Origin of the sequence: Kocuria oxytropis (genome assembly GCF_040981195.1) — a bacterium.
GTDB classification, from domain to species: domain Bacteria; phylum Actinomycetota; class Actinomycetes; order Actinomycetales; family Micrococcaceae; genus Kocuria; species Kocuria oxytropis.
Map to the genome: position 1 here is coordinate 1 of NZ_JAVFXA010000009.1, position 113,499 is coordinate 113,499.

General features: G+C 71.4%; 104 protein-coding genes, 1 tRNA gene, 2 pseudogenes and 1 riboswitch (1 of these 108 only partly in view). Of the genes and pseudogenes, 35 read left to right on the forward strand and 72 right to left on the reverse strand.

All coding sequences use genetic code 11. The features are described from left to right. Positions 1-470, reverse strand: a 470-nt coding sequence (locus tag QYM41_RS10405; RefSeq protein WP_368799667.1) for an SgcJ/EcaC family oxidoreductase, incomplete at its 3' end; no start/stop codon positions are given. Positions 471-874: 404 nt separating this feature from the next. Between QYM41_RS10405 and QYM41_RS10410 the strand changes: the two genes are divergently transcribed. The 3 genes from QYM41_RS10410 (at position 875) to QYM41_RS10420 (ending at position 1,725) form a co-directional block, all read left to right on the forward strand. Next, positions 875-1,063 carry a hypothetical protein gene (locus QYM41_RS10410; RefSeq protein WP_368799668.1) on the forward strand — a complete coding sequence of 63 codons (189 nt, stop codon included), beginning with the start codon at positions 875-877 and terminating at the stop codon, positions 1,061-1,063. An 84-nt stretch (positions 1,064-1,147) separates the two neighbouring features. Next, the gene (locus QYM41_RS10415) at positions 1,148-1,486 is read left to right on the forward strand and encodes a hypothetical protein (RefSeq protein WP_368799669.1); all 339 of its coding nucleotides are present in this window, start codon (positions 1,148-1,150) and stop codon (positions 1,484-1,486) included. After that, the gene (locus tag QYM41_RS10420; RefSeq protein ID WP_368799670.1) at positions 1,486-1,725 is read left to right on the forward strand and encodes a hypothetical protein; all 240 of its coding nucleotides are present in this window, start codon (positions 1,486-1,488) and stop codon (positions 1,723-1,725) included. Before QYM41_RS10415 ends, QYM41_RS10420 begins: the two co-directional genes overlap by 1 nt. Before the next feature lie 20 nt (positions 1,726-1,745). On the opposite strand, the gene QYM41_RS10425 is transcribed toward QYM41_RS10420, so the two are convergent. The 15 genes from QYM41_RS10425 to QYM41_RS10495 all read right to left on the reverse strand — a co-directional run bounded on the left by QYM41_RS10425 (position 1,746) and on the right by QYM41_RS10495 (position 17,525). After that, positions 1,746-2,249 carry a hypothetical protein gene (locus QYM41_RS10425; RefSeq protein ID WP_368799671.1) on the reverse strand — a complete coding sequence of 168 codons (504 nt, stop codon included), beginning with the start codon at positions 2,247-2,249 and terminating at the stop codon, positions 1,746-1,748. Positions 2,250-2,304: 55 nt separating this feature from the next. Beyond that, a complete protein-coding gene (locus QYM41_RS10430) occupies positions 2,305-2,982 on the reverse strand; it encodes a hypothetical protein (RefSeq protein WP_368799672.1) in 678 nt (225 codons plus the stop codon). A 123-nt stretch (positions 2,983-3,105) separates the two neighbouring features. After that, on the reverse strand, positions 3,106-3,732 hold the full coding sequence (locus QYM41_RS10435) for a hypothetical protein (RefSeq protein ID WP_368799673.1): 627 nt from the start codon (positions 3,730-3,732) through the stop codon (positions 3,106-3,108). Positions 3,733-3,776: 44 nt separating this feature from the next. Continuing rightward, a complete protein-coding gene (locus tag QYM41_RS10440; protein ID WP_368799674.1) occupies positions 3,777-5,054 on the reverse strand; it encodes an ABC transporter permease in 1,278 nt (425 codons plus the stop codon). Then, complete coding sequence (locus QYM41_RS10445) at positions 5,051-5,818, reverse strand: ABC transporter ATP-binding protein (RefSeq protein WP_438612587.1); 768 nt, start codon at positions 5,816-5,818, stop codon at positions 5,051-5,053. The genes QYM41_RS10440 and QYM41_RS10445 overlap by 4 nt, the downstream gene beginning before the upstream one ends. A 604-nt stretch (positions 5,819-6,422) precedes the next feature. Next, positions 6,423-8,159 (reverse strand): purine-cytosine permease family protein, encoded by a 1,737-nt coding sequence (locus QYM41_RS10450; RefSeq protein ID WP_438612588.1) that lies wholly within the window; start codon positions 8,157-8,159, stop codon positions 6,423-6,425. Positions 8,160-8,423: 264 nt separating this feature from the next. After that, a complete protein-coding gene (locus tag QYM41_RS10455) occupies positions 8,424-8,960 on the reverse strand; it encodes an SRPBCC family protein (protein ID WP_368799677.1) in 537 nt (178 codons plus the stop codon). Then, on the reverse strand, positions 8,957-9,331 hold the full coding sequence (locus tag QYM41_RS10460) for an ArsR/SmtB family transcription factor (protein WP_368799678.1): 375 nt from the start codon (positions 9,329-9,331) through the stop codon (positions 8,957-8,959). The genes QYM41_RS10455 and QYM41_RS10460 overlap by 4 nt, the downstream gene beginning before the upstream one ends. 399 nt (positions 9,332-9,730) lie before the next feature. Continuing rightward, positions 9,731-10,459 (reverse strand): SDR family NAD(P)-dependent oxidoreductase, encoded by a 729-nt coding sequence (locus tag QYM41_RS10465; protein WP_368799679.1) that lies wholly within the window; start codon positions 10,457-10,459, stop codon positions 9,731-9,733. 297 nt (positions 10,460-10,756) lie between these two features. After that, positions 10,757-11,404, reverse strand: a complete 648-nt coding sequence (locus QYM41_RS10470; RefSeq protein WP_368799680.1) for a GNAT family N-acetyltransferase — start codon at positions 11,402-11,404, stop codon at positions 10,757-10,759. A 34-nt stretch (positions 11,405-11,438) separates the two neighbouring features. Then, the gene (locus QYM41_RS10475) at positions 11,439-12,257 is read right to left on the reverse strand and encodes an ABC transporter permease (protein WP_368799681.1); all 819 of its coding nucleotides are present in this window, start codon (positions 12,255-12,257) and stop codon (positions 11,439-11,441) included. 5 nt (positions 12,258-12,262) lie between these two features. Beyond that, positions 12,263-13,186 (reverse strand): ABC transporter ATP-binding protein, encoded by a 924-nt coding sequence (locus QYM41_RS10480; protein WP_368799682.1) that lies wholly within the window; start codon positions 13,184-13,186, stop codon positions 12,263-12,265. 304 nt (positions 13,187-13,490) lie between these two features. After that, positions 13,491-16,748 (reverse strand): heavy metal translocating P-type ATPase, encoded by a 3,258-nt coding sequence (locus tag QYM41_RS10485; protein WP_368799683.1) that lies wholly within the window; start codon positions 16,746-16,748, stop codon positions 13,491-13,493. A 28-nt stretch (positions 16,749-16,776) separates the two neighbouring features. Further along, positions 16,777-17,235, reverse strand: coding sequence for a hypothetical protein (locus tag QYM41_RS10490; RefSeq protein ID WP_368799684.1), 459 nt, complete (start codon positions 17,233-17,235; stop codon positions 16,777-16,779). A gap of 47 nt (positions 17,236-17,282) precedes the next feature. Further along, positions 17,283-17,525, reverse strand: a complete 243-nt coding sequence (locus QYM41_RS10495) for a heavy-metal-associated domain-containing protein (RefSeq protein WP_368799685.1) — start codon at positions 17,523-17,525, stop codon at positions 17,283-17,285. 133 nt (positions 17,526-17,658) lie between these two features. On the opposite strand from QYM41_RS10495, the gene QYM41_RS10500 reads away from it, so the two are divergent. The 4 genes from QYM41_RS10500 (at position 17,659) to QYM41_RS10515 (ending at position 22,242) form a co-directional block, all read left to right on the forward strand. Continuing rightward, on the forward strand, positions 17,659-20,403 hold the full coding sequence (locus tag QYM41_RS10500; protein ID WP_368799686.1) for an AAA family ATPase: 2,745 nt from the start codon (positions 17,659-17,661) through the stop codon (positions 20,401-20,403). Positions 20,404-20,523: 120 nt separating this feature from the next. Continuing rightward, a complete protein-coding gene (locus tag QYM41_RS10505) occupies positions 20,524-21,027 on the forward strand; it encodes a DUF6010 family protein (protein ID WP_368799687.1) in 504 nt (167 codons plus the stop codon). Between the two features lie 42 nt (positions 21,028-21,069). Then, positions 21,070-21,660: a cysteine hydrolase family protein gene (locus QYM41_RS10510; protein WP_368799688.1), complete on the forward strand. Its 591-nt coding sequence runs from the start codon at positions 21,070-21,072 to the stop codon at positions 21,658-21,660. Positions 21,661-21,744: 84 nt separating this feature from the next. After that, on the forward strand, positions 21,745-22,242 hold the full coding sequence (locus tag QYM41_RS10515) for a DUF1990 domain-containing protein (RefSeq protein WP_368799689.1): 498 nt from the start codon (positions 21,745-21,747) through the stop codon (positions 22,240-22,242). Between the two features lie 10 nt (positions 22,243-22,252). Here QYM41_RS10515 and QYM41_RS10520 read toward each other — a convergent pair whose 3' ends face one another. Further along, positions 22,253-22,768: a putative immunity protein gene (locus QYM41_RS10520; protein WP_368799690.1), complete on the reverse strand. Its 516-nt coding sequence runs from the start codon at positions 22,766-22,768 to the stop codon at positions 22,253-22,255. Between the two features lie 173 nt (positions 22,769-22,941). On the opposite strand from QYM41_RS10520, the gene QYM41_RS10525 reads away from it, so the two are divergent. Continuing rightward, the gene (locus QYM41_RS10525) at positions 22,942-23,433 is read left to right on the forward strand and encodes a hypothetical protein (protein ID WP_368799691.1); all 492 of its coding nucleotides are present in this window, start codon (positions 22,942-22,944) and stop codon (positions 23,431-23,433) included. A gap of 346 nt (positions 23,434-23,779) precedes the next feature. Continuing rightward, a complete protein-coding gene (locus tag QYM41_RS10530; RefSeq protein WP_368799692.1) occupies positions 23,780-24,376 on the forward strand; it encodes a hypothetical protein in 597 nt (198 codons plus the stop codon). A gap of 128 nt (positions 24,377-24,504) precedes the next feature. On the opposite strand, the gene QYM41_RS10535 is transcribed toward QYM41_RS10530, so the two are convergent. Beyond that, positions 24,505-24,894, reverse strand: a complete 390-nt coding sequence (locus QYM41_RS10535) for a hypothetical protein (protein WP_368799693.1) — start codon at positions 24,892-24,894, stop codon at positions 24,505-24,507. A 362-nt stretch (positions 24,895-25,256) separates the two neighbouring features. Here QYM41_RS10535 and QYM41_RS10540 point away from each other — a divergent pair, with 362 nt between their 5' ends. The 6 genes from QYM41_RS10540 (at position 25,257) to QYM41_RS10565 (ending at position 28,465) form a co-directional block, all read left to right on the forward strand. Beyond that, complete coding sequence (locus QYM41_RS10540; RefSeq protein WP_368799694.1) at positions 25,257-25,811, forward strand: hypothetical protein; 555 nt, start codon at positions 25,257-25,259, stop codon at positions 25,809-25,811. Between the two features lie 50 nt (positions 25,812-25,861). Further along, entirely contained in the window at positions 25,862-26,308 is a 447-nt protein-coding gene (locus QYM41_RS10545; protein ID WP_368799695.1) for a hypothetical protein, read from the forward strand. A gap of 190 nt (positions 26,309-26,498) precedes the next feature. Then, positions 26,499-26,966, forward strand: a complete 468-nt coding sequence (locus QYM41_RS10550) for a hypothetical protein (protein WP_368799696.1) — start codon at positions 26,499-26,501, stop codon at positions 26,964-26,966. A 153-nt stretch (positions 26,967-27,119) separates the two neighbouring features. Next, positions 27,120-27,749 (forward strand): hypothetical protein, encoded by a 630-nt coding sequence (locus QYM41_RS10555; RefSeq protein WP_368799697.1) that lies wholly within the window; start codon positions 27,120-27,122, stop codon positions 27,747-27,749. A 194-nt stretch (positions 27,750-27,943) separates the two neighbouring features. Beyond that, positions 27,944-28,183, forward strand: a complete 240-nt coding sequence (locus tag QYM41_RS10560) for a hypothetical protein (RefSeq protein ID WP_368799698.1) — start codon at positions 27,944-27,946, stop codon at positions 28,181-28,183. A gap of 111 nt (positions 28,184-28,294) precedes the next feature. Next, entirely contained in the window at positions 28,295-28,465 is a 171-nt protein-coding gene (locus QYM41_RS10565; RefSeq protein ID WP_368799699.1) for a hypothetical protein, read from the forward strand. A 124-nt stretch (positions 28,466-28,589) separates the two neighbouring features. Here the strand turns inward: QYM41_RS10565 and QYM41_RS10570 are convergent, their stop codons facing one another. Continuing rightward, positions 28,590-29,288 (reverse strand): hypothetical protein, encoded by a 699-nt coding sequence (locus QYM41_RS10570; RefSeq protein WP_368799700.1) that lies wholly within the window; start codon positions 29,286-29,288, stop codon positions 28,590-28,592. Positions 29,289-29,538: 250 nt separating this feature from the next. Here QYM41_RS10570 and QYM41_RS10575 point away from each other — a divergent pair, with 250 nt between their 5' ends. The 5 genes and pseudogenes from QYM41_RS10575 to QYM41_RS10595 all read left to right on the forward strand — a co-directional run bounded on the left by QYM41_RS10575 (position 29,539) and on the right by QYM41_RS10595 (position 35,193). Next, positions 29,539-30,756 carry an S-layer homology domain-containing protein gene (locus QYM41_RS10575; RefSeq protein ID WP_368799701.1) on the forward strand — a complete coding sequence of 406 codons (1,218 nt, stop codon included), beginning with the start codon at positions 29,539-29,541 and terminating at the stop codon, positions 30,754-30,756. Between the two features lie 111 nt (positions 30,757-30,867). Further along, positions 30,868-31,422: a hypothetical protein gene (locus tag QYM41_RS10580; RefSeq protein ID WP_368799702.1), complete on the forward strand. Its 555-nt coding sequence runs from the start codon at positions 30,868-30,870 to the stop codon at positions 31,420-31,422. Positions 31,423-31,549: 127 nt separating this feature from the next. Then, positions 31,550-32,653: a DUF3644 domain-containing protein gene (locus QYM41_RS10585; protein ID WP_368799703.1), complete on the forward strand. Its 1,104-nt coding sequence runs from the start codon at positions 31,550-31,552 to the stop codon at positions 32,651-32,653. 132 nt (positions 32,654-32,785) lie between these two features. After that, positions 32,786-32,947, forward strand: a pseudogene (locus tag QYM41_RS10590) (helix-turn-helix domain-containing protein); the annotation flags it as partial. A gap of 158 nt (positions 32,948-33,105) precedes the next feature. Next, positions 33,106-35,193, forward strand: coding sequence for a M3 family metallopeptidase (locus QYM41_RS10595; RefSeq protein WP_368799704.1), 2,088 nt, complete (start codon positions 33,106-33,108; stop codon positions 35,191-35,193). A gap of 96 nt (positions 35,194-35,289) precedes the next feature. Here the strand turns inward: QYM41_RS10595 and QYM41_RS10600 are convergent, their stop codons facing one another. The 5 genes from QYM41_RS10600 to QYM41_RS10620 all read right to left on the reverse strand — a co-directional run bounded on the left by QYM41_RS10600 (position 35,290) and on the right by QYM41_RS10620 (position 43,544). Next, positions 35,290-35,868 carry an HIT family protein gene (locus QYM41_RS10600; protein ID WP_368799705.1) on the reverse strand — a complete coding sequence of 193 codons (579 nt, stop codon included), beginning with the start codon at positions 35,866-35,868 and terminating at the stop codon, positions 35,290-35,292. Beyond that, entirely contained in the window at positions 35,865-37,982 is a 2,118-nt protein-coding gene (thrS, locus tag QYM41_RS10605; protein ID WP_368799706.1) for a threonine--tRNA ligase, read from the reverse strand. Before thrS ends, QYM41_RS10600 begins: the two co-directional genes overlap by 4 nt. Positions 37,983-38,168: 186 nt before the next feature. Beyond that, positions 38,169-39,248 carry a DUF2382 domain-containing protein gene (locus QYM41_RS10610; RefSeq protein ID WP_368799707.1) on the reverse strand — a complete coding sequence of 360 codons (1,080 nt, stop codon included), beginning with the start codon at positions 39,246-39,248 and terminating at the stop codon, positions 38,169-38,171. Positions 39,249-39,431: 183 nt separating this feature from the next. After that, positions 39,432-42,821, reverse strand: coding sequence for a DNA polymerase III subunit alpha (locus QYM41_RS10615; protein ID WP_368799708.1), 3,390 nt, complete (start codon positions 42,819-42,821; stop codon positions 39,432-39,434). A gap of 147 nt (positions 42,822-42,968) precedes the next feature. Then, a complete protein-coding gene (locus tag QYM41_RS10620) occupies positions 42,969-43,544 on the reverse strand; it encodes a hypothetical protein (protein ID WP_368799709.1) in 576 nt (191 codons plus the stop codon). A gap of 274 nt (positions 43,545-43,818) precedes the next feature. Here QYM41_RS10620 and QYM41_RS10625 point away from each other — a divergent pair, with 274 nt between their 5' ends. After that, positions 43,819-44,391, forward strand: a complete 573-nt coding sequence (locus QYM41_RS10625) for an MOSC domain-containing protein (RefSeq protein ID WP_368799710.1) — start codon at positions 43,819-43,821, stop codon at positions 44,389-44,391. A 48-nt stretch (positions 44,392-44,439) separates the two neighbouring features. Here the strand turns inward: QYM41_RS10625 and QYM41_RS10630 are convergent, their stop codons facing one another. From QYM41_RS10630 to QYM41_RS10640, 3 genes are all read right to left on the reverse strand, one after another. Continuing rightward, entirely contained in the window at positions 44,440-45,408 is a 969-nt protein-coding gene (locus tag QYM41_RS10630) for a TIGR03885 family FMN-dependent LLM class oxidoreductase (RefSeq protein ID WP_368799711.1), read from the reverse strand. A gap of 109 nt (positions 45,409-45,517) precedes the next feature. Continuing rightward, positions 45,518-46,357 (reverse strand): fumarylacetoacetate hydrolase family protein, encoded by an 840-nt coding sequence (locus QYM41_RS10635; RefSeq protein ID WP_368799712.1) that lies wholly within the window; start codon positions 46,355-46,357, stop codon positions 45,518-45,520. A gap of 108 nt (positions 46,358-46,465) precedes the next feature. Further along, positions 46,466-46,789, reverse strand: a complete 324-nt coding sequence (locus QYM41_RS10640; RefSeq protein ID WP_368799713.1) for a DUF6504 family protein — start codon at positions 46,787-46,789, stop codon at positions 46,466-46,468. Between the two features lie 303 nt (positions 46,790-47,092). On the opposite strand from QYM41_RS10640, the gene QYM41_RS10645 reads away from it, so the two are divergent. Beyond that, entirely contained in the window at positions 47,093-47,596 is a 504-nt protein-coding gene (locus QYM41_RS10645) for a GNAT family N-acetyltransferase (protein ID WP_368799714.1), read from the forward strand. Positions 47,597-47,816: 220 nt separating this feature from the next. On the opposite strand, the gene QYM41_RS10650 is transcribed toward QYM41_RS10645, so the two are convergent. The 10 genes from QYM41_RS10650 to QYM41_RS10695 all read right to left on the reverse strand — a co-directional run bounded on the left by QYM41_RS10650 (position 47,817) and on the right by QYM41_RS10695 (position 55,965). Beyond that, complete coding sequence (locus QYM41_RS10650) at positions 47,817-48,242, reverse strand: pyridoxamine 5'-phosphate oxidase family protein (protein ID WP_368799715.1); 426 nt, start codon at positions 48,240-48,242, stop codon at positions 47,817-47,819. 73 nt (positions 48,243-48,315) lie between these two features. Next, on the reverse strand, positions 48,316-49,146 hold the full coding sequence (locus tag QYM41_RS10655) for an SOS response-associated peptidase (protein ID WP_368799716.1): 831 nt from the start codon (positions 49,144-49,146) through the stop codon (positions 48,316-48,318). A 37-nt stretch (positions 49,147-49,183) separates the two neighbouring features. Continuing rightward, positions 49,184-49,900 carry a lipoate--protein ligase family protein gene (locus QYM41_RS10660; protein ID WP_368799717.1) on the reverse strand — a complete coding sequence of 239 codons (717 nt, stop codon included), beginning with the start codon at positions 49,898-49,900 and terminating at the stop codon, positions 49,184-49,186. A 289-nt stretch (positions 49,901-50,189) separates the two neighbouring features. Continuing rightward, positions 50,190-50,759 carry a nucleosidase gene (locus QYM41_RS10665; protein ID WP_368799718.1) on the reverse strand — a complete coding sequence of 190 codons (570 nt, stop codon included), beginning with the start codon at positions 50,757-50,759 and terminating at the stop codon, positions 50,190-50,192. 236 nt (positions 50,760-50,995) lie between these two features. Next, entirely contained in the window at positions 50,996-52,003 is a 1,008-nt protein-coding gene (locus tag QYM41_RS10670) for an MsnO8 family LLM class oxidoreductase (protein ID WP_368799719.1), read from the reverse strand. Between the two features lie 254 nt (positions 52,004-52,257). Continuing rightward, positions 52,258-53,109, reverse strand: coding sequence for a Rieske (2Fe-2S) protein (locus QYM41_RS10675; protein WP_368799720.1), 852 nt, complete (start codon positions 53,107-53,109; stop codon positions 52,258-52,260). Between the two features lie 90 nt (positions 53,110-53,199). Then, positions 53,200-53,664 carry a Fe-S cluster assembly sulfur transfer protein SufU gene (gene sufU, locus QYM41_RS10680; RefSeq protein ID WP_368799721.1) on the reverse strand — a complete coding sequence of 155 codons (465 nt, stop codon included), beginning with the start codon at positions 53,662-53,664 and terminating at the stop codon, positions 53,200-53,202. 111 nt (positions 53,665-53,775) lie between these two features. Continuing rightward, complete coding sequence (locus QYM41_RS10685) at positions 53,776-55,059, reverse strand: aminotransferase class V-fold PLP-dependent enzyme (RefSeq protein ID WP_368799722.1); 1,284 nt, start codon at positions 55,057-55,059, stop codon at positions 53,776-53,778. A 110-nt stretch (positions 55,060-55,169) separates the two neighbouring features. Continuing rightward, a complete protein-coding gene (locus tag QYM41_RS10690) occupies positions 55,170-55,397 on the reverse strand; it encodes a hypothetical protein (RefSeq protein WP_368799723.1) in 228 nt (75 codons plus the stop codon). Positions 55,398-55,587: 190 nt separating this feature from the next. Continuing rightward, positions 55,588-55,965, reverse strand: a complete 378-nt coding sequence (locus QYM41_RS10695) for a hypothetical protein (protein ID WP_368799724.1) — start codon at positions 55,963-55,965, stop codon at positions 55,588-55,590. Between the two features lie 218 nt (positions 55,966-56,183). Between QYM41_RS10695 and QYM41_RS10700 the strand changes: the two genes are divergently transcribed. Together QYM41_RS10700 and QYM41_RS10705 are read left to right on the forward strand one after the other, a co-directional pair. Further along, positions 56,184-56,624, forward strand: a complete 441-nt coding sequence (locus tag QYM41_RS10700; RefSeq protein ID WP_368799725.1) for an ArsI/CadI family heavy metal resistance metalloenzyme — start codon at positions 56,184-56,186, stop codon at positions 56,622-56,624. Positions 56,625-56,908: 284 nt separating this feature from the next. Next, positions 56,909-58,150: an FG-GAP repeat domain-containing protein gene (locus QYM41_RS10705; protein ID WP_368799726.1), complete on the forward strand. Its 1,242-nt coding sequence runs from the start codon at positions 56,909-56,911 to the stop codon at positions 58,148-58,150. A 72-nt stretch (positions 58,151-58,222) separates the two neighbouring features. Here QYM41_RS10705 and QYM41_RS10710 read toward each other — a convergent pair whose 3' ends face one another. Then, positions 58,223-58,837 (reverse strand): hypothetical protein, encoded by a 615-nt coding sequence (locus tag QYM41_RS10710; RefSeq protein ID WP_368799727.1) that lies wholly within the window; start codon positions 58,835-58,837, stop codon positions 58,223-58,225. 315 nt (positions 58,838-59,152) lie between these two features. On the opposite strand from QYM41_RS10710, the gene QYM41_RS10715 reads away from it, so the two are divergent. Beyond that, positions 59,153-60,274, forward strand: a complete 1,122-nt coding sequence (locus QYM41_RS10715) for an excalibur calcium-binding domain-containing protein (RefSeq protein ID WP_368799728.1) — start codon at positions 59,153-59,155, stop codon at positions 60,272-60,274. Between the two features lie 150 nt (positions 60,275-60,424). Here the strand turns inward: QYM41_RS10715 and QYM41_RS10720 are convergent, their stop codons facing one another. Beyond that, positions 60,425-60,637, reverse strand: coding sequence for a hypothetical protein (locus QYM41_RS10720; RefSeq protein ID WP_368799729.1), 213 nt, complete (start codon positions 60,635-60,637; stop codon positions 60,425-60,427). A 192-nt stretch (positions 60,638-60,829) separates the two neighbouring features. Between QYM41_RS10720 and QYM41_RS10725 the strand changes: the two genes are divergently transcribed. After that, positions 60,830-61,582, forward strand: a complete 753-nt coding sequence (locus QYM41_RS10725; RefSeq protein WP_368799730.1) for a hypothetical protein — start codon at positions 60,830-60,832, stop codon at positions 61,580-61,582. A gap of 241 nt (positions 61,583-61,823) precedes the next feature. Here QYM41_RS10725 and QYM41_RS10730 read toward each other — a convergent pair whose 3' ends face one another. The 3 genes from QYM41_RS10730 to QYM41_RS10740 all read right to left on the reverse strand — a co-directional run bounded on the left by QYM41_RS10730 (position 61,824) and on the right by QYM41_RS10740 (position 65,224). After that, complete coding sequence (locus QYM41_RS10730) at positions 61,824-63,287, reverse strand: protein adenylyltransferase SelO (RefSeq protein ID WP_368799731.1); 1,464 nt, start codon at positions 63,285-63,287, stop codon at positions 61,824-61,826. Positions 63,288-63,377: 90 nt separating this feature from the next. After that, entirely contained in the window at positions 63,378-63,992 is a 615-nt protein-coding gene (locus tag QYM41_RS10735) for a class I SAM-dependent methyltransferase (protein ID WP_368799732.1), read from the reverse strand. 56 nt (positions 63,993-64,048) lie between these two features. Beyond that, positions 64,049-65,224, reverse strand: a complete 1,176-nt coding sequence (locus QYM41_RS10740; protein WP_368799733.1) for a PucR family transcriptional regulator — start codon at positions 65,222-65,224, stop codon at positions 64,049-64,051. A gap of 407 nt (positions 65,225-65,631) precedes the next feature. Here QYM41_RS10740 and QYM41_RS10745 point away from each other — a divergent pair, with 407 nt between their 5' ends. Next, a complete protein-coding gene (locus tag QYM41_RS10745; protein ID WP_368799734.1) occupies positions 65,632-66,837 on the forward strand; it encodes an FAD-dependent monooxygenase in 1,206 nt (401 codons plus the stop codon). 402 nt (positions 66,838-67,239) lie between these two features. Next, positions 67,240-68,688 carry an FAD-dependent monooxygenase gene (locus QYM41_RS10750; RefSeq protein WP_368799735.1) on the forward strand — a complete coding sequence of 483 codons (1,449 nt, stop codon included), beginning with the start codon at positions 67,240-67,242 and terminating at the stop codon, positions 68,686-68,688. Positions 68,689-68,710: 22 nt separating this feature from the next. Here the strand turns inward: QYM41_RS10750 and katG are convergent. After that, positions 68,711-70,917, reverse strand: a pseudogene (gene katG, locus QYM41_RS10755) (catalase/peroxidase HPI). A gap of 371 nt (positions 70,918-71,288) precedes the next feature. Further along, positions 71,289-72,269 (reverse strand): M12 family metallopeptidase, encoded by a 981-nt coding sequence (locus QYM41_RS10760; RefSeq protein WP_368799736.1) that lies wholly within the window; start codon positions 72,267-72,269, stop codon positions 71,289-71,291. A gap of 571 nt (positions 72,270-72,840) precedes the next feature. On the opposite strand from QYM41_RS10760, the gene QYM41_RS10765 reads away from it, so the two are divergent. After that, positions 72,841-73,821: a patatin-like phospholipase family protein gene (locus QYM41_RS10765; protein WP_368799737.1), complete on the forward strand. Its 981-nt coding sequence runs from the start codon at positions 72,841-72,843 to the stop codon at positions 73,819-73,821. Between the two features lie 265 nt (positions 73,822-74,086). Here QYM41_RS10765 and QYM41_RS10770 read toward each other — a convergent pair whose 3' ends face one another. After that, entirely contained in the window at positions 74,087-75,616 is a 1,530-nt protein-coding gene (locus tag QYM41_RS10770; protein WP_368799738.1) for an MFS transporter, read from the reverse strand. A 377-nt stretch (positions 75,617-75,993) separates the two neighbouring features. On the opposite strand from QYM41_RS10770, the gene QYM41_RS10775 reads away from it, so the two are divergent. The 5 genes from QYM41_RS10775 to QYM41_RS10795 all read left to right on the forward strand — a co-directional run bounded on the left by QYM41_RS10775 (position 75,994) and on the right by QYM41_RS10795 (position 79,946). Further along, positions 75,994-77,616 carry an HNH endonuclease signature motif containing protein gene (locus QYM41_RS10775; RefSeq protein WP_368799739.1) on the forward strand — a complete coding sequence of 541 codons (1,623 nt, stop codon included), beginning with the start codon at positions 75,994-75,996 and terminating at the stop codon, positions 77,614-77,616. Between the two features lie 154 nt (positions 77,617-77,770). Further along, positions 77,771-78,400 carry a dihydrofolate reductase family protein gene (locus tag QYM41_RS10780; protein ID WP_368799820.1) on the forward strand — a complete coding sequence of 210 codons (630 nt, stop codon included), beginning with the start codon at positions 77,771-77,773 and terminating at the stop codon, positions 78,398-78,400. Positions 78,401-78,782: 382 nt separating this feature from the next. Beyond that, positions 78,783-79,094 (forward strand): 4a-hydroxytetrahydrobiopterin dehydratase, encoded by a 312-nt coding sequence (locus QYM41_RS10785; RefSeq protein WP_368799740.1) that lies wholly within the window; start codon positions 78,783-78,785, stop codon positions 79,092-79,094. Between the two features lie 265 nt (positions 79,095-79,359). Then, positions 79,360-79,707 (forward strand): hypothetical protein, encoded by a 348-nt coding sequence (locus QYM41_RS10790; protein WP_368799741.1) that lies wholly within the window; start codon positions 79,360-79,362, stop codon positions 79,705-79,707. Continuing rightward, positions 79,704-79,946 (forward strand): hypothetical protein, encoded by a 243-nt coding sequence (locus tag QYM41_RS10795; protein ID WP_368799742.1) that lies wholly within the window; start codon positions 79,704-79,706, stop codon positions 79,944-79,946. The genes QYM41_RS10790 and QYM41_RS10795 overlap by 4 nt, the downstream gene beginning before the upstream one ends. Positions 79,947-80,325: 379 nt before the next feature. Here the strand turns inward: QYM41_RS10795 and nrdF are convergent, their stop codons facing one another. The 22 genes from nrdF to QYM41_RS10905 all read right to left on the reverse strand — a co-directional run bounded on the left by nrdF (position 80,326) and on the right by QYM41_RS10905 (position 105,738). Then, a complete protein-coding gene (nrdF, locus tag QYM41_RS10800; RefSeq protein WP_368799743.1) occupies positions 80,326-81,324 on the reverse strand; it encodes a class 1b ribonucleoside-diphosphate reductase subunit beta in 999 nt (332 codons plus the stop codon). A gap of 92 nt (positions 81,325-81,416) precedes the next feature. Further along, a complete protein-coding gene (gene nrdE, locus QYM41_RS10805; RefSeq protein WP_368799744.1) occupies positions 81,417-83,576 on the reverse strand; it encodes a class 1b ribonucleoside-diphosphate reductase subunit alpha in 2,160 nt (719 codons plus the stop codon). After that, positions 83,573-84,070, reverse strand: a complete 498-nt coding sequence (gene nrdI / locus QYM41_RS10810) for a class Ib ribonucleoside-diphosphate reductase assembly flavoprotein NrdI (RefSeq protein ID WP_368799745.1) — start codon at positions 84,068-84,070, stop codon at positions 83,573-83,575. Before nrdI ends, nrdE begins: the two co-directional genes overlap by 4 nt. Before the next feature lie 72 nt (positions 84,071-84,142). Then, positions 84,143-84,379, reverse strand: coding sequence for a glutaredoxin-like protein NrdH (nrdH, locus tag QYM41_RS10815; protein ID WP_298585041.1), 237 nt, complete (start codon positions 84,377-84,379; stop codon positions 84,143-84,145). 297 nt (positions 84,380-84,676) lie between these two features. After that, positions 84,677-86,260, reverse strand: coding sequence for an aldehyde dehydrogenase family protein (locus tag QYM41_RS10820; RefSeq protein WP_368799746.1), 1,584 nt, complete (start codon positions 86,258-86,260; stop codon positions 84,677-84,679). A 67-nt stretch (positions 86,261-86,327) separates the two neighbouring features. Next, positions 86,328-87,398, reverse strand: a complete 1,071-nt coding sequence (locus QYM41_RS10825; RefSeq protein ID WP_368799747.1) for an App1 family protein phosphatidate phosphatase — start codon at positions 87,396-87,398, stop codon at positions 86,328-86,330. Between the two features lie 108 nt (positions 87,399-87,506). After that, a complete protein-coding gene (gene fdhA, locus QYM41_RS10830; protein WP_368799748.1) occupies positions 87,507-88,724 on the reverse strand; it encodes a formaldehyde dehydrogenase, glutathione-independent in 1,218 nt (405 codons plus the stop codon). A 349-nt stretch (positions 88,725-89,073) separates the two neighbouring features. Further along, positions 89,074-89,146, reverse strand: a tRNA-Ala gene (locus tag QYM41_RS10835). A 111-nt stretch (positions 89,147-89,257) separates the two neighbouring features. Then, entirely contained in the window at positions 89,258-89,668 is a 411-nt protein-coding gene (gene rsfS, locus QYM41_RS10840) for a ribosome silencing factor (RefSeq protein WP_368799749.1), read from the reverse strand. A gap of 146 nt (positions 89,669-89,814) precedes the next feature. Then, positions 89,815-90,603, reverse strand: a complete 789-nt coding sequence (locus tag QYM41_RS10845) for a hypothetical protein (RefSeq protein WP_368799750.1) — start codon at positions 90,601-90,603, stop codon at positions 89,815-89,817. 503 nt (positions 90,604-91,106) lie between these two features. Further along, a complete protein-coding gene (gene nadD, locus QYM41_RS10850; protein WP_438612589.1) occupies positions 91,107-91,727 on the reverse strand; it encodes a nicotinate-nucleotide adenylyltransferase in 621 nt (206 codons plus the stop codon). Between the two features lie 121 nt (positions 91,728-91,848). Then, complete coding sequence (locus QYM41_RS10855; protein ID WP_368799751.1) at positions 91,849-92,097, reverse strand: hypothetical protein; 249 nt, start codon at positions 92,095-92,097, stop codon at positions 91,849-91,851. Positions 92,098-92,216: 119 nt separating this feature from the next. Then, positions 92,217-93,575 carry a glutamate-5-semialdehyde dehydrogenase gene (locus tag QYM41_RS10860; protein WP_368799752.1) on the reverse strand — a complete coding sequence of 453 codons (1,359 nt, stop codon included), beginning with the start codon at positions 93,573-93,575 and terminating at the stop codon, positions 92,217-92,219. After that, entirely contained in the window at positions 93,572-94,825 is a 1,254-nt protein-coding gene (gene proB / locus QYM41_RS10865; RefSeq protein ID WP_368799753.1) for a glutamate 5-kinase, read from the reverse strand. Before proB ends, QYM41_RS10860 begins: the two co-directional genes overlap by 4 nt. Before the next feature lie 269 nt (positions 94,826-95,094). Next, positions 95,095-96,654 (reverse strand): GTPase ObgE, encoded by a 1,560-nt coding sequence (obgE, locus tag QYM41_RS10870; protein WP_368799754.1) that lies wholly within the window; start codon positions 96,652-96,654, stop codon positions 95,095-95,097. Positions 96,655-96,808: 154 nt separating this feature from the next. Further along, entirely contained in the window at positions 96,809-97,066 is a 258-nt protein-coding gene (gene rpmA / locus QYM41_RS10875; protein ID WP_017834601.1) for a 50S ribosomal protein L27, read from the reverse strand. Positions 97,067-97,126: 60 nt separating this feature from the next. Next, the gene (rplU, locus tag QYM41_RS10880) at positions 97,127-97,438 is read right to left on the reverse strand and encodes a 50S ribosomal protein L21 (RefSeq protein ID WP_368799822.1); all 312 of its coding nucleotides are present in this window, start codon (positions 97,436-97,438) and stop codon (positions 97,127-97,129) included. 220 nt (positions 97,439-97,658) lie between these two features. Further along, complete coding sequence (locus QYM41_RS10885; RefSeq protein WP_368799756.1) at positions 97,659-99,179, reverse strand: bifunctional hydroxymethylpyrimidine kinase/phosphomethylpyrimidine kinase; 1,521 nt, start codon at positions 99,177-99,179, stop codon at positions 97,659-97,661. Continuing rightward, entirely contained in the window at positions 99,176-99,859 is a 684-nt protein-coding gene (gene thiE / locus QYM41_RS10890) for a thiamine phosphate synthase (protein ID WP_368799757.1), read from the reverse strand. Before thiE ends, QYM41_RS10885 begins: the two co-directional genes overlap by 4 nt. Further along, positions 99,856-100,731: a hydroxyethylthiazole kinase gene (gene thiM / locus QYM41_RS10895; RefSeq protein WP_368799758.1), complete on the reverse strand. Its 876-nt coding sequence runs from the start codon at positions 100,729-100,731 to the stop codon at positions 99,856-99,858. Before thiM ends, thiE begins: the two co-directional genes overlap by 4 nt. Further along, positions 100,723-100,816, reverse strand: a riboswitch (TPP riboswitch). Its footprint overlaps the gene before it by 9 nt. A 313-nt stretch (positions 100,817-101,129) precedes the next feature. Next, complete coding sequence (locus QYM41_RS10900) at positions 101,130-101,861, reverse strand: nuclear transport factor 2 family protein (protein WP_368799759.1); 732 nt, start codon at positions 101,859-101,861, stop codon at positions 101,130-101,132. Between the two features lie 172 nt (positions 101,862-102,033). Beyond that, the gene (locus QYM41_RS10905) at positions 102,034-105,738 is read right to left on the reverse strand and encodes an Rne/Rng family ribonuclease (protein ID WP_368799761.1); all 3,705 of its coding nucleotides are present in this window, start codon (positions 105,736-105,738) and stop codon (positions 102,034-102,036) included. Positions 105,739-106,163: 425 nt separating this feature from the next. Here QYM41_RS10905 and QYM41_RS10910 point away from each other — a divergent pair, with 425 nt between their 5' ends. After that, positions 106,164-106,796 carry a vitamin K epoxide reductase family protein gene (locus tag QYM41_RS10910; RefSeq protein ID WP_368799762.1) on the forward strand — a complete coding sequence of 211 codons (633 nt, stop codon included), beginning with the start codon at positions 106,164-106,166 and terminating at the stop codon, positions 106,794-106,796. An 87-nt stretch (positions 106,797-106,883) separates the two neighbouring features. Here the strand turns inward: QYM41_RS10910 and ndk are convergent, their stop codons facing one another. The 5 genes from ndk to QYM41_RS10935 all read right to left on the reverse strand — a co-directional run. Continuing rightward, positions 106,884-107,300: a nucleoside-diphosphate kinase gene (gene ndk, locus QYM41_RS10915; RefSeq protein ID WP_368799763.1), complete on the reverse strand. Its 417-nt coding sequence runs from the start codon at positions 107,298-107,300 to the stop codon at positions 106,884-106,886. 43 nt (positions 107,301-107,343) lie between these two features. Beyond that, positions 107,344-107,769, reverse strand: coding sequence for a DUF4233 domain-containing protein (locus tag QYM41_RS10920; RefSeq protein ID WP_368799823.1), 426 nt, complete (start codon positions 107,767-107,769; stop codon positions 107,344-107,346). Positions 107,770-107,833: 64 nt separating this feature from the next. Beyond that, positions 107,834-109,207 carry a bifunctional folylpolyglutamate synthase/dihydrofolate synthase gene (locus QYM41_RS10925; protein WP_368799764.1) on the reverse strand — a complete coding sequence of 458 codons (1,374 nt, stop codon included), beginning with the start codon at positions 109,205-109,207 and terminating at the stop codon, positions 107,834-107,836. Continuing rightward, positions 109,204-112,551: an isoleucine--tRNA ligase gene (gene ileS, locus QYM41_RS10930; protein ID WP_368799765.1), complete on the reverse strand. Its 3,348-nt coding sequence runs from the start codon at positions 112,549-112,551 to the stop codon at positions 109,204-109,206. Before ileS ends, QYM41_RS10925 begins: the two co-directional genes overlap by 4 nt. Before the next feature lie 382 nt (positions 112,552-112,933). Beyond that, on the reverse strand, positions 112,934-113,499 hold the 3' portion of the coding sequence (locus QYM41_RS10935; protein WP_368799766.1) for an SDR family oxidoreductase. Its footprint extends 214 nt past the window's final position; only the last 566 of its 780 coding nucleotides appear in the window; its start codon lies off the right edge, out of view; it ends in the stop codon at positions 112,934-112,936.

Here is a 113,499-nt window from a genome sequence, read left to right on the forward strand (position 1 = left end):
GCGCCCTGCTCGCCGCCGGCGGCCACCGGCCGTGGCGGAAGACGCCTACCCATGCTCATCTGTGAAGGGCCGGTTTTCCGGGGGTGTTCAGTTTGGACCGCATCTCGACAGACAGCCAGCCACCGGCCTTCAGGCCGGCGGGAAACGGTGAAGCTGAGCACCACGGAACGATCACCGGCCGGCTCCCCCGCGGGGGTGATCTGTCCGGTGAGGACCCGGGCGGTGTGGACCACGGCAACGTCACGTCCCAGCTCGCGGCAGGCCACCTCGCCAAGCGTCATGACGGTCTGCGGGAACATGCGGCGTAAGCCATAGGCGTGGTCGTCCTGGATCCGGGTCCGCCACCACAGAACCACCACATTCACGAAGTCGGCGTCCTCGGCGAACAGCTCAGCCAGGGATCCGGCGTCGGCGTCGTTCCAGGCAGCGGCTAAGCGATGGCGATGTCCTCCGGCGAAGCAACCATGCACCGGCTTTTCCCGCGATGGGGCGCGACCACGCGGCTCACGTAATGGTGGGCTGCTCCGACAACACGTCGGTAACGGCAACAGTGCTCAGCTACCCCTCCACGCCCGCGGGGGGATGACCCTCGAAGCAAACATGGAATCCGGACCCTGCGCCACGATTTTATCTTCCTGATGTGGTCCTGATCCAAAGTTGATCTATGTCTGAGATTTCTCTGGTGCCGTAACCCGACGCCCTGTCCTTCCGAGGGCAGTCGTCCCATCAAGCGGCCGTGCGCGCGGACTGGCAGGTCGTCGTGCACGCACTGAACACCACCCTGGGCAACGGGCTGCTCGCGCTGATTGCCGGGGTCCGCCCGGAGACGGTGAGCCGCTGGGCCTCGGCGTAGAACAAAGACCCACGCCCGGCGATGGAACGACGGGTACGGGAGGCGTACACGGTCTACACGGACCTGGTGGGGGTGGACTCCCCGCACACGGTGCGGGCGTGGTTCATGGGCTCGAACCCGTTGCTGGGCGACGATTCCCCGGCCGAGGCCATGGCCGCCGACCGGCTCAAGGCCGTCCTGGCCGCCGCCCGGGCGTTCCGCGACGAGTGAGCACCGGCGCGCGGGTCGACCGCAGCGACGTGATGGTGTGCGCCCGACACCGAGCTGTGGCGGGTCGGGCGCTCCACCGGGTCCTTGCACTTCTCTCGGCTCGACTCGGAGATCGCCGAGGACGACCGGGCCGGCAACCGCTTCGACGTCCTGGGAGGCGGAGCGCTCCATGCCGCCTCGACCCCCACAGGGGCCGACGCCGAGACACTGCGAGGCTTTCGACCCACCACCGCCACCCGCGCTGCCGCCCAGGCCCACCAGCCCCACCTGATGCTCGCCGGCGATGTGCCCCGGGACTGGCGGGAGCGACGGTCCCTGGCGCAGTTCCTGATCCAGAGCCCTACCCCGTTCGTGGACCTCGAGTTCCCGCAGACCAGCGGGCCCTGGAGCACCATCCGGCCGGTGACCTGGACGTCTCCGTAGTGCGCTCGGAACGCCGGCTGTTGACCCGGCTCATCGCCACCTGGGCCTACCGGGCTGCGGACCCGAAGTCGAACTACGCGATGTACTGCGGCATCCGCGACGTCTCGAAGATCGGCCATCACGAGTGCTGGGCCATCTTCGAAGTCGCCGAGCTGTCCCTGCTCGGCGCCGGACCCATCGACGGCAACGACCACACCTACCGCCAGGCCGGGGCAGAGCTCGGGCTGCGCCTGCGCTGAGCCGCCCCGCCGATGAGGAATCAGTCCTGGTGGTCCGGTGCCGGCGGGTGGCCGCGGCGGTCGTCCATGACGCGTGCGTGGGCCATCTCCATCCGCCCGGCCCACAGGATCGTCGTCCCGAGGATCGGCCAGAACGTCATCGCCGCGCCCACCCCGACGAAGGCCAGCCACGCCGCGGTGGCCAGCCAGGTGATGATGCCGAAGGCCCAGCCCAGGAACACTCCAGCCTGAGCCTGCGTCTCGTAGTCGTAGGGGGCCGGCAGCGGATCCGGGTCGCCCTCGTTCTCCAGGCGCCGGTGCTTGACGTGCAGCCGTTGGACGCCGATGAAGCACCCGCCCAGGGTGAGCAGCCCGATGATCGCGTTGGAGAACCCGTACCCGCCGGTGGCCACCAGCCAGTTCAGGGCGGCTTCGACCACCTCGTCGGCGACGATGAACCAGAACAGCCACGCGCCCAGCCCCCACAGCCACTTCCGGTCCTTCTTCGGGACGGGGCCCTCACCGGTCGCCGGTGACACGAACATCGACTGTCCTTCCCCGGGGTCGCGGGCTCTCCGCAGTCATGGTCTGGCCCACGTCCTACTCGCCCGGTGACGCACTGGGGTCGGTCCCCCGTGCCCGGGACTTCCGCAGCCGGTAGCCCAGCACGGCGGCGGCGGCCAGGAGCCCGGTGCCCAGGCGGGGCAGGAGCTCCTCGAACCACGGGTACACCAGCTCCCCCAGCGCCACCCCGGCCGGCCAGGCCACCACCCCGGCGATGATCAGCAACAGGATCCGCCGCTTCACCTTGTCCCGGCCGGGACCGTCCTGCGGCAGCGGCGAGGTGCGCTCCGGGTGCTCCTGGCGGTCGAAGAGCAGCAGCGGCAGGGACGCAAAGAGATCGGCGAACATCGTCCGGTATCCCAGCGACGCGTCAAAGGTGCTGTCCTCCCCGGCGGGCAGGGTCGCGAAGAAGATCGCCAGGCCCACGACCAGCACCGTCATGGCGGCGACGGTCACCAAGCGTTTCCGGTCCCGGACGAGGACGAGGTCCTGGCCCTTGGACCGGCCGCGGATCAGCCACGCCCCGCCGACGGCCAGCCCGGCACCCCAGAGGAAGAACCCCCCGATGGTCAGCTGCTCGCTGCCGGACGTGGTGGTCAGGTATGGCAGGGACGAGAAGACGCACACCAGGCTCAGCCCGAGGGTGATCGCTCCGCACAGGGTGCGGAACCACGGGCCGGGGGTGCCGGTGGTGGGTCGTGTGTCGACTGCCATGGTGCTTCCCTGTCGTCGTCGTGATGCGTGGAGGCGGGCGTGCTCGGCCGGTGTCGCGGCGGTGTCACCAGGGCTGCCTTGTCCCTGCCGGTGTCTCGCTGACCGCCGATGGGTGGCCAGGTGTCACCTGGTGTAGCGCTGGGCGGTGAACCAGTTGCGCAACGGGGCTCGGAAGGCGGTCACCAGCCAGGCGATGTTGACCGCGATGAAGGCGATCCCGATGGCGATGAGCACGATCGCCCACTGCCCGTAGAGCCAGAACCCGAAGAGGTTGCCCAGGAAGCCCAGTGCGCTCAGGATCGCGAGCACGATCCCCAGGATCCGCGCCCAGTTCGCGCCCTTGGCCAGGAACACGTACTCCATGACGTAGAGGCCCACCAGCACCACCAGTCCGATCACCCCGGAGGCGATCGAGATCCCGCGCATCTGCTCGACCATGGCGCCGATCTGGCCGGCGTCCTCGGCCGGCATGCCCATCCGCTGGTACATCGCGGCGAAGTCCATGGTGCTGTAGATGACGGTGACGACCACCCCGAGGGCCGCGTAGAGGGCGCCCGAGGCCACGGTCAGGCCCAGCAGCCGTTTGAGCTGTGGTGGCGCCGGCGCAGGGTCGTGGTTCTGCCCGTGACCGTCCCGTGCCCGGTTGTGTCCTCCGGTCGGGGCGTAGCGGGGCGGTGGCCCACCGCGCGCGGGCTCGTCGGGGTGACCGGGGTGGCCCGGGTTGCTGGGGTTGCCTGCTGGGGTGTTCATGGCCGGTGTTCCTTCGCTGTGCCGTGAGTGGATGGTGGGTGTGGTCATTCGTGGCGCAGGGCGGTGATCGGATCCTTGCCCGCAGCCCGGACGGCCGGGATCGTGCCGGCGACAAAGGCGATGCCCAGGACGGCGACCACGATCAGCGCGATCTTCGGGGCGTGGAAGGCGAACAGAGACAGCCCGGGCAACCCGGCCAGGAAGCCCTCGGCCAGCACCCGGGTCAGCCAGGTGCCGGTGGCCACCCCGGCGGCCGCCCCGAGCACCGCACCGAGCAGGCCGATGAACACCGATTCCAGGGAGAACAGCCCGAACACCCTGGGGCCGCCCATGCCCATGGCTTTCATCAGCCCGATCTCGCGGGTGCGTTCCTGGACGGACATCAGCAGCGTGTTGACGATGCCCAGGCCTGCGGCGAGCAGGGCGATGACCGCGCAGGCGTTGAGGATCCACACCACGGCGTTGATCACGGTGCGGAACATGCCCAGCTGGTCCTCCACCGTGGAGCCGATCATCCCGGCTTCCTCCAACCGCTCCTGCACCGCAGGTGCTTGTGCGGGGTTCTCCATGATGGCCCGGGCCATGATGTAGCTGGCCGCCACCTCCTCGGGCCCGCCGCTGACCTGGTAGGCGTAGAGGCGTTCGTTGAAGGAGGTGGACGGGATGGGGTTCATCGCGACCCCGGCCAGACTGGCCTGGGTCACCCCCGAGACGGTGGCCGCGAAGGCCCGCTCGGCCCCGGCGAGATCGGTCATGACCACCTCCACGGTCGCTCCGACCGCGGCCGCCGGTGAGGCAAAACCGAGATCGGCCACCCAGCTGTCCGGGATCGCGATCTCATCCGCCCCCTCGGTGGCGATGGACCCGGCGACCATGCGCAGCCCTTCGCCGTCGACCGGGATGCCCAGGGTGAGCTGGTACTTCGCCCCCTCAGCATTCAGGTAGGTGGGGACCACGTTGTAGACCGGTTGCACCTGGGCCACCCCGGCGGTGTCCTCGATGATGAGGACGTCCTCCTCGGAGAGCCCCACGAAGGAGACCCCGAAGCCGGTGGCGATCTGGGTGGAGTCCGGGTCGTAGACCCGCGGGCCTGACCCGGCCGAGAGCTCCAGCAGGGGCTGGGACTTCTGCACGTAGAGGGCATCGGTGTCGCCGAAGGCGGCGACGGTCTCGTCGATGTAGCGGTTCACCCCCACCCCCATCCCCGAGGTCAGGGTGAGGGCGAAGGCCCCGATGATCACCGCCACCACGGTCAGCACCGTGCGGATCCGGCCCCTCAACGTGCTGGCCACGGCCGAGCCGATGAGATCGTGCCACCTCACCGCACACCCCCGCCCACTGCTCCGATGGCCACCCCGTCGCCGGCCCCGGTCGGGCCCTCCTCGGGCCCCGGCCGCGCCGGCACCGGGCTCTGGAGAATCCGTCCGTCGCGCAGGTGCACCTGCCGTTCGCACTGGGCGGCCAGCTCCGCGTCGTGGGTGACGACCACCAGCGTGATGCCCCGGTCCCGGTGCAGATCGAAGAGGATGTCCTGGACCACCGCCCCAGTGACCGAGTCCAGATTGCCGGTGGGCTCATCGGCGAAGATCACCGCCGGGTCGTTGACCAGCGCCCGGGCGATCGCCACCCGCTGCTTCTGCCCTCCGGACAGGTCGATGGCCCGGCTGTGGGCCTTCTCCGCCATGTCCAGGCGCTCCAGCACCGCCAGGCCCCGGCGTCTGCGGTCGGCCTTGCCCACCCCGGCGATCTTCAGCGGCAGCACCACGTTCTCCAGCACCGTCTGGCCCGGGGTGAGGAAGAACTGCTGGAACACGAACCCGAAGGAGGAGTTGCGAACCCGGTTCAGCTCCCGGGCCGTCATCGCCGCCGTCGGTGCCCCGTGCAGGAGCACGGACCCGGACGTCGGGGCGTCCAGCAGCGCCAGCAGGTGCATCAGGGTGGACTTGCCGGACCCGGACTTGCCCACGACCGCCACCGACTCCCCCGCACCGATGGCCAGGTTCACCCCGTCCAGAGCGGTGAAGCCGGTCTCACCCGTCCCGTAGGTCTTCACCAGGTCCTGTGCCTGGAGCACCGCGGGCATCATCATGTCGGTTCTCCCCTCCCCCTGCGCCGGTCCACGACCACCCCGCAGTGAGACCACAGGGAAGCGGAGTGGGACGGCGTCTCACCCCTCACGCCATCATGTGCGAACGCACACACAAGGCTGAATGCGGCACGCGTCCCCATTAGAGGGGCGCGTCGCGATGTTCCTTGCGGAGCCGTGGTTTCTCGGGCATCGACCTGGGGCACGAACCGTCCCGTCGGCCTCGGACCTCCGGTGCCGCCCCACCCCGGGGGGCCCATCCAGGGCCCGGACCGGCGCCACGGTCCCCCGCCTCCTGGACACGCCGGTGAGACATGCCTGACCCACCCCTGGCCGCAGTCTGGCGGAGATCCGCCCCGGACCCGGTCGGACTCTCGGCCACTCTGCACCCCCTCTGGAGAGGAGGGGTGCCGGGGCCCCCGGTCAGCGTTCGATCACGAGCAAGCACGCACGCGGTTGCGAAGCTTTGACCTCATCGAGACAGAGGGGACTGCCCCTGTGGCGTCAGCGTCTTGTCGATGTATCGCACCGTGCGTTGGGTCACAGGACGCTGCGGTGGCGCAGACCAGAGGGCCGCGCCACCGCAGGCTGCGCACAATCGCGACTAGGACGTCTGGGCAGGCAGCACGTACCGCCCGGTCTTGTCGGTCGCCAAGGCGAGTGAGGAGATGTACTGCTTCTCCCCGTGCGGTCCGGGCTCGGCGGAGAGCATCATGTCCGGGCGCTCGAACTCGAGGCCGCTGACGTGACAGAGGAACGTGACGTCGGAGGGGTTCCCATCGGCGTCGAACATCGGCAGGTCGATGCCGTCGTCGGTGCGCCTCAGGTAGTACTTCCCGCGGGTGGCCACGGCGAGCAGAGGCGGGCAGACCAGCGCCAGCCCGATCGCGAACATCGGCGAATACGGCTGCACGGCGGCCCCGAACGCCCCGAAGAACACGGCGATCGAGACGCCCGCGGAAAGCAGCATCGAAACGAAGCCGACCGGGTTGACGGCGTAGAGCATGCCACGGCGGAACTCGGGGGCCTTGGGCGAGAGCTTGATCAGGTACTTGTTGACGGCGATGTCAGTGGCGACCGTGACCACCCAGGCCATCGCGCAGTTGGCGTAGAAGCCCAGGATGGTGTTGAGGATGTCGAACATGTTCGCCTCCATCAGCACCAGGGCGATGGCCAGGTTCACCAGGATGAAGACGAACCGACCCGGGTAGTGCTTGGTGATGCGGGTGAAGCTATTGGTCCAGGCCAGGGAGCCGGAGTAGGCGTTGGTGACGTTGATCTTCAGCTGCGAGACCACCACGAGGATCAGGGCCAGGGTGAGCGCCAGCCAGGTCGGCATCATCTCCTCGTACACGCCGAGGAACTGATGCACCGGCTCGGTGGCGGTGGCGGAGGCGGCCGGGTTGAGCTTGGCGAGCAGCCAGACCGTGATGAACAGGCCGGTGGCCTGCTTGAGCGCGCCGAAGACCACCCAGCCGGGTCCGCCCATGATCACGGCAGCCCACCACGCACGGCGGTTGGCGGCGGTCTTGGGCGGCATGAAGCGCAGGTAGTCGATCTGCTCGGCGATCTGCGCCATCAGGGACAGGCACACCCCGGCGGCGAGCATGACCGCGGCCAGGCTGACCCCGCCGTCGCCGCTCTCGCCCTGGTAGGCGAAGAAGGTCTCGACCGAGTCCGGGTTGGTGACCACGAGGAAGGCCAGCGGGAAGACCATCAGCAGCAGCCACAGCGGGGTGGTCCACACCTGCAGCTTGGCCAGGGTGTTCATCCCGTAAATCACCAGGGGGATGACGACGAGCGTGGAGATCGCGTACCCGATCGCCTGCGGGATGCCCAGCACCAGCTCGAGGCCCTGGGCCATGATCGAGCCCTCGAGGGCGAAGAAGATAAAGGTGAAGGTGGCGAAGATGATGTTGGTGACCACGGACCCGTAGTAGCCGAAGCCTGAGCCCCGTGTGATGAGGTCCAGGTCGATGTTGTAGCGGGCCGCGTAGTAGGCCAGCGGCAGGCCGGTGGTGAAGATGATGACCGCTGCCACGGCAATGCCGAGAAGGGCGTTGGCCGTGCCGTGGGTCATGCCGATGCTGGCGCCGATGGAGAAGTCTGCCAGGTAGGCGATGCCACCCAGGGCGCTGGTCGCCACCACGCCCGGGCCCCACTTGCGATAGGACCGCGGGGCGAAGCGCAGGGTGTAGTCCTCCAGGGATTCCCTGGTGGCCTGGCTCACGTCACGGTCGGGGGCTCCGAGAACGTGCGCGCCGGCAGGAGCGGCCGGTGAGTTGAGAACAGAAATCCCGACACCGGGATGCGACCCCGGGTCGGTAGAAGGCGGGGGCAGCTGATCGGTCACGGTGTTTCCTTCGGTCGGCGGGCGTCGCCTGCGAACTTAACGGCGCCGTAATGCCGCACCGTGTCGACGTTGTTTCGCGAGCGTGAAGAGCGCCCGGTGCCGCGGGACCGACCGTGCACCGACAAGGACCGAAGGTCCGGCCCGTGCTACCTCTCTTCAGCAAATTCACCATCGGCGACCGCTGCATCGCTGGGCATTACCAGAGTTGGCGTGATGACCGCCATCCCGGCCATTAACAAAGCGGTGGGCCGGTTACGGCTGCTGGGGCGTGATCGGGAAGCGCTGCTGGTAGACCGGGACCAGGGCGGGGTAATAGTCGCGTTCGAAGTCGATCCCGGACACGTCCCCGCCCGTCTCGGCCGCCACGAGCCGATCCAGGTAGTAGTCCCAGCCGGGGCCGATCTTGTGCGCCCACTCCGGTCGCGGCAGGACCTGGCCGAAGTGCAGCGTCGTACCGTCCCTGTCGTCGGTGAGCCGGATCTCTACCCTCCAGTCGTGGTCTTCACCGTCCAGCCCCTCGCTGCGGGCGCGCGTGCGCAGCAGCCACGGGGGTTCGCAGGCCTCGATGTGGTGGACCTCCTCCGGCATGCCATCCTCGGCGGTCATCCGGAAGGTGACACTGCCGGAGGCCGGGTCACCGGTCCAGGTGCCGATCCAGCGCCCGAGGCGTTCCGAGTCCGTCACCGCGGCCCACACGTCCTCGATGGGGGCGGTGAAGTGGCGGGTGAACACGATCCACTCACCGTCCTGCCGCGTCTCGGGCCGTCCGGTGGCCTGTGGTGTCGTCATCCTGCGTCCTTCCTCTCGGTGCGCAGCTGCCGGCCCTGCCGGTCGGCGGCCCGGTCGCGGGTGGTGCGGCGGACCTCGAGCTCGAGGCCGCCCAGGACACGCTGCGGGATCCGCGGTGCCCGGTCACTCAACTCGGCGACCAGGTCGGCGACCGGCTCCAGGGCGGAGGGCACCAGCGTGTAGTGGCGTTCACGGCCCTGCGTGGTCCCGGCGACCAGCCCCGCGTCACCGAGCACTTTCAGGTGTCGGCTGACCGCCGGACGGCTGATGTCGTGATCGGCCGCGAGGTCGACCACCCGGGCCGGCCCCTGGGCCAGCCGCCGCAGCAGGGCCCGCCGTACCGGATCCCCTAGAGCCGCGAACACGTCCACGACACTTATGGTAACGACCCAGTTACCAATGTGCCAGTGATCGTGGACCAGGCCGTCACGGTGCATGCCGCACGGCAGAATCGTCGCGTGGGCTCACGGGCCCCGTGGGTCATCAGGAATGGTGGTGCCCTGCGGGTCGTGCGGCGCGGTGTCACAGCTTCCAGCCACGTCCACGGTGCCCCACACTCATAGGCCGGGCACAGCGGATGACTGACGAAGTTCACAAAGTGACCTCCACCGCAGTACGGCAGATCCTGCCAGCGCCCGGACCCTGTAACCGGGCCAAACGTAAATCCGGTGGGTATACGGCTCGTGTGCGCCGGCGATGCGTGGGGTGGTTTCCGTCCGCGGTGCCTCCAATCAGGTCCTGGCCATGCTGATGCGTCGCCCGGGGGCGCGTTAGAGTCCTCCGGTGATTCGCAGTGTCGTTCCGGTGGCGTAGGAGGCATCGTCGGAGAGCAACCAGGCCACCGCCCCGGCGATCTCCTCGGGCCGCCCGGCACGGCCCATCGGGATCGTCGCGGCCACCTTGGCCGGTCGGGCCGGGTCTCGGTGGAAGTCCGTCCACACCGTGCCTGGGGCCACCGCGTTGACCCGGATGTTCTCTGCGGCCAGTTCCTTGGCCAGGCCCACGGTGAAGGCCTCCACCCCGGCCTTGGCCGCCGCGTAGTGCACGTAGGTGCCGGGTCCGCCCAGTGACGCGGCGACGGAGGAGATGTTCACGATGGCCCCGCCGCCGGCGCGCTTGAGCGGGCCGATGGCCTGCTGGGTGCAGGCGATGGCCCCGAAGAGGTTGACTTCCAGGTCCCGGCGGATTGCCTCGAGGTTGTTAGTTTCCAGCGGGCCCACCGCCGCGGCGGCGCCGGCGTTATTGACCAGCCCGGTCAGGGCCCCGAAGGCGGAGACCCGGTCGAAGAGTTCGACGACCGAACCCGGGTCGGTCATCTCGACCGGTGCGGTCAGGGCGCGGCGGTCGCTGCGGCGCACCTGATCGGCGACTTTCTCTGCGGCGTCCTGGTCCTGCCGGTAGGTGATGACCACGTCGTGGCCCTCCGCGGCGAGACGGCGGCTGATTGCGGCCCCGATCCCGCGGCCGCCACCGGTGACGACCGTCAGTTTGGTCGACATCGCGTTCCTCCTCGCACCGGCGTTGCCGTGACCGCCCACGCTAGTCGAGGTCGACGCCACATCTCCCGCAGCGTCGAGGAGTACGACATACCCGAACAGAAACACCAGCCGCCTACATCACGGACCCAGCTGGCCCCCAACTGCAACGGGGTCGTTGTAGATCATGGCCGATGCTGGTTTCATCCATCCCTTTGGTCTTGCTTGGCGCGCAGCCTCCGAGGGCTTGAGAGCAGCCGATTGAAACTTCGCGCACGTGCCTCCCTTGTTTGATGCAGCGGCGGGCTGGATGGACACCGGTCAGCTCGTGCGGGTCATGATCCACACCGGAGGGCCCGGAGTGCTCACGAGAGCATCGGTGGTGAAGCCGAGGTGCCGGTAGAACGTCAGATTCCGGGGATCGGAGGTCTCCAGCAGACAGGTTCCACCGAGGCCGTCGATGGCCTCCAGCCCGGCGCTGACCACAGTTCTGCCCAGTCCGTGGCCCTGGGCCGTAGGAGCCACGCCCACCGTGGCCAGTACCCAGTTGTGGGCCGGTCTGCGCGTCGCCACCAATTCCTCCGCTTCCAACAGGGCCGCCAGACGGTCGCCGTGGGCATGCGTGACTTGCTCCAGCACCGCCGATGGCAGGTCCGGGATCGGAGAGGGCAGGAAAGCGGCGACCGCGGTGTGATCGGGGACTGTCCACACCATGCCGTATGGCAATCCCGCGTGCTTGAGGTAGAGCAGTTGCAGTGAGCGGATCCGCTCGTGTCGGTCCTGGGTCGGGATGGTCCAGTTGGTCCAGGGATAGTCGCTGAAGGCGTCGGCGAGGACATCGGCCAGATAAGGCAGATCGGCGGCAGTGGCAGGTCGTGGCACGGCGGTTCCTTTCAACGGGTGCTGTCCGTGTGGTGTGGAGCCTTCCTGCTCCGGGATGAGTGTGGTGGCCGTGGTGTTGACCACCACGGCCACCTCATCGGGGAGGGGTGTCGGTGCTTGGTCAGACGTCTCGTCGCTTCAGGAGCACGGTTGCGGCGAGCAGGGGTACGAGGGCCCAGGCGCCCATGACCAGTCCTCCCTGGAGCTGGGTGAGGGCGTCGTCGGCGATCTCGATGGCCACGAGCTGGTTGCCGGCGTTGGACGGGAGATACTCGGCGATCTCGGCGGCCAGGTCACCGGAGATCACGCTCAGGGCGGTGGGCAGCACCAGGAGCAGGGCGCTGAGGGTGACGATCCCGCCGGCGCTGTTGCGCAGCAGGGCGCCCAGGGCCAGGGCCATCAGGGCGACCAGGGCCAGGTAGAGACCGGTGCGGGCGATGCTGACCGTCACGCCTTCCGTGGTGAGGGCGAAGTCCAGGTCGTCGGGGCGCAGGAGGGGTTGGATGGCGGCGTAGGTGAGCAGCGCGGAGCCGGTGCCCACCCCGTAGGATACGGCCGCGACGATCAGGGCCTTCGCCGTCAGTACCGGGGTGCGGGCGGGGACGGTGATCATGGTGGCCTGGATCATCCCGGAGCCGTACTCGGCGGAGACGAACAGCACGGCCAGGGCGCCGATGAGCAGCTGTCCGAAGGTCAGGCCTCCGCTGGGCAGGGCGTGGATCATCGCGTCCGTGACGGGTTGCCCGTCGTTCATGGCCGAGGTCAGGCCCCAGGCTCCGAGGGTGCCCAGGCCGACCATGGTGACCACCGTGGCCAGCAACAGGTAGGCGGTGGAGCGCAGGGTCCAGAACTTGATCCACTCGGCGTGCAGGACCCGGCCGAAGGTGACGTGGCCAGAGGCGATCGCTGCGGATTCCCGGTGGTGGAGGGTGGTGGTCATCGTGGTCATCGTCCTTCGGTGGCGAGTTCGAGGGAGTGGTATTCGACGTCGTCCTTGGTCAGTTCCATGTAGGCGTCCTCCAGGGAGATCTGCGACGGGACGAGTTCGTGGACGAGCATCTGGTGGTCCAGGGCGATGCGGGCGATCTGCCGGGTGGTCAGCCCTGTCGTCTCGAGGGCGTCGGTGGAACCGGTCGTGACGTGCCCGCCGGCGCTGGTGAGCAGGTCTGCCAGTCTGGCCGGTTCCTCGGCGCGCACCCGGATCCGTGCGTGGCTGCCGCCGTCGAGGATCTCGCGCATCGGGGCGTCGGCGATGAGTCGGCCGCGACCGATGACGATGAGGTGGTCGGCGGTCTGGGCCATCTCGGACATCAGGTGCGAGGACAGGAACACCGTGCGGCCCTCGGCGGCCAGCCGCCGGGTGAGATTGCGCACCCACAGCACGCCTTCGGGGTCCAGACCATTGACCGGCTCGTCGAGGATGATCGTCTGGGGGTCCCCCAGCAGGGCTGCGGCGATGCCCAGGCGTTGGCCCATGCCGAGGGAGAAGCCTCCGACCCGCTTGTGGGCGACGGGCCCGAGGCCGGTGAGGTCGATGACCTCCTGCACCCTCGTCCTGGGAATCCCGTGGGTGGCGGCCATGGCGCGCAGGTGGTCGTCGGCGCTGCGGCTGGGGTGCACGGCCTTGGCGTCGAGCAGGGCCCCGATCTGGTGCACCGGGGCTCGGTGCTGCGCGTATGGCTTGCCGTTGACGCTGACGGACCCGCTGCTGGGTCGGTCCAGCCCCAGGATCATGCGCATGGTGGTGGACTTGCCGGCTCCATTGGGGCCCAGGAAACCGGTGACCCGCCCGGGGTGGACGGTGAAGGAGACGTCGTCCACGGCGGTCTTGGCGCCATAGCGTTTGGTCAGGTGCTGTGCCTGGATCATCGGGGTGTCCTTTCAGCGGGTGCGAGGTGTGTCGTTGTCAGTGCCGTCGGATCGAGGTGGGCGCCGCGGTGTCGGTGCGGTGTGCGGCAGCGGCTCGGAGAGGCAGTTGGTGCTGTTGCTTGGGATCCAGGTTCTGATACCGGGACGGCGGCTCGCGCCGGTGAAATCGCCGGGATGCGATGACGGGCGGCCAGGTGTCCGAGCGGGGAGCACTCACGTTTCTCCACAGCAGGAGCCGTCCGGCATGACTCGGCTGCGGAGCGGCTTCGTGCGGTGTCCCGGTCGGCGCTCTGTCGGAGGGCTGTCAGTCGGCGTCGACGGTGAAGGGCACGGTGAGCACCCGGCCGTCAGCGAGGCGGAACTGGCCCCACAGTTGGTGCAGGCCGGGCTCCTCGAAGTGGGTGTGCACCTCCAAGTGGGGCCCGTACTGCTGACCGGGCAGGGCGAAGACGGGCTCGCCGTTCTCGTCCTCAACCTCGGCGTGCTCGTGGGCGAAGCTGTGACCGGCGGCGTCCATGACGACGACATGCCCGGCAGCGGCGAGATAGGGCTGCAAGTCCTCGAGAGGTTGCCCGGTGGCGGCGTCGGCGAAGGCGAAGCGCAGCTCACTCGTCTCCCCCACCCGGGCGTCGCCGGTCAGGGTGATGCGCACACCGTCGACGGTCTGGGTCCGTGGGCTCGGAGCGAGTTCCACCGGGGCCGGGGCGGTGCCGTCGATGACGATCTGCTGGGTGTCGTGGACGTCGGTCATCTGCCCTTGACGGCGGAACTCGGTGTCCATCCGGTAGGTGCCGGCACTCGGGAACGTCACATCCACCGCCAGCTGCCCGGGTTCCCCGGTGGGCTCGGGGTGCAGATGGGCGAAGGTCCCCAGATCCGTCCGGGTGACGATCAGGTGCATCCAGACCTCGTGGCTCCGCCCCAGGCCCGCCACCGGCGCCCCGGTGACGGCGTCGGTGAGGCTGACCAGAACCCGGGCAGGTTGCCCGGGACGGACGTCGCCGGGGACGTGGAGGCGGACGTCGACCTCCGCTTCGTCGGCGGGGACCGGGGCGGTCTCGGTGGTCATCATGGTGCTCATGGCCGGACGCATAGGCATGCCGGTGGACTGGGCCCAGGCCAGCACCCCGTTCATGCCCCGCTGGGCGGGCTCGCTGTAGCTCAGCGCGGTCAGAGCAGCCCCAATGACCAGGGCCAGCCCGGCGACGCCGGTCAGGTAGGCGTAGTGACCAACCCGCGTGCGCAGCGGCGGGTGCAAGATCTCCTGCACCCCGATCGGGCGGGTGAATCCGCGCAGGCGTAGAGCGTTGGTGATGACGCTGACCGAGCTCATGGCCATCGCCGCCGAGGCCAGGATCGGGTCCAGCAGCAGGCCCGTGGCCGGGTACAGGGCGCCGGCGGCCACGGGGATGAGCAGGGCGTTGTAGGCGAAGGCCCAGAACAGGCCCTGCTTGATCGTCGCGACGGTGCGCCGTGACAGGGCGATGGCCGAGACGATGCCGGAGAGGTCACCGCCGATCAGGGTGATGTCGGAGGCGGCGATGGCCACATCGGTGCCGGTGCCGATCGCGATGCCCAGGTCGGCCCGGGCCAGGGCCGGGGCGTCGTTGATGCCGTCACCGGCCATGGCCACGATCTGTCCCTGGGCCTGCAGTGCCGCGATCCGCTCGGCCTTCTGGGCGGGCAGCACCTCGGCCAGGACGTGGTCGATGCCCACCGTCGCGGCCACTGTATTGGCGGTGTCGGCGTTGTCGCCGGTGACCATCCATACCTGAAGCCCCAAGGCCTTCAGCTGGGCGACGGCTTCGACGGCTTCGGGGCGCACGGTGTCGGCCACAGCCAGCAGCGCCGCGGCCGTCCCGTCCACGGCGGCGAAGACCGGGGTGGCCCCGGTCCGGGCCGCGGTGGTGGCCGCGGTGGCCAGGCCCGCGATGTCCACCCCATGGGCGGCCATCAGGGCAGGGTTGCCGATCAACACCGTGTGATCGTCCACGACGGCGCGGAGGCCGTGGCCGGGCAGAGCCTCGAAGTCCTGTACGGGCGGCAGTTCCAGCCTGGCCTCCCAGGCGGCGGTGACGAGGGCCTCCCCCAGGGGGTGTTCGCTGCCCAATTCCGCGGCCGCGACCAGGGCCAGGATCTGATCCGGTGCCCATTCCCCGGCCGTGGTGATGCCGGTGAGGGCGGGGCGGCCGGTGGTGATGGTGCCGGTCTTGTCGAGCACGATCGCACTGACCCGGCGGGCCTGCTCGAGGGCTTCCCCGTTGCCGATGAGGATCCCCAGTTCGGCAGCCTTGCCGGTGCCGACCATGACAGCGGTGGGGGTGGCCAGACCCAGCGCGCAGGGACAGGCGATGATCAGCACTGCGATGGCGGTGGTGATGGCCAGGGTCATGCGGGTCTCCTCAGGCCCGAAGAGGGCCCAGGCGGTGAAAGTGACCGCGGCGATGAGCAGGACGGCGGGGACGAACCAGGCCGAGACGGCGTCGGCGAGCCGTTGCATCGGAACGTGTGAGCCCTGGGCGTCCTCGACGAGACGGACGATCTGGGCCAGGGTGGTGTCCGCACCCACGGCCGTCACTGTCACCACGAGGGTTCCGGTGCGGTTGATGGTGGCGCCGATGACGGTGTCCCCGACCGCCTTGTCCACCGGGACGCTCTCGCCGGTGAGCATGCTCTCCTCCACGCTGGAGGCCCCCTCGAGGACGGTGCCGTCGACCGGGATCTTCTCCCCAGGGCGCACCCGCACCAGGTCACCCACCACGACGTGCTCCACCGGCACGTCCAGCTCGACGCCGTCGCGGATGACGCGGGCGGTGGGCGGTGCCAGGTCGGTCAGTGCCCGGATCGCGGCGGCGGTGCGCTTCTTCGCCCGGCCCTCCAGCCACCGACCCATTAGCACCAGGGCCAGGATGACCAGGGACGTCTCGTAGTAAACATGCAGGGGCAGCCCCCAGGATTCGGCGGCACCGGGCCACAAGGTGACGAAGGCGCTGTATCCGTAGGCGACCCCGGTGCCGAGAGCCACCAGGGTGTTCATCGTGGTGGTGCCGTGGCGGGCCGCGGCCCAGGCGGCAGCGTAGATGCCGCGCCCGGCCCAGAAGTGCACGACGGTGGCCACCACCAGCAGTCCTGGCATCACCCTGTCCATGGCGTCGATGGGCAGCGGCACGTACATCAGCACCATCAGACCCAGGCCGGCCGTGAGGGCCACTTGCCACTTGCGCCGCAGGGTGATCAGTTCGGCGTCCTGCTTGATCTCGCGGTCGTCCGTGCCGGTCGGGGACACTGCGGTGGGCGGTGCCGGTGTCGGGCTCGTCCCCTGTGTCCGGCCGGTCCCTCGTGGCCGGCCGGTGTAGCCGGCCGCCTCCAGTGCGGTGGTGAGGTCTTTCAGCCGGACCGTGTCGGGGTCGAAGGCGACCGCGGCGGTCTCGGCGGCCAGGTTCACGTGCGCAGTACTGACCCCTTCGAGCTTGGTCAGGGCCTTTTCCACCCGCCGCACGCAGGAGGCACACGTCATGCCGCCGACCTCAAGGATGCATTCGGTCAGGGTCTGGGTGCTCATGGTCATTCCTTCCGCTGGGCAGGCCTTCTCAGGCCTGCTGCGCGACATGGTGAGTGTGGTGGGCGTGGGTGTACTCCTGGACGCGCAGCAGCATGACCCCGGCCATGGCGAGCAACATCAGCAGGTGCCCGGCGACCATCAGGGTGGCCGCCGAAATGAGTCCCGCCCACAGGGGCACGAACAGGAGAATGAAGGGCAGGTACATCGCCGCTGCCATCTCGGTGATCGGCGCCCAGCCGTGCCCGCGGAAACGCATCCAGGCCGACATGGCGATCGTCATGTCGGTGGCCATCACAATCGCGGCCAGGTCCGGGCGGGAAAACAGCTCGGTGGCACCGATTCGCTCCAAGACCCAGGACCAGACGGGGCCGAGGGCGATCATGCCCACGACCATGGCGATCACCATCTCCAGGTAGTGGCCGGTGAAGGCCCGGGCACGCCGGTATCGGGCGGTGGACACGGCGGTGGCGGTGCGGGTGGTGCTCATGGCGTTTCCTTCGGATTGTGGGTGTGGGTATGAGCAGCGGGACGGGGTCACAGGAGGGTGCATCCGGCCTCGTCGAGGGCGGCGGCGACGGCGCTGCGGGGCAGGGGTCGGTCGCTGAGGACCGTCATGTGCCCGGTGGGCAGATCGACGTCGACCTCGCCCACGCCGGTCAGAGCACTGATCTCCTCGATGACGGCGGCGCGGCAGTGCCCGCAGGACATGCCGGCGACCTGATAAGTGGCGCGGACCGCATGCTGGGTCGCGGGACTGGTCGGGGCGGGGTCGGTCATGGCTTCTCCTGCAGACAGTGCGGAAAGGACTCGGCCATCGGCGGCCGGTGAACTGAGCTTGCGTGGGGGTCACAGTGGTTCGGACCGGTGAAATCACCGGGTTCGTGGCCCCAGGCGTCAGTAGACTGCCGCCGTGATCCAGGGACGACAGCAGGAACGCACTGTCATCACGGAGCTGCTTGAGCAGGCCCGGGCCTCGCAGGGTGGCGCCCTGGTGGTGCGGGGTACAGCAGGAGTGGGCAAGTCGTTCCTGCTGCGATGCGTCGCCGCCGACGTGGACGGGATGCGGGTGCTGCGCACCCAGGGCATCGAGTCCGAATCCCCTCTGGCGTTCGCCGCTCTGCACCGCCTGCTGCACCCCCTCATGCCGTATCTCGAGCAACTACCCGCTCCCCAGGTACACGCGTTGCGGGCCGCGTTCGGGCAGGTTGTCACGGAGGGCGTGGATCGGTTCCTGGTCTTCCTCGCCGCGCTGAGCCTGCTGGCAGAGGCCGCCGAGCACACCCCGGTGCTGGCGATCATCGATGACGCCCAGTGGCTCGACGAGGTCTCCGCAGCCGCATTGTTGTTCGTAGCCCGCCGCGTGGACGCAGAACGCATCGCGCTGCTGTTCGGGGCCCGAGACGGGGACGAGCGCCGTTTTGACAGCGGGGACCTGTCCGAGCTCTCCTTGTCCGGAGTCGACGATGCGGCCGCTGCCGCGCTGCTGGAGGAACAGTCCGGAGTCAGGGTGCCGACCGAGGTGGTGCGGGAGCTGGTGGCCGGCACCGGCGGCAACCCCCTGGCCCTCGCAGAACTTGCCCGAGTTCTCACCCCGGAGCAGTTGGCCGGTACAGCCCGGCTGCCCCGTACCTTGCCGTTGACCACCGGGGTGGAACGAGCTTTCCTGGACCGCTACCGGCGCCTCCCGGAACCGGCGCAGACCCTGTTGCTGGTGGCCGCCGCTGACGACACCGGCCATCTGGCCACCGTCCGTCGGGCGGCCCGGGTGCTGGGGGCCGGGGAAGCCGCCCTCGACGTCGCGGAATCCTCCGATCTGCTGCGGATCGTCAACGGCCAAGTGGAGTTGCGCCACCCCCTGGTGCGATCCGCCGTCTACGGGGCCGCCACCGACTACCGCCGCCGCCGAGCACACCAAGCCCTGGCCGAGGCCTTGACGGGTGAGGACGCCGTCGAGCGGCGGGTGTGGCACCTGGCCGCCGCTGCCCAGGGACCCGACCTCGATGTGGCTGCTCAGCTGGATGAAGTGGCCCACCGCTCCCGCACCCGCGGTGGACACGAAGCCGCCAGTGCCGCCTGGGAACGCGCAGCAGAGTTGACGGACCAGGTAGAGCACGAAGCCCAGTTCCTGCAGCAAGCCGCCCAAAGCGCATGGTTGGCCGGCCAGATTCCCCGTGCCCGGACCTTGGCCGGCACCGCAGCGGATCTGACACCTGAGGCCACAGTGCGGGCCGACGCCGCACTCCTGTTGGCACGGATCGAGTGGAACACCGGATCCCTGTCCCAAGGTCGACGGATGGTTCTGCACGGCGCCCAGCAGGTCGCCGCCGCCGATCCGGTCCGCGCCCTGGAAATGGGAATGTTCGCCGCCGCTCTGGCTTCCTTCGATCCAAGCGCTGCCAGGGAACCACGCCCTACCGCGGTGGTCACCGCACCTGACGAATCATCCACGGCCCGGCAACGCTGCTTCTGGCACCTGCTGGTCGGTTTCGATCACCTCGTCGACGTTGACATTGCCCAGGCCGCACCTGCCCTGCGGGCCGCCTTCGCCGACGGGGCCTCCCTGGAGGACGCCGACCAGGACCTGCTGCCCAACCTGGGCATCGCAGCCCTGCACCTGGGCGAGGACCGAGCCGCTTTCCAGTATCACGACCTGTTGCTGTCGCGGGCCCGGAATTCCGGTGCCCCGGTGATGGTGCTCTACGCTCTCACCCGGCGCAGCACCATCGACTACGTGACCGGCAACTGGTCCGGTGCCCGCGCCGGGGCCTTCGAGGCCCTGCACCTAGCCCAAGGCATCGGACAACCCGGATTGACCGCCATGCCGCTGGCCCTGCTCGCCCTGCTCGACGGGCTGCAGGGCGAGCAGACATACCTGCAGCACTTGGCGGCAGCCGAACACGTCGCCGGCCATCACCCGCTGGGCACCCTGGGCGGCATGGTGCACGACCTCCTGCTGTGGGCCCGAGCCGTCACTGCCGCACAACCCGAGGCCGCCCACCACCATCTCGCTCAGCTACAGAACCCGGTGACGCGCCGGCACGCCGCAATCGACCGCATCGAGGCCGCTGCTCGCACCGGCCACCGTGAACTGGCCCAGGCTTGGGTCGAGGACCTTGAAGCATTCGCCGAGGCGACCGGCACCGCCTGGGCGGCCGCCGTAACCCTGCACGGACAAGCCCTGCTCACCGACGGGCCGGAAGCGGAGAAGTGCTACCGAACGGCCCTGGAACACCACCGAAACTCATCGCGCGCAATCGACAAGGCCCGCACCCAGCTGGCCTACGGCGAGTTCCTGCGGCGCGCGCGCCGCAGGGTCGACGCCCGCCCCCACCTACAGGCGGCCCTGGAAACGTTCACCGACCTCGGTGCTTCCCGCTGGGAAGAACGCGCCGCCCAGGAGTTGCGTGCTTCGGGGCGCACGGCCCGCCGGCGCGACCCTTCCACCGCGGTGGCCCTCACCCCTCAAGAACTCCAAGTCGCCACCCTCATCCAACAGGGCATGACCAACCGCGAGGCCGCCGCCCAGCTGTTCCTCAGCCCTCGCACCATCGACTTCCATCTGCGCAACGTCTTCGCCAAGCTACAGATCTCCAGCCGGGCCCAGCTCATGCGCCAACACCTCGACGCCAGCACCCCCGCACCCAGCACTGCCTGAACCCGGTGGTTTCGCCGGTGTGAGCCCCGGTGGTTCCTTCCTACCCTGATGCCGTGCCCCTCAGGCACCAGCTGGGCGTCCCGGCCGGGATCCCAGCACCACATAGGAAGGACCACCGCCATGGCCACCTCATCACTGCTCATCAACTACCTGCTGGGTGGAGCCCTCAATGGTGCCATCCTGGCGCTCGTGGCGTTCCTGCTCTCCCGATATTGGCGCGACATTGCCAGTAGGGCCCTGCTGGCCGTGGTCCTGGTGGCCGCCGGCGGGTTCTACGTCGGCTTCGCCGTCACCGCCGGCGCCGGAACGGGGTGGGTGACCCTCGAGATCGCCCAGACCGGGGTCCTCGCCACCTTCGCCGTGCTGGGCCTGCGCCGCTCCCCCTATTGGCTCGCCGTCGGCTGGGCCCTCCATCCCTTCTGGGACATCCTCCTGCACCTCTGGGGCCCCGGGCACTCCTTCGCCCCGGAAGCCTACGCCGTCTCGTGTCTGACCTATGACTGGGCGGTGGCCCTGTACGTGCTCATGGCCTACACCACCACCGGCACGACCCGGTTCCGAAGCCGCCGTCCAGTGACGACGCCCGCACACCAGGGACATCTGCAGCGCCACCCTGCACAGTAGGAGAACCTCAGACTGTCAGTTTCAGAATCAGGAGAAGGACCCGTGAGCGAGACAGCCCAGCAACTGATCAGCCGGCTCAAGACCGCGCTGATCATCGTCGACGTCCAGACCGGTTTCGCGGACACCACCTGGTGGGGGCCCAGGAACAACCCGGACGCCGAGGCCAATATCGCCGCTCTGCTGGCCCAGTGGCGGTCCACCTCACAGCCGGTGGTGTTCATCCGGCACGACTCCACCACGGCCGGTTCCCCGCTGTCCCCGGGCCAGCCCGGCAACGACTTCCAGGACATCCTCACCGGCGCCCCCGACCTGCTCGTGCGCAAAAGCGTGAACTCCAGCTTCCACGGCACCCCCGACCTGCACACCTGGCTCCAGGACAACGTGGTGGAAGCCATCGTGGTCTGCGGAATCACCACCAACCACTGTTGCGAGACCACCGCCCGAGTCGGGAGCAACCTGGGCTACCAGGTGCTGTTCCCCCTCGATGCGACCTACACCTTCGACCGATCCGCACCAGACGGCACCGTGGTGCCCGCGGAGGACATCGCCTACATGACCGCAGTGAACCTGCACCAAGAGTTCGCCACCATCGTCACCACTGCCGACCTTCTCCCCGCACCCCACCGCACCTAACACCGCCCGCTGTGGGCCTTCGCCGCAACGCGGCCCGCCCCTAATCCGCCATATGTAAAGCACCCCCTTGGCATAGTGAGCACTATGACTCTGCTCGACCGCCCACTGAGCTACCCGGAGATCGGCGCCACGGCTGGGCACCCGCCCGACGGATACACCCATGTGCGGGTCCAGCGTGTCATCGGTCACGGGAAGTCGACGTTCCACCGCGCCGCCGATCGATTGATGAGCTGGCAGATGCACCGAGCGGCCGGCCTGGCCGTCGAGGCCACCACAGCCCGCGTCGAGCCGGGCAGCCGCGTCCGTCTGCGCCTGGGCCGGCACGTGCTGCGGATCTCCTTCGGCTGCCAGGTGGTCTACGTGGTGGAGGAAGAGCGCCGGTGCGGCTTCGCCTACGGGACCCTGCAGGGCCACCCCGAGCAGGGCGAGGAAAGGTTTTGCGTCGAATGGCGCGAGGACGACGCCGTCGTGTTCACCATCACCGCCTTCTCCCGGCCGGGCACGTGGTGGTCCCGAACCCTGGCGCCGATCAGCCGGCGCCTGCAGCAGCGATACACCCGGCGCTACCTCCACGCCCTGTAGTCCCGTTTGCTCAGCAGTCGAAGACCCGCCAGCAGATGTCGTTGCGCAATCGCTGGTCCTCGAGCACCAGGTGGCGAATGCTCTCGGGGAGTTGCTCCCGCTGCCACCGGCATTCCGCTCGGCCGGCGGCCTCGGCCTCACCGTCCACGGCGGCGGCTCGTGCGGCCTTGATCGCGTAGGCGGCCGCGCCGAGCTCATGGGCGGCCACGTGCGCCACCGCACCGGCCTGCCCGGCGGCGTAGGCGGCGTGCCGAGCTGCTCCTTGTTTGTCCCGGGCCGCGGCCATGGCATGGCCTCCAGCCGCACGGGATTCCATCATTGTGAGTTCCCCACGAACCCAGGCGCGGACATGGTCGATGGCTGCGCGCGGGCGCAGATCGCCCGGGTGAGCCGACTCGAAAAGGGGCAGGACGTGCTCAGCGCAGGAGGCCGCCCACAGCGCCAGCAGGTGGTGGTCGTTGTCCGTCAAGGTGCCACCGCGGCGGATCGTGATAAGCCGGGAATCGCGGACCTTCGGGAGGATCATGGTCGGCAACTCCATAGGCACGGGTGTGAATGAAGGACCTGCAGGCGCGCACATCCCAGCTCAAGTCTGACCCCTCGACCGCGGTCCTGGTCAGGTTTCCCCCCATGTGTGCGGACGGACACGATGGGACGGCTGTGGCTACGGTGAACCCACGATGGGTCGGGAGAGGTGAGATGAAACTGCGGAGCTGGCGGCAGTACCGGTGGCTGCGGCGGGCCCTGGCCGGCGCGGTCGTGGTCGTCGGTTTGGTGATCGCCGTTCACATCGGCCCTGCCCTGGAGTGGCTCGGGGCGCCAGCGGGGTACTGGTTGCCCAACACGGTCGTGGGAGTCGTCGGCGCAACGGCCTTCGCCCTGGTGCTGCGCCACGAGCACCGAAAACACCTCCGTGAGGAGACCGAGCCGCTGCCCCAGCGTCCGCGGCTGGGCTACCGCCGTCACGGGCAGCTGAGCCGGGCCTTCCTGTGGGTGGCGGGCGCGTGGTTCTGGTTCGTCGGGATAGCGATCGCCCTGAACGGCGGGGACGAGCTGACCGTCTTCGGACCCGTCGTCGGCACCTTCGCCTTCATTGCCGGGCAGATGGAGGCCCGGCATGGTCGCGTACTGGAAGACCGGGCGCTCCAGGAGGCGCCAGCACCGCAACCGGCCGACCGGACTGGCGAGTGAGTTGACGACTCCGGTCCAGCGAAGGAAACCGGACCAGTCATAGGGACCCCTACCGCCACGCGCCAGGCGGTGCATTGGTGGACTGTTTCCCGGTTCCGTCTGGACACGGTGTTGCGGTCGGAGGGCAGGGGGTGCGTTTGCCTGACGATCAGAGAGATCGGGTCGCCGGGCCGGACGGTGGATTTGCGTGAGAGAATCCGACCAACACAACACTGACTTCAGGAGCCGCCATTTCGAGGCCAAGACAATGTGTCCTCGTGATGAAAGTTTCTCGACTCAGTAATGCCACCAGGGTTATCGCGGTGCTCCCATGAGCATGCCCCGGCAACCCGTTTCCCCGGGGCCGATGGAGCAGCACACGCCCGTGCCGCGCACTGGGCTGGAGTGGGGCGTCCTCAATCAGGTCATCGCCGCGGGGTCCTTGCTGATCCTGGGCTACAACTATCTGCTGTTCATCGCCCTGATTCATGAGGGCCGGAACTATCCCTGCATCTCGCCACCCTCAGGGGTGGACAACATCCCGGACACGATGGGAGGCGGGGACTGGTCGTTTTTTCCGCCGACGCTTCAGTGCCACTATCCCGCGCCGAGGCCAGGCGAGCCACCAATCACAGTGGACATGTTCCCCCAAGGCGCGGAGATCTTCTGGGCCGGCTTGATCACCGTGGCGCTCACCCTGGTCGTGGGCCTGGTCCTGCGCCGCCGGGACACCACCTCTGTGCCTCAGGGCGCCGGATTGGCGCTGCTGGTGACCGGGATGGCCACGGCGTTGCTGGCCGACATCGTGGCTCTGGTCCTGTGGATCAGTGATGGCCGGGCCCTCATGCCGTCCATGGTCGGCATGTGCCTGGTGGTGATGGGGGCCGTCGGAGCTCTGGCCCGGAAGCGCGCTACCTCGCGACCCATGGGGGATCCGCGATCTTGCCACTACCTCCCTTGCTAACCTCAACCGCGGCGCCACCGACGCCATCGCTGGTCGAACCCCCACTGCACAGATTGGTGCTCGACACCCTGTGCGTTGTGCCCCGGCACGAGCCCGTGTCCGCTCGGACAGGCTGGGTAGTTCGAGCGTCAGGGGATCTTTTTGCCGCTGTCCTCTGATTCTTGTCCCTGGGGCCGATAGGTGTGCCAGCTGATGGCTCCGATGACCGCTGCAGCGATCGCCGTGACAGCGAGGATGGACCCAGAGATACCTTCTCCTCCGACGACTTCGGGGAGGAGCATGGCAAGGATCGCTCCCACCACGAAGACCGTCGTGTAGATGATCCGTTGAGTCTTCGGCGACTTCGGTCCCCAGGTGAGTTTTCGCCCCCGCAGGGCGAGCAGCAGAGCCAGGATGATGAAAACAATGGGGACGAGCGACCAAACAGCGTCTGGGGAGTCGAAGACCGTAAACGCAATGAGTAGAACGCCAAAGACACCGATCATCAAGCGAGCTAGCCCATTGGACGACATCTGCATTTCTTTCGTTCTGCTGGTCTGCTGCTGCTCATGGCGCGGGTAGTCGTATCCTCACACGCCAGTTCCACTCTGCTCGATCCCCTCTTGTGTGCCACAGAGACTACGGACGCTCTCCAAAGACCCCGGTAGCAGCGCGTACGATCCAACCCTTACTGCAACCTCCTTGGCCGGAGCAAGGGATCCCTAGCGAAGAATCCCTCTGGCCGGCCACTGGTTGTGATCGCACATGTGTGTCTGGCAGTCGACCGCCCTCGTTGATAAGCAGGAGACACCCGGCACGGGCTTCGGACAGAATCCACGCGCGGGGTTGCACATCGATCCTGGTCTGCAGCGCCGGGACGGCCAACACTGTGGAGGGCACCATGCAGGAGACCAACGTTCCGCCTTCGCGCTTCCGGTGGTCGGCACTGCTGTGGTTCCTCCCGGCGGCGTTGGTTCTCCTGGTAGTCGGTATCTGGGTAGGGAGGCCCTGGTGGGCATTGGCCCTGTGGGTGGTGATTCCTGTGGGGTTCGGCGTGGTCATCGGCGTGCTCGGTGGGCGGAGGACCTCCGCCCCGGACGACGCCTACGCAATCACCTCCCAAGGTGCCCGCAGCGAGGGCCGGCTCGAGGTGGGCGTGCCGGTGGAGCAGGTGATGCGCAGCCTCCGGGAGGCCGTCGAGGAGTTGCCGCGGTTCACCCTAGTGGAGCTGTCCGGCGTAGAGGCGCAGTTGACGGCCCGGATGAACATGAAGAGCTGGGGCGAGCGGATCACGCTCCGCTTCCACCCGCTCGAACCGACCCGCACCGAGATCGAAGCGCGGTGCGAACCCCGCCTGGGCACGACGATGGTCGACTACGGACAGGGCGCCAAGGACCTGCGCACGCTGCTCGGCGCGATCGAACAGCACACGGCCCGTGACCAGCACATCACCTGAGCACTAGCCCAGTGGGCTGTAGCGGAGGACCTACTTCGAGGAGGCTGCTGATGCGAGCTGTTGCCTTCGTCTACGCGGGCCTCCTGGTCGTCGGCGCGCTGGGTGTCATCGCGATGGGCGTCTACGTCTACGGCCAGACAGGACTCTTCATCGTCACAGGCGCTGTCCTGCTGATGGGCGCCGTGGTGTTCCTCTGGGCCCTGGGACAGGGGCGGCACTTATCCGGGAACCCGGGGGCTAGGAAACGCGCCGCCACAGCTTTCCTGAGGGATCTGATCGGGTCCTTTCGCGTGTTTGCACTGACCCTCACCGGGGCCAGTGCCGGTGTCGCCCTGGCCATGTTCGTGCTCATGGAGGTCTCCCGCCGCCAATATCCGACGGGGGTGCCCATTCTCCCGGACGCCATCTTCCTGCTCGGATGCGGATTGACGTTCCTCGGATCGGTCTTCGTCGTCGTCGACGCCCTGTATTTCCGCCGCACCGGCCGCCGCTTCTAGGGAACTTCACCCCATCCCCGAGACGCAGGAATGAGGGCTGGATCCAGGCCAGGGAGCGCCAGTCCCCGGCAACCCCACCAATCCGTGCGTGCAGTTGCAAATGTGTGTCTAGTGGGAGGCTGTCTCCGCCTGGTAGGCAGAGGTAGCGGCGCAGCGCCTGCGCAACAGGGGCATACGGACAGGGGAAAGCATGCAGAACACCAGTGAGATCACCATCGTGGTCTCCTTCTTCGCGCTGATCGTCGTGTGCTCGGTATTGATGTACGGCCATCGCTTCCTGGCCCAGCGTCTGGTGAGCGACCCGGAAATCCGGCCGCAGCGCAGCGTGAACTTCGCAGCGTTCTGGCCGTTGATCGTGCTCGCCACCGCCTTCCCCCTGATGGCCTTGCTGGCCCCCTTCGGCGTCGATCAGGAGCCGGTCGGCCAGTGGATGATGGTGGGCTTCTTCACCATCGCGGTGCTCTGGTTCCTGGTGGTCCGGAAGTGGGATTGGTACCTGCGGTATGCCACGAACACGATGTTCGCCGTGACGGGCGGATCCCGAGAACACGGAGAAACCCCTGAGATGTACCGTGACGCCTTCCAACGAGCCCTGCCCTGGGCCACCGCCCTGATGGCCGTGGCGTTGGCGGCTTCCCTGACTCGAGCGCTGCTCTAGCTAGCTAGCGCTGCCCGAAAGCGCAGACAGTCCTGGCTACGTCGAGGGGCGTCTCCTCGCATGCAGCGGACAAACGATGCGCAGGACGTGTCCCCGGACACTGACCCCGGAGATCGAGTGCTGTTTCACCACGACAGCGGAAGGAGAAACATCATGGGCGCAACCACAGGCTGGCGCACCAAGCAGGTACAGCTGTTGTGCGGGCTCTTGGCCATCGGGATGGGCCTGATGTCCGTCGTGACGAACTGGCCCTACCTGCTCGGCACCACGGGCGAGGACCGCTGGGTGGCTTGGTTCGCGGCCGTCTCCGGGGCGGCGGCCATCGCGGTCGGGGCGTGGCTGCTGCGCGGACCCCGCAGCCACGGCAAAACCCTGGTGCTCACTCGCCGACAGTGGCGGTACGGATTCGCGGCCGTGATGGTGGCATTCCTCGCCGTCCTGATGGTGGGGGCCCTCAGCCTTCCGCAGCCGCAGGTGATGACCGCAGTTCCGTCGTTGCTGGTGATCACCTTTCTCCTGCAGCTCTTCGTGGTCGAAGGCAGCGAGGAAGACCACGTCGTGGCGTTCAGCGAAGCCCAACACCGGACCTGGAAGCGTGGCATCGCCGGTCTGATGACCATCGGCCTCCTGGCCATCGCCGGCGCCATCGCACTGGCCGTGGCCGGCAACCTGATCGGCGCGGGCTTCCTGATCCCCTTCGGGGTGATCTTCCTGATCTTCGCCATGATGATGAGACGCCAGCTCATCCGACGTCAAGACGAAACCCCGCGCAAGGCCCACTGAGCAGAGATGCGGGACAACAAGCCGGAGCACATTCGGAACCGCTATGGCTACACCACAAATCCAGCAGTCGATCGGAGCTCCAGCAGTCCCGCTTGGGATGCGCTTGCACTAGACCCACCCAGTTCGGGGGACATTCAGTGCTCTGACATCCAACGGGGTTTGCCGTTGCAACGGTACGTGATTGGCTGGGTCGCATGGGGACCAACACACCAGAAGGCGTAGCTGGGAGCGGCTCGAAGCACCGCACGATGCGGAACGTGTCCATAATCATTGGGCTAGTGGTTATAGCCGTCTTCGGTTTTCTCACGGCTATCTTCGGCTTAACCGAAGGCGAGGCCATGATTCTGTCCTTCCTGCTGGTGGTCGGCCTGGTACCGCCGAACATGTTTCTTTACTTCATCGCCCAAAAGGAAAGCCCCCGGCAGCCTAAGTAGAGCGGAACAACGTGAAGAAGCCACTTTCACACACGGTCGGTTCGGTTGCTCTCTGAAGCTATCGAACGCAGGTGATCCGATCCGGGGCGCCGCAGAGGAACGGGGATTGACATGCATACAGTGCTCGTCGTCTTGAACGCGGGCTGCCTGGTGCTGCTGGTCGTGACGGTGCTCGTCGGGCGCTACAAGTTCCAGTGGAGCGACGCGAAGCTTGTGATGGCCGCCCTGGTGATCGTCGGGGTGTCGCTCGGCGGGTCAATGCTCATGTCCTCCCTGACGTGATGCGTCCAGCTCACCTGATCTGAGCGCAGCCGAGCAGGCACGGCCTCGAGGTCTCTCAGCAGCTCAACCCAACCCTTACTGCGACGCCGTTAGCGAGCATGGGTACCGGCGTGACGCACGTCTACTACCGGTGCCCTGCAAGTCGAAGAAGCCCGTTGACGACTTGAATAGTCAAGCCACCCGCAGCCACCAAGAGCGCGAATCCTCCGAAGAAAATGGCGCCGAAGTTCACCCCAGACCAGAAGAAGTGATTGAGAAACGCCGCGACCCAAAATATGGCCACCGCCAGAGCAGTACCAACCCCAGTGAAGCCCAGCCCCAACAAGCGCAGCACCTGGCCCTCCCCCACCGGGCCGGCGCTGCGCGCAAGCTGTCCATGGTCGGGCACATCGCGTTCCACAGCTGAAGAAGGACCCCGCAACCGCAGGGCGTCCCAGAGGAAGGCACCAGCACACAGCAACAGGAAGACCCCGTAGCCCACGACCTGCCCGGAACCTTGGTCGTAGACCGTCATCGCGATCACGCTCAGCGCGCCCACGAGCAGACATAGGGCAAAAGCCATGACCGCCGGACCCAACGCCCCCGCCGGCCGAGACGGGCCGGTGGGGTCCGATCTCGCCATCTCTGGTCTTCGCGGTGGGGACACGCTCGAGAGCACCGCATCGCCCACGAAAACGGCCAGTGCCACAATGGCGACGGACCCCGCCGGAAAGGCCAGCCACCCCACGTTGCCGATCGGATGCATCGGGTCAACTGACTGCTCGACGATCCAAGTGATCAGACCAGCCACAACGGCGAGGCCACCGCTGATAGCAGCAACCACCAGTGCTACTCGCCGCAACGGTCTCGGTGGACTGGCCTGGCGTCCGTTCCTTTCCGCCCCCTTGGTCATGCTCAGACGCTACTGATCACTCCGCACGAGAACCATGACGCACAAAAGAGGAACCCTCATCGTGATGGCGTAGCCGTCTAGGCAATCCAGGTGGGGTGTTGCCCCCACAAAGGAGACATTCCCGAAAGCACACCTGACATGTGACGCTGGGCCCATCACCGGTCACCGGAAGGACCTGCCCGTGCGTATTTGGCTTCACCGGACCGTCTCCCGCGCCACCGTCGCCGTAGGGGCCCTCGTGGCGCTGACCGTGGGGATGGCCGCCCCCGCCTCGGCAGCGAACGGGTTGCCGGATCTGACGGACCCACTGGCCTACTACAAGTACCCGGAGTGGGTGGTGAATCCGGACAACTACTGGATGCCCGGTACCGACTGCGTGCACTTCACCGAGGCCTTCGACCCGCCCTGGGACCCGCTGCCGGCCGGGCACCCGAACCCGCAGGGCAAGGGAGAGATCACCTACTTCTCCGGGTGCGCGACGGAGAACGCGAAACTCACCGCCTGGATCAAGGGCAAGGCCTATCCGATGAAGTACGGCTCCTACCGCAAGTACTTTCACGGCGGGACCTATCACTGGATCGACTACGACTGCCTGGCCGTGGGCACCCCGGTGCTCATCGAAGGCACCGACCGGTTCCAGGTGACCTACGGCGGGCCCGCCAACGGGGACGACACCCGCCCGGAGCAGACCACGACGGTGACGAAGAAGATCTCCGAGTGGGACAACGCCGATGAGCTCTTCCGGTACAAGTCCCTGCCCGCCCGGTGCGGCAAGCCCTCGGTGTTCACCGACATTGGCACCAGTCACGTCTTCTACAAGCCCATCCAGTGGGCCGCGGCCAACGGCATCGTCACCGGGAACAAGGACGGCACGATCCGCCACACCCAGACCGTTACCCGCGAGGAGATGGCGGTCTCCCTGGCCCGCTGGGGCAAGATCCCCACCGTCAACAAGTTCAACTCAGAGAACAACTTCAACATCGATTGGCGCCGCTGGGAGCCCTCGATCCGGCCGAAGTACCGGGACGTGCCGGCCACCCGACAGCACTCCGTAGAAATCAGCCTGTTGACCCAGATCGGGGTCATCAACGGGTGGTCCGACGGCACCTTCCGCCCCACCCAGAAGGTCACCCGTGGGCAGACCGCGGCGTTCCTCTACCGGCTGGCCGGCTCCCCGGCCTACACCGCGCCGAAGACCTCGAAGTTCAAGGATGCTAAACCCGGCACCGCCTTCTATAAGGAGATCTCCTGGATGGCCAAGAACGGGTTCACTACCGGCTACTCGGATAAGACCTACCGGCCCAATGCGACCGTCACCCGCGGTGAGATGCTCACGATGCTGCACCGCTTCGAGAAGGTCTACTCCGGGGTCAACCGGGGCAACGGCATCGTGAAGTAACCGTTACCGCACCGATGCCTCCAACAGCGCTGGGCTCTCCGTGGATGTGACCCTGTCGCTCCCCACTTGAGCGTCATAGCCTCCGGGCTGGCCCCCGGTTAGCGTTCGACCATGGGCAAGCACGTACGCGGTCGTGAAGCCCTGGCCCCGTCGGAGCAGAGCATCCCCGTGCCCACGGTCGGCCAGGTGCTGGTCCGAGCTCTGCCGGCGGCCGTCGTGCTGGGGGCATGTTTCCCGTTGCTGGCTTGGTGGTGGTCGTTGAATGAGGATTCCTCGTTCTGGGCCTTCATGGCTGTGCTGGGCGGGGGCTTCCTGTTGGGGTGGGGCATCCTGCGGATCACCCAGGCGCCCCGTCCTCGTCTCGGGAAGAAGTCCGAGCGCAAGTCCCAGCAATACGCAATCGCCAGCACTGCGGAGAACGGCGTGCTCCCCACCGACTCGTCGCAGCGAGCGGCGGCGGGTGCTCTTGCGTGCGAGTTAGTCGGGTGGATCCCGTTGGGTGCGGGCGCCGTCGTGGGTTTCGTCCTCACCGCCTTCCTCACGGGTGATCCGACCTGGGGCGTGGTCGCCGCTGGCCTCACGATTAACTCGCTGTTGCATGTGCGTCAGACCCGGCGCAGCTGGCGCTACCTCAAGGTCATACACACTGCACCCGGGACAATCTGATTAAGGTTTGGGACTGCCCCGACTTCCGTTGACAAGAGTCAAGAAAACCCGGGGCAGTCCCCAAGTCCGATAAGTCTTGCCGGGGCGTCGCTTCAGCAAATGACCCCGGACAGTGGAACATTGAAGAGTGAAACTACGCAATGAGGCTCGCCATCTAAGCACTAAAGCGATTCACTCGATGACCAATGCCGTAACGGCGTTCAATAGCCCCCATGAAGCAGGCCGTCTCACTGCCGTACTCCTTCAGTTGCAGCACGCATTCGAAATGCTTCTCAAGGCAGGACTGGTCCAACATCGCGTAAGGGTAATGGACCCCACGTCAGGGCGATCCATCGGATTTGAGCGGTGTCTGCACGAAGCCGCCATGCTGCCAGCGATCAAGCTGACAGCCGAGGAGGCCGGGACGTTGCGAGCCATCGACGCCTTGCGCGACGACGAGCAGCATTGGTACTCCATCGTCGATGAAGGCTTGCTCTACCTGCACACCCGGGCGGCGGTCACATTGTTCGATGATCTACTGCATCGGGTATTTGACCAGCGACTGGCCGACCACCTCCCAGTACGCGTGCTACCCATCGGCACGGAACCTCCGCAAGACTTCCGCACTCTTGTCCAACGCGAGTACGAGAACATTGCCGGTCTCCTGCGCCCCGGACGCCGAGCTCGAGCTGAGGCAGAAGGACGGATCAGAGCTCTATTGGCGATGGAGGCCCACGTCGATCCTGACAGCATGATCAGTTCCACTGACGTACGTCGCGTGATCAAGGGCATCGCTGAAGGCAAGGCGCCCGAACAGGTATTTCCGAAGCTTTCTGACGTGGGCGCCGCACTGCAGGGCGAAGGGTTGACGGTCGAAGTCCGCTTCGTTCGCGGAACTGGCATGCCAGTTCACCTGGTGGATGATGACACCGTTGACGCCGCTGCCATCCGAGTCGTCGACCTGCACAAGAAATACCACCGCAGCGCACGAGAACTCGCAAATCACCTCGGCCTGACCACGTCACGCTCACTGGCTTTGCGGCGGCATCTGGGTATTGATGAGGACGCGAAGTGTGCTCATGCGTTCGCCTTGGGCTCGCAGAAATCCGTTCGCTACTCCGACAACGCCTTTACCAAAATGCGGGATGCCCTCCGTACCGGTATTGACATGGACGCTGTTTGGGCGAGCCACGCTCCTGTGCGTCGCAGAGGGCCTATCGCACCTTGCACACAACCAGGGTGTGCGGCTTAGGCAACTTCTCCTAGGGGGGGACTGCAGGTTTCTGGATGGGAGCCCGTCGTGTAGGAACGTGAGGCATCTGGCGGAGGCGCTCAACGACCTCAACGCGGCAAGAGATCATGCACGTTACGGGGACGGCAGCCGGAGCTCTCACCGCTGCAGCGGCGCCACCTCATGGCCTTGCATGCCCAAGGGGAGCACAGCCAGGCGAAGCTGGCGGAGCTGTTCGGTGTCGCCCGGTCGACCGTCTACCGCACGGTCCAGCGGGAGAGCATCGCCGCGCGCCGTCAGGTCCCGGATCACTGAGGCCCCGGGGGGACGGCACGGTCTTCCCGGCGGTTCTGCCGTGGCGTCGTCGATGTCCGCGTCGACTCGTCGACGCGGACGACGGGCTGACACCGCCGTCACAGGGGGAGGCTAGTCTTGATCGCACCAGTCCGCCCACCACGAACAGAAGCCGGCCCTTGGACAACCCACTCCTGCGCCCCAGCCAGCTCCCCTACGAGCTGCCCGACTTCGGGCGGATCAAGGAGGAGCACTTCCTGCCGGCCTTCGAGGCGGCGATGGCCCAGGACCTCGAGTGCGTGCGGACGATCCTGGCCGACCCGGACCCGCCCACCTTCGCCAACACCATCGAGGCCCTCGAGCGCGGGGGTCTTCCCCTGGACCGTGTCGAGTCGGTCTTCTTCACGCTGACCGCCGCCCACAACACCGAGGGCATCCAGCGGATCTACCAGGAGCTCGCCCCGCGGCTGTCGGAGCACAAGGCGGACTTCACGCTCAACAAGGAGCTGTACGCACGGGTCCGGCGCGTGGACCGCACCGACCTGGAGCCGTGGCAGCTGCGGGCACTGGACGAGTACGTGTCCTGGTTCGCGAACTCCGGCGCGGAGCTGACCCTGGACGATCAGCAGCGGCTCCGGGAGATCAACGACGAGCTCTCGGAGCTGAGCATCCGCTACGGCAACGACCTCCTCCGGGAGGTGAACGCCTCCGCCGTGGTCGTCGACGACCCCGCGGAGCTGGACGGGCTCTCCCCCACGGACGTCGAGGCCGCTGCCTCCGCGGCCGCGGAGAACGGCCTGCCGGGCCGGTACCTGCTCACTCCTTCGCTGTTCACCGTGCAGCCGGTGCTGTCGGTGCTCACGGACCGTGCGCTGCGCCGGCGGATCCATCTGGCCGCCGTCAACCGCGGCACCGGCGAGCACGGCGGCGAGGGCTCGCAGAGCCGCACGGACCTGCTGCCCGTGGCCGCCCGGATCGCCCGGCTGCGGGCGGAGCAGGCCGGCCTGCTCGGCTATCGCAGCCACGGCGACCACGTCATCGCGGGGGCCACGGCACCGTCCCTCGAGGCGGTGCACGAGATGCTGGAGCGGATCACCGGGCCCGCCGTGCGCAACGCCCTCGAGGAACGTGCGGAGCTCGAGCAGCTGGCCGGGCACCCGATCGAGGCGTGGGACTGGCCGTTCTGGTCCGAACGCCTGCGCCGGGAGCGCTACGCGGTGGACACCTCCGCGCTGCGGGAGTACTTCGAGCTGGAGTCCGTGCTGCAGCACGGGATCTTCCGCACCGCGCGGGAGCTCTACGGACTGGTCTTCACCGAGCGTCCCGACCTGGACGGCTACCTGCCGCAGGTGCGGGTGTGGGAGGTCACCGACGAGGACGGCCGGGAGGTGGGCCTGTTCCTGGGCGACTGGTTCACGCGGCCCACCAAGCAGGGCGGCGCTTGGATGAGCACACTGGTGCACCAGAACCGGCTGACCGGCCAGCGCCCCGTCGTCGTCAACAACGCGAACTTCACCCGCCCGCCGGCGGGCAGGCCCAAGCTGCTGACCCCGGACGAGGTGGTGACGGTCTTCCACGAGTTCGGCCACGCCCTGCACGGGCTGCTCTCCGACGTGCACCTGCCGTCCTTCTCCGGCACGAAGGTCCCGCGGGACTTCGTGGAGTACCCCTCCCAGGTGCACGAGATGTGGGTGCTGCACCCGGAGGTGCTCCGGCACTACGCCCGCCACCACCGCACAGGGGAGCCGATCCCGGAGGAGACCCTGGCGGGCCTGCGGGAGGCCTCCGCGCACGGGCAGGGCCACCGGACCGTGGAGTACCTCGCCTCGACCTACCTGGACCTCGCCTGGCACGGGATCGAGGACCCGGACGAGCTGACGGACCCGCGGGCCGTGGAACAGGAGGTGCTCGCCCGCGCCGGGCTGGACGTGGACGGCATCGCCCCGCGCTACCGGACCGGCTACTTCAAGCACATCTTCGCCGGCGGCTACTCCGCGGGTTACTACTCCTACATCTGGTCCGAGATCCTCGACGCGGACACGGTCCGGTGGTTCACGTCCCGCGGCGGGCCGACCCGGGAGAACGGGCGGCGATTCGCCGAGGAGGTGCTCTCGCGGGGCAACGAGACCGCCCCGATGGAAGCCTTCGAGGCCCTCCTGGGACGCCGGCCGCACCTCGGGGCGCTGCTGGAGCGGCGGGGCCTGCTGCCGCGGGAGGAGTTCGTCCACCAGCAGCGCGGGGCACCCGCCCGGGACGTCCGCGGCTGAGCGGCGCGGGCGTCCGCGCCCGGAAGATGCTGTCCGGAGGAACACGGCCCGACGAGCACGGCCCGACGAGCGGGCTGAACCGTCAGACCGGCGGGCTCAGCCCACGGGCCAGGCGTCGGCGATGTCCTGGCGGGTGTCCCCCAGGGTCTGCATGATCGCCTTGGTCCCGGCGAGGACCGGCATGAAGTTGGCGTCCCCGTTCCAGCGGGGCACCACGTGCTGGTGCAGGTGCCCCGAGAGGGAGCCGCCGGCGGCGGCCCCCAGGTTGATGCCCACGTTGAAGGCGTGCGGGGACGCGACGCTGCGGATCGTCGCCACCGCGGTGCGGGTCAGGTCCGTCAGCTCCCGCAGCTCCTCCTGCTCGAGCTCCGTCAGATCGGCCACGTGCCGGTACGGGCAGACCATGAGGTGGCCGGGGTTGTACGGGAACAGGTTGAGGATCACGAAGCAGTGCTCGCCACGGTGGACGATCAGCGACTCCTCGTCCGCGCGGTGCGGGCCGTTGCAGAACGGGCACCCCGGGTCCTCCCGCACGGAGGGGTCCTCCCCACGCACGTAGGCGAGCCGGTGCGGGGTCCACAGCCGCTGGAAGCTGTCGGGGACCCCGGGGATCTCGAACTCGTCCTGGCGGATCCAGTGGTGCGGGGGCCCGGCGTCCGGCGCCGTCCCGGTCACTGCCCCACCCCTGCCGTCTCCGCGGCGACGTGGGGGTCCTCGGGCAGGGCGGCCGTCGGCTCCGTGTTGACCCGCCGCTGGACGTGCGCCACGATCCGCTCGACGGCCTCGCCCACCGGCACGCCGTTGTCCTGGGAGCCGTCGCGGAAGCGGAAGGACACGGCGTTCGCCTCGGCGTCCTCCCCGCCCGCGATGAGCACGAACGGGACCTTCTCCTTGGAGGCGGTGCGGATCTTCTTGGGGAACCGGTCCGAGCCCGCGTCCAGCTCCACGCGCACGCCGCGGGCCCGCAGGGTGTCCACCACGCCCTGCAGGTAGTCGTTGAAGGCCTCGGCCACCGGGATGGCCACGACCTGCACGGGGGCCAGCCACGCCGGGAACGCCCCGGCGTAGTGCTCCACCAGCACGCCCATGAACCGTTCCACGGACCCGAACAGGGCGCGGTGGATCATCACGGGCCGCTGCCGCGTGCCGTCGGCGGCCTGGTACTCGAGGTCGAAGCGCTCCGGCAGGTTGAAGTCGAGCTGGATGGTGGACATCTGCCAGGTCCGTCCGATCGCGTCCTTGGCCTGCACCGAGATCTTCGGGCCGTAGAAGGCGGCGCCGCCGGCGTCCGGGACCAGGTCCAGCCCCGACTCGGCGGCGACCTCGGCGAGGGTGGCCGTGGCCTCCTCCCACAGCTCGACCGAGCCCACGAACTTCTCGGGGTCCTTGGTGGAGAGCTCGAGGTAGAAGTCGTCCAGCCCGTAGTCCTTGAGCAGGTCCAGCACGAAGCCGAGCGTGGTGGTCAGCTCGGCCTTCATCTGCTCGCGGGTGCAGTAGATGTGGGCGTCGTCCTGGGTCATGCCCCGCACGCGGGTGAGGCCGTGGACCACGCCGGACTTCTCGTACCGGTAGACCTGCCCGAACTCGAACAGGCGCAGCGGCAGCTCACGGTAGGAGCGGCCCCGGGAGCGGAAGATCAGGTTGTGCATCGGGCAGTTCATGGGCTTGAGGTAGTAGTCCTGGCCCTGCTTGGTCAGCTCCCCGGTCTGCGGGTCCCGCTCCTCGTCCACGTGCATCGCGGGGAACATGCCCTCGCGGTACCAGTCGAGGTGACCGGAGACCTCGTAGAGGTGCCCCTTGGTGATGTGCGGGGTGTAGACGAACTCGTAGCCGGCCTCCGTGTGCCGCTCCCGGGAGTAGTCCTCCATGGTCTTGCGGATGATCCCGCCCTTGGGGTGGAACACCGGCAGCCCGGAGCCGAGCTCGTCGGGGAAGGAGAACAGGTCCATCTCCGAGCCGAGCCGGCGGTGGTCGCGCCGCTCCGCCTCCGCGAGGCGGTCCTTGTACGCGGTGAGGTCCTCCTTGGAGGGCCACGCCGTGCCGTAGATGCGCTGCAGCTGCTTGTTCTTCTCGGAGCCCCGCCAGTAGGCGGCGGCCGAGCGCATGAGGGCGTAGCCGTTGCCGATCAGCTTGGTGTCCGGCAGGTGCGGACCCCGGCACAGGTCCTTCCAGACCGTCTCCCCGCTCTTGCGGTCCACGTTGTCGTAGATCGTCAGCTCCCCGGCGCCGACCTCCACCGAGGCGCCCTCGGCGGCGGCGTCCACGTCCCCGCCGGAGCCCGGGCCCTGCGACAGGCCGATGAGCTCGAGCTTGTACGGCTCGTCCGCCATCTCGGCGCGGGCCTCCTCCTCGCTCACCGCACGGCGGCGGAAGGACTGCGTGGAGTTCACGATCCGCTGCATCCGCTTCTCGATGGCCTTGAGGTCCTCGGGCGTGAAGGGGTGCTCGACGTCGAAGTCGAAGTAGAAGCCGTCGGTGATGTAGGGGCCGATGCCGAGCTTCGCGTCCTCGTGCAGCTGCTGCACGGCCTGGGCCATGACGTGGGCGGCGGAGTGGCGCAGCACCTCGAGGCCCTCGGGCTCGGAGACCAGCACCCGCTGCACGTCGTCCCCGTCGGCCAGCTCGGTGGCGAGGTCCTTGAGCACGCCGTTGACCCGGGCCACCACCACGGTGCGGTCCTCGCGGTAGAGGTCCGCGGCGGACGTCCCGGTGCCCACCGTGCGCTGCTCGCCGTCGACGGTGATCGTGAGGGGGGCGGACTCGGGCTGGTGCTCGGGCACGGTGGTCATGGGGTAGGTGCTCCTCGGGTCGGGAAACGGCACGCACCGGTACGGGGGGCGCGTGGCAGCGGCACCGGCAGGCGGCGCGCACTGCAACGATGGTACCTGTCGGCTGGTGCGGGTCGTGGCGGCGGGACGACGACGGGGCCCCCGCCACCACAGTGGTGACGGGGGCCCCGGGACGCTCGGCGACGATCAGATGCGGTCGCGGCGCTCGTCGTCGTTCAGGCCGGTGCCGCGGTCGGCGTCGGTCTCGACGTCGACCTGCTCCTTGCGGACGTCGGCGTCGACGCGCTCGGTGTCGCGGACGGTGTCCTTCTCGAGGCCGACCTTCTCGACGCCCACGGTCTCCTTGGCGACGACGGGGCGCTCCTCGTGGAGGGTGACGTCGACGTCCTCCTCGCCGATGGTCCCACCGGTGGTCTCGGTGTCGTTCAGCGGGGTGCGCTCGACACGGACCTCTTCCCGCTCGAGGGGCACGTCGACGGTCTCGTGGTCGGTGACCACGTACTTGCGCAGACGGGCGCGGCCGGTCTCGCGCTGCTCCTTGCCGACGTGCAGCTGCTCCTCGTGCCGGACCACACCGTTGTCGGCACGGTCGGTGCGGTCGAGGTCGCGGTCCCGGTCGAGGTCGGCGGTGCCGGCCGTGCGGTCACGGTCCCGGTCGGCGTCGAGGTCGCGGTCCCGGATGTCGTGGTCGACATCGGCGATCCCGGCCGTGCTGTTGCGGTCGGTGGCGTCGCGGTCGGTCCCGGGGTACCCGTCGTTCTCGGGGTAGCCGGCGGTCCCGGCCGTGCCCGAGGCGGGAACGGCGTTGCGGTCGGTGTCCGCGGCGTAGCGGTCGTCGCGGTCGGCGACACCTGCGGTGCGGTCACGATCGGTGAGGTCGCGATCGCGGTCGGTGACACCTGCGGTGCGGTCACGATCGGTGAGGTCACGATCGCGGTCGTCGGTGCCGGCGCCGGAGTAGTTCATCTTGTAGTAGCGGTAGATTTCCTCCTCCTCGGCCGGGGAGAGGTGCTGGTCCGCGTCCACGTTGGGGGCGTCCTTGACGACGTCCTTGGTGTAGGGAAGGACGAGGCGGTCGCCGTCCTGCTGAGCGCCGTCGACGGGGACGAAGCTCTCCTTGGCACCGAAGAGACCGGTGTTGACGGTCACGAAGGTGACCTCTTCGGTGTTGTCGTCCAGGAAGACCTGCTCGACCTTGCCGATCTTGTCGCCGTCCGATCCGTAGGCGGTGGCCGAGAGCAGGGCGTTGACGTCGTACGTAGCCATGAGAACTCCTTCTCTGTTCTGCGAGACAACGGGCTCCCCTGGTCGGGGGGCTCGCCGCGGACGGCCACCGCCCGGGGGCGGGGTGCAGCTCGTCCGCTGTTATTAGTAACCATACTGGCAATAAGCCCACTGGCCAATGGCTTCACCAAGAGTGAAACCCCTGGAACCGCGCGGAATCCGGGCTCATCCTGCCCGGACTCCCGGTGTCCCCGGCGCGGCTCCCGGCGGGGCCGCGGCACGCACCGCCGCCGGTGTCCCCGGGTCGGCGAGGTCCCAGGCCTGCACCGCGCTGAGACTGATCCCCCGGGGTCCGGTGCGCCGCGTCCGGCCCCGCACCAGGAGCATCCGCGTGCCGAACAGGTGCTGCCCCGAGCGGTCCTGCGCGTCCGGGAAGAAGGCGCAGTCCACCGTGCCCGTCCCGTCGTCGAGACTGACGAAGACCACCCGCCGGCCGCTGCGCAGAGGAGGGGTCATGGTCGAGACCCGCACCCCCGCCACGAGCACCTCGGAGCGGTTGCGAAGCTCCAGCAGCCGCTCCGCGGGCGTGACCCCGAGCTCCCGGAGCAGGGGCGCCCAGCTCTCCAGCAGGTGCGCGGAGACGTCCACCGCGAGCAGGTCCAGCTCGGTGCGCACCTTCTCCTCCAGGGTGGGCTCCGGGCGCTCCGCGGGCAGGTCGCGCAGCTCGAGGTCCCCGAGCGGCAGGGCGAGCTGGCCCTCGACCTGCCCGGCCGGGCGTGCGGAACGGGTGCTGTCCGCCCGGGTCCGCAGGGCGTGCACGAGGTCAGCGCGGGAGGCGGCGCCACCGGACCGGCGCAGCAGGCCGTCGAAGGCCCCGACGGCCGCGAGGCGCTCGAGGGTGCGCCGGGCGGGCCGGGCCCGCTGCCGCAGGTCGGCGAGCGAGGCGTAGGGCTGCCCGGCCACGATCCGGCGGACCTCCGCCTGCGAAACCCCGTGGATCCCGGTGAGGGCCAGGCGCACGCCCAGGCGGGCGGGGTCGTCGTCGAGCCGTTCCACGCGGTAGTGCTCGTCGGAGCGGTTGACGTCCACGGGCAGGACGGGGATGCCCATCCGCCGCGCCTCCCCCACGAGCAGGCGCTTGGGGTACATCCCCGGGTCGTGCTCCCACAGCCCCGCGAGGAAAGCCTCCGGGTGGTGGGTCTTCAGCCACGCGGACTGGTAGGTGGGCACCGCGAACGCCGCGCCGTGGGCCTTGCAGAAGCCGAACGAGCCGAAGGCCGCCAGGATCTCCCAGACCCGGTCCACGACGTCCAGGGGGTAGTCCCGCGCGCGGGCCCGCTGCCGGAAGAACTCCTCCACCTCGAGCTCGCGCTCCGAGCCCAGCCGGCGGCGCAGCTCGTCGGCCCGGGCGAGACCGCAGCCGGTGAAGGTGTCGAGGATGCGCAGGACCTGCTCGTGGAAGACGGTCACGCCGTGGGTCTCCGCGAGGATCGGGTCGAGGGCGGGGTGGATCGAGACGGGCGCGGACCAGCCGTGGCGGTGCTCCAGGTAGGGGCGGACCATGTCCGAGTGCATGGGGCCGGGACGGAACAGGGAGATGTCCACGATGAGGTCGCGGAAGCTCGTGGGCGCCATCTTGCCGATGAGCTCGCGCTGGCCCGGGGACTCGATCTGGAAGCAGCCCAGGGTGTGGGTCGAGCGGATGAGCTCGAACGTCTGCTCGTCGTCCACGGGGATCGCCTCGAGGTCCGGAGGGGGCCGGTCCGGGTGGGTGCGCGCCACCTCGTCGACGGCGTGGGCCAGTGCCGACTGCATCCGGACCCCGAGGATGTCGAGCTTGAGCATGCCCATCGGGTCCATGTCGTGCTTGTCGAACTGGCTCATGGGCATGCCCGCCCCGCCGGGCTGCACCGGTGTGCGGTCCAGGAGGCTCCGGTCCCCCAGGATCACCCCGCACGGGTGCATGGAGATGTGCCGGGGCAGCCGGTCCAGGCGCTCGGTGAGGTCCACGAGGAGGTCCAGCTGCTTCTCCTGGGCCACCTGCTCGGCGAACTCCCGCAGCTCGGGCCGGCGGGCGATGGTCTCCCGCAGCGCGGCGGCCGGCAGGTGCCACAGCTGCTTGGCGGCGCCGTCCACGGTCTCGGGGTCGAGGCCGAGGGCCAGCCCGGCGTCCCGCACGGCGCCGCGGGCCCGGTAGGTGTTCTGCATGCTCATGAGGCTCACCCGTTCGGGGCCGAAGCGCTCGAAGATCCTCCGGTAGACGCGGTGGCGCTGGGCCGACTCGACGTCGATGTCGACGTCCGGGAGGGTCGAGCGGTCGTGGGAGAGGAAGCGCTCGAAGAGCAGCTCGTGCTCGAGCGGGTCCACCTGGGAGACGTCGAGGAGATAGTTCACGAGCGAGGACACGCCGGAGCCGCGGGCGGCGTGCCGGACGCCCATCGCCCCGATCATCGCCGAGACCTCGGCCACGGTGAGGAAGTAGGAGGCGAAGCCGAGGTCCTCGATCACCCGCAGCTCCTGCCGCAGACGGTCCTGCACGGCCCGCGCGGCGCCGCGGCCCGGGTAGCGGCGCCCCAGTCCGGCCTCGCACCGGGCCCGCAGCTCCGCGGGCGCCGGCCGCTCGAGACCCAGCACGGAGGCCTCCGGCACCACCGGCCGCCCCCAGCCGCAGTCGGCCACCGGGTCGAGCCGGCACCGGTCGGCGACCCGCTGGGTGCCCGCCAGCAGGTCCGCGGCACCGGCGGCGCCGAGGTCCGCGGCCCGCGCGATCTCCGCCGCGAGCGCGTGCATCTGCCGCGCGGGCTTGAGCCAGCCCTGGCCGTTGGGCTGCAGAGGCTCCGGCGCGGCCGCCCGCCGGGACGCCCCGGGCCGCCCTCCCCTGCCGCCGGAGGGGAGGGGGTCCGCCCCGAGGGTCTCGAGCGGGGTGAGGGCGCGGGCGGCGTCGAGGACGTCGGCGGTGGCGGCCTCGGCGGGGGTGGCGTAGCGCACCGCGTTGGTCAGCACGGGGGTCACCCCGGCCTCGAGGGCCGCGCGCAGCATCCGCGCCGCGTGGGAGGTGCTGCACGCGGTGCCGGGGGTGGCCAGGTGCGAGACCACCTCCACGGCGAGCGCCGGTGCGGGCAGCAGGGTCCGCCACCGGGCGAGGGCGGCGCGCCCGGTGCGGTAGCGCCGGGCCGCGAGCTCCTGTCCCACGTCGGAGGCGGGTCCGAGCAGGACGGTCAGGGCCGGTTCCCCGTGCCGGGGCGGGACCGCGGAGGCCGCGATCTCGGCGGCGGTCACCCCGGGCGGGCCCTTCCCGGCGTGGGCGGTGGAGACGAGCCGGCACAGCGCGGCGTAGCCCGCACCGGCGGTGCCCCCGGCCGCGAGGACCACGATCCGGCCCTGGACGTGCTCGCGCCCGGGGGCCAGCAGGGCGAGGTCGACCCCCAGGACCGGGTCGATGCCGTGCTCGCGGCACGCGCCCAGGTGCTTGACGGCGCCGTAGAGCCCGTCCCGGTCGGTGCAGGCGAGCACGTCCGCGCCGTCGGCCGCCGCGGCGGCCACGAGGGCGGCGGGACGGCTGACCCCGAAGTGGGCGCTGAAGGCGGTGGCGACGTGCAGGTGCGGAAAGCTCACACCCTCATTCGAATACGTGTTCGAATATTAAGTCAATTGCAAACCGCCGGAGGGGCGCGCCCTCCGGGGTCCGCGGTCACCGTCCTCACCGCCGGCCCCGATCCGTCCGGACGTCCTCGTCCCGCCGGTGCCTGCCAGGCCCGGCGCTCACCCGCCCGTGGCGCAGATCGCGCGCTCGATCAGCACGGCGCTGCGGCGGTCGATCTCGTCCTCCACGAGCCGGTCGGGGGGCTGGGGGTACCACCCGAGGTCGTCGCGCACCTCGGCGGCGACCTCGGACCCTCCGGCGCCGGGGGCGACCCGGAAGGTGGCCAGCAGGGGCAGGGCCCGCCACCCGAACTCGGAGGCGGTCCCGCGCCGGCGGAAGGAGGCGTCCGAGCCCACCGGCACCTCCACGCAGCCTTCCTCGGGGCGGACCGACGGGCCGAGGTCCGCGAACGCCGTGTGGATCCGCTCGAGGGTCTCCTCCGGAGGCAGCGGGCAGGTCCAGGCCCGGGTCGTGGTGATGCGGGGCCGCCGGGGCGGCCGGCGCGCCGGCCAGGGGACGACCAGCCGCTGTCCGAGCACCAGCGCGACGACGACGAGCGCCGCCGCGCCCAGCGCCAGCTGGGCCACGGAGACCGCGCCCCGGAGGAGGATCTGGGCCAGGACGAGAACGACGACCGCCGATCCGGCCGGCCCGGCCAGCCGGTCCCACCCCCGGGTGAAGCGTCTGGCGGGCACGCGATCTCCTCTCCTGGCCCGGGCCGCGGCACGCCGCGGCGGTCCTCCCTCGCCGTCATTCTCGTCCCCGGGAACCCCGGGCAACAGGTGTGCATCAGTAAAGGGGACAACCTGTGACCCCGCCCCGCTGCCGGGCAAGAGCGGGGGCCGGGAGGGCCGCGGTGTCCTCCACCGTGCCTATGCTGGCCCCGGCGGCCCGGGGAGCGACACGGCGGCCCGGGAGCGACACGGCGGCGCCGGGACGAACGGCCGCGACGACGGAGGGACGTGGGGCATGACGGAGACCTATCGGTACGACGTGGAGGTCCTGCACCTGCTCGTGTCCCCGGCGCACGCCTACTTCGGCCGCGCCCGGGACGGCGCCGCGGACGTCCCCACCACCGATGCCGAGCGGGTCGAGCTGGTGGCCGGCAAGGGGGTGGTGGGCGACCGGTTCTTCGGCAAGGCCGCGCACATGGACGCCGCCGTCACCCTGCTCGCCGTCGAGGCGCTCGAGGCCATGGCGGCGGACCTGGGCACGGCGCCCTTCGACCCGCTCCTGACCCGGCGCAACGTGGTCCTCCGCGGCGCCCACCTGGCCCCGCTGCTGGGCGAGGAGTTCGCACTGGAGTCCCGGGGCTCCCTCGTGCGGCTGCGGGGAGGACGGCCCGCCCACCCCTGCGCCTGGATGGACCGGGTCCTGGCCCCGGGGGCGCACGCCGCCATGCGGGGACGAGGGGGCCTGCGCTGCCGGCCGCTGTCCACCGGCGAGCTGCACCGCGGGCCGGCCGTGCTGCACAGCCCGGTCCCGCTCGAGCCGGAGCAGGCCGGGGTGCCGGTCCTGCGGCGGCCGTCCCGGTTGCCGTAGGACCCGGCGACCGCCGGCGCTCCCCGGCTCGCCCGGGTCCGTGCCGGCTCAGGCCGGCGCGAGCCGGGGCAGCACCGAGTCCCCGAAGGCGTCGAGGAAGCGGTCCTGCTCCTGGCCCACGTGGTGCAGGTAGATCTCGTCGAAGCCGAGCTCGGCGTACTCGTGCAGCCACTGGGCGTGCCGGCCGAGATCGGCGGAGACGTTGACCGCACCGGCGACCTGCTCGTCCCCCACGTCCTCCTGGACCGCCTTGCGCAGGTAGTCCTGGGGCGAGGCGAGCTCGGCCATGGTCACGGGGTCGAAGACGTTGGTGCGCCACTGGTCGAGGGCGATCGCGCGGGCCTGCTCCGGGTCGGGCGCCCAGCTCAGGTGCACCTGCAGCGCGGCCCGGCCGGTGCCGCCGGCCTCGCGCCAGGCGTCGAGCATCCGGCGCAGGTCGTCCAGGGGCTGCTGGACGGTGATGAAGCCGTCGGCCGCGGGGGCGAAGCGGCGCAGCGTCGCCGGGGTGAGCGCGGCCACCAGCAGCGGGGGCGGGTCGGCCGGAGGGTCCCAGACCCGGGCGCGGTCGGCGTGGAACGGCTCCCGGCAGGACACCTCCTCGCCCGCGTGCAGCCGGCGGACGACGTCGAAGCTCCCTTCGAGGAACCGCTGCCGCTGCTCCTTGACCGGCCACTCCGGGGCGACGGCGCGCTCGTTGAGCTTCTGCCCGCTGCCCAGGGCGGTCCACGTCCGGCCGGGGAACATGCGGGCGAGGGTGGCCGTGGCCTGGGCGGTGACCACGGGGTGGTAGCGGCGGCCCGGGGCGTGCACGAACCCGAACGGCAGGTCCGTGGTGGCCAGGGCAGCCCCCAGCCAGGACAGCGCGAACCCGGAGTGGCCCTGCTGCGGCGACCACGGCTCGAGGTGGTCGGAGCACATGGCGGCGCCGAAGCCGGCCTGCTGGGCGTGCGCGACGTCGCGCAGCAGCTGCTCGGGAGGGATCTGCTCGTGGGAGGCGTGGAAGCCGATCGTCGCCATGGGGTTCTCCGGTCGAGGGCTGGAAGGGTCTGGTCGGGAGGGACGGGAACGGCGCCGGAGCGGGCAGACCCGGCCGGAGCCTCCGGACCCGGCCGCACCGGGCGCCGGGTCAGCCGGAGACCGGCAGGAGCTCCTCGGCAGGCGTGCAGACGTTGCGCAGCTCGCCGATGCCCTCGATCTCGGTGACGACCTCCTGACCGTCGCGCAGCCAGATCCGGCGGGGCTTCCGGGCCAGGCCCACGCCGGCGGGGGTCCCGCAGGCCACGAGGTCGCCGGGCTCCAGCGTCAGGAACCGGCTCAGGTACTCGACCAGCTCCACGGCGGAGAAGATCATCCGGTCGGTGCCGGAGTCCTGGTGCAGCACGCCGTCCACGGTGCAGCGGATCGCCAGTCCCGCCTCGGGGTCGATCTCGTCGGGGGTGACGACCACGGGACCCACCGGGGTGGTGCGGTCGAAGTTCTTGCCCTGGAACCACTCGGAGGTCCGGCCCTGCCAGTCCCGCACCGAGATGTCGTTCATGATGGTGTAGCCGGCGATCGCGGCCCGCGCCTGGTCGAGCGTGGCGTGGCGCAGGGGCGATCCGATCACCGCGGTGAGCTCGGCCTCCCAGTCGATCTTCTCGGACTCCTCCGGCATGGCGATGGGGTCGGTGGGACCGATGAGCGCCGTGGCGTACTTCGCGAAGATCGTGGGGTGCTCCGGGATCTCCTGGCCGACCTCCTCGGCGTGGTCGTAGAAGTTCAGCCCGGCGCACAGGATCTTGCCCGGGCGCAGGACGGGGGTCGCCAGTTCGCCCGGCTCCGGTGCGGGGCCGGGCTCCCCGGGCAGGTGCAGGTCGCCCCCGGCGAGGAGGGCCCCGACGTCGGGGACGGGAAGGTAGACGGTCCGCCCGTCCTCCTGCCGGAAGGCCTGGGTGGTGCCGTCGCGTCGCACGGTGCCGAGTCTCACGGGTGCTCCCTCACGTTCTGCGGTGCGGTCTCCGCCTCCGATCCTATGCATCCCCGGCAGGTCCGCGCACCGGGGACCGACCCCCGCGCGGGCCGGTGCCCGGGCTGGCTAGGCGCAGCGCACCACCCGGGCCCCCGAGGCGCTCGTGGCCGCGAGCAGCCGCCAGCGCCCGGTGTCGAGGGTGTGGACGAGCTCGAGGGTCAGCAGCTCGGAGCGGACGGTGAGCTGGGCCTGGACCCGCCACATCTGCTGGTCCACCGCCCCGACGCCGCGGTCCTGGGGCAGCCGCGCGTCCTCGGCCCACCAGGCCCGCCGCTCGTACCACCGGACGGGGTCCTGGGCCACCCGGTAGCTCCGCCCGCGCCAGCGCACTCCCACCGGCACTCCGTCCGTGTCGCAGTCCACGTCGACGCTCTCCGTCAGGAAACCCACGACGGCTCCTCTCTCCCTCGGCCGGCGCCCCTTCCCGCGGTGCGCCCTGTTCCCTGGAAGCTAGAACACCTGTACGACAGGCTAACTCCCGGGGGCCTACAGGCGGAACAGGTGTTCCCTTTCCGGTGCGGTCGCGTCCCGTGAGTTCACTTTTGTGATCGAGCTGTGGGAAGCATGGACAAGCCCAGCGAAATGGATACGCTGAGTGCACGGAGGGCGTGCCCAGCGCGACCCGCCCGGGCGTCCCATGTCCCTCGTCCGCCCCGCCGGAACGTCCCGGCGTCGACCTCACGGAGACCTCCCATGACCGGAACCATCACGCTGATCGCCCACACCGCGCCGAACACCAGGACGCCCGCGGTGACCCTGCGTCCGGCCGCCCCGGAGGACGCCGAGAGTCTCGCCCAGCTCTACTACTCCTCCTACGAGCAGGGCGGGGTCTCCAGCCTGGAGGAGGCCCGCCAGGTGGTCCGGGGCGTCTTCGACGGGGAGTACGGGCCCTTCCTCCCCGAGGCCTCACCGGTGGTGGTCGACGACGACGGGACCGTGGTGGCCGCGGCACTCGTGCTGGCCCGGCGGGTCGGCGAGGACCTCCCCGACGTGCCCTACATCTTCGAGCTGTTCACGGCGGCCTCCCGCCGCCGCCAGGGCCTGGCCGAGCAGCTCGTGCGCTGCGCCATGAGCACCCTGTACGACAACGGCTACGACCAGGTCAGCCTGCGGATCGCCGAGGACAACGCGGCGGCGCTCGCGCTCTACCTGACGCTCGACTTCAACCGCTGGGTTCCCGAGACCGACTACGTCTGAGTCCAGGGCGGCGCCGGCTCTCCAGGGGTTCCTGCTCCGGAGGACTCCGGTCTCCAGGAGGTTCCTGCTCCGGGGAGGTCCGGGGAGACCACCACCGCAGCAGCGGGCGCAGGAGCCGCGGAGCAGGACCGGGGAGGACGCACGAGGCGCCGGGAGTCCCCCACACGGCAGAGGCCCGGGACCCGCTCGTCGCGGGGCCCGGGCCTCTGCCGTGTGCGGCTCAGAGCTCGAACTCCTCCCGGACCGGGGGCTCGACGGCGACGTCGACGAACCGCGCCCAGCGGGAGCGCACCGCCACGAGCCGCGTGCTGTCCTTGTCCGTGGCGCCGGGGTGCCGGGCCTCGAGCACCGCGGCGGCGTCCTGCTCGGCAGCCCCCTCCAGCACGGCGGCCTCGCCCTCGAGCTGGAACTCCTGCCCCGTCCCGGAGACCAGCACCAGGGAGACCCTCGGGTCGGAGCCAAGGTTGGCGAACTTGCGGCTCGCCGTGTTCGTGCCGAAGACCAGCCGGCCGTCGTCCTCGGCCGCGAGGTTGACCCAGGCGGACTCGGGGCAGCCCTGAGCGCTGTTGGTCGCCACCACGCCGCCGCCGTGGGTGCGGACGAACTCCACGATGCGGCCGACGGGGTCCGGTGCGGTGGGGGTCATGGAGGTGCTCCTGCAGGACGGGGTCAGGGATCGGGAACCGGGAGTGGGTCCGTTCGGTGCCCACGGTACGCGCTCAGAACAGGGCGGGCTGCGGCACCACGAGCTCCGGGGAGTTGTTGCGCACGTTGCCGACCGCAGGGTCCACGGGGTCGAGCACCCAGCGGGCGGCCGTCCGGTGCGCCTCGGCCCGGACCAGGTCCACGAGCTGCGGGGCGTCCTCCTCCCCCGGGCGCAGCCAGTCCCCCACGTGCTCGGGCGCCAGGGGGATCGGCATCCGGTCGTGCAGCTCGTGCAGCTCCGTGAGCACCGGGTGCTCGTCGGAGGGCTCCGGGGAGTCGGTGGTGAGCACGGAGCAGGACAGCAGCCACGTGCTCCCTCCGCCGTCCCGGCCGGGCTGGAGGGCCGCGGAGTGCAGCTCCGTGCCCTCGGGCACCCGCCACCACTCGTAGATCCCGGCGAACCAGATGGTCTCCGCGGGGTCGGCGGGGTGGACGTAGTATGGCTGCTTCCGCCCGCCCCGGCCCGCCCCCGGCTCCTTCTTCCACTCGTAGTAGCCGTTGGCCGGGACCGCGCACCGCCGGGCGCGGACGGCCTTGCGGAAGGACGGCTTCTCGAGGACGGTCTCCGAGCGGGCGTTGAACATCTTCGACCCGACCGCAGGGTCCTTGGCCCAGCCCGGGACCAGTCCCCAGCGGGCCACGTGCAGCTCGCGGACCAGCTCACCGCCGTCGTCCCCGCCCGTCAGGCGTTCGAGGACGATCGGCACGTCGGTGGTGGGCGCGGTGTTCCAGTTGGCCCGCAGCCGCTCCTGATCGGCGGGGTCGCCGAGACTCTCGTCCGGGACGGCCCCGGTCTCGGCCACGAGGTCGCCCACGGCCCGGGCGATGACATAGCGTCCGCACATCTGCTGCCTCCTCGGTCTGCCCGGCCGGCGGCCGGACTCAGTCGGTGAGCTGCCCGTAGCCCAGGTACTCGGCGTACATGCCGTACACTTTGCGGATCCCGCTCTCGACCTCGGCCACGGTGGTGCCCGGGCGCAGGTCGTCCACGGCCCCCGCGGTGGCGGGGTCCCACTCCAGGTCGAGGGCGGCGTAGACGTCGGTGAGCACCGAGCGGATGGGCTCGGACTGCTCCACGACCAGCACGGTGCTGAAGTACCAGGCGCCCGCGACCACCCTCTGGGCGGTCCCGGCCAGCTTCACCTTCCGGCCGGGGGTCGGCGACGACGCCGGGTGCGTCCCGTGCACGCTGTGCTCCCCGGCGCAGTACTCGCCCGGGATCTCTCCGACGTCGGCCTCGACCTCGAGCTCCTCCAGGGCGGCCACGATCATGTCGCCGAACAGGCGGTAGCGGTCCTGGATGCCCGAGGTGGGGTCCTCGGCGGCCTCGAGGTGGTCGATGATGAGGCACCCGCCGTGGTAGGCGGCGGCCCGGCCCCCGACCTTGCGGACCAGGGGCTCGAAGCCGCTCTCGCGGGCGGCCCGGGCGGCGTCGGCGAAGCCCGGGCGCAGCTCGTCCCGGCGGCCGAAGGCGACCGTGGGGGCGGGTTCGTAGAGGCGCAGGACGGGGCCGTGGCGGCGCACGTCGGCGAGGAGGGTCATGGCGCTCTCGTAGTCCTGCTGGGCGCCCAGGGACTCGCGCTGGCGGAGAAGTTTCATGCTGGTCCCAGTCTAGTGGCGGATCCGGACGGTCCTGCGGCGGGCCGCGGCCGGGGTGTCCCGGGCCGAGGGCCCCGTCCAGGGGCGTCCCGGCGAGGGGCGTCCCTGCCGAGGTGTCCCATCCAGGGGCGTCCCGGCCGAGGTGCCCCGGCCAGGGCGTCCCGTTCAGGGGCGTCCGGGCCAGTGGCGTCCCGGCCGAGGTGCCCCGGCCAGGGCGTCAGCGCCGAGGGGCCACGGCCAGGACCGTCACGGCCGAGGTGTCCCGGCCGGAGCATCACGGCCAGGGACCTCATGGCCGGGCGATCCCGCTGCTGCGGAACCACCGTCCCAGGGCCATCGCGCTGACCTCGACCTTCTCGGCCCAGGCGATCGCCTCCTCGTCGGCGGCGTCGGAGACGTGCTTGACCATCCGCAGCGGAACGCCCAGGTGGCGGCAGGCCACCGCGATCGCCCAGCCCTCCATGTCCACGAGGTCCGCCCGGGCGGCCAGCGCGTCCCGGGCGGGTCCGCCGGCCACGAAGGAGTCACCGGTGGCGAGCACGGGGCCGTCGCCGCCGAGCTCGATGACGTTGTCCACGGGGATCCCGGCAGCGCGCAGCAGCTCTTCGTCCACGTCCCGGTTGATGACCCGGGAGGGTTCGAGCACCCCGCTCAGACCGGGCCGCAGGGCGCCGGCGCTGCCGATGTTGAGCACCGTCAGCTCCGCCCGGCGCGCGGGATCCGGGCAGCGGGTCAGCACCGCCTCGGTGGTGCGCACCGCCGCGGCCGACATCCCGACACCGGTCAGGACCAGGTCGATGTCCGCCGGGAAGTACGCGGTCTCCAGGGGGTGGGCGGCGAGGACGAGCAGCTGTGGCACCCCGCCACTCTAGCCGCCCTCGCCCCGCTCCCCCGCTGCCCCGCCGCCTCGCTGCCTCGGCCGCCGAGTCCCCCATGCCCCGCCGCCCCCACCAGCGAGTCCCCCCTGCCGTCGCAGCTCCCCCCGATCGTTCGGGGGGAACTGCGGCGGCAGGGGGGACTCGGCGCAACAGGACACGAGCTGCAGGGAACCCGGCCCGGCGGGCGGGAGTCAGGAGGGCCCGCCGGGCAGCGAGGTCAGTCCGGGCGTGCCCCGAACAGGGCGGCGAGGCGCCGGTCGGAGTCCGCCTGGGCGTCGAGGTCGTACGCGCCGCCCGTCACGAGCAGCTCGTCCGCCCCGGTCCGCGCGATCAGCCGTTCCAGCCGGTCGCGCACCTCCGGGGCCGTGCCGTGGACCGAGCCCGCCAGGGTCTCCTGCACGAGGGCCCGCTCCCGGGCCGGGAGTCCGTCCGGGTCCGAGGCCCGCGCGGGTGCCAGGGGCGGGAACGCACCACGGGTGCGGGAGGCCGCGAGCGCGCGGGCCTCCGGCAGCAGCAGCTCCTCTGCCGCCGCGCGGGTCCGCGCCACCGCGACGTTCGCCGAGACCACCACGTGGGGGGCGGCCCACCACGACGACGGGCGGAACTGCGCCCGGTACCGCTCGAGCACCGCAGCGCCTCCGCCGGAGCCCTCGCGCAGGAGCGCCGGCCCGCCGAGCACCACGGCGAGTCCCGCGCGGGCGGCGGCCTCCGCCCCGCTCCCGGTCGCCAGGACGAAGACCGGGGTCGCGGCGTGGTTCTGCGGGCGAGCGGTCACGGTGGCCGCGCCGGAGAGGTGGGCGAGCAGCTCGGCCAGGTCGGACTCGAAGCGCTCCGCGGCCTCCTTGCCGGTGCGCAGCGCGTCCCGGACGGCGGAGGTGAAGCCGAGGGAGCGGCCCACGCCGAGGTCGATCCGGCCGGGGTGGAGGGCCTCGAGCGTGGCGGCCTGCTCGGCGACCACGAGGGGCTGGTGGTTGGGGAGCATGATCCCGCCGGAGCCGACCCTGAGGCGGCGGGTCCGGGCGGCCAGCGCGGCCATCAGCACCGCCGGCGCGGACCCGGCGATCCCGGGCACCGCGTGGTGCTCGGCCACCCAGAACCGGTGGTAGCCCAGCTCCTCCGCGCGTTCGGCCCGGTCGAGGACGCGGGCGAGGTCCTCCGCCTCCGTGGTGCCCTCCCGGGAGTTGGCGCGGTCGAGGATGGAGAGCGGGACGTCGGAGAGGGCCATGGTCCGCACAACCCGGGGGACGGTGGAAGCATTCCGGGCCGCTGCCGCCGTCCGGTGCGGTCAGGAGCAGAGCACGGCGCGACCAGGGCCGAAGTCCCCGGCGGCGAAGCCCGAAGTCCCGGGCGGCGAGGGCCGAAGTCCCGGGCGGCGAGGGCCGGAGTCCCGGGACGAAGACCGAAGTCCCAGGCTGCGAAGACCGGAGTCCCGGGGCGAAGCCCGAAGTCCCGGGCTGCGAAGACCGCCGTCCGGGGTGGTCAGGGCCGGCGCCGGACCTGGATGCGTCCGTCCTCGACACGGGTCTCGTAGCCGGGCTGCGGGGCGGTCGCCGGCCCGCGGACGACGGCGCCGTCCGCGAGCCGGAAGACGCTGCCGTGCCAGGGGCAGGTGACGCAGCCGCCGTCGATGCTCCCCTGCTCAAGCGGGCCGCCCATGTGGCTGCAGACGCTGTCGAGGGCGTCGATCCGGTTCCCGTCGCGCACGAGCAGCACCGAGACGCTGCCGGCCTGCACCCGGCGGGGCGCCCCGGCGGCGAGCTCGTCGTCGGCCAGGACGTCGGTCCAGCGCCGGGGACCGCGCCGCCAGGCGGTCCGGTTGACGTTGACGCCCCGGGCGTAGACGAGGTGCCCGCCCAGGTAGCCCCCGCCGGTGACGCAGCCGTAGCCGGCCAGTGCCAGGGCCTTCCCGGCGCCGCGGCGTCCCTGGAGCCGCGCGGCGAGCGAGGCCGCGTAGCACGTCAGGGCCGCGCTGTTCGCGATGGCGTGGACGAGACCGATGCGCCGGTCCGCGCCCTGGGTGTCGGACCAGTCGTTGAGCCCGGTCGCCGCCGTGGGCACGGCGGCGGCCACTCCCGCGGCCACGAGCAGGTCGGCGGCACGCTCCGTGCCGGGACCGCCGGCCAGGTCCAGGAGCGCCGCCATGGTCCACGCCCCGATCGGGACGTCGGTGAGGAGGGGGTGCAGGGGATGCCCGATCACGGTTCCGCTCAGCACGTCGCGCGCCGGCGCGGGCTGCACCGCCCGGCCCACCGCACGGGCCAGGGGCTCGGCCACCCGGTCCAGCGCCGCCCACCTCTCCACGCGGGCCACCAGGTCCTCGAGCTGTGTCATGACCGCCTCCTCCGTGCCGGGGCGGTCAGTGTCCCACCCGGGTGCGGGCGGAACAAGGACGTCCTGGTGTGTGAAGACCGGCGTCGCCGGTCAGCCGGCGCGGGTCAGGGCCTCCTCGGCGGCGACCCAGCCGAGCATCGCGCACTTGACGCGGGCCACGAACCGGGAGACCCCGGCGAAGGCGGCGGCGTCGCCCAGGACCTCCTCGTCGGGCACCACGGTGCCGCGGGAGCGCAGCAGCTCCCGGAACGCCCCGATCAGCTCCGCCAGCTCGGCCCGCGTCATCCCGGGGGCGGTCTCGGCCAGCACGGAGGCCGCGGCCATGGAGATCGAGCAGCCCTCCCCCTCCCAGCTGAGCCGCTCGACCACCGGCTCCGCCCCCTCGGGGGCGGGGGCGAGCTCGACGCGCACGGTGATCTCGTCACCGCACGTGGGGTTGTACTGGTGGGACTCCCCGCTGGGGTGCCCGGGTGCCGGGGCGGCCAGGCCCTCCCCGGAGCGACGTTTGGCGTGGTCCAGGATCACCTCCTGGTACATCGCGTCCAGCGCGCTCATGACATCCTCCTCGGTGGGTTCGGCGGGTCCTGCTGCGCCGCCGACCTCGACGCTTCCCGGGACCCCGTGGGCCCGGGCGGCCCCGGCAGCTCGGGTGCGATGGTCACGGGCTCAGCCGGCCACGCGGAAGTAGGCGCGGACCCCGGCGAGCTCGGTGAGGAAGCGGTCGACGTCGGCGGTGGTGGTGTAGAGGTAGGCGCTCGCCCGGGTGGTGGCGGTCAGTCCCATCGCCCGGTGCAGCGGCTGGGCGCAGTGGTGGCCCACCCGCACGGCCACGCCGGCGGCGTCCAGGAGCTGTCCGACGTCGTGGGCGTGGACGCCGTCCACATCCACGGCGGCCAGTCCCACCCGGTCGGCACCGGGAGGTGGCCCGATCAGACGGATCCCCTCCAGCTGTCCGAGCCCGGCCGCGAGCCGCTGTCCCAGCGCCCGCTCGTGGGCGGCGACCCGCTCCATCCCGATCGCCTGCAGGTAGCGCACCGCCTCGGCCAGCGCCACGGCCTGGGCGACCCGTTGGGTGCCGGCCTCGAAGCGGGTCGGAGCGGGCAGGTACCGGGCGGAGTCCATCGTGACCTTCGTGATCATGGACCCGCCGGTGAGGAACGGGGGCATCGCGTCCAGCAGCTCGGCCCGCCCCCACAGCGCGCCGATCCCGGTGGGCCCGAGCATCTTGTGCCCGGAGAACACGGCGTAGTCCACCCCCAGCGCGGGCAGGTCCACGGGCAGGTGCGGCACCGACTGGCACGCGTCCAGCACCGTGAGCGCCCCCACGCCGTGGGCCAGCTCGACGAGCCGTGCGACGTCGGTGATCGCTCCGGTCACGTTGGAGACGTGACTGAAGGCCAGCACCCGGGTGCGCTCCCCGACGACCTCCCCGGCGGCCTCTAGGTCGAGCAGCCCGTCGCTGTCGACGGGGATCCAGCGCAGGATGGCCCCGGTGCGGGCGGCCAGCTCCTGCCACGGGATGAGGTTGGCGTGGTGCTCGGCCTCGGTGGTGACGATCTCGTCCCCGGGACCCAGCCGGAACCGGGCGGCCTCGTCCCCGCCACGCCCTGCCGAGGCGTTGGAGAAGGAGTAGGTGATCAGGTTGATCGCCTCGGTGGCGTTGGAGGTCCACACCAGCTCCCGCTCGGCGGCCCCCACGAACGCCGCGACGACCCGGCGGGCCTCCTCGTAGGCGTCGGTGGCCTCCACCGCCAGGGCGTGGGCACCGCGGTGGACCGCGGCGTTGCGGTGCACGTAGAAGTCGCGTTCGGCGTCCAGCACGGCCAGCGGTTTCTGGGAGGTCGCCCCCGAGTCCAGGTAGACCGCGGGGGAGCCCGTCAGCAGCGGGAAGTCATCCCGCAGGACACGCACCTCGGCATCGGTCAGGGGCAGCACGTGGTTTCCTTCCATGCTCCGACACTGTACGTCGCGCCCCTGGGCGCGGGGCGAGCGGGCGCCTCGCGACGTCACGGGTGGAACGCGCGGCCCCGGATCAGAGGTTGCGGGTCAGCGGTTGCAGGTCAGCGGTTGCGGGGCCGCAGGTAGGTGTTGCCGTTCGCGTCCTTCTCGACGACGAACTCCTCCTGCAGGTCCTGGTACCACTGCTGCGTCTGCTCGCTGGCCTCCGCGCCGCGCAGGTCGCGCGGGCTGCGCACGGCGGGCCCGTAGAACCGCATGGTGAAGTCGTCGAAGCGCCGGAACAGGCTGCGCCGCGGCGGAGTGGGCTCGGTGTCGGGGTGCTGGTGCATGGTGTCCTTCGGGGTGCTGGGTCCGGGCTGGAACGGCCGGCGCGGGCCACGGGGGCGTACCCCCATGATCTCCCGCCGGACAGCGGATGTGATAATCGGCCGGGGCCGTGACGGGACCCGGCCCGCGCCTGCGCGCGGTGGTCCGGCCCCGCCGTGCGCCGGAGGCCGAGCCCGGGAACCAGCCCCGGGATCAGCCCCGGACGAGACGGATCAGCAGCCCCGCCGAGACCAGGACGGTCCCCGACAGGGCGAGGAGCCACAGCCAGCGGTACGGCGCGACGACGGCCCAGCGGTACGGGTGGCGGGCGTGGTAGTAGACCGTGACCTCCGCCCCGGCCTCCGGCGCGGTCGCCGGGGGGTGCGGCCAGGGCTCCTCGTGGATCTCGTAGCGAGTGGTGTGCCAGCGCAGCCGGTGCCGGCCGTCCTCGACCAGGTGCACGGCGGCGGTCCTGACCCACCATCCGTACAGGCACCGCACGAGCAGCGCGGCCACCAGCAGGGCCCACCCCGCGGTGAGGCACGCGGCGCTCACCACCCCGGTGCGGGCCATCTCGCTGAGCTCGGTCACGGAGGCGAGCCTATCGCTGCGTCCGGCGGGAGCGGACCGACACGGAGGGTGGTGTGAACGGCCCCTGCCCATGGCCGTCGCCGCCCGCCCTGACCCGGGGTGCCTCCGCGCCGGACCGCACCGACTACATATTGACGTACATCGATGTCAGTGGCACTCTTATCGCATAGACGGACTTCGATGTATGAAGGGGTCCGTCCCGGTCGAAAGGAAGCGTCATGTCCAGAGTCCAGCTCGCCCTCCGCGTCGCCGATCTCGAGCGCTCCGTCGAGTTCTACTCGACCCTGTTCAACACGGCCCCGGCCAAACGACGTCCGGGCTATGCCAACTTCGCCATTGCGGAGCCCCCGCTGGAGCTCGTGCTGCTGGAGGGGGAACCCGGTGCGGACACCCGCATGGACCACCTCGGCGTGGAGGTGGAGGACACCGGGACCGTCCGGGCGGCCGCGCAGCGCCTCGCCGACGCCGGGCTGGCCACCCGCTCCGAGGAGCAGACCACCTGCTGCTACGCCGTGCAGGACAAGGTCTGGGTCACCGGCCCCGGCCGGGAGCCCTGGGAGGTCTACACCGTCACGGCCGACGCCTGGCCGGACCTCGAGGGCCGGACCGGCGGGGACCTCGCCGAGGTCGGCGGCGACAGCTCGTGCTGCACCACCTGAGGCCCGGGGGCCTGCCGCCCTCCGCGAGCGCCGCGGTCGGCGGACGTCACAGGCGGAGGTCACAGAAGGGAACGCCTCTGGTGACCCCCTGATTGCAGGAGTAAACTGAGGTCCTCAGCTGTTGCGCCCCGGCCCAGGAACCAGCGTTCCGGGGCCACCGGTTCCCCGGAGGCGCACCGCGCCCCGGGGGACATCTCCCGGTCGGCCGGGGGGTCGACCGACGTCTCCGGCACGCGCCACCGGCGCCCGTGCCCCGATCCACCTCACGACCTCGGGGACCCACCATGAAACACCCACTCCTCACGCGCGTGCTCACCGGCGCGTCCGCCACCGCGCTCGCGACCGCGGGGCTCGCCGTGGGCGCTCCGGCCCACGCGGCGACCTCGCAGCCCGTCTTCTCCTACGTCCAGGGCTGGCGCGTGGACCAGCACGTGCGCGAGCTCGCCGATGTCAACGGCGACGGTCGCGCCGACGTCGTGGGCTTCGGCAACTCCGGAGTCCAGGTCGCCCTGGGACAGTCCAACGGAACCTTCGGCACGCCGAGGATGAGCGTGCGCGATTTCGGCACAGCCCAGGGCTGGTCCAACGCGCGGCACGTGCGCACGCTGGCGGACGTCGACGGGGACCGCCGCGACGACATCGTGGGCTTCGGCAACGCCGGGGTCTACGTGGCCTACTCCCAGGGCGACGGCGGCTTCACCGCACCGCAGCTCAAGATCCGCGACTTCGGCTGGAACCAGGGCTGGCGGGTCGACCAGCACCCGCGCGAGCTCGCGGACCTCAACGGCAACGGCACCGCCGACGTCGTGGGCTTCGGCTACTCGGGCGTCACCATCTCCCACGGTCTGTCCAACCGGACCTTCCTGGGCACGGGCAAGCGCATCGACAGCTTCGGGTACAACCGTGGCTGGCGGGTCGACAAGAACCCGCGGTTGCTCGCGGACGTCGACGGCAACAGCACCGCCGACATCGTGGGCTTCGGCGACGCCGGCACGTACGTGTCCTACTTCTCGGCCCTCGGCGACACGTTCACCCAGCCCGCCCTGGAGATCCGCGACTTCGGCTACGCCCAGGGCTGGCGGGTGGACCAGCACCCGCGGATGCTCGCCGACGTGAACGTCCAGGGCCCGGAGCCGTTGGCGGCGGCGGACATCATCGGCTACGGCTACGCCGGGGTCTCGGTGGCGTACTCGCTCTACGGCGGGAACTTCACCGGCGCGGACGTGCGGGTGGACAACTTCGGCCGGGCGCAGGGCTGGCGGGGTGACCGTCACCTGCGGACCCACGCGGACGTCAACGTCGACGGCATCCAGGACCTGGTGGGCTTCGGCAACGCCGGGGTCTACGTGGCCCTCGGCCGGGCGAACAGCACCTTCGGCCCGGTGCAGCTGAAGGTCGCCGCCTTCGGCTACGACGACGGGTGGACGGAGGACCGGTATCCCCGCCTGCTCGGGGACGTCAACGGCGACGGTCGTGACGACGTGGTCGGCTTCGGGCACTCGGCCACCTACGTGCAGCTGTCCTGAGCGCACCGGCCCGGTCTGTCGACCGCCGGGCACGGCGCCGCCCCCGTCCGCGCGGACGGGGGCGGCGCCGTGTCAGCCGACCGGTTCCGGATCCGGCTCCGCGCCGCGCTCGTGGACGTAGGCCGCCATGGTGATCAGGGTGACGAGCTGCGCGGCGACCACCACGAAGGTCCAGCCGCCCTCCGCGCGCACCACGTAGACGGCGGCGGAGACGAGGACGACCAGCTGCAGGGCGCGCGAGACGGCGAGCGCACGACCGCGCCCGTCCGGGCCGCCCGCCGGGGCGGTGCCGGCCCCGGGACCGAGGTCCGGCCGGGCGGGACCGCCCTCACCGGGACCGCCCTCACCGCCTCTGCGCTCGCCGGCACCGCCCTCGCCGGGAACCGCCGGAACGGTGCCGGTCGGAGGGCTGCCCGGTGGGAGGACCCCGCCCGCGACGGTGAGGGGGCCGGTGGAGAGCATCCCGGTCACGGCGGAGCCGGGCGGGAGGGCGAGCGGCTGGGCCCGTCGTCGTCGTGCGGAGAGCACCGTGCTGATCAGCACGACGACGTAGAGAGCCGCAACGAGACCGGTCACGAACAGCATGACGGACCCGTCCTCGTCCCCGGTGCTCAGACCGACCACGAGACCGAGGGCCACCGGCAGGAGCCAGAGCCCTAGGAGCAGCTTGTCGCGCACGGTCAGCACGAGGCCCTCCCCCCGATCGACGATCCCCGTGACGGCATCCTCGCACCCGGTGGCAGGGCGTGTCTGACCCCTCATCCGGGGATGGCGGCGGGCGCGGGGAACGGTCAGGGCGCGGCACGCCCGGCACCGCCCACGGTGCGGCCGCGGCCGGGCGGCGCGTGCCGCACGACGTCACACTCGTGCCGGTGGCCGCCGCCCGCGGCGCGCCGAGCGGGCCGGGGCGCAGGCCGGACGTAGAACGGAGGGGTGCCCAGCGCGCGTTCCCCGACGCGCACCCTCCCCCTGGCGCACGCCCCCCTCATTTCCAGGAGCACCATGAGCGACACCCCCCTGCCCTCCCCTGCCCCGCGACCGCGCCTTGGATCCCGCCGCGGTCTCCCCGCGGGCCGGTGGGGCCTGGCCGTCCCGCTGCACCTCGTCCTGGCGCTCGGGCTGGTCACCGGCTGCACGTCCAGCACCGCGTCCACCGACCAGGACGCCGGTCCCGTCCCGGGGACGGTGACGACGCTGCCCGCCACCGCGTCCTCGAGCGCCACGCCGGGGACCGGCCCCTCGCCCACGGCCTCGAGGACCCCGGGATCGGTCACCACGGTCACCCCGACGCCCGCGGAGAGCCCCGTCCGGGCCGTCGCCCCGCCCTCGGGGGCGTTCCTGGCCCTCGAGGGCCTCACGGTCGCCGCCGCCGGCACGATGTCCGACTACGACCGTGAGGCCCTGTTCGGGGGCTGGATCGACGCCGACGGCGACTGCGAGGACACCCGCAACGAGGTCCTGGCCCGCGACCTCACCGGCATCACCTCCGCCGACGGGTGCACGGTCGCCGCCGGCACCCTCGCCGATCCCTACACCGGGGCGAGCATCGACTTCGTGCGCGGGGTCGCGACCTCCAGCGACGTGCAGGTGGACCACGTCGTCTCCCTCGGCAACGCCTGGGTCACCGGGGCCCGCCGGCTCTCCCCGGCCGACCGCGTGGCCCTGGCCAACGACCCGCTGAACCTGCTGGCGGTCGACGGCGCGGCCAACGGTGCGAAGTCGGACCTGGACGCCTCCGGGTGGCTGCCGCCGAACCGGGCCTTCGCCTGCGAGATGGTGTCCGTCCAGATCGCGGTGAAGTCCCGCTACGGCCTGTGGGTCACGGCACCGGAGAAGAACGCGATGGCCGAGGTGCTCTCCGGCTGCCCCGACCAGCAGCTGCCCGGCGGCACCCCGTTCGGCGACATCCTGTCCCGCGAGGTCCCGTCCGGTGGCAGCTCCGGCGGCGCCGGGGACGTCCCGGAGGCCGCACCGGATCCCGCAGCGGCCCCGGACACCGCCGCCGAGGTCCACTACGCGAACTGCACGGAGGCCCGCCGGGCCGGCGCCGCCCCGCTGCACCGCGGGGACCCCGGCTACCGCCCCGCCATGGACCGGGACTCCGACGGCGTCGCGTGCGAGTAGGACGGTCCGGGGTCACCCCGGGAAGGGGCAGCGCCCGCCGCGTCCCCGCGGCGGGCGTCACTCCGGGACGGGGCTCCCGTCCGAGGCGTCGCACGGAGGCGCCGACGCCGGACCGCCCGCTCCGGGGCTCCCCACGTCCAGCGGCCGGGCTCAGCCCTGCCAGGCGGTCCGGCCGCCGCTGCCGCGGGCGAACTCGGCGGCGCGGCGGTGCGGCAGGGCGTCCCAGAGGGAACCGGCGGCCATGCCGACGAGCCACAGGCAGGGGAACCACCACCGGGCGCCGCCCAGGTACAGGTAGCACGACGCGACGAGGACGAGGGTCAGGGCGATGTTGAGGAACATCAGCATCATCTGGTGCGGCAAAGCGGCCCCCTTCACTGGTCGGCCTTCACGGGTCGGCGACGTGCCCTCCGCATCGTGGCACGGCACCGTTCACCCCGTCTGACCCCTCTTGGGTGGGCATTCACGGGTGCACCACCGGGTGGTCGACCCCGGTTCGCGGGGCGGGCCGTTTACAGTAGGAATCCCGCCCCCCCAGCGAAGCAGAGGCACCCCATGAGCACGAAGGCCGTTGTCACCAGTCTGTTCCTCGCGTCCGGTCTCGCCCTGGCCGGCTGCGCCGGCGATTCCCCGGCCCCGGAGAACACTCCCGCAGCCCGGATCTCGCCCTCCTCCGCGGACACAGTTCAGGGGACAGCGCCGGAGCCGACCTCCACGGCGAGTTCGTCGGCGAACTCCACGGCGAGCTCCGCACCGGCCCCGGACCCGGCAGCGGAGTCCGAGCCGGCGAAGGACGCCGGCCCCCGGTCCGAGGACGCTCCCCCCGCGCCCGAGGAGGACGCTCCGGCCGATCCGTGGGCCGCGTTCGCCGCGACCCCCGAGGGTCAGCAGTACGCCGGGACGGTGACCCGGATCGAGCAGCAGGCTCAGGGCGGCGGCCTCTCGCACCGGATCACCGCGGACGTGAACGATCGGGCGGTCGCCGTGGAGATCTGCGGCGCCTACCAGTCCGCGATGGGCACCGGCCAGGAGCGGGTGGACGTCGTCGACACGGTGGGCCAGCTCCTGGCCTTCGCCGCGGGGGGCCCGGGGAGCTGCCAGGTGCAGGTGAACACGGACGTGGGGTCGTTGCCCTTCCCGGAGAAGTTCAGCTACGACGAGGCCCTGGCCGCGTGGCGCAGCGGGGTGCCCTACTACGACGCCTTCTGCGTCAACTACGACCCCGTGACGGAGGCCGGTGTCGCGCAGTGCACGGGCATCGAGAACGGCACCGTGGACAGCGTCACCGGCGAGTACATCGGTGGCTGATCTGCACCCGGGCGTCCGGCAGGGGGTGATCTCCACCCGGGCGTCCAGCAGCGGGTGACCTCCACCCGGGCGTCCGGCAGCGGCGGGGGCCTCCACCCGGGCGTCCGGCAGCGGCGGCTCCCGCCGGCTGCGGACGCCGCAGGGCGGGCCGCGACGGGGTCCGCCGGTGGGGCGGAGACCGTCCTCGTCCGTCCCCGTCCGTCCCCGTCCGGCCGCGGTCCGCCCGCGCCGGACCGGCGCCTCAGGTCCCGCAGTAGGTCGTGTAGGCGCCGAAGTCGTCCGGGGGCCCGGCGGCGTAGCGCTCCAGCCCGGGGCGCTCCTCGTAGGGGGAGGTCACCGCCTCCAGGAGTCGTCCCAGCGGGTCGAGGTCCCCGTCCACGGCGGCGGCGAGGGCCTCCTCCACGAGGTGGTTGCGCGGGATGTGCACGGGATTGACGCGGTCCATCGCCTCGGGGTCCGGTCCCACGGCGAGCCAGCGCCCGGCCCAGGCGTCGAACGCCGGCAGGTCGAGGACCAGGTCGCGCGCGGCGGACGCGCCGTCGCGGGCGGTCCCGGACAGGGCCCGGAAGAACGAGGTCCAGTCGACGCGGTTCTGCTGGAGCAGCACGAGCACCTCGTCGACCAGGGACGAGGCGACCTCGTCCTCGAGGTCCTCGGGCAGGCCGAGCTTCGACCGCATCCCCGCCGACCAGGCCGCACTGTACTGCCGCGCGAACGCCGCGAGCGCCTCCTCCGCGAGGGAGACTGCCTGCTCCTGGTCCTCGTGCAGCAGCGGCAGCAGGGCCTCCGCGAGCCGGGCGAGGTTCCATTGCGCGGCGACCGGCTGGTTGCGGTAGGAGTACCGCCCGCCGTGGTCGATCGAGCTGTAGACCGCGGCCGGGTCGAAGGCGTCCAGGAACGCGCACGGGCCGTAGTCGATCGTCTCCCCGGAGATGGTCGTGTTGTCGGTGTTCATCACCCCGTGCACGAAGCCCACGAGCATCCACCGGGCCACCAGCGATGCCTGGGCGGCGACCACCGACTCGAACAGCGCGAGGTACGGGTTCTCTGCCCCGGCCGCACCGGGGTGGTGGCGGCTGATGGCGTGGTCGGCGAGCCGGCGCAGGAGGCCGAGGTCGCCGCTGGCCCGGGCGTACTGGAACGTGCCCACGCGCAGGTGGCTGCTCGCCACCCGGGCGAGGACGGCCCCCGGCAGCAGGGTCTCCCGCCGCACCTGCCGCCCGGTGGCCACCACGGCGAGGGACCGGGTGGTGGGCACGCCCAGGGCGTGCATCGCCTCGCTGACGATGTACTCGCGCAGCATGGGCCCGACCGCCGCGAGACCGTCGCCGCCGCGCGCGAAGGGCGTCCGCCCGGACCCCTTGAGGTGCAGGTCCCGTCGCCGGCCGCGGGCGTCCACGACCTCGCCCAGCAGGAGGGCACGCCCGTCCCCGAGGCGCGGGGAGAACGACCCGAACTGGTGCCCGGAGTAGGCCTGCGCCACGGGGGAGGCCCCGCGGGGCACCAGGTTGCCGACCAGCAGGCGGGCACCCTCCTGGCTCTGCAGCCACGCGGGGTCCAGCCCCAGCTCGACGGCCAGGGGCTCGTTGAGGACCAGCAGCCGGGGATCGGCGACGTCGTCGGCCGTCCACGGCACGGCCAGCTCCCCCAGCTCCTGGGCGAACGTGCTCTCGAGGACGAGGGTGGTCAGGGGTGCGGTGCTCACCCCGTCCACGCTACCCCCACGTCCTGGGCGCTGCCCCTGGGTTTCCGTGCTAGTCGACGGATGCCGGGGCCCGCCCGTCCTGGCCCGGCGTCAGTCCCCGGCGTCGACCCTCAGGACGGCCACGAGGAAGTCGCTGTCCTCCCGGAAGGGGCGCAGGTCCCAGGTCGAGAGCAGCAGGTCGGGCACGAGCCCGGCCTGCTCGGCGTCCCGCAGGAACTCGGGGAACGGATAGCCGCGGCCCGCCCCGAAGCCCACGGCCGCCCGCCCGTCGGCGGTCAGGTGCCGGCGGAACCGGCGCAGCACCTCCGTGCGCGTGCTGGGGGCCAGGAAGGCCATCACGTTGCCCGCGCACACCACGGCGTCGAAGGGCTCGGCCTCGCCGCGGGCCGGCAGGTCCAGCTCCGCCAGGTCCCCCACGAGCCACCGGGGCCCGGGGTGGTCCTCCCGGGCGGCGGCGAGCAGGGCGGGGTCCACGTCGACCCCCACCACGGTGTGCCCGCTGCGGTGCAGGTGCCCGCCCAGCCGGCCCGGCCCGCACCCGGCGTCGAGGATCCGCGACCCCGGCGGGACCAGGGCCTCGATCAGACGAGCCTCCCCCACGATGTCCGCACCGGCGGCCGCCATCGCCCGGAACCGCTCGACGTACCACGACGAGTGCCCGGGATCCGACCGCACCTTCTGCATCCACATGCTCTGCTCGACCACCTCGTCAGGGTACCGCTCCCGGCGAGGGGGCCGGGTCGCGGACGGGTGGAGGCGCCTCACGCGTGCGGTGGCCGCAGGCGGGCGAGCCGGGCCACGCGGAGTCCGACGTGGAGCTCGCTGCGGGTGCGCCCGTCGTCGAGGTCGACGTCGAGGCGCTCCCTGAGCCGGTCGAGCCGGTAGTAGAAGGTGGACCGGTGGATGTGCAGCGCGGCGGCGGTCCGCTGCGCGTCGGCACCACAGTCGAGGTAGGTCTCCAGCGTCCGCAGCAGTTCGGGGCTCAGGCCGGTGGTGAGGACCCGGCGCACCGGCCACGGCAGGTCCTCGGTGGTCAGCTGTTCCAGCGGCAGCATCGCCAGCAGCCCGTCCAGCCCGGTGTCGTCCCAGGTGCTGACCGGCCCGTGCGCGAGAGGATCCAGCCACGAGGTCCGCCACGTGCGGTGCGCGAGGCGGAACGAGCGGTGCACGTCGAGCAGGCTGCGGACCACGGGGCCGATGCCGGCGCGCACGGAGACCACGTCCGGCCGGGCGAGGATGCGCGCCAGGCGGGCGACGACGACGGGCCGGGGGAAGACGAGGACACCGGTGCCGTCGTCGAGGGTGGATCCCACCACGGACGCGGTCGAGCTCCTGGCGACGAAGTCGAGCGTTCGGTGCACGGCCAGCGCGGTCCGCCCCGTCCCGTCCGGCGCGGCCGCGAGCGGGTCCGCACCCAGGACCACGGCGCAGTACTGTCCCGACGCGCCCAGGAGGCCCTCCCCCACGAGGGCCTCGGCGGCTCCGGGCCGGCGTGCCGGGTCGTCGGCGACGAGGGACGTGAGCAGGGTCCGTGCCCGGTCCCGGTCCCGCGCCGCGTAGAGCGTCCGCAGGGACAGCAGCACGCCGAGGACCGGCGCCTCGCCGACCAGCACCCGGACCTCGTCGGCGGACGGGGGCCGCGGATCCTCCAGGGCGGTGAGCAAGAGCCCGACGCGGTGACGGTGGTCGTGCAGCGCGACGACGAGGCACCGGCCCAGCTCCGGGACGTCCTCGACGGCGCAGCCCTCGGGACCGGTGACGGGCACGTCCCACGAGTCGCTGTGGGCGAGCGCAGCGGAGAGCCGGCGCCGGTCGTCGTCGGACTCGTGGATCGACCAGGCGACCACGCGCATCGCGGAGTCGAGGACGATCAGTCGGCGGGCGGCTCGTTCGGAGAGATCCTGGAGCGAGTCGTCCAGGTCGGGGATCCGGTCCACGGGCGGTCGGTGGCTCCTTCGGCTCGACGTGCGGTCCGGCGGGCCGCCGGGGGCGGGACGCCGCGCACGGGGTGCCGGAGCCCGGTCCGACGGAGTGTCCGACGAACCGTGCCGATCTTCCCACAGCTGTCCGAAGAGTAGCGTGCCGGCCACTGGCTACGGTCGCCTCAGGACCTGCGGGGCATGCGCTTCGCGACGAGGTGCCGCGAGCGAACCGATGCGCACGAGCCGCGGGGCACGCGCTGCAGGACGAGGGGCCGCGAACGAACCGATGCGAGCGAACCGATGCGAGCGAACCGATGCGCACGAGCCGCGGGGCACAGGGCGCCGGGCACGCCCCGCAGCCCACGCACCGCAGCGCACCGGGTGCTGGACACGAGGTGCTGGACACGAGGAGAGGACAACGGATGACGACCACCGGGAGGCGCATCGCCGTCGTCGGCGCGGGCATCGGCGGGCTGACGCTGGCCATCGGGCTGCGGCGCCGCGGCCTCGACGTCGAGGTGTACGAGGCGGCCGAGGAACTGCGCGAGGTGGGGGCCGCGGTGGCGCTGTCCGCCAACGCGACCCGCTTCTTCCTCGAACGGTTCGGCCTGGAGGAGCGGCTGAGCGCCCGGTGGGCGTGGGTCGAGGCCCTGGTCTTCCGCGACGGGCGGGACGGCCGGCTGATCGGCCGGCACGGCACGGGCTACCGCGAGCGCTTCGGCGCCCCGTACGTGGGGATCCACCGCGCCGACCTGCAGCAGATCCTCGCGGGGGCCCTCGGGACGGACGGCCTGCACCTGAGCAGGCGCCTGGTCGACGTCGACGACGACGGCGCGGCTGCGGTGCTGCGCTTCGAGGATGGCAGCACGGCCGAGGCCGACCTGGTCGTCGGCGCGGACGGCGCCCGCTCCACCACCCGGCGGCTGCTGCTGGGCTACGACGACGCGCTGTACTCCGGCACCAGCGCCTCGCGGGGCATCGTCCCGCCCGAGGCGCTGTCGGAGCTGCCGGATCCCGGGGCCATCCAGTTCTGGATGGGCCCCGGTGCGCACCTGCTCCACTACCCCATCGGCGGCGGGGAGCAGAACTTCTTCCTCGTGGAGCGCGCCCCCTCGCCCTGGCCGCACCGGCACTGGGTCGTGCCGGTCGAGGAGGGGTCCCACCTCGAGCGGTTCCGCGACTGGCATCCGGCGGTCCGGCAGATGGTCTCGGCCGTGCCCGTCACCGAGCGCTGGGCACTGTTCCACCGCCCGCCCCTGTCCCGCTGGTCCCGGGGCCGCGTGACGCTGCTGGGCGACGCCGCCCACGCACTCGTGCCGCACCACGGGCAGGGCGCCAACCAGTCGATCGAGGACGCGATCGTGCTGGCCGACCAGCTCGCCGGGAGCACCGACTGGGACGCGGCGCGGGAGCGGTACGAACGGCTGCGCCGAGGGCGGACCCGCAAGGTGCAGTACGCCTCGATCACCACCGGCGACGTGCTGCACCTGCCCGACGGCGAACGGGCCGACGAGCGCAACTCCCGGCTGGGCCGTCCTGACGTCGTCGACCGGCATCTCGCGTGGATCCACGGCTTCCGGGCCGACGTCGACGTGCCGGAGGAGTCCGGCGGGGGCACCTGGCCCTGAGCGCTCCAGCGGCGGCACCTGGCCCTGAGCGCTCGGGCGGGGCAGCTGGCTCTGAGCGCTCGGGCGGGGCAACTGGCTCTGAGCGCTCGGGCGGGGCAGCTGGCTCTGAGCGCTCGGGCGGGGCAACTGGCTCTGAGCGCTCGGGCGGGGCAGCTGGCTCTGAGCGCTCGGGCGGGGCAACTGGCTCTGAGCGCTCGGGCGGGGGCAGCTGGCTCTGGGCGCTCGGGCGCCGGGGCCGCCCGAGCCGCGGCGGGGGCCGGAACCGTCTCGGCGGGGGTCGTGGGCGTGCACGGTGCCTCGTCACTGTCAGGGTACTGCGGCCCAGGGGGCTTGCGGCAAGACCCCGGGCGGACCGCAGAATGCTCGGGCCGGGAGCGGGACCCACGGACGGAGGAGCAGCACATGGAAGAGCACGCCGTGGTGGTGGTCGGCGGGGGCCCGACCGGCCTGATGCTGGCGGGCGAGCTGGCGCTGGCGGGGATCGACGTCGTCGTCCTCGAGCGGCGCCCCGACCAGGAGGTCGTCGGCCGGCGCGCCCTCGGCCTGCACTGCCGGACCATCGAGGTCCTCGACCAGCGCGGCATCGCCGAGCGGTTCCTCGCGGAGGGCACCCCCGCCCAGGTGGCCGGGTTCGCCGGCGTTCCCCTGGACCTCGGCGACGCCCCGACCCGCCACCCCTACGGCCTCGCACTGCCGCAGGACCGCACCGAACGGCTTCTGGCCGGGTGGGTCCACGAGCTGGGCGTGCCGGTCCGCCACGGGCACGAGGTGACGGGCGTGGCGCAGGACGGCAGCGGCGTGGACGTCCACCTGTCCGGCGGGCGGCGACTGCGTACGCGCTGGGTCGTGGGGTGCGACGGAGGGCGGAGCACGATCCGCAAGGCCGCGGGGATCGGCTTCCCGGGATGGGGGCCGACGACCAGCAGCCTGCTCGCCGAGGCCGAGCTCACGGAGGAGCCGGCGTGGGGCATCCACCAGGACGCGGTCGGCAAGCACGCGTTCAGCCGGCCCGTGGACGGGGGCCCGGCGGGGGTCATGGTGACCGAGCAGCGCGTCGGGACCGGGAGGGAGCCCACCCTGCACGACCTGCGCGAGGCGCTCGTCGCGGTGTACGGAACGGACTACGGCGTGCACAGCCCCCGGTGGGTCTCGCGGTTCACGGACGCCTCCCGGCAGGCGGCGTCCTACCGGCAGGGACGGATCCTGCTGGCCGGCGACGCCGCGCACGTGCACGCCCCGGACGGCGGGCAGGGGCTCAACACCGGCGTGCAGGACGCGGTGAACCTCGGCTGGAAGCTCGCCCGGGCCCTCGAGGAGAACCCGCCGGACAGGCTCCTGGACAGCTACCACGCCGAGCGGCACCCGGTGGCCGCCCGGGTCCTGCGGCTCACGATGGCCCAGGTGGCGCTGCGCCGCCCGGACGAGCGCACTCGTGCCGTGGGCGAGACGATCGCCGAGCTGCTCGGCATGGACGAGCCCCGGCGGCGCTACGCCGCGACGATGTCCGGCCTGGACATCCGCTACGACCTCGGCGCGGGCCACCCCCTGCTCGGACGGCGCATGCCCGATCTCGACCTCCGCACCGACGACGGCCCCGCCCGGGTCTTCTCCTTCCTGCACGCGGCCCGGCCGGTGCTGCTGGACCTCGGGACCCCGGGCGGTCTCGACCCGGGGCCCTGGGCGCGGCGCGTCCGGCTCGTGACCGCCGAGCACGCCGGCCCGTGGGAGCTGCCGGCGCTCGGTGCCGTCCCCGCGCCCACAGCGGTGCTGGTCCGCCCGGACGGGCACGTGGCGTGGGTCGGTGAGGGAACCGGTGCAGGGCTCGGGGCAGCCCTCGGCACGTGGGTCTGACCGGCGTCCGTGGCCCGCACAGTCAGCGGAGGTCGAACCGGTCGAGCTCCATGACCTTGGTCCAGGCGGCGGCGAAGTCGCGCACGAACTTCTCCTGGGCGTCGTCGCTCGCGTAGAGCTCCGAGATCGCCCGCAGCTGGGAGTGCGAGCCGAACACCAGGTCGGCGGCGGTGGCGGTCCACCGGAGCTGGTCCGTGGCGAGGTCGCGGATCTCGAAGACGTCCTCCGAGGACTCCGACGCCCTCCACTCGGTGCCGGCCGCGAGGAGGTTGACGAAGAACTCGTTGGTCAGCGCCTCCCGCCGCTCGGTGAGGACGCCGTGGTCCGACTGCCCGTGGTTGATGCCCAGGCTCCGCATGCCGCCCACCAGGACCGTCATCTCGGGGGCGGTGAGGTTCAGCATGTAGGCACGGTCCAGGAGCAGCGTCTCGGGCGAGAGCCGCACGCCGGACTGCACGAAGTTGCGGAAGCCGTCGGCCTGCGGCTCGAGCACGGCGAAGGACTCGACGTCGGTCTGCTCCTGGGTGGCGTCCGTGCGTCCGGGCCGGAACGGGACCTCGACCGGGTGCCCGGCGTTGCGGGCCGCCTGCTCCACGGCGGCGCAGCCGCCGAGGACGATCAGGTCGGCCAGCGAGACCTTGGTGCCGTCCGACCGTGCGCGGTTGAAGTCCTTCTGGATCCGCTCCAGGACGGGCAGCACCTCCGCCAGCCGCTCCGGCTCGTTGGCCTCCCAGCTGCGCTGCGGCTCGAGGCGGATGCGGGCGCCGTTGGCCCCGCCCCGGTTGTCGGTGCCCCGGAAGCTGGCCGCGGCGGCCCACGCGGTGGACGCGAGCTGCGCCACGGTCAGCCCCGAGCCGAGAAGGGTCTCCTTCAGGGCGGCGACGTCGTCCGCGCCGATCAGCTCGTGGTCCACCGCCGGAACGGGGTCCTGCCACAGCTGCGGCTCCGGCACCCAGGGTCCCAGGAAGCGCGTGACCGGGCCCATGTCGCGGTGCAGCAGCTTGTACCAGGCCTTGGCGAAGGCCTCGGCGAACTCCTCGGGGTGCTCGTGGAACCGCCGCGAGATCTTCTCGTACTCGGGGTCGGCGCGCAGCGCGAGGTCGGTGGTGAGCATCGTCGGCCGGTGCTTCCGGGCCGGGTCGAAGGCGTCCGGCACCGTCTCCTCGGCGTCCTTGGCGACCCACTGGTGCGCCCCGGCCGGGCTCTCGGTCAGCTCCCACTCGTGGCCGAAGAGGTTCCCGAAGAAGCCGTTGCCCCACCGGGTCGGGGTGCTGGTCCACGTCACCTCCAGCCCGCTGGTGATCGCGTCCGGACCCTTGCCCGTTCGATAGCTGCTCCGCCAGCCCAGGCCCTGCCCCGTGACCGGGCAGGCCTCGGGCTCGGGGCCCACGTGGTCGGCGGGGCCGGCGCCGTGGGTCTTGCCGAAGGAGTGCCCCCCGGCGATGAGCGCGACCGTCTCCTCGTCGTTCATGGCCATGCGGCCGAACGTCTCGCGTTGTCCCGCGCGGAGGCGATCGGGTCCGGGTTGCCGTTGGGGCCCTCGGGATTGACGTAGATCAGGCCCATCTGCACCGCGGCCAGGGGGCCCGTGAGCTCGCGGTCGCCGGCGTAGCGCTCGTCGCCGAGCCAGGTGTCCTCGGGGCCCCAGAACATCTCCTCGGGCTCCCACACGTCCTCGCGCCCGAAGCCGAAACCGAAGGTCTTGAAGCCCATGGACTCGAGCGCGACGTTCCCGGCGAGCACCAGCAGGTCGGCCCAGGAGATCTTCCGGCCGTACTTCTGCTTGACCGGCCACAGCAGACGCCGGGCCTTGTCCAGGTTGGCGTTGTCCGGCCAGCTGTTGAGCGGGGCGAAGCGCTGGGCGCCCTCACCGGCGCCGCCCCGGCCGTCCGCGGTCCGGTAGGTCCCGGCAGAGTGCCAGCTCATCCGGATGAACAGCCCTCCGTAGTGCCCGAAGTCGGCCGGCCACCAGTCCTGCGAGCTGGTCATGAGCTCGACGAGGTCGCGCTTGAGCTCCTCGACGTCGAGCGTCTCGAACTCTCGGGCGTAGTCGAAGTCGGGGCCCAGGGGGTCGGTCGTGGTCGAGTGCTTCCGCAGGACCCCCAGGTCCAGCTGGTCGGGCCACCAGTCCTGGACCGTGCGGGGCTGCGCGGTCCGCGGGGTGGGGGCGTCGATCGCCGGGTTCTCGCTCTCGCTGCCGTGCATCGGGGCATCGGACGTCGGGGACATGGGTCTTCCTTCCAGGAAGGCGGTGCCGTCCGGGGGCCGGCGCCACAGTGGCGGCGCCGGCTCCCGTGGACGGCCCGGATTCACCGGCGGACACGACATGGTCGCCGGACGCCGTGGGGCGCGGGAGAGCCCCGCCCGGGGACCACCGGGCGTGGTGGCGCGGCACGGGGTGGGAGGACGGGCAGGGCACCGAGGAGGCCGCGGGAGGTCGCATCCGTGGCGGTGTGCGGGGCGCGCGGCGTCCGGGACCGCCGGCGGAGTCGGCTCGACCCGCTGGGCGGTGCTCCGGGAAAACCGCTGGGGAGTCCAGCTGTGCGTCCACCCTCACAGTGTTGTGGCCGGTCCGGGGCCCGTCAAGGATCCGCCCGGGGCTACCAGCACATGATGGCGGCGTCCCCGGACCTGCCGGCCCAGACCAGCCGGACGCGCACGACGTACCGCCTGCCCCGGAAGAGCTTGGCCGACACATCGGCGTTGCGCTCCTCCCCGCCGTCGTCGTCCCCGGCGAGGAAGCGCAGCTCGCCGTCGACCTCCTCGAAGAGCACCAGGGTGGTGTCGGCGTCGCCGAACGTGGCGATCTGGAGCTTCCGCGACGCGCCCGGGACGATCTCGAAGTCCGCCTGCTCCCCCGGTGCCAGGGTCAGGGGCGTGGAGCGGAAGGGTTCGAGGGCCGGGAGCACGTCCGGCAGCGCCGGATAGAAGGTCTGCACCCACTCCCGGTCCTTGGCCGACAGCCCGCCCGGGGGCTCGATTCCCGGCCGGTAGCGCTCGGGCTCCTGGATGAGCCCCTCGGGGAAGGCGTACTGCATGACCGAGTCGGGATCCCAGACGGAACCCTCCACCTCGTCCGGGCCGAGCTTGCGGAGGACGTTGTGGTGGGTGGTCTCGCGGGACCAGTTGTTCGGGGCTCCGGCGAAGAACTCGTACACCCTCTGCTCGTCCCACACGATCCCGGCGAACGGGTTCTGGTGCTCGTGGGGCAGGCCCATCGTGTGCCCGATCTCGTGCAGCGCCGTGGTGCGCCCGTACGCGTCCGTCAGGTCCCAGCCCAGGTTCATGGTCGGGTCCTGCGTGCCGATGCCCAGGACGTCCCGGCCCAGGTACGACCACGAGCCGCCGGCCTGGTCGAAGGCGATCCGGACCTCCGCCTCTCCCGGTTCCTCCACCTCCTGGAACCGCAGGCCGATCCCCAGGTCCAGCCACTCCTGGAACGCGCTGCGCACCGCCCGGCGCTGCGGCTCGGGCCCGCCCCGGAACGCGTAGTGGAGCACCGTGCCGTTGACCCACTTCTGGGCCATCACCCGGACGAGCCGCTGCCGGACGTCGACCAGTCCCTCCGGGAGAGGACGCACCGTGCGGGGCTTGACCGCGCAATAGGGACGAGCTGCGGGACGTGTCATTTCCGACTCCTGACGAACACCGGTCGACCGGCCTCGGACGCGGTCCGCACCCGGCGCAGCAGACGGTGGTCCGGCGTGGGCCGGTGCCTGTCGCTCCGCACGGCACACGGTGCAGACGACCGAAGTGATATGCATCGACAGAACCACGCCGCAGGACGCACGGCGAGGATGCCGGCTCCTCTTGTGCCGGGGATGTGACCATGTGACAGCACCATGACGTGCGGCGACGGCGACAGCACCTGCGTCCGGCCGGGTCACCCAGCACTGTCCGCCGGATCGCCAGGGCACTGTCCGCCGGGTCCCTCGAGCACTGTCCGCCGGATCGCCAGGACGCTCTGCCCGTCGGTTCCTCTTGGCGCTTCTCTGGTGCACTCCTGGCCTCCCGGCGACCTCCCCCTCGCTGATTCACTTCTGCGATCACCCCACGTCACACGGCGACGGATACCGGGCAGTCGTTCCCCGTCCGCCCCCGGTTTGCTGTACTGACTGCACGGGACCGACCGGCCTGAGGGGCGTGGACAGCGTGGAGCAGTATGCGGATCTGGTGCTGGAGGGTGGGGGCGTCAAGGGCATCGCCCTGGTGGGGGCCATCGAGGTGCTCGAGGAACGCGGATACCGCTTCAAACGCGTCGCCGGCACCTCCGCCGGAGCCATCGTGGGGGCCCTGGTCGCCGCCGGCGCCCCGGCCAAGAAGCTCGTGGACATCATCGGCTCCGTCCGGTACCCCGACTTCCGGGACGGTTCCTACTACACGCGCTACACCCCCGGCAAGGCCGCCAGCCTCCTGGCCCGCAACGGCATCTATCTCGGCGAGCACCTGCGCTCCTGGTTGCAGTCCCAGCTCGACAAGTACGGGGTGCGGACCTTCGCCGATCTGCCCTACTCCGACGACGAACGGCCACCCGCTCCCGAGCGCGCCTACCGGCTCGTGGTGACCGCCTCCGACATCAGCCGGGGCCGGTTGCGCTACCTGCCCTGGGACTACGACGACTTCGGCCGGGACCGCGGCGCCCAGCACGTGGTGGAGGCGGTGCGGGCCTCGATGTCCATCCCCTTCTTCTACCGCCCCGTCCGCTGGGACACCGCCGACGGCAGGAAGGCGTGGCTCGTGGACGGCGGGATGCTCTCGAACTATCCCATCAGCGTCTTCGACGCCCCCGCCGGCACCACCCCGCGCTGGCCCACCCTCGGCATCAAGCTCTCCGGCCACCCGGACGCGGTCCAGGGCACGAAGTACCCCATCAAGGGGCCCGTGAGCATGAGCCGGGCCATGCTCAAGACCATGACCGGGTTCTACGACCAGATGCACATCGAGTCCTCCGACGCCCAGGCCCGCACCGTCTTCGTCGACACCGGGGCCATCCGGGCCACCGATTTCAATCTCACCGATGACGACCGCGACTTCCTCTACCACAACGGTCGGCGGGCGGCCGAGAAGTTCCTCGACGGCACCTCCACCCGCCGGCCGTGGGACTTCAGCGCGTACATCACCGAGCACCGCTGACACCCGTTCCGGTGCACCGGCAGCGCTCGGCCGAGCCCGCCCGGGGTCGGCTCGCCCTTCGTCCGGCGTGCGCCAGCGCCTGCGCCTGCCAGCGTCTGTGTCTGTGCTTGTGCCTGCGTCCGTGTCTGTGCCAGTGGCGGTGAGCCCGGCCGCGGCTGCGACTCTGGTCGCGGTGGAGAATTCGGCCGCGGCTGTGACTGTGGCAGCGGCTGCAGCTGAGGCCGTGGCCGTGATCGTGGCCGCGGTTGCGACTGTGCCGTGGCCGTCAGGACGAGGGAACAGGAGCCCCGCCGCCTGGGCCCTCGTCCCCCGCACCGGCCGCCGTGGCATCTGCGGCCACCCGCGCGTACGACGCGGAGACCCTGCGGTAGACCGGGGTCAGGAAGGCCAGCAGAGCGGCCGCGATCATGATAATCCCGGCGGCCAGGAACACCAGGGCGATGCCGCGCGAGGTGCCCTCGCCCAGCAGCGGCGCCAGCTGTGCGCTGCCCTCCGCGGAGCGCGCGTACGGGATGATCCAGAACTGGGCGACAGGTGCGATGAGGAAGGCGGTGACCGGTGCCGCCGCGGACTCGAACGCCATGGCGAAGCCGAACACCCTGCCCTGCCGCTCGAGCGGGACGACCCGCTGGATGATCGTCTGTTCGGCCGCTTCCACGAACGGGAAGAGCACCATGTAGAGCCAGATCCCGAGGACGTACAACCAGGCCCACTCCCGCACGGTGAAGACCGCGCCGAGCACGCCCATCGCGATCACCGCGAACAGCATGGTGCGCAGCGGGTTGGACCCGAGGCCGAACCTGCCGATCAGCGCGCCGCCCACGATGAAGCCGGTGGCGCCGAGCGCGAACACGGCTCCCCAGATCTCCACGGGGAACATCTCCAGACCGTAGGGGTCCATCAGGGCCATGTACACGCCACCGATGAAGTTGTTGAACGTCGAGAACAGGATCAGCGCGAACAGTCCCGACACGGCCAGCACAGCGGCGAACGCTCCCCGCAGGTCGAAGCCTCCGTGGGCGTCCGTGGCGGCGGCGCGCACCTCCTCGGGCATGCGCAGCGTCAGCAGGTGCACGAAGGCCACGGCCGTGAGCACCACGGCGACGACGACCGTCCAGCCCATGCCCAGCAGACCGACCGACAGCCCGGAGAGCACGGAGGTGACGATGAACATCAGACCCTGGACCATGCCCACGAGCCCGTTGGCGTTGGCACGCCGGTCCGGCTCGATCAGGATCGTGACGGTGGTGGACAGGGCGATGTTGCGCATGTTCTCGACCACCGCACCGATCAGGACGACCAGCGCGAAGACCCAGATCCACGGCCGGGTGAGGTCCGACATCGCCGCCGGCGGGGTGAGGAGGAAGAGGACGCCGGCCAGCACGAACACCACGAGAGTGAAGGCCGCGGCGAAGCGCATCACGGCCAGCTTCCGGTAGCGGTCCACGAAGGTGCCGAAGCTGATGCTCGAGACGGCGATCAGGAGCATGTAGGCGCCGCCGACCACCCCCGTGGCGATCACGTTGCGCGTCTCCAGGTACACCCAGAACGTCAGGGCGAACCACAGGAAGCTGGTCGTGATGTTGGCGAGCGCGGTGTTCACCAGGATCCCGGCGAAGGTGCGGGACCGCTGCGCCGCACTGCGCACTGTCGTGTCGACGGCCTGGGAATCGACCAGACCGGGGCCCGCGCCGTCCTCGGTCGGAGCGGGCGTGACGGTCGCGTCCGCGGGAGGCGTCGTACGGCCTGCGGGTGCCGCGGCGGCCCGGGTCGTGCCCGGTTCCTGCTCGTTCATGCGGCTCAGTGTAGTGACGGGTGCGGACACGACAGGGCTGGGGACGGACCGCCGGACGCCACGGGGCCCGGCTCGGACCGCGGGCACTCCTCGGTGGCAGTGCACCGGGTGGCCAGGGTCCGGACCGGCGTGGGGTCGGCCATCCCGGGTGGTCCGCCCCGGGGGTCCGCCCCGGACGATCCGGGCCCGGTACCGTCGCCCCTGCGCAGGGCGGGTCCGGCTGCCCTCGACCATTCCCCGTCGACGGATCCGGCCGCCCTCGGCCCGTCCCGTCGACCGGTCCGTGCAGCGGCACCCTCGGCACGACAGGAACGGTCCGCTGTCATCCACCGCCGTCGGCACCTTATGCCGTCGGAGGCGCCGGGGAGAATGAGGTCATGACGGCGACGGCGCAGCGGCAGCTCCGGGCCCCCGTGGACCACCGGGGAACCCCGGACCAGACCCTGCTCCCGCAGAGATCCCGGCCGGGGACGTGGGACGCGGTGGTCCGGGACGCCGCCGTCGGGCTGGTCGACGCGGTTGCTGCGGAGGCCCGGGCGGTGGGCGCGCAGATGCGGTGCATCCACCGGCTGTGGCTCGCGGCGCAGGCGCACCGCACGGCGGCGCGCTTCGAGGCGATGGCGCAGGCCGAGACCGAGGCGTCGGTCCGTGGCTCCGTGCGCCCGGACCCGTTGAGCCCCTTGGCCGAGGCCGAGCACCAGCTGGTCGTGGACGTGGCGGCCGAGGTGGGACCGGCTCTGCGACTGCCGTCCGGCACGGCACGGCGGCGGGTGGAGGACGCGGTCCTTCTCGCCGAGATGATGCCGGAGGTCCTGACCGCCCTGGAGGAGGGCCGGATCGGTGCCTTCCAGGCCATGGTGATGGTGGAGCAGTGGCGTGAGCTCGTCGCCGAGGCACCGACCTGGACCCGCCGGGAATGCGTACCGCCGCCCGTCGAGGCCGTCGGCCGTCTGATCGACGAGCTGCTGCACCGGGCGCCCCACGCCACGGCCGCGCAGCTGCGCGCGACGGCCCGTGCGCGGCGGGCCGTGCTCGTGGCCGACGCCGAGGAGCGCAGCCGGCGCCGGGCCCGGAAGAACCGGGCCGTGTGGGTGGAACCGGCAGCCGACGGCACGGCGTATCTGCACGCGCTGCTGGACGCGCACGTGGCGGTCGCCGTGCACAGCAGGCTCGAGGAGCTGGCGGCCCTGCTGGGCGAGGACGTGCCGGCACCGGGACCGCACGGGACGACCTTCCGGCCGCACCTGGACGGACCGGAGGACGCAGAACCGCGCTCGGCCGGAGAACTGCGTGCTGACGTGCTGGCGGACCTGCTGCTGGACGGGGTGCTCCCGGACGAGCCGCGGTTCCCGCGCGGAGTCCGCGCGCGGGTAAGCGTGACGGTGCCGCTGGCGGTGCTGGCCGGCGGGGGCACCGGACCGGGCAGCTCCGGCGGCGTCCCGCTGTTGTCCGGATACGGTCCCATCAGCACGGAGGTGGCCCGCCAGCTCGCCGCCGGTGCCGGGGTCTGGCACCGGTTGCTGACCCACCCCGTGACAGGCGTGGTCCTCGACCACGACCGCACCGTCTACACCGTGCCCCGCGACCTCCGTCGCCTGGTGGAGCTGCGGGACGGTACCTGCCGCTTCCCCGGGTGCAGGCGCCGCGCCGAGAGCTGTGACCTCGACCACACGGTGGCCTGGGCGGACGGCGGGCTCACGGCGGAGCACAACCTGGCTGCACTGTGCCGGCACCATCACCGCGTCAAGCACCGTCGCGGGCATCTCGGACGCTGGTCGGTGCGGCGGGTCCCGGACGGTCCCGCAGACGGGGCAGCCGGCACGACTGCCGGGCGAGCCGCTGTACTGGAGTGGACCTCACCGGGTGGACTCGTGCACCGGTCCGTGCCCGAACACGCAAGTGGCCGGTGCACCGGCGCCGACCGCCGGCCACCACCCGTCGGCCGACCGGCCGGCCACCCGTCGTCCCCGGTCCCGGCGGATGATCCTCCACCCTTCTGAGCAGCATGTGCGGGACCCGCGAGCGTCCCGGGCCAGGGACCGCCCGCGCGACGCCTGTCGCCCGGGAACCGGCACCGGGCGACGGCGCATGGTTGACGACCGGATCCGGCCGCGCGACGATCATGTTCCGAAGCTCTCGCAGGAGGGAACCGCGGTGGGGATGATCCAGGTCGACCTCTTCATCACTCTCGACGGTGTCTATCAGGCACCGGGAGGACCGGACGAGGACCGTACCGGCGGGTTCGAGTCCGGCGGCTGGCAGGGAGCGTACGTGGACGGGGAATCCGGCCGCGCGATCAGTGCGGTGATCGAGCGCACGGATGCGCTCCTGCTCGGCCGCAGGACGTACGACATCTTCGCCGGCTACTGGCCGGCCCGGGGTGATGACGACCCGATCGCCGCGACGTTCAACGCCATCCCGAAGTTCGTCGTCTCCCGCACGCTGACCACCCCGTCGTGGGAGGGCACCACGGTGCTGACGGACACCGCCGAGGTGCGACCGCTCCGCGCCCGCTTCGGCGAGGTGCACGTCGTCGGCAGCGGTGACCTCGTCGCGAGCCTGCTCGAGGCCGACCTGGTCGACCGCCTGAACCTCATCCTTTACCCGCTGGTCCTGGGATCGGGCAAGCGCCTCTTCGGGGGCCGCACCGCCCCGGCAGCCTTCAGCCTGGTCGGACCGCCACGGGCGTTCCCGAAGGGATCCGTCTCGCTCGTCTACGAGCGCGCCGGCGCCCCGGTCACCGGCGTCGACATCTCGCGGCAGGCACGGCGGCCGACTGACTGACACGCGGTTCTGCCAAGGGAAACCGTCGGAGTCCGGCAGGTTCCGGACCTCGCAGTGACGACAGCGGTCCGGCCCACCCGCGATGGGTGGGCCGGACCGTCGTCGTGGTCGTGGATCAGGCCGGGCTGCGAGGACCCCACCTAATTGGCCGGCTTGGCCAGATACGCATCCCCGGAATCCCGGGGGTGCTGTCGCGCTCAGGAGCGTGTCCCGGCTTCAACACAGTTGGCCAAAACCTGACAGTCGACCTCAGGAACGTTCGGGACTGCCGCACGAATAGGTCAAACGTCACCTATCGGTGCGGCAGTCCCCCGCCATCACCCTGGAGGCGTGATGCCGTTAAGGGTGGCCCGCGGCGGCCCGCCGGGGCCATGATGGCACCATGACTGATGCCCAACGGAAGCTGTCCGCTACCGAGGTCGCCGAGGCCGGGCTCACCGGCTGGCGCCAGGCCGGTGAGACTCTCGTCGCCACTTTCAGGACCCGGAAGTTCTCCACCGGGCTGGAGCTTGTGAACCGCATCGGCGCCTCTGCCGAGGAGGCCAACCACCACCCCGACCTCACCCTCACCTATCCCGAGGTCGGCGTCACGCTCTCCAGCCACGATGTCGGCGGGATCACCAGCCGCGACATCGACCTGGCCCGCACCATCAGCGGCCACGCCGCGGACCTCGGGGTCGCCACCGCGGAGTGAGTCCGCGCCGTCGGGCAGGGGCGAATAGACCGTTGAGACGCCGAGCGGATACGCCAAGAGGCGATCAGGAAAGCGCCCCGTGATCGGGCCTCCATCAGGCTGCGTGGAGGACCGGCGACCCGTCCTCCGGGATGACGATCGCGCTGGCCGGCGCGCCGATGTGTGCCGGACGGCAGAGGAAGGCGGCTTCTCCGAGCTGGTCTACACGCCGGCAGACGGTAAGACGCTCACGTTCGGGGACCTGTTCCGCAAGGACCTGCGGACCTTGACCAACCTCTATGACTTCCTCTCCCAGCTGCTGGACTTCGAGGACACCGATGTCGCCAAACCCGCCATGTTCTACCGGGTGCTGTGGGAGGTCACCAAGCAGGACGAGCGATCAAAGACCCCCGGCCTGTCCACCGTGGACCTGCTCGACGTCGTCAGTCTCCCCCGCGGCCCCGCCACCGCCATCGAGCTCTCGTCCGAGGAGGCCTGCGAGCTGAACCCGCTCAGCGCCGTAGGCTCCGGGATGCACCGGGATCCGACTCTCGTGGCCCTCGAGGAGGTCGCGAACCGGGTCAACGAGATTTTTGGTCAGGACCTTCCAAGGACGTGCGGGAGAACTTTGTGACCTCGCAACTGAATTCTTTGCAACAGGACGACCGGCTCGTCGCCCAGGCGAAAAACAACTCCGAGGCCCAGTTCGTGGTCAGCCCCGGCCTGAAGAACTCCGTGCTCTCCGCGGCGTTCCGCAATCAGGCTGACCAGGGCCAGATGGTGGACCACATCTTCAACGACGAGCGCGTTCAGCTCGAGGTCGTGAAGCTGCTAGGTCGAGCACTGTTCCCAAGCGTGCAAAGCGCGACATGAGGTAATGACCAGAGGCCCGATCACAGATCAGCGGATTTCGAGCAGTGCCGCAGATAGTTCGTAGTTGAGGCCTAAAAATAGGAAGGCCCGGTCGCCTCAGCGACCGGGCCTTCAATCGTCCGACACTCTGACGGGTAGTACTGTCTGGAGCCGTACCTGGCACCGAGTCCGCTGCCCCGCATCGGGGTGACCCTGTTGCCACAGGGCCACCTGTTCTCTGTGGGATACGGGAACCGCCCAGCTCCACAACAAGCACTTACCGCACTCCCCTGATCCTCGGGAGACGCTTTGGCCGACAAGGCCGTCATCGGCCAACTCAGTCTGCCGATTTGGCCAACTATGGCCGCATTGGCCATCTAGCCCGGGACCTCACACGGGCTCAGAAGTCCCAGTCCTCGTCCTCCGTGTTCACGGCCTTGCCGATCACGTAGGAGGAGCCCGAGCCGGAGAAGAAGTCGTGGTTCTCGTCGGCGTTCGGGGACAGCGCGGACAGGATGGCCGCCGAGACGTCCGTCATGTCCTTCGGGAAGAGCGCCTCGAAGCCCAAGTTGTTCAGGGCCTTGTTGGCGTTGTAGTGCAGGAACTTCTTGACGTCCTCGGTCCACCCGACGCCGTCGTAGAGGGACTCGGTGTAGAGCACCTCGTTCTCGTAGAGCTCCTCGAGCAGCTCGTAGGTGTAGAGCTTCAGCTCGTCCTGGCGCTCCTGGGTCTCCTGGGCCAGGGCCCGCTGGAACTTGTAGCCGATGTAGTAGCCGTGCACGGCCTCGTCGCGGATGATCAGGCGGACCAGGTCGGCCGTGTTCGTCAGCTTGGCCCGGGAGGACCAGTACATGGGCAGGTAGAACCCGGAGTAGAAGAGGAAGGACTCGAGCAGGGTCGAGGCCACCTTCTTCTTCAGCGGGTCGTCGCCCTTGTAGTACTTGATGATGATCTCGGCCTTCTTCTGCAGGTGCGGGTTCTCCCGGGACCAGCGGAAGACGTCGTCGATCTCCTTCATGGAGGACAGCGTCGAGAAGATGGAGGAGTAGGACTTCGCGTGCACGGACTCCATGAACGCGATGTTGGTGTACACCGCCTCCTCGTGCAGGGTGACGGCGTCCGGGATCAGCGAGACCGCGCCCACGGTGCCCTGGATGGTGTCCAGCAGCGTCAGACCGGTGAACACCCGCATGGTGAGCCGCTGCTCCTCCGCGGTGAGCGTCTTCCAGGAAGGGACGTCGTTGGAGATCGGCACCTTCTCGGGCAGCCAGAAGTTGGCGGTGAGCCGGTCCCAGACCTCGTCGTCCTTCGGGTCCTCGATCCGGTTCCAGTTGATGGCCTGGGCCTGGTGGTGGAGCAGCTGCACCTTGTCGATGCTCTCGCTCTTCTCCAGAGTCATGATCTGTCTCTTCCTCGAACGGGGTGGACCCCCGCGCGCGTCCTGCGGACGCGCGCGGGGAGTTTCGTGGGTGGTCGCCGGGGTCCCGGTGGTCAGAGCATGCAGGACACGCAGCCCTCGACCTCGGTGCCCTCCAGCGCCAGCTGGCGGATGCGTGAGTAGTACATCGTCTTGATGCCCTTGCGCCACGCGTAGATCTGCGCCCGGTTGATGTCCCGGGTGGTGGCCGTGTCCTTGAAGAACAGGGTCAGGGACAGTCCCTGGTCCACGTGCTGCGTGGCCGCGGCGTAGGTGTCGATGATCCTCTCGTAGCCGATCTCGTACGCGTCCTGGAAGTACTCCAGGTTCTCGTTGTTCATGAAGGGCGCCGGGTAGTACACGCGGCCCAGCTTGCCCTCCTTGCGGATCTCGATCTTCGAGGCGATCGGGTGGATCGACGACGTCGAGTTGTTGATGTACGAGATCGAGCCGGTCGGCGGCACGGCCTGCAGGTTCTGGTTGTACATGCCGTGCTCCATGACCGAGGCCTTGAGCTGCTCCCAGTCGGCCCGGGTGGGGATGTGCACGCCGGCCTCCGCGAACAGCTGGCGCACGCGCCCCGTGGCCGGGACCCAGTCCCGGTCGGTGTACTTGGCGAAATACTCCCCCGACGCGTACTGGGACCGCTCGAAGCCGGCGAACACCGTCCCGCGCTCCTTCGCGATCTCGTTCGACGCGCGGACCGCGTGGTACGTGACCGTGTAGAAGTAGATGTTCGTGAAGTCGAGGCCCTCCTCGGAGCCGTAGTGGATGTGCTCCTTGGCGAGGTAGCCGTGCAGGTTCATCTGCCCGAGACCCACGGCGTGGGACATCTGGTTGCCGCGCTCGATCGAGGGCACCGAGGTGATGTCGGACATGTCCGAGACCGCGGTGAGCCCGCGGATCGCCGTCTCCACCGACTGCCCGAAGTCCGGGGACTCCATGGTCAGCGCGATGTTGAGGGAGCCGAGGTTGCAGGAGATGTCCTTGCCGACCTCGTCGTAGCCCAGGTCCTCGTGGTACGTGGACGGCTCGGAGACCTGGAGGATCTCGGAGCACAGGTTGGACATGATGATCTTGCCGTCGATCGGGTTGGCCCGGTTCACCGTGTCCTCGAACATGACGTACGGGTAGCCGGACTCGAACTGCACCTCGGCGAGGGTCTGGAAGAACTCGCGGGCGTTGATCTTCTTCTTGGTGATCCGGCCGTCGGCGACCATCTCGTGGTACTTCTCGGTCACGTTGACGTCCGAGAAGGGCATCCCGTAGACCCGCTCCACGTCGTACGGGGAGAACAGGTACATGTCCTGGTTCTTCTTGGCCAGCTCGAACGTGATGTCCGGGATGACCACGCCCAGCGAGAGGGTCTTGATCCGGATCTTCTCGTCCGCGTTCTCCCGCTTCGTGTCCAGGAAGCTGTAGATGTCCGGGTGGTGGGCGTGCAGGTACACCGCGCCCGCTCCCTGCCGGGCACCCAGCTGGTTCGCGTAGGAGAACGAGTCCTCCAGCAGCTTCATGATCGGGATGATGCCCGAGGACTGGTTCTCGATCTTCTTGATCGGGGCCCCGGCCTCACGGACGTTGGTGAGGGCGAACGCCACGCCGCCGCCGCGCTTGGACAGCTGCAGCGCGGAGTTGATCGACCGCCCGATGGACTCCATGTTGTCCTCGATGCGGAGCAGGAAGCAGGAGACCAGCTCGCCGCGCTGCTGCTTGCCCGCGTTGAGGAACGTGGGGGTCGCCGGCTGGAAGCGGCCCGCGATGATCTCCTCGACCAGCTGCGTGGCGAGCTTCTCGTCGCCGTCGGCGAGGTAGAGCGAGACCATGACCACGCGGTCCTCGAAGCGCTCGAGGTAGCGCTGGCCGTCGAAGGTCTTCAGCGTGTAGGAGGTGTAGAACTTGAACGCACCCAGGAAGGTCTCGAAGCGGAACTTCCGGGAATAGGCCAGCTTGGAGAGCTCCTTGACGAACTCCATGCTGTACTTCGCGAGCACCTCCGGCTCGTAGTACTGGTGCGAGACCAGGTAGTCGAGCTTCTCCTCGAGGTCGTGGAAGAAGACCGTGTTGTTGTTCACGTGCTGCAGGAAGTACTGCCGCGCGGCCTGCCGGTCGGCGTCGAACTGGATGTTGCCGTCGGCGTCGTACAGGTTCAGCAGGGCGTTGAGCTCGTGGTAGCCCAGGCCCCGGTACTTCTCCGGGACGCGCGTGTCCTCGTGGCCGGGCTCGACGCTCACGCCCGGAGCTGCGGAAATTGTCGCCAAAACTGTTCCAATCCTTGATTGACCTCGTGGACGTCCTCGGGGGTGCCCATGAGTTCGAACTTGTAGAGAACGGGCACGTCGCACTTGGCCGCGATCTTGTCCGCGGCCAGGCAGAACGCCGGCCCGAAATTGGTGTTGCCCGCGCCGATGACGCCGCGCAGGAACCGCCGGTTGGTCTCCTTGTTGAGGAACTTCACGACCTGCGGCGGGACGGCCCCGCTGCCGTTGGGCCGCCCGTACGTCGGGGCGACCAGCACGAAGGGCTCGGTGATCTCGGGGGGCTCCTCCCCGGTCAGAAGAGGAAGGCGCAGCACGCGGGCGTCGAGCTTCTCGACGAAGCGGTGCGTGTTGTTGGAGACCGAGGAGAAGTAGACCACCAGTGGGGCGTGTCGGTCCGGTGCCGCGGCGGTGCCGCCGTGGTCCTGCTGAGCGGTCCCGGGACGGGTGCCGGGGTGGTACGTGCTCATTGCTTCCGCGCTCCGGGAGGGGTCGTAGGTGGGGTGGTCGGGCGCCGCGGGGAAGCGGGCGGCGCGCCGGCCTCAGGCCGTGAGGAGGACGGCCAGGGAGGTGATCTTGTCCGGACGGTAGCCGGACCAGTGCTCGGTCGCGGTCTCGACGACCGGGACCTGCTGGTAGCCGAGGGCCAGGACGTGCGCCAGGGCCGCCTCGTCCTCGGTGACGTCGACGACGTTGTACTCGATGCCCTTCTTGGTCAGGGCCCGGTACGTGGCATTGCACTGGACGCAGGACGGCTTGCTGTACACGGTCACGGACATCGCTGTTTCCCCTTGGTCGGTCGGGTGGTGTGCGGGGGAGATCCGGGACTTCCGCAGACTCTGCGGCGGTGAAGGGGTCTCTCCGGGTGGCTGATTTCAATACTACATCTAGTGCCAGGAAGGGGAAGCGACCCCTAGATGCAGTGGTGAGGGTTGTCCACAGCTCCTTTCTCGCTATCCCCAGAACGACTCCCGTCCATCCACAGGGACCTCCGCGGACGGTCGCGGATTTCCGCCGCCGGGGTCCCGTTGTGCACAGGCTGTGCGCACCGCGGGACCTCCGGGCGGTGGACAGGATTAATTTTCTGACACGGCGTGTCGGGTCCGGCGGCGGGTCCGGCGCAGCCCGACCGCCGCGGCGGCCAGCCGGCCGCGCAGACCCCGGTAGGGCGGGTAGACGACCCGCAGGGTGTCGGGGGCGAGCGGTTTGTCGAGGACCGCGCGCGCGTGGGAGAACGTGGTGAACGAGAACTTCCCGTGGTACGCGCCGGTTCCGCTCTCCCCCACGCCGCCGAACGGCAGCCGGGGGCTGGTGAGGTGCAGCAGCGGGGCGTTGAAGGACAGGCCGCCGGAGGACGTCCGGCGGCGGAACAGCTCCTTGACCGTCCGCTCCTCGGTGAACACGTAGAGGGCCAGCGGCTTGTCCCGGCTGCTGATCAGCTCCACGGCGTGCTCGGCCGAGGCGACCGGCACCAGGGGCAGGACGGGCCCGAACAGCTCTTCGGCCATCAGCGGGCCGTCCGGGGCGGAGCGCACCACCGTGGGCGCGAGGTACCGCTCCCCCGGCTCGGCCGTCCCGCCGCAGACCATGTCCTCGGCCGGGACCTGGTCCAGGAGCCCGGTCAGCCGGTCGAGATGGCGGTCGGTGACGATCCGCCCGTAGGAGTCGCTGCGGCGCGGGTCCGGGCCGTAGTGCTCCTCCACCGCGCGCACGAGCTCCGGTTCCAGGGCGGCGAGCGTCTCCGGGGTGCCCAGCACGTGGTCCGGGGCCACACAGGTCTGGCCCGCGTTGAGGAACTTGCCCCACACGATCCGCCGCGCGGCGGTCCGCAGGTCGGTCGAGCCGTCCACCCAGGCCGGCGACTTCCCGCCCAGTTCGAGGGTGACCGGCGTCAGGTGCCGGGCGGCCGCAGCCATCACGACCCGCGCGACCGTCCCGTTGCCGGTGTAGAAGACGTGGTCGAAGCGGTGCTCGAGCAGCCGCGTGGTCTCCGGCACGCCTCCCTCGACCACGCTCACGCAGTCCCCGAGGTAGCGCTCGAGCAGCTCCGCCAGCACCCCGGACACGGTCGCGGAGACCTCGGAGGGTTTGACGACGACGGTGTTGCCGGCGGCCAGCGCCCCCGCCAGCGGACTCAGGACCAGCTGGACGGGATAGTTCCACGGCGCCATCACGAGCACGGTCCCGAGCGGCTGGTGCTCCACCCGGGACCGGGCCGGGGCCAGGCTCAGCGGGACGGGGATCCGCGCCGGGGTCATCCAGCGGCCGAGCTCCCGGCGGATCCCGGCGATCTCGTCGAGGCTGAAGCCGAGCTCGGTCAGCCACGCCTCCGCCGGGGGCTTGCCGAGATCGGCGGCCAGGGCCTCCTCCAGCACCGAGCGGTTCTCCCGCACGAGGTCCTCCAGCCGGTGCAGCCGGTCCAGCCGGGTGTCGAGGTCGAGGTCGGGGACGAAGGCCGCCCGGGCCCGGTGGACAGCGGCGTCGACGGCCGCGGCGATCACGGAGGGGTCGACGGCGTCGACGGCGGCTGTGGACGTCCTGGCGGCGGCAGTGGTGGCGTCGGCGTCGGCGGCGTCGGCGCCCGGCTCGTGGTCCGCGGGGTCGCCCGCAGGAGGCAGCGGCGGGCCGGGGGCGCGGAAGGTGTTCGGAGTCCTGGTCATGGCTCCAGAGTAGGGGCGGGCTCGGACGCCGCAGCACGCGCGCGTCCGGGCCGTCCGCCGGTGCGGCTCAGAGCAGACCGTGCTCCGCGAGCCGGCGCGAGATCGAGGCGCCGTCGTTGCCCTCGATCCACAGGGTGCCCTCGGGGACGGTCACCCGCCGCTCCTCGTTGACCAGGGGCGTGCCGGCCAGCACGGCCTCCGCCGGGGACAGGTTGCGGATCACGATCGCGGCCACGTGCTCGGGGTACCTGTTGACGAAGCCGCTGTAGATCTCCGGGTCGTGCTGGCCGTCGTCCCCGATGAGGATCCAGCGGACGTGGGGGAAGTTCCGCGCCAGCCGCTCCAGGTTCTGCACCTTGTGCGCGGCCCCAGCCCGGAACCACCGGTCCGTGGTGGGGCCCCAGTCCGTGAGCAGCAGGGCCCCGGCCGGGTACGCATTGCGCGTGAGGAAGCGGCGCAGGGTCGGCGCCACGTTCCAGGCCCCCGTGGAGAGGTAGAGGAACGGCGCCTCGTGGTGGCGGTGGAGCAGCCGGTCCATCATGACCGCCATGCCGGGCGTGGGGGTGCGCGCGTGCTCGTTGAGCACGAACGAGTTCCAGGCGGCCAGGAGGGGCCGCGGCAGGGCCGTGACCATGACGGTGTCGTCGACGTCGGAGACCACGCCGATCCGCTGCTCGTCCGCGACGATGAACACGCGGGACTCGACCGTCTCGGAGCCCTCCGTCTGCATCCACACCGTGTGCTCCCCCGGGGAGAGGGACACCTGCAGGTCGACGTCGACCACGCCGCCCTTGTCCGCCACCAGGTGGAACTCGAACTCGTCGATCCAGACGTTGACGTGCGCGAAGGCAATCGGCACCGAGGTGAACGAGCGCCAGCCCCGGATGGACTCGGCGCTCTCGTCGGTGGACTCGATGAGTCCCCGCGTCTTCAGCAGGGCCCGGCCGAGGACCCGGACGTGCTGCTCGGAGCCGTACCCCTCGAAGGCCACCATCACGGGGACGTCCCCCCGGGCCTCGGCCCGGCGCTGCCGGAACCGGTGGAGCCGCTGCTCGAGCCGGTAGCCCACGTTGATGGCTTCCTCGGTGACCTGGTCGACGGTCTGCATGAGCTCCGAGTTGCTGGATTTCTTGGCCATGCGCCCAGTGTTCCACAGGGCGGACCCTGGGCGCGGCGGCGCCCGCCGGGGTCGGGCGGACCGGTCGTTCGGTCCGTTCCACCCCGGCGGGCGCTCGGGTCGGGCCGGTCAGTTCTTGATGTAGCCGTTGGGGTTGAGCACGTACTTGGTGGCGGCCCCGGCGTCGAACTCGGCGTAGCCCTGCGGCGCCTCCTCCAGCGGGATCGCCTTGGCGTTGACGGCCTTGGCGATCTGGATCTTGTCGTGCAGGATCGCCATCATCAGCTGCCGGTTGTACTTCATCACCGGGCACTGGCCCGTGGTGAAGGCCAGGGACTTCGCCCATCCGGTGCCGAGGCTGATCGACAGGGAGCCCTTCTTGGCCGCGTCGTCGACGGCCCCGGGGTCCCCGGTGACGTACAGGCCGGGGATGCCCAGCGCCCCGCCGGCGGCGGTGATGTCCATGAGCGAGTTGAGCACGGTGGCCGGGGCCTCGTGGGAGGAGTCCTTCCCGTGGCCGCGCGCCTCGAAGCCGACGGCGTCCACGCCGCAGTCGACCTCCGGGACGCCGAGGATCTGCTCGATCTGCTCGGCGGGCGAGCCCTTGGAGACGTCCACGGTCTCGCAGCCGAAGCTGCGCGCCTGGGCCAGGCGCTGCTCGTTCATGTCCCCCACGATGACCACCGCGGCCCCCAGCAGGTGCGCCGAGGCCGCCGCGGCCAGTCCCACCGGCCCGGCGCCGGCGATGTAGACGGTGGAGCCCACGCCCACCCCGGCCGTGACCACGCCGTGGTAGCCGGTGGGCAGGATGTCGGAGAGCATGGTGAGGTCCATGATCTTCTCCAGGGCCTGGTCCCGGTCCGGGAACTTCAGCAGGTTCCAGTCGGCGTAGGGCACCAGCACGTACTCGGCCTGCCCGCCGACCCAGCCGCCCATGTCCACGTAGCCGTAGGCGGATCCCGGCCGGTCCGGGTTCACGTTGAGGCAGATGCCGGTCTTGCGCTCCTTGCAGTTGCGGCACCGCCCGCAGGAGATGTTGAAGGGGACGGAGACGATGTCCCCGACCTTGATGAACTCGACGTCCGGGCCGCACTCGACGACCTCACCCGTGATCTCGTGCCCGAGGACCAGGTCCGTCGGGGCGGTGGTGCGCCCGCGCACCATGTGCTGGTCCGAGCCGCAGATGTTCGTGCTCACGGTCCGGAGGATGACCCCGTGCGGGACCTTCCGGCCGATGTTGGCCTCGTTGATCCCGGGCGCGTCCTTGAGCTCGAACTCGGGATACGGGGTGTCGATGACCTCGACCTTGCCAGGACCCTTGTAGGCGACCGCTCTGTTGCCTGCCATCTTGACCTCTTCCGTGGTGGATGTCCGTCACGGACCTCCACGGTGGACCGCCACCGTGGACGCCCTCGTCGCCGACGGAACTCGTCACGCTGTGACCCTGTCCTCGCTGTGACCCTGTCCTCGCTGTGACCCTGGTCACGGAGAGCGGCCGCCGGTGGTGCTGACGCTAACAGGACGCGTCAACGAGCGGAAGGGATGGTGGCTGGGAATACGCGGCTGGGAGGGGTCGGCCGGGAAGGGTCGGCCGGGATGGCGCGGCCCGGCCGACTCGACCAGGAGAACTGGGCCAGGAGGAGAAAACGCAGAAGAGCCCGTTCCGCGTGGTGCGGAACGGGCTCTTCCGTTCGGGTGGAGCTGAGGGGACTCGAACCCCTGACCCTTTGCATGCCATGCAAATGCGCTACCAGCTGCGCCACAGCCCCAGGTCGTTGCCTCGAGAGACACTATCACAACCTCGGAGGTGTCCTTGTGGGTCACCCGCTTCCGGTTGATCCAGCACCTCGCTGGGCAACGCATTCATAGTAGACAGCCGATCAGGCTCCAGGCAAATCGTCGGTGGCGGCCTCCGGCGCGGCCCGGTCCGTGACCGTCCCGAGGTCGACCACGGGGCTGTCCCGCCACAGCCGCTCGAGGGCGTAGAAGGCCCGGTCCTCGTCGTGCTGGACGTGGATCACCACGTCGCCGTAGTCCAGGAGCACCCAGCGCCCCTCGGAGCGGCCCTCGCGGCGGATCGGGCGCAGCTGGAGCTGTTCCACCAGCTTCTCCTCGATCTCGTCGACCACGGCGTTGACGAGGCGCTCGTTGGAGGCGGAGGCGACGAGGAACGCGTCGGTGATGCCGAGCGCCTCGCTGACGTCGAGGGCCACGATGTCGTGGGCCTGCTTGGCGTCGGCCGCGGCGGCCGCGACGCGGAGGATGGAGAGGGAGAGATCGTTGACAGTCAAGAAGGATCCTTTCCCGGCGAACCGGAGGTCCCGTCCCGCAGGGACGGATGGAGTGGACGAGTGGTGCAGGAACGAGTGGTGCAGGAACGAGTGGTGCAAGGACGAACGGTGCCGCTGCGGGGGCTGCGGATCGGCGGGTGGGGCGCTCAGAGCACGAACAGCACGAGCACGACGGCGAGGGCCGCGAGCACCGCGAGCAGCAGGACCCACCGGGCGGCGCCCGAGCGGCGCCGGTACTCCCGCGGCTCCAGCAGCTCGAGCCCCTGAGCGGTGCCCGCCGGAACGGGAGGGGCCGGCGGCTCCTCCTCGGTCTCCGGTCCGGCGCCCGCGGGGACCGCTGACGGGTCCGACGTCCCGGCGGCGGCTCCGGGTGGGTCGTCGGCCTCCCCCGGGGTGTCGGCGTCCGCGACCGGGGGCGGCGCGGCAGCCGCCCCGCTCCCGGCGGCCTCCCCCGCCCCGTGGTCCGGGACGGGGGCGGCCGTGTGGGAGCCGAGGTGCTCGGCACGCCCGGACGGGACGATCTCGATGTGCGTGAGCGCCGCCAGGTCCTCCGGGGCGAGACGGTTGCTGAACAGGGCCGGATCGACGTGGACCGGGTCGTGGGACACGTGCCCGTCCGGGCCGCCGGCCCCGCTGCCCCCGGGGAACACGACCGTGATCTGCTCGAGCCGCTCCTGCGGCGGTTCCGCGGCGGGCGGTCCAGCAGGTGGCGGTGCGGGCGGTGATGGTGCGGGCGCCGGTGCGACCGGTTCACGCATTGCCGCGCCCGAATCGGCCTGGCCGGCCTCCGCCTGGGCCGCGAGCTCCGCGAACCGGCGCTGCTTCTCGAGCAGCTCGGGGTCCGCCGCGCCGCCGCCGGAGGCCTCGACCTCCCGGGCGCGCTCGGCCAGCTCACGCTGCAGGCGGGCCAGACGCCGCGGGCCGAGAGGCTTCACGGGCCGGACCGGCACCGCGTCCGCACCGAGATCGATGACCGGAGCCGGTCCGGGGAGTCCCCACGGGGCTCCGGCTCCGGGGTCGGCCGCTCGGGGCTCGGCACCGGAGGCAGGGTCCATGGAGGCGGTCGGCTGTCCCTCGGCCGGGTCGGCCTCCTGCACCGGGGTGTGCCGCGGGTCGTCGTCCCCGCGCTCCACACCCGGTGCCGGGTCCGTGGGCTCCGGGGCCGGGCCCGAGGTCGCCGGGCCCGAGGGTGCCGGGGTGCCGGACCCCGCGTCGGCAGGTGCCGGGCCGGCCTGCCCCGCCTTGGCAGGTGCTGGGGCGCTGGGCCCCGCGTCGGCAGGTGCCGGGGCGGCCTGCACCGCGTCGGCAGGTGCTGGGGCGCTGGGCCCCGCGTCGGCAGGTGCCGGGGCGGCCTGCACCGCGTCGGCAGGTGCCCGGGACGTCTCGTCCGGGCGGCCCGTCGGCCCCGCAGCGCCCCGCAGGTCGTCCTCCCCCGCCATCAGGGCGCCCTCGTCGAGGCGCCGCGGACGCCGACATGGTCCGTCTCCGCGCCGTCCCCGGGCCCGCGGTAGAGGCCGTACTTGTGGATGTACTGCACCACGCCGTCCGGCACGAGGTACCAGACGGGCTTGTGCTCAGCCACGCGGGCGCGGCAGTCCGTGGAGGAGATGGCCATCGCGGGCACCTCGAGCAGGTTCACGCCGCTGGACCCGACGGGCGCGGCCAGGTCGTGCCCCGGACGGGTGACGCCGACGAAGTGGGCGAGCTGCCACAGCTCCTCCGCGCCCTTCCAGGTCAGGATCTCCGCCATGACGTCCGCGCCCGTGATGAAGAACAGGTCCGCCTCCGGGCGCTGACGCTTCAGGTCCCGCAGGGTGTCGACCGTGAAGGTGGGACCGTCGCGCTCGATGTCCACCCGGCTGACGGTGAACCGCGGGTTGGAGGCCGTGGCGATCACCGTCATGAGGTAGCGGTGCTCGGCCGGGCTCACCGCCCCGGCCGCCTTCTGCCAGGGGTGCCCGGTGGGCACGAACACGACCTCGTCGAGGTCGAACTCGCCCGCCACCTCGGACGCGGCCACGAGGTGGCCGTGGTGGATCGGGTCGAAGGTCCCGCCCATCACGCCGAGCCTGGTGCGGCCCGGCCTCCGTGGCGGGACGTCCGTGCCCGCCAGGGGCAGGTCGCGGGCCCGGGCGGCGGTGTCCTGCGAAGCGGTCGTCACGACGGTGGGGTTCCCCGGCTCAGCCGTGGCGCTTGGCGGCGTACTCGTCGAGCATGGCGCGCTCGTCCGCGGGGAGGTCGGCGGGGTCCTCGTGCTGGCCGGCCTCCGGGCTGAGGCCCCGGTTCGCGTAGGACAGCGTCACGACCAGGAGACCGATGAGCACGGCGAAGATGGAGGCTCCCCAGACCCACGCGGGGATTCCGGGCTCGGCTGCGGCGTGCCCGCCCTCGGCAGCGGCGAGGACGGTGATGACGGTCTGCTGGAACATGGGGATCCCTTCTGGCGCCGACGGGGCGGCGGGGGTGGTCGGTGGGCGGCCCGTGCCGCCGGCGGGCCCGGGCGGTTCTCATCGTACTGAATCCGCGGCGGGCCCGCCGCGCGCGGCGCTCAGGCGCGCACGTGCCCGTCGCCCTGGACGATCCACTTCGTGGTGGTCAGCTCCTCCAGGCCCATGGGCCCCCGGGCGTGCATCTTCTGGGTGGAGATGCCGATCTCGGCGCCCAGGCCGAGCTGGCCGCCGTCGGTGAACCGGGTGGAGGCGTTCACCATGACCGCGGCGGCGTCGATCTCGGCGACGAACCGCTCGGCGGACGCGAGGTCGTTGGTCACGATCGCCTCCGTGTGCCGGGTGGACCACCGGTCGATGTGCTGGAGGGCCTCGTCCAGGGTGTCGACCACCCGCACGGCGAGGTCCATGGACAGGTACTCGGTGCCCCAGTCCTCGTCGGTGGCGCGCAGGTGGTGGCTGCCCGCGGGGAGCATGGCCTCGGCCCGCTCGTCGACGTGCAGCGTGACGCCGGCCCGGTCCAGGGCGGCGAGCACCGCGGCGCCGTGCTCGAACCCGCTGTGCAGCAGGAGGGTCTCCGTGGTGTTGCAGGTGCTCGTGCGGTGGGTCTTGGAGTTGACCACCACGTCCACGGCCATGTCCTTCGACGCCGAGTGGTCAACGAAGAGGTGGACGTTGCCCTCACCGGTCTCGATGACGGGGACCTTGGCGTTCTGCACCACGGACTGGATCAGCCCGTGCCCGCCGCGCGGGATCAGGACGTCGACCTTCCCGCGGGCCGCCATGAGCGCGTTCGCGCCCTCGCGGCCGTACTCGTCGACGCTCTGGACGCAGTCCACGGGCAGCTTCACGTCGGCGAGGGAGTCCCGGATGATGCCCACCAGGGCCCGGTTGCTCTCCTCCGCGGCCGAGCCGCCGCGCAGCAGGACGGCGTTGCCGGACTTCAGGGCGATGCCGGCGATGTCCACGGTGACGTTGGGACGGGCCTCATAGATGGCCCCGACCACGCCCATCGGCACGCGCACCTGGCGCATCCGCAGGCCGTTCGGCAGCGTGGAGCCGCGGACGAACCCGCCCACGGGGTCGGGCAGGGCGGCCAGCTCGCGCAGGCTGTCGGCCAGGCCGGTGATCCGGGCGGCGTCCAGCTTGAGCCGGTCCAAGAGGGCCGTGGAGGTCCCGTTCACGCGGCCGCGCTCCAGGTCCTTGGCGTTGGCGGCGAGCACCACGTCCTGCTTGCGCTCGATGCGGTCGGCGATCGCGAGCAGCGCCCGGTCCTTCCAGGCCCGGTTGGCGCGGCCGAGGACGCGGGCGGAGTCCCGGGCGTCGTCGGCCATCGCGGCGACGCCGGCGACGGGGTCCTCACCGAAGGTGGCGATGACGCCGGTGTCGGACACGACCGCCTTGTCGGTCGTGCGGGTGGCTTCGTCGGTGGTCACGGAATCGTGTGCGGCGGAAGTCATTTCTTCAGTTTAGTCCGTGCGCCGCGGGCGCGCAGGACCACCAGGTTGTCGACGTGCACGAGCTCCCGGCTGTAGTCGTCCCCGAGCTCGTCCGCCAGCACGGAGGTGGACTTGCCGAGCATGGGCGGGATCTCGTCCGAGGAGTAGTTGCTCAGCCCGTGCGCGACCTCCTTGCCCTCCGGGTCCCGCAGGGAGACGGGCTCGCCCGCCTCGAAGGTGCCGGACACCCCGGTCACCCCGGCGGCCAGCAGGGAGTTGCGGTCCCGGATCGCGGCCACGGCGCCCTTGTCCAGGGTCAGGGAGCCCTTGATGTCCGCGAGGTGGGCCAGCCACAGCAGGCGCACGTTGCGCCGTCCGCCGGAGGTCGCGAACCAGGTGCCGACGTCCTCGCCGTCCAGGGCGCGGGTGATGTTCTGCGCCGAGGTGACGAGCGCGGGGATGCCCGAGGCCGCCGCGATGCGGGCGGCCTGGACCTTGGTGACCATGCCCCCGGAGCCCACGCCCGCCGCGCCGACGGAACCGATCTGCACGCCCTCGAGGTCCTTGATGGGGTCGTTGACCACGGGGATCCGCTCCCCGCCCTTGCGGGGGTCCATGGTGTAGAGGGCGTCCACGTCGGAGAGCAGCAGCAGCACGTCCGCCTTGATGAGGTGGGCGATCAGCGCGGCGATCCGGTCGTTGTCGCCGAACTTGATCTCCTGGCTGGAGACGGCGTCGTTCTCGTTGACGATCGGGAGCACGCCGAAGTCCAGGAGCCGCTCGATCTGGCGGTGCGTGTTCTTGTAGTGGCTGCGCCGCATCAGGTCCTCCGCGGTGACCAGGACCTGGCCCACGGTCACGCCGTAGCGGGCGAAGGACTCGATGTAGCGGCCCATCAGCAGGCCCTGGCCCACCGCGGCGGCCGCCTGCTTGCCGGCGAGGTTCTTGGGCCGCCGCGACAGGCCCAGGGGCGCCAGGCCGGCGGTGATGGCGCCCGAGGACACGAACACGAGCTCGATGCCGCGGGCCTTCGTCTCGCCGAGGGCGTCCACGATCATCCGCACGGCCTGCTCGTCGATCGAGCTCTCGATGGACGTCAGCGAGGACGAGCCGACCTTGACCACCACGCGGTGGGCGCGCGGGATGTCCTCGCGGCGCTCGATGGGGCTGCGCCGGTTCTTGCCGCGGTTCTCGCTGCTCAGCTGGACCGCGGACTTCTCCGCGACCTCCTCGAGCTGCTCGACGTCGATCTCATTCGTCTGCTCGTTCATCCTGGGCGTCTCCCTCGTCCGGTGGGCGTCGTCGGTGTGTCGGGTCAGTCGTTCGTCGGGTCGGTCGGTGTGTCAGGTCGGTCCGACGTCGGCCCTGTCGTTCGTCGGGTCGGTCGGTGTGTCGGGTCGGCCTGTGTGTCGGGCTGGTCGTTGGTCGGGCTGTTCGGCGTGTCGGCGGATCGGTGGGTCGGGCCGGTCTGGCGTCGTGCGGGGTCCGTGCTCTGCGGGCGGTGGCCGCGTCCGCCGCCCGGGTGCGCCGGCGGCCGGGGTCAGTCTCCGGCGCCCTGCGGGTCCGCGCCGCGCCGGGCGTCGACCGACTCGGTCCACACCCCGGCGGTGCGCTCGGCCTCGAGCTCGGCGCGGGCCGCGGCCTTCGCGTCCTTGCGGTCCTGGTACTGCTGGCGCTTCTGCTCGCGGGTGGGGCGGTCGATGTCCGCGAAGCGCAGGTCCGTGCCGCGCGGCCCGGCGAGCAGCTCGGCACCGCCGACCATCGTGGGCTCCCAGTCGAAGACCACGCCGTCGTCCTCGGGTCCGATCAGCACGGCGTCGCCGGGGCGGGCGCCCTGCTTGAAGAGCTCGGACTCCACCCCGAGCTTCGCGAGCCGGTCGGCGAGGTAGCCGACGGCCTCCTCGTTGTTGAAGTCCGTCTGCAGGATCCAGCGGTCCGGCTTGTCCCCGCGCACGTGCCACAGCGGCTCGAGGTTGCGCTCCTCCCGGCGGATGGTGAACTCCGGTCCGCGCACCCCCTTGGGTCGCAGCACGACCCGCGGCGCCTCCGCCGGGGCGGGGCGCTCCTCGCGCGCCTGCTGCACGACCTCGCCCATGGCGAAGGTCAGCGACCGCAGCCCCTCGTGGGAGGCGGTCGAGATCTCGAACACGCGGTAGCCGCGGGACTCGAGCTCGGGCCGGACGAACTCGGCGAGCTCCCGGGCCTCGGGGACGTCGATCTTGTTGAGCACCACGAGGCGGGGCCGGTCGTTGAGGGGCACGGCCTGGCCGCCGTCGAGGTCGCCGTCCACGGCATAGCCGGCGAGCTCCGCCTCGATCGTCTCGAGGTCGGAGACCGGGTCGCGCCCGGGCTCGAGGGTCGCGCAGTCGAGGACGTGGACGAGCGCGGCGCAGCGCTCCACGTGGCGGAGGAACTCCAGGCCCAGGCCCTTGCCCTCGGAGGCGCCCGGGATCAGCCCGGGCACGTCGGCCACCGTGTAGCGCACGTCGCCGGCCTGGACCACGCCGAGGTTCGGGACGAGCGTGGTGAAGGGGTAGTCAGCGATCTTGGGCCGGGCGGCGCTGATGGCGGCCACGAGGCTGGACTTGCCGGCCGAGGGATAGCCCACCAGCGCGATGTCGGCGATGGACTTCAGCTCCAGCACCACGTCCCGGGAGGAGCCGGGGGTGCCCAGGAGCGCGAAGCCCGGGGCCTTGCGCTTGACCGAGGCCAGCGCGGCGTTGCCCAGCCCGCCCTGGCCGCCGGGGGCGGCCACGAACTCGGAGCCCTGTCCCACCAGGTCCGCCAGGACGTTGCCGTCCTGGTCCTTCACCACGGTGCCGTCCGGGACGGACAGGACGAGGTCCTCGCCCTTGTGCCCGTGCCGGAGGTCCCCCTTGCCGGGGCCCCCGTTGGGCGCCGACTGGTGGGGGGCGTGGTGGTAGTTCAGCAGAGTGGTCGTCTGGCCGTCCACGCGCAGGACCACGCTGCCGCCGTCTCCCCCGTTGCCCCCGTCCGGTCCGCCGAGCGGCTTGAACTTCTCACGGCGGATGGACACGCAGCCGTGCCCCCCGGAGCCGCCGGAGACGTGCAGGACGACGCGGTCGACGAAACTGGCCACGGGGAACTCCTCTGGTCAAGTACGGACGGGCCCGCGCACGGGCCACGTTAAGACTGTAGAGGGCGGGCGCTGGACGCACCCACCCTCTACAGAACAAACAATGGGTGGCGCGGGTCGTGACCCGCACCGGGACCGGCGGGACCGGTCCTTGCGGCTACTCCGCGGCAGCCTGGATGTTGACGACCTTGCGGCCCCGGCGGGTGCCGAACTCGACCTGACCGGCGGCCAGGGCGAACAGGGTGTCGTCGCCACCGCGGCCGACGTTGAGGCCGGGGTGGAAGTGGGTGCCGCGCTGCCGGACGAGGATCTCGCCGGCGTTGACGGTCTGGCCGCCGAAGCGCTTCACGCCGAGGTACTGCGCGTTGGAGTCGCGACCGTTGCGAGTGGAGCTCGCGCCCTTCTTGTGTGCCATGAGGTGTGCCTACCTTCGGGTCTTTACTGGCTGATGGAGTCTGGAGGGTGACCGGGCCGGTCAGGCCTCGATGCCGGTCACCTTCACGGTGGTCAGCTCGGCACGGAAGCCCTGACGCTTCTTGTAGCCGGTCTTGTTCTTGAACTTCTGGATGGAGATCTTCGGACCGCGGAGGTTCTCGACGATCTCGGCCGTGACCGTGACGCTGGCCAGGGTCTGGGCATCCGAGGTGATCTTGTCCCCGTCGACCAGCAGCAGGGCAGGGAGCTCGATGGTGCTGCCTGCGCCGCCGGCGACGCGGTCAAGGGTAACGAGGTCTCCGACGGAAACCTTTTCCTGGCGGCCGCCAGCGCGGACAATCGCGTACACCACTTGGGAACTCACTTCTCTCGACGTCATGTGTAAACAGTGTGGGTCGAGCGCATACCTGTCAGGACCAACGACGTTGAGACGAGCTGTCGGTGACCGGCCCGTGGGACTAGGCCGAGGTCAGCGCAGGTTCGCCGCAATTCAGGAACTGCACCCGCATGTGCCGCCAGGTGGGGTGTCGAGTTTGTACACGCGCGCACCAGCATGGCACCGAAGATCAAGACTACTCGATCCGGTCAATGCCCGCCAACCGGCGCTCCGCCACCGGCGCGGCGAAGAAGTCCCGCTCGAGCGCGCACGCCTCCAGGAACACCTCCCGCATCCGGTCGCGGACCTCCGCCGGAGCCCGGCGCGCCGCGTCGTCGAGCATCCGGCGGGCCGTGCGGGTGGCCTCCTGGAACTGCTCGTCCGCGTAGGTGGCCAGCCAGTCCGCGTAGGGGTGCTCGCCGGTCCCGCCCGCGGCCGCGAGCTCCCCCAGGTGGCGCCCCACGTCCGCGTAGACCCAGTAGCACGGGAGGACCGCCGCGAGCCCCACGGGGTAGGGCTCCGCGGCGGTGGCCGCGAGCAGGAAGGTGGTGTACCGCCGCGTCACCTCGCCCGGGCCCGCCGTGGTGCCGGCGTCCCCGGCGTGCTGCAGCCGGGCCCGGTGCAGCTGTGCCTCCGTCTCGGTGCAGGAGACGGCGCCGGCCGCGAAGAACAGCCGCTGCTCCTCGTCCGGGGCCTTCGCCGCCAGCAGCGCGAGCGCCCGGCTGTAGCCGTCGAGGTACTGCAGGTCCTGGTCGAGGTAGGCGAGGAACCGCTCCTGCTCGAGCCGGCCGTCGCCGAGGCTGCGGACGAACTCGAGCTCTTCGATCTCGCGCCGCACGGGGGCGGAGACCTCCCAGAGCTCGTCGCTGAACCGGTCCGGCGCCGTGCCCCAGCTCTCCAGCGCGTCCTGGACGTGGTGGAAGTGGTGGACGGGGCCGCTGCCGTGCCCCACGGAGAGCTCGTCCGAGGCCTCGAGCGCTCCGCGCAGCCAGTCCCGGGCGATGCGCAGGCTCCGGGACCAGTCCCCGTGCCGGGCCTGGAGGGTGGCCAGGGCCGAGGAGAGGGAGCACCCGGTCCCGTGCGAGTTGGCGGTGGGCACGCGGGCGCCGTCGTGGGCGGCGAGGGGTTCCGGGACGTCCGGGCCCACGAGGGCGTCGGGGGTCCGGTCCCCGGTGAGGTGGCCGCCCTTCACGAGCACCAGGGTGCCGTGGGCGCGGGCCACGCGGTGGCCCTGCGCGAGGGCCTCCTCCCACGACGACGCCGTGTCCTCCTCCGCGAGCACGGCGAGCTCCTGGAGGTTCGGGGTGATCAGGTCGGCGAGGCCCAGCATCGAGCGCAGCGCATCCTCGGCGTCGGGCTCGAGCAGGCGCCCTCCGGAGGTCGCGACCATGACGGGATCCAGCACGACCACCGGTGGCCGGTGGGACGCGAGCCAGCGGGTGACGGCCTCGATCACCGGCACGGAGCCCAGCATCCCGATCTTGACGGCGTCGATCTCCACGTCCTCGGAGACCGCCTCGAGCTGGGCGGTGAGGAACTCGACCGGCGGGACGTGGATGGAGCGCACGCCCACGGTGTTCTGCACGACGACGGCCGTGACGGCGCTCATCCCGTAGCCGCCCATCGCGGCGATCGCCTTGAGGTCGGCGTGCTGGCCGGCCCCGCCCGTGGGATCGGTGCCGGCGACGGCCAGGACGCGGGGCACGCGGGCGGTCACGGGGCCACCTCCCGGGCGTGCTCGACGGCGAAGGCGCGCGCGTAGCGGGCCGCCGCGGCCGCGGGGTCGGGAGCGGCGCAGATCCCGGAGACCACGGCCAGTCCGGCCGCGCCGGCCGCGCGCAGGGCGGCGGCGTCCTCGACCCGCACCCCGCCGATGGCCAGGCAGGGCAGGGCGGTGCGGGTCGCGGCGCGGGCGAACCCGTCGACGCCCAGCGGCTCGGGGTGGTCGGGCTTCGTGCGGGTGGCCCGCACCGCTCCGACGCCCAGGTAGTCGACCGTGCCGGCGGGCAGGGCCGAGGCGTCGTCGAGCTCCTGCGCCGTGGCGGCGCTGAGGCCCAGCACGGCCTCGGGGCCGCAGATCCGCCGGGCGAGCACCACGGGCAGGTCGGACTGGCCGACGTGCACCCCGGCCACGGGAGCCCCGGCCGACCGGGCGGCGAGGTAGACGTCCGCCCGGTCGTCCACGAGCACCGGCACCTGCCGGCCCACGCGCTCGGCGACGGCCGTCAGGAGCGCCACCAGCTCCCGGGCCGGCGCGTCCTTTTCGCGGACCTGGACCATCGTGGCGCCCCCGCGCACCGCGGCCGCCACGACGTCCGGGACGGTCCGGGGCGCGCTCAGCGCGGCGTCCGTGACCAGGTGCAGGGTCAGGGCCGCGGGATCGAGGCGCCGGCTCATCGGGCACCCCCGTCCCGCACGAGCTCCGCCCGGGCGGCGATCTGCTCCGGCGTGATGCTGTGCATCCGGTCCAACAGCGCCACGGCGAAGGACCCCGGCCCGGCGGAGCCGGCGGCCGCGTCCTCGGCCGCGAGGGTGTAGACCGTGGTGGCGGCCACCGCCGCCGCGGCCGGGTCCGCGCGCACGGCGCTGAAGGCCGCCATGAGGGCGCCCAGGGCGCAGCCGCCGCCGGTGATGCGGGTCAGCAGGTCCGTGCCGTGCGGGACCCGCACCACGGCGCCGTCCGGCGAGCGCACGAGGTCCACGGGCCCGGACACGGCCACGGCGGAACCGGCCTGCTCGGACAGTGCCGCGGCGGCGTCGCGGGCGGCGTCGACGCCGTGGATCGCGTCCGTTCCGCGGCCGCCGGTGCCGCCGGCCAGGGCGATGACCTCGGAGGCGTTGCCGCGCACGATCGCCGGCCGGAACCCCAGGAGGTCGCGGGCCAGCGCGGTGCGCACGGGCAGGGCACCCACCGCCACGGGGTCCAGCACCCATGCCCGGCCCGCGCGGTGCCGGGCCCCGGCCGCCTCGTAGGCGGCGCCGCGCTGCTCGGCGGTGGGCGTGCCGGTGTTGATCAGCAGGCCGTCGGCGAGCTCCGCGAAGACCCCGCCCTCGCCCTGGATGTCGGTCATCGCCGGCGACGCGCCCACGGCGAGCAGCACGTTGGCGGTGACGTTGGTGACCACGGAGTTGGTGATGCACTGCACGAGCGGCGCCGCGGACCGCAGGTCCTCCAGCGCCGCGGCGGCGTCCTCGGCGAGCGCGGGATCGGCCGACTCCGGCCGGTCGGTTCCCGGGGGGCGGACGGACGGGGGTACGGCATCGCGCATCTGCGACATCCCTTCGCTAGTACTGGCTAGATCAGGTTCGACGGGTGTGTTCTCAGCCGCTCGCGCGGCACCCCGTGTCAGGTGTCCTGCCAGTCTAGGTCGTCCCGGGAGCCGGGAGGCGCACGGGGAGACCGGCCGCGAGCCCGGTGCCCCGGATTCGGGCCCGGTGCTCCGGGATCGGGTCCAGGATCCGGGGTCGGGTCCGGTGCCCCGGATTCGGGCCCGGTGCTCCGGGATCGGGTCCAGGATCCGGGGTCGGGTCCGGTGCCCCGGATTCGGGCCCGGTGCTCCGGGATCGGGTCCAGGATCCGGGGTCGGGTCCGGTGCCCCGGATTCGGGCCCGGTGCTCCGGGTTGGGGCCCTGCGTCCCGGGGTCGCACCCGCCGTGGACGGCCGCCTCAGAAGAGACCGTTGTCGTGCGGCATGTGCTCCGGCACGGGCTGGACGACCCCCCAGTGCTCGAGGATCCGTCCGTCCGCCACCCGCCACAGGTCGTAGCAGGCGGCCGGCACCGGCCCGGGGCGCCCAGCGTCCCCGGGGAACTCGAGCAGGGCCTCGGTCACGGTCAGGACGACGTCGCCCTCCCCCAGCACCCGGTGCAGCGTGTGCCGGGCGAGGCCGGCGTCCGGGCCGGGGCCGTGCTCGACGTAGCGCGCGTCACGGGCCAGCTCCTCGAGCGCGTCCCGGTCCGCGCCGATGAGCCGTTCGTGCACCCACTCGGTCAGCAGCGCCTTGTTCGCGCCGGTGTGCTCGTGGTCGGTGGGCTCCGTGGGGCCGTCGATCCGGTGCTTGCCCTCGGTGCCGGCGGGCAGCGGTGCGAGGGCGTCCCAGTGCTCGGCGATCCGGCCGTCGGCCACCCGGAAGACGTCCACGGCCACCACCGGGTCCGGCCCGAAGCCGTGGTACACGCAGTGGACCGCGACCATGTCCCCGTCCTCGAGAACCCTGAGGAGGTCGATGCGGAAGTCCTCCGGCAGCTGGCGGACGGCCGCGCGCAGGCCCTCCGGCCCGTCGGCACCCAGCGCCGAGTGCTGCCGGTACTCCGGCGCCCAGTGCCGGTCGACGGCCGAGACGTCCCGGTCGCCGAAGAGCTCGCTGCCGGCGGTGAGTACGATCTGCTTGCTGCTCATGGCCGTCCCCTCGGCGCTGCGGGCCGGGGCACCGCCGGATCGGCCCGGCCGACGGCCCGCGAGTCGTGCGACCAGGCTACTCCCGCGGGCCCCTGCCCGACAGGACGGCGGCCCCTGTGACGACGAAGGACCCCGGCCGTCCCGGCCGGGGTCCTTCATGCCGCGGTGCGGCTCAGCCTCGTTCGGCGGGCCCGCCGCTGGTGAGGTCCTCCGCCTTCACGCCGACGCCGACGACGGTCGGCGCCCGGCCCGCGGACTGCTCCGCGGGGCGCTGGACGACGGCCTTCGCCTCGTGCCGGGCACCCTCCGCGGTGGCCGCGCCTCCGGCGGTCACCTCGGCCTCGCCCGGCCGGGCCGCGGGGGCCGAGGCGCGGCGGGAGCGCCGACGGGGGCGCGCCGGCTGGTCCTCCGCCTGCTGCGGGGCCTCCGCCGGGGCGGATGCGCGGTCTCCTGCGCCCGTCCGCGCCGCACCCCGCGGCGCGGCTGCGCGCGCGTCACCGGCCTGTGCACCGGCGGCCTGTGCCTCGCCGGTGCCGGTCTCGACGGTGCCCGTCTCCACCGGGCCCGTTCCTGCGTCGGACCTCCGGGCGGCGGCGGTCCCGGCGTCGCCCGGTATCCCTGCGGCGGGGCCGGCGTCCGGCGACGTGCGCCCGAAGGCCTCCGCGAGGGAGTCCAGGCTCAGCGACCGGGGCTCTGCGGGCTCCTGCGCGGGGGCGTGCCCCTGCGGCAGCTCGATGACCTCGCCCTTGATCGTCAGGCGCGAGCCCGCCTCGGCGGCCGGCTCGGCGGACGCCTGCTCGGCCGCGGCGGGCGCGGGCGCCTCCTCCTGCTCCGGCTGCTGACCGGCGGCGTCCGTGCCCTGGCCCCGGTTGCGGCTGCGCTTGCCGCGCCGCTTCTTCCGCGAGCGGCCCGAGCCCTCGGAGCGGGACTCCGCCGAGGTCGCGGGCTCCTCCGCACGGGCCGGCTCCTCCGCACGGGCCTGCTCCGTCGCGGCGACCTCCTCGTGGTGGGTGGCGGCGGCGATGGTCGCGAACGCCGTCCGGGCGGCCTCGGCCTTGGCCTTCTCGGCCGGGTCCGGCTCGCCGGAGCGCTGCTCCGCCCGGGCGGGCTGCTGCTCGTTGCGGCCTCCGCGGCCGCGCTTGCGCTCCGTGCGGTGGGGACGCTGGTCCCGGGACTCGCCCGTGGCGCCGCCGGAACGGCCCTCCAGCGGGTGGTCGTGGACCACCACGCCGCGGCCGGCGCAGTGCTCGCACGGCTCGGAGAACACCTCGAGCAGACCGGTGCCCATGCGCTTGCGGGTCATCTGCACGAGCCCGAGCGAGGTCACCTCCGCCACCTGGTGCTTGGTGCGGTCCCGGCCCAGGCACTCCACCAGCCGGCGCAGCACCAGGTCCCGGTTCGACTCGAGCACCATGTCGATGAAGTCGATCACGATGATCCCGCCGATGTCGCGCAGCCTCAGCTGCCGGACGATCTCCTCCGCGGCCTCCAGGTTGTTCTTGGTCACGGTCTCCTCGAGGTTGCCCCCGGAGCCGGTGAACTTCCCGGTGTTCACGTCGACCACCGTCATGGCCTCGGTGCGGTCGATCACGAGCGAGCCGCCCGAGGGCAGGAAGACCTTGCGTTCGAGCGCCTTCTGGATCTGTTCCTCCACGCGGTAGTTCACGAACAGGTCCTCGTCCTCGTCCCACTTCCGGAGCCGGTCGAGCAGGTCCGGTGCGACGTAGGTCACGTACGCCTCGATGTTGTCCCACGCCTCGTCGCCCTGGACAACCATGGTGGTGAAGTCCTCGTTGAAGACGTCGCGGACCGTCTTGATCGTCAGGTCGGGCTCCGCGTAGAGCATCTCCGGGGCGAGCGTCCTGCTCGACCCGGCCCGCTCCTGGATCTGCTCCCACTGCGCGCGCAGCCGGTTGATGTCGTGGGTGAGCTCCTGCTCGGAGGCCCCCTCCGCGGCGGTGCGCACGATGACGCCGGCCCCGTCCGGGAGACGGTCCTTGAGGATCTTCTTCAGCCGTGCGCGCTCCACGTCGGGCAGCTTCCGGGAGATCCCGGTCATCGACCCGCCCGGGACGTAGACCAGGTACCGGCCGGGTAGCGAGATCTGGCTGGTGAGCCGGGCGCCCTTGTGCCCCACGGGGTCCTTGGTGACCTGGACGAGCACCGAGTCCCCGGACTTCAGCGCGACCTCGATCCGGCGGGGGCCGCCCTCGACCCGCGACGCGTCCCAGTTGACCTCGCCGGCGTAGAGCACCGCGTTGCGGCCGCGGCCGATGTCGATGAAGGCCGCCTCCATGGAGGGCAGCACGTTCTGCACCTTGCCCACGTAGACGTTGCCGATCAGGGAGTCCTGCTGGGTGTGGGAGACGAAGTGCTCGGCCAGGACCCCGTCCTCCAGGACACCGATCTGGATCCGGTTGTCCTTCTGCCGGACCAGCATCTGGCGCTCGACGGACTCGCGGCGCGCCAGGAACTCCGCCTCGGTGATCACCTGGCGGCGCCGGCCGGTCTGGCGAGACTCGCGCCGGCGCTGCTTCTTCGCCTCGAGACGGGTCGAGCCCTTCACGGCCACGACCTCGTCGACCGTGGCGGCCTCGGCGGCGCGGGGCGCCCGGACGCGCGTCACGGTGTTCGGCGGGTCGTCGTCGCTGCCGCCCACGAGCTCCATGTCGACCTCGCCGCGGCGGCGGCGACGGCGGCAGCGGCTGGTGGTGCCCCCGCCCGAGCCCTGCCCGGACTCCTCGCCCTCGTCGGCGAGCTCCGCGGCGTCGGGCTCCTCCGCGCCGTCCCCCGGGTCCTCGGCGGACGCGGTCTCCTCCTGCTGACGGCGCCGCGCCTCCCGACGCCGGGCCGCCCGCTGCTGAGCCGCCTCGCGCAGCTCGTCGAGGTCCGGGGCGTGGAACATCAGCGAGGTCGCCGTCACGGCGGCGGCCAGCGCCGAGCGGGGCTCCTCGTCGTCGGTCTCCTCCTCGGCGGTGTCCTCGGCCGCGATCCCCGTGGAAGCGGCGTCCCCGGCCGAGGTCCCTGCGGAAGAGGTCCCCGCGGCCGCGGTCCCGGCCGAAGAGGTCCCCGTGGTGGCGGCGTCCTCGGCGGAGGGGGCGGAAGCGGCGGTCTCCGCCGTGGCGGCGGGGGCCGGTTCCGTGACTCCCGGGGTGGCGGCCTGGTCCTCGCCCTGCTGCGGGCGGTCCGCTCCGGCAGGGCTCGTCACGTCCTGGAGCCGACCGGCAGGGGCGCCGGACGCGGTCCCCAGGTCCTCGGCCTCGCCCGCCGGCTCGACCCCCTCGGAGGCCTCCTCGGCCCCGGGCGTTCCGGGCGCGGGATGCCCGGGCGCGGCGGCGTCCTCGGCCACCGCTCCGGGGCGCTCGTCGCCGGGGAGCGCGGTGCCCGGTGCGACGTCGAGGGTGTCGGTCCCGGACGCGGCGTCACCGCTGCCGGACTCGGGCTCGGGCGCCGACGGCTCATCGGCAACCGCGGCGTCCGGTGCGACCTCGAGGGTGTCGGTCCCGGAGGCGGCGTCACCGCTGCCGGACCCGGCGGCCGGCGCGGGCGCCGACGGCTCGTCGGGAAGGGCGGTGCCCTCGGCGACGTCGTGGGCGGGGGTCTCGGACGCGGCCTCCGGCGCGGGCGCCTGCTGCTCGTCGGGGAGCGCGGTGCCCTCGGCGACGTCGTGGGCGGGGGTCTCGGACGCGGCCTCCGGCGCGGGCGCCGGCTGCTCGTCGGGGAGCCCGTCCGGCGCGGCGGCCGGTGCCGCGGGATCGGCACCCTGCACGGGCCCGTCCGTCACCGGGAGGTCCCCGTGCGTGTCGTTCGATGTGTTCTGCTGACCAGCGTCCAGGGCGTCCTGCGCCCCGGCCTGGTTCTCCTGTTCGGCATCCATATACAGCTGTGCTCCTGCCGCGGTACGCCGTCCGTACCCGGTCCCCGCGGCGGCTTGGTCGGCGTATCGCCGGTGGGGGTCCACGCGGCGGCCAGAAGTCCTGTGCGTACCCGTCGCGTCCCGCACACCTCGCGAACGGGCGGGGACGGCAACGAGCCAGTCCGGGGCTTCGAGCCGCTGCGCACGAGGGCAACGGTCTTGAGCCGGCGGCGGACGCGCTCAATCCGATGAGAGCCGCGGGTCCTGCCGACCTGGGGTCGAAGTCCGACTGGGCCGAGATCCCGCGTACGGGCGGGCTCGACCGTGGCCAGTATCTCACACACGCCCCGGTCCGGGGCTGATTGGCCCCGTCACGGCCCGCAACCCTCCCGACGCCGCCCCGCGCGGTCCGGCTGCCTCCCGGGGGCATCGCCTAGGATCGGCGTGTGACCTCCACTCCGTCCGCACTCGACGACTCCCCCGCCGTCCCCCGCGGCCTCGACACCCGTGCCGACCGGCGCTGGGGCGTCGTGGCGCTCGTGACCGCGGTCCTCGGCTTCTACGGCGCCGCCACGCTGGTGTACGAGCGGCTCCAGCTCTTCCTCGACGCCGGCCACCGCACCAGCTGCGACATCAACTCCTGGCTGTCCTGCGGAACCGTCATGCGCACCCCGCAGGCGGAGGCCTTCGGCTTCCCCAACCCGTTCATCGGCATCGTCGCCTACGCGGTGGTCGTGGCCGTGGCGCTCGCGGTGCTGGCCGGCGCCCGGTTCGCCGCCTGGTACTGGTGGGGCCTGCAGATCGGGGTGACCCTCGGCTGGTTCTTCGTGCTCTGGCTGTGGTGGCAGACCACGTTCGAGATCAACGCCCTGTGCCTGTACTGCATGCTCGTGTGGGTGATGCAGACCGTGCTGGTCGTGCACACCACCACCCGCAACCTGGGGGCCGGGGTGCTGCCCGCGCCCGCCGCCGTGGCCCGCGGTGCCGGGCACTGGGCGTGGTTCGTCTCCGCGGCCCTGCTCGTGCTGATCTTCGGGACCGTGCTCGTCCGGTTCGCCGGGGTCATCTTCCCGGCCTGACCCGCGCCGGCCCCGGACGACGTCCGGCCCGCACGCCGACGGCCCCCACCCGCAGCGGGTGGGGGCCGTCGGCGTGCGGAGCCGGTCTCAGGCGAACCAGATGCCGATCTCCCGCTCGGCGGACTCCGGGGAGTCGGAGCCGTGCACGATGTTCTGCTGGACCGTCGAGCCCCAGTCCCGTCCCAGGTCGCCGCGGATCGTGCCCGGGGCGGCGGTGGTCGGCTCGGTGGTGCCGGCCAGGGAGCGGAAGCCCTCGATCACCCGGTGGCCCTCGACGACGGCGGCCACGACGGGCCCGCTCAGCATGAACTCCACGAGCGGCTCGAAGAACGGCTTGCCCCGGTGCTCCGCGTAGTGCTGCTCCAGCACGGAGCGCTCCGCGTGCAGCAGGCGCAGGTCGACGAGACGGTAGCCCTTCGCCTCGATCCGGGCGAGCACCTCGCCGGTGAGGCCGCGGGCCACGCCGTCGGGCTTGACGAGGACGAGGGTGCGTTCCGTGGTCATGGGGGTCCTTCCGAGGTGGGGATCCGGGATGTCAGTGCCCAGCCTAGCCGTCCGGGTGCTCCCGCTCCCACTGCGCCTGGGCGGCGTCACGGGCGACGTTCTCCCGGTCCAGACGGGCACCGGTGCGCACCGCGTACCACCAGGCGAGCACGGACAGCCCGCCCACGAAGAACATGGTGGGCAGCACGAAACCGGTGGCCAGGAACACCGCCTGCAGCACCCACCCGGCGGTGTAGCCCCACGATCTGCCCAGCACGGCGGGCGCCAGGCCCAGGACGAGGGCGAGCGCGGTCCCGCCCGCCAGGATCGCCGTGCGGGCCCCGTCCCCGAGCTCGCGGCCGAGCACGCCGTAGGCGGTCAGGGCCGCGAAGAACGCGATGAACGCCTCCATGACCAGCACGGAGGAGGCGAACATCGTGCGGATCGAGCGCCGCCGGCGGGGACCGCCGCCCTGCTGGGCCCTGCTCATGCGTGCCACGGGGGACGGCTCCTCTCCTGGGGGCGGTGGGGTCGGTGCGGGGCGCGGCGCACGCTCACAGCCCCAGCAGGGTGCGGGCCTCGCCGACCACGGTGATCGAGCCCGTGACCAGCACGGCGCCGTCGAACTCCGGGCGGGCGGCGGCGTCCTGGACGGCCTCGGTCATCGCGTCGTCCAGCTGCGGGACGGCGTGGACCACGTCCTCCGGGAAGCCGAGGTCCACGGCGAGCTCCGCGAGCTCCTCCGGGTCGACCGCCCGCGGCGAGGAGGACCGGGTGAACCAGAACTCGGTGTGGAACTCCTCGTACTCGTCCAGGAGGGTCCGCAGCATCGCCTCGGCGTCCTTCTCCCGGAGGACCCCCACCACGAGATTGAGCTTCCCGAAGGTGAAGGCCTCCTTGAGCGCGGCCGCCGCGGCGGTGAGCCCGTGCGGGTTGTGCGCGGCGTCGAGGACCACCGGCGGGGCCTTGCGGGCCAGCTCCAGCCGGCCCGGGGACTCGACGGCGCCCAGGCCCGTGCGGACCAGCTCGGCGTTGAGCTCCCTGTCCCCGCCGCCCAGGAACGCCTCCACGGCGGCGACGGCCAGCGCGGCGTTCTCCGCCTGGTGGGCGCCGAACAGCGGGAGCAGGACCTCCGGGTAGCGCCCGGCCAGGCCCTGCAGGGCCAGCACCTGCCCGCCCACGGCCGTGGCCCGGGACTCCACGCCGAACTCGACGCCGCCGAAGCGGAACGGGACCCCGAGCTCGCGGGCGCGGGCGAGGAGCACCTCGGCGGCCTCCGGGTCCTGCGCGGCCGAGACGAGGAAGCCGCCCGGCTTCAGGATCCCGGCCTTCTCCGCGGCGATCTCCCCGAGCGTGTCGCCGAGCATGTCGGTGTGGTCGAGGTCCACGGGCGTGACCACGGAGACCACGGCGTCGGCCACGTTCGTCGCGTCCCAGGAGCCCCCGATGCCGACCTCCAGGACGACGACGTCCACCGGCGCGTCCGCGAAGACCGCGAACGCGAGCGCCGTGACGGTCTCGAAGTAGCTGAGCCGGGGCTCGCCCCGCTCGGCCAGCTCGGCGTCCACGAGGCCGAGGTACGGGGCGATCTCGCCGAACACGCGCACGAACGTGTCGTCGTCGACGGGCGCGCCGTCCACGCTGATCCGCTCCGTGACCCTGGACAGGTGCGGGCTCGTGTAGCGGCCCACCCGCAGGTCGTGGGCCAGCAGCAGGGCCTCCACCATCCGGGCGGTCGAGGTCTTGCCGTTGGTGCCGGTCAGGTGGATCACCGGGGCGGCGCGCTGCGGCTCGCCCAGGACCTCCATGGCCCGGCGCATCGCGTCCAGGCGCGGTGCCATCCGGTTCTCGGGGGCGCGCTCGAGCAGCCGGGCGTAGACCTCCTCGACGGTGGAGGCGTCGCCGGGCGAGGCGAAGGGGGCGCTCACGCCTGCACCGCCCCGGTGCCGGCGCCCGCGGTCCGGGCGGTGCCCAGGACGGACACCGTCAGGGACGGCTCGCCCACGCGCAGCTCGAGCTCGGCGGAGAGCGTCTCCCCGGCGAGCAGGCCTCGGTGGGCCTCGAGGGCGGCGACCGTCCCCTCGTCCGCGGTGACCACGGTGCGGATCCGGTCGGAGACCTGCAGGGCCGCCTCCTTCCGGGCCTGCTGGATCGCCCGGACCATGTCACGGGCGGTGCCCTCGGCCTCGAGCTCGGGGGTGAGCTCGGTGTCGAGGACGAGGAAACCGCCGCCCGGCAGGACGGTGACGGCGCGGGAGCCCGCCTCCGCGTCCTGCGCCACGACGGTCTCGAGCTCGTACTCGCCCGCCTGCAGCGGGGTGCCGCCGGCGGTGACGGTGCCGTCCTCGGCGGTGGACCAGTCCCCCGCCTTGGCGGCCTTGATCACGGCCTGCACGCCCTTGCCCAGCCGCGGACCCGCGGCGCGGGCGTTGACCTTCAGCTGCTGGGAGATGCCGAACTGCTCCGCGGAGGCCTTCTCGGCGTCGAGCAGGGTCACGGACTTGAGGTTCAGCTCGTCCGCGACGATGTGCTCGAAGGTGCCGGCCAGCTCGTCGCCGCCGGGCACCACCACGGTCATCCCGGCCAGCGGCTGCCGCACCCGCAGCTGGTGGGCCTTGCGCAGGGCCGAGCCGTTGGAGCAGATCGTGCGGGTCGTCTCCATCCGCGCCACCAGGTCGCTCTCGTCGGGGAACAGCGAGGCGTCGGGCCAGTCGGTCAGGTGCACCGAGCGCCCGGCGGTCAGCCCGCGCCAGATCTCCTCCGCCACCAGCGGCAGCAGCGGGGCCGCCACCCGGCAGACGGTCTCCAGGCACGTGTAGAGCACGTCGAACGCGACCGTGTCCTCGTCGAAGAACCGGTCCCGGGAGCGGCGCACGTACCAGTTGGTCAGGGTGTCCATGTAGGCGCGCAGGTGCTCCGCCGCGCCCGAGACGTCGTAGCGGTCGAACGCCGCCTGCACGTCCGTCACGAGCCGGCCCGTGGCGGCGAGCACGAAGCGGTCCATCACGTTCTCGGACTCGTGACGGGTCCGCGCCTCGTACCCGGCGCCGCCGTTCGCGGCGTTCGTGTACAGCCCGAAGAAGTGGTAGACGTTCCACAGCGGCAGCATCATCTGGCGCACGCCGTCGCGGATGCCCTGCTCGGTGACCACGAGGTTCCCGCCGCGCAGGATGGGGCTGGACATCAGGAACCAGCGCATCGCGTCGGCGCCGTCCCGGTCCAGGACCTCGTTGACGTCCGGGTAGTTGCGCAGCGACTTCGACATCTTCTGCCCGTCCGAGCCCAGCACGATGCCGTGGCTGATGACGTTGCGGAAGGCCGGGCGGTCGAACAGCGCGGTGGCCAGGATGTGCAGCGTGTAGAACCAGCCGCGGGTCTGGCCGATGTACTCCACGATGAAGTCGCCGGGGTTGTGGGTCTCGAACCACTCCCGGTTCGCGAACGGGTAGTGCACCTGCGCGTAGGGCATCGACCCGGAGTCGAACCAGACGTCGAGCACCTCGGGCACGCGCCGCATCGTGGCGGCGCCGGTCGGGTCGTCGGGGTTCGGGCGGGTCAGCTCGTCGATCCAGGGCCGGTGCAGGTCCACCTCGCCCCGGTCGTTGCGCGGCAGCCGGCCGAAGTCGGCCTCCAGCTCGGCGAGGGATCCGTAGACGTCGCGGCGCGGGTGCTCGGGGTCGTCGGACTCCCACACCGGGATGGGCGTGCCCCAGTACCGGTTGCGGGAGATCGACCAGTCGCGGGCGTTCTCCAGCCACTTGCCGAACTGCCCGTCCTTGACGTTCTCCGGGATCCAGGTGATCTGCTGGTTGAGCTCGACCATCCGCTCCTTGATCCGGGTGACCTCCACGAACCAGGAGGACACGGCACGGTAGATGAGCGGGTTGCGGCAGCGCCAGCAGTGCGGGTAGGGGTGCTCGTAGCTGGCCTCGCGGACCAGCCGGCCCTGGGCCCTGAGGTCCCGCACCACGGTGCGGGCCACGTCCTTGTCGAAGACGTTGCGCCCGGCGATGCCGGCGAGGGGCGCTCCCGGGGCGAGCCGCTCGTCCTCGAAGAGCCGGTAGAAGACCCCGGACTCGTCGAGGGAGAGCACCACGGGGATGTCGTAGCGGGCGCAGACGTTCTGGTCGTCCTCGCCGTAGGCGGGCGCCTGGTGCACCAGCCCGGTGCCGTCGGTCGTGGTGACGTAGTCGGCCACCACGAACTGCCAGGAGGTGGCCGTGCCGAAGCGCTCGGCGTCGGCGAAGTAGTCCCAGAGCCGCTGGTAGCGCAGCCCCTCGAGGTCGGCACCGGAGTACCGGGCGGTCACGGCGGCGGCCGCGGCCGCCGCCGGGTCCTCGGCCTCCCCCCAGCCGAGGTCCTTGGCGTAGGCCCCCAGCAGCTCCTCGGCCACCAGGAAGCGGCGGCCTGCGAGCTCGCCGGCCCCGGGCACCACGGCGTAGACGATGTCGGGGCCCACGGCGATGGCCTGGTTGGTCGGCAGCGTCCAGGGCGTGGTCGTCCAGGCGAGGGCCTCGACCCCGGCGAGCTCCGCCGCGAGCTCCGGGCGGACCGCCCACGAGCCGTCGTCGAGCACGGGGAAGGTGACGGTGACGGTCTGGTCCTGGCGGTCCTGGTAGACGTCGTCGTCCATCCGCAGCTCGTGGTTGGACAGCGGGGTCTCGTCCTTCCAGCAGTAGGGCAGGACGCGGTAGCCGGAGTACACCAGGCCCTTGTCGTCGAGGGCCTTGAACGCCGCGACGACGGACTCCATGTACTCGGGGTTGAGGGTCTTGTAGTCGTTGTCGAAGTCGACCCAGCGGGCCTGGCGGGTGACGTAGTCCTGCCACTCCGAGGCGTACCGCATCACCGAGGAGCGGCAGGCGTCGTTGAACGCCGCGACGCCCATCCGCTCGATCTCCTGCTTGTCCGCCATCCCGAGCTGCTTCATCGCCTCGAGCTCGGCGGGCAGCCCGTGGGTGTCCCAGCCGAAGCGGCGCTCCACCCGGCGGCCCCGCTGGGTCTGGTAGCGGGCCACGAGGTCCTTGACGTAGCCCGTCAGGAGGTGGCCGTAGTGCGGCAGGCCGTTGGCGAACGGCGGGCCGTCGTAGAAGACGAACTCGTTGGAGCCGTCCCGCCCCGGGTCGCGCCGGTCCACGCTGGCCTGGAACGTGCGGTCCTGCGCCCAGTAGGCCAGGACGCGCTCCTCCACGGCGGGGAACGCGGGCACCGCGGGCACGCCGCGGGCCTCGGGGTCGGTGGTCGCCTTGGGGTAGACAGGTCGGTCTGACACGGGGTCCATCCTCGTTCTGACGTCGGTGCTGCTCGTGCGGGTCAGGGTGCAAGGACGCTGCCGGCCGGTCGCCCGGGGCGGAACGCGGTACCACCTCGCTTGCGCCCCGCTCCCCGGAGGAGAGGCGGGACGCCGCTCGTGACTGCTGTGACGGGCTTACCCGTTCGGTTCTACTGGGGCCCTCCCCGTGGCGGGGCGGGCCTGTTCTTCCGAAGGCTCCCCGGTGATGGCCGGATCGACGCCGTGATGACTGCCCCTCATCTTAACCCACGCGACCCCCCGCCGAGGTCGCAGCTGCCGGCGACCGGGGCGCGCCCGGTCGCCGGCAGTTGCGACCTCGGCGGGGGGGGGGTGGAGGAGGTGGAGGAGGTGGAGGGGAGCGCTACCGGCCGCGGATCAGCTTGTGGGGGGCCGCCTGGGCCACCGGCTTGATCGTCACGGTGTCGAGGTCCACGTGGTGGGGCAGGTTCACCGCGAACGCGCAGACCTGGGCGACGTCCTCGGAGGTGAGGGGCTTGTCCACGCCCGCGTACACCTGATCCGCGGCCTGCCGGTCCCCGCCGAGGCGGTTGAGGGAGAACTCCGGGGTGTGCACCAGGCCCGGGGCGATCTCGACGACGCGCACGTTGTGCTCGGCCTCCTCCAGCCGCAGCGCCTCCGTCATGGCCCGCTCGGCGTACTTCGCGGCGTTGTAGCCGCCGCCGCCCTCGTAGGCCCGGTGCGCCGCGAGCGACGTGAGGTTCAGGACGGTGCCCTCGCCGTTGGCGCGCAGGGCGGGGAGGAAGGCGCGGGTCATGCGCATCGTCCCCAGCACGTTGACCTGGTACATCCACTCCCAGTCCTCGGTGCGGGCATCGGCCACCCGGTCGGTGCCGCGGGCGCCGCCGGAGATGTTGAGCAGGGCGTCCACGCGGCCCTGCTCCTCCAGCACCTGGTCGCGGAGCGCCT

What these genes read in the sequence shown, in the direction of transcription:
- QYM41_RS10410 (WP_368799668.1), top strand. Translation starts at nt 875, where the DNA reads ATGGAACGACGGGTACGGGAGGCGTACACGGTCTACACGGACCTGGTG.
- QYM41_RS10425 (WP_368799671.1), bottom strand. Translation starts at nt 2,249, where the DNA reads ATGTTCGTGTCACCGGCGACCGGTGAGGGCCCCGTCCCGAAGAAGGAC.
- QYM41_RS10430 (WP_368799672.1), bottom strand. Translation starts at nt 2,982, where the DNA reads ATGGCAGTCGACACACGACCCACCACCGGCACCCCCGGCCCGTGGTTC.
- QYM41_RS10435 (WP_368799673.1), bottom strand. Translation starts at nt 3,732, where the DNA reads ATGAACACCCCAGCAGGCAACCCCAGCAACCCGGGCCACCCCGGTCAC.
- QYM41_RS10445 (WP_438612587.1), bottom strand. Translation starts at nt 5,818, where the DNA reads ATGATGCCCGCGGTGCTCCAGGCACAGGACCTGGTGAAGACCTACGGG.
- QYM41_RS10455 (WP_368799677.1), bottom strand. Translation starts at nt 8,960, where the DNA reads ATGACGACACCACAGGCCACCGGACGGCCCGAGACGCGGCAGGACGGT.
- QYM41_RS10465 (WP_368799679.1), bottom strand. Translation starts at nt 10,459, where the DNA reads ATGTCGACCAAACTGACGGTCGTCACCGGTGGCGGCCGCGGGATCGGG.
- QYM41_RS10475 (WP_368799681.1), bottom strand. Translation starts at nt 12,257, where the DNA reads ATGACCACCACCCTCCACCACCGGGAATCCGCAGCGATCGCCTCTGGC.
- QYM41_RS10480 (WP_368799682.1), bottom strand. Translation starts at nt 13,186, where the DNA reads ATGATCCAGGCACAGCACCTGACCAAACGCTATGGCGCCAAGACCGCC.
- QYM41_RS10485 (WP_368799683.1), bottom strand. Translation starts at nt 16,748, where the DNA reads ATGAGCACCCAGACCCTGACCGAATGCATCCTTGAGGTCGGCGGCATG.
- QYM41_RS10490 (WP_368799684.1), bottom strand. Translation starts at nt 17,235, where the DNA reads ATGAGCACCACCCGCACCGCCACCGCCGTGTCCACCGCCCGATACCGG.
- QYM41_RS10495 (WP_368799685.1), bottom strand. Translation starts at nt 17,525, where the DNA reads ATGACCGACCCCGCCCCGACCAGTCCCGCGACCCAGCATGCGGTCCGC.
- QYM41_RS10505 (WP_368799687.1), top strand. Translation starts at nt 20,524, where the DNA reads ATGGCCACCTCATCACTGCTCATCAACTACCTGCTGGGTGGAGCCCTC.
- QYM41_RS10515 (WP_368799689.1), top strand. Translation starts at nt 21,745, where the DNA reads ATGACTCTGCTCGACCGCCCACTGAGCTACCCGGAGATCGGCGCCACG.
- QYM41_RS10520 (WP_368799690.1), bottom strand. Translation starts at nt 22,768, where the DNA reads ATGATCCTCCCGAAGGTCCGCGATTCCCGGCTTATCACGATCCGCCGC.
- QYM41_RS10525 (WP_368799691.1), top strand. Translation starts at nt 22,942, where the DNA reads ATGAAACTGCGGAGCTGGCGGCAGTACCGGTGGCTGCGGCGGGCCCTG.
- QYM41_RS10530 (WP_368799692.1), top strand. Translation starts at nt 23,780, where the DNA reads ATGGAGCAGCACACGCCCGTGCCGCGCACTGGGCTGGAGTGGGGCGTC.
- QYM41_RS10535 (WP_368799693.1), bottom strand. Translation starts at nt 24,894, where the DNA reads ATGCAGATGTCGTCCAATGGGCTAGCTCGCTTGATGATCGGTGTCTTT.
- QYM41_RS10540 (WP_368799694.1), top strand. Translation starts at nt 25,257, where the DNA reads ATGCAGGAGACCAACGTTCCGCCTTCGCGCTTCCGGTGGTCGGCACTG.
- QYM41_RS10545 (WP_368799695.1), top strand. Translation starts at nt 25,862, where the DNA reads ATGCGAGCTGTTGCCTTCGTCTACGCGGGCCTCCTGGTCGTCGGCGCG.
- QYM41_RS10550 (WP_368799696.1), top strand. Translation starts at nt 26,499, where the DNA reads ATGCAGAACACCAGTGAGATCACCATCGTGGTCTCCTTCTTCGCGCTG.
- QYM41_RS10555 (WP_368799697.1), top strand. Translation starts at nt 27,120, where the DNA reads ATGGGCGCAACCACAGGCTGGCGCACCAAGCAGGTACAGCTGTTGTGC.
- QYM41_RS10560 (WP_368799698.1), top strand. Translation starts at nt 27,944, where the DNA reads ATGGGGACCAACACACCAGAAGGCGTAGCTGGGAGCGGCTCGAAGCAC.
- QYM41_RS10565 (WP_368799699.1), top strand. Translation starts at nt 28,295, where the DNA reads ATGCATACAGTGCTCGTCGTCTTGAACGCGGGCTGCCTGGTGCTGCTG.
- QYM41_RS10580 (WP_368799702.1), top strand. Translation starts at nt 30,868, where the DNA reads ATGGGCAAGCACGTACGCGGTCGTGAAGCCCTGGCCCCGTCGGAGCAG.
- thrS (WP_368799706.1), bottom strand. Translation starts at nt 37,982, where the DNA reads ATGACCACCGTGCCCGAGCACCAGCCCGAGTCCGCCCCCCTCACGATC.
- QYM41_RS10610 (WP_368799707.1), bottom strand. Translation starts at nt 39,248, where the DNA reads ATGGCTACGTACGACGTCAACGCCCTGCTCTCGGCCACCGCCTACGGA.
- QYM41_RS10625 (WP_368799710.1), top strand. Translation starts at nt 43,819, where the DNA reads ATGACGGAGACCTATCGGTACGACGTGGAGGTCCTGCACCTGCTCGTG.
- QYM41_RS10630 (WP_368799711.1), bottom strand. Translation starts at nt 45,408, where the DNA reads ATGGCGACGATCGGCTTCCACGCCTCCCACGAGCAGATCCCTCCCGAG.
- QYM41_RS10645 (WP_368799714.1), top strand. Translation starts at nt 47,093, where the DNA reads ATGACCGGAACCATCACGCTGATCGCCCACACCGCGCCGAACACCAGG.
- QYM41_RS10650 (WP_368799715.1), bottom strand. Translation starts at nt 48,242, where the DNA reads ATGACCCCCACCGCACCGGACCCCGTCGGCCGCATCGTGGAGTTCGTC.
- QYM41_RS10655 (WP_368799716.1), bottom strand. Translation starts at nt 49,146, where the DNA reads ATGTGCGGACGCTATGTCATCGCCCGGGCCGTGGGCGACCTCGTGGCC.
- QYM41_RS10660 (WP_368799717.1), bottom strand. Translation starts at nt 49,900, where the DNA reads ATGAAACTTCTCCGCCAGCGCGAGTCCCTGGGCGCCCAGCAGGACTAC.
- QYM41_RS10670 (WP_368799719.1), bottom strand. Translation starts at nt 52,003, where the DNA reads ATGGCCCTCTCCGACGTCCCGCTCTCCATCCTCGACCGCGCCAACTCC.
- QYM41_RS10675 (WP_368799720.1), bottom strand. Translation starts at nt 53,109, where the DNA reads ATGACACAGCTCGAGGACCTGGTGGCCCGCGTGGAGAGGTGGGCGGCG.
- sufU (WP_368799721.1), bottom strand. Translation starts at nt 53,664, where the DNA reads ATGAGCGCGCTGGACGCGATGTACCAGGAGGTGATCCTGGACCACGCC.
- QYM41_RS10685 (WP_368799722.1), bottom strand. Translation starts at nt 55,059, where the DNA reads ATGGAAGGAAACCACGTGCTGCCCCTGACCGATGCCGAGGTGCGTGTC.
- QYM41_RS10690 (WP_368799723.1), bottom strand. Translation starts at nt 55,397, where the DNA reads ATGCACCAGCACCCCGACACCGAGCCCACTCCGCCGCGGCGCAGCCTG.
- QYM41_RS10700 (WP_368799725.1), top strand. Translation starts at nt 56,184, where the DNA reads ATGTCCAGAGTCCAGCTCGCCCTCCGCGTCGCCGATCTCGAGCGCTCC.
- QYM41_RS10705 (WP_368799726.1), top strand. Translation starts at nt 56,909, where the DNA reads ATGAAACACCCACTCCTCACGCGCGTGCTCACCGGCGCGTCCGCCACC.
- QYM41_RS10715 (WP_368799728.1), top strand. Translation starts at nt 59,153, where the DNA reads ATGAGCGACACCCCCCTGCCCTCCCCTGCCCCGCGACCGCGCCTTGGA.
- QYM41_RS10725 (WP_368799730.1), top strand. Translation starts at nt 60,830, where the DNA reads ATGAGCACGAAGGCCGTTGTCACCAGTCTGTTCCTCGCGTCCGGTCTC.
- QYM41_RS10745 (WP_368799734.1), top strand. Translation starts at nt 65,632, where the DNA reads ATGACGACCACCGGGAGGCGCATCGCCGTCGTCGGCGCGGGCATCGGC.
- QYM41_RS10750 (WP_368799735.1), top strand. Translation starts at nt 67,240, where the DNA reads ATGGAAGAGCACGCCGTGGTGGTGGTCGGCGGGGGCCCGACCGGCCTG.
- QYM41_RS10770 (WP_368799738.1), bottom strand. Translation starts at nt 75,616, where the DNA reads ATGAACGAGCAGGAACCGGGCACGACCCGGGCCGCCGCGGCACCCGCA.
- QYM41_RS10775 (WP_368799739.1), top strand. Translation starts at nt 75,994, where the DNA reads ATGACGGCGACGGCGCAGCGGCAGCTCCGGGCCCCCGTGGACCACCGG.
- QYM41_RS10785 (WP_368799740.1), top strand. Translation starts at nt 78,783, where the DNA reads ATGACTGATGCCCAACGGAAGCTGTCCGCTACCGAGGTCGCCGAGGCC.
- nrdF (WP_368799743.1), bottom strand. Translation starts at nt 81,324, where the DNA reads ATGACTCTGGAGAAGAGCGAGAGCATCGACAAGGTGCAGCTGCTCCAC.
- nrdI (WP_368799745.1), bottom strand. Translation starts at nt 84,070, where the DNA reads ATGAGCACGTACCACCCCGGCACCCGTCCCGGGACCGCTCAGCAGGAC.
- nrdH (WP_298585041.1), bottom strand. Translation starts at nt 84,379, where the DNA reads ATGTCCGTGACCGTGTACAGCAAGCCGTCCTGCGTCCAGTGCAATGCC.
- QYM41_RS10820 (WP_368799746.1), bottom strand. Translation starts at nt 86,260, where the DNA reads ATGACCAGGACTCCGAACACCTTCCGCGCCCCCGGCCCGCCGCTGCCT.
- QYM41_RS10825 (WP_368799747.1), bottom strand. Translation starts at nt 87,398, where the DNA reads ATGGCCAAGAAATCCAGCAACTCGGAGCTCATGCAGACCGTCGACCAG.
- fdhA (WP_368799748.1), bottom strand. Translation starts at nt 88,724, where the DNA reads ATGGCAGGCAACAGAGCGGTCGCCTACAAGGGTCCTGGCAAGGTCGAG.
- nadD (WP_438612589.1), bottom strand. Translation starts at nt 91,727, where the DNA reads ATGGGCGGGACCTTCGACCCGATCCACCACGGCCACCTCGTGGCCGCG.
- QYM41_RS10855 (WP_368799751.1), bottom strand. Translation starts at nt 92,097, where the DNA reads ATGTTCCAGCAGACCGTCATCACCGTCCTCGCCGCTGCCGAGGGCGGG.
- QYM41_RS10860 (WP_368799752.1), bottom strand. Translation starts at nt 93,575, where the DNA reads ATGACTTCCGCCGCACACGATTCCGTGACCACCGACGAAGCCACCCGC.
- proB (WP_368799753.1), bottom strand. Translation starts at nt 94,825, where the DNA reads ATGAACGAGCAGACGAATGAGATCGACGTCGAGCAGCTCGAGGAGGTC.
- rpmA (WP_017834601.1), bottom strand. Translation starts at nt 97,066, where the DNA reads ATGGCACACAAGAAGGGCGCGAGCTCCACTCGCAACGGTCGCGACTCC.
- thiE (WP_368799757.1), bottom strand. Translation starts at nt 99,859, where the DNA reads ATGAGCCGGCGCCTCGATCCCGCGGCCCTGACCCTGCACCTGGTCACG.
- thiM (WP_368799758.1), bottom strand. Translation starts at nt 100,731, where the DNA reads ATGCGCGATGCCGTACCCCCGTCCGTCCGCCCCCCGGGAACCGACCGG.
- QYM41_RS10900 (WP_368799759.1), bottom strand. Translation starts at nt 101,861, where the DNA reads ATGAGCAGCAAGCAGATCGTACTCACCGCCGGCAGCGAGCTCTTCGGC.
- QYM41_RS10905 (WP_368799761.1), bottom strand. Translation starts at nt 105,738, where the DNA reads ATGGATGCCGAACAGGAGAACCAGGCCGGGGCGCAGGACGCCCTGGAC.
- ndk (WP_368799763.1), bottom strand. Translation starts at nt 107,300, where the DNA reads ATGACCACGGAACGCACCCTCGTCCTCGTCAAGCCCGACGGCGTGGCC.
- QYM41_RS10920 (WP_368799823.1), bottom strand. Translation starts at nt 107,769, where the DNA reads ATGAGCAGGGCCCAGCAGGGCGGCGGTCCCCGCCGGCGGCGCTCGATC.